General features: G+C 68.7%; 99 protein-coding genes, 1 tRNA gene and 1 other RNA gene (2 of these 101 only partly in view). 65 read left to right on the forward strand and 36 right to left on the reverse strand.

What is annotated here, in order from left to right:
- A protein-coding gene (locus ACFWZ3_RS01695; RefSeq protein ID WP_439706052.1) for a beta-agarase crosses the window boundary here: on the forward strand, positions 1-1,630 show its 3' portion. Its footprint begins 269 nt before the window's first position; the window shows 1,630 of its 1,899 coding nt (coding positions 270-1,899); its start codon lies off the left edge, out of view; it ends in the stop codon at positions 1,628-1,630.
- 128 nt (positions 1,631-1,758) lie between these two features.
- On the opposite strand, the gene ACFWZ3_RS01700 is transcribed toward ACFWZ3_RS01695, so the two are convergent.
- The 3 genes from ACFWZ3_RS01700 to ACFWZ3_RS01710 are packed head-to-tail and all read right to left on the reverse strand — an operon-like array spanning position 1,759 to position 3,555.
- A complete protein-coding gene (locus ACFWZ3_RS01700) occupies positions 1,759-2,166 on the reverse strand; it encodes a hypothetical protein (protein ID WP_439706053.1) in 408 nt (135 codons plus the stop codon).
- Positions 2,167-2,637, reverse strand: a complete 471-nt coding sequence (locus ACFWZ3_RS01705; protein ID WP_439706054.1) for a DUF962 domain-containing protein — start codon at positions 2,635-2,637, stop codon at positions 2,167-2,169. It lies immediately after the preceding gene.
- Between the two features lie 21 nt (positions 2,638-2,658).
- Positions 2,659-3,555 (reverse strand): phosphoribosylaminoimidazolesuccinocarboxamide synthase, encoded by an 897-nt coding sequence (locus ACFWZ3_RS01710; RefSeq protein ID WP_439706055.1) that lies wholly within the window; start codon positions 3,553-3,555, stop codon positions 2,659-2,661.
- A 175-nt stretch (positions 3,556-3,730) separates the two neighbouring features.
- Here ACFWZ3_RS01710 and ACFWZ3_RS01715 point away from each other — a divergent pair, with 175 nt between their 5' ends.
- The 7 genes from ACFWZ3_RS01715 to ACFWZ3_RS01745 all read left to right on the forward strand — a co-directional run bounded on the left by ACFWZ3_RS01715 (position 3,731) and on the right by ACFWZ3_RS01745 (position 10,564).
- Entirely contained in the window at positions 3,731-4,042 is a 312-nt protein-coding gene (locus tag ACFWZ3_RS01715) for a c-type cytochrome (RefSeq protein ID WP_439706056.1), read from the forward strand.
- Positions 4,039-4,842 (forward strand): co-chaperone DjlA, encoded by an 804-nt coding sequence (gene djlA / locus ACFWZ3_RS01720; protein ID WP_439706057.1) that lies wholly within the window; start codon positions 4,039-4,041, stop codon positions 4,840-4,842. The genes ACFWZ3_RS01715 and djlA overlap by 4 nt, the downstream gene beginning before the upstream one ends.
- A gap of 219 nt (positions 4,843-5,061) precedes the next feature.
- Positions 5,062-5,730, forward strand: coding sequence for a ribulose-phosphate 3-epimerase (gene rpe / locus ACFWZ3_RS01725; RefSeq protein ID WP_439706058.1), 669 nt, complete (start codon positions 5,062-5,064; stop codon positions 5,728-5,730).
- Positions 5,731-6,008: 278 nt separating this feature from the next.
- Positions 6,009-6,788, forward strand: a complete 780-nt coding sequence (locus ACFWZ3_RS01730; RefSeq protein WP_439706059.1) for a hypothetical protein — start codon at positions 6,009-6,011, stop codon at positions 6,786-6,788.
- 489 nt (positions 6,789-7,277) lie between these two features.
- A complete protein-coding gene (pdsR, locus tag ACFWZ3_RS01735) occupies positions 7,278-7,967 on the forward strand; it encodes a proteobacterial dedicated sortase system response regulator (protein ID WP_439706060.1) in 690 nt (229 codons plus the stop codon).
- Complete coding sequence (locus ACFWZ3_RS01740) at positions 7,964-8,521, forward strand: hypothetical protein (protein ID WP_439706061.1); 558 nt, start codon at positions 7,964-7,966, stop codon at positions 8,519-8,521. Before pdsR ends, ACFWZ3_RS01740 begins: the two co-directional genes overlap by 4 nt.
- A 27-nt stretch (positions 8,522-8,548) precedes the next feature.
- On the forward strand, positions 8,549-10,564 hold the full coding sequence (locus tag ACFWZ3_RS01745) for an ATP-binding protein (RefSeq protein WP_439706062.1): 2,016 nt from the start codon (positions 8,549-8,551) through the stop codon (positions 10,562-10,564).
- A 24-nt stretch (positions 10,565-10,588) separates the two neighbouring features.
- Here the strand turns inward: ACFWZ3_RS01745 and ACFWZ3_RS01750 are convergent, their stop codons facing one another.
- Positions 10,589-11,329, reverse strand: coding sequence for a hypothetical protein (locus tag ACFWZ3_RS01750; protein ID WP_439706063.1), 741 nt, complete (start codon positions 11,327-11,329; stop codon positions 10,589-10,591).
- 139 nt (positions 11,330-11,468) lie between these two features.
- Positions 11,469-12,416 (reverse strand): pilin, encoded by a 948-nt coding sequence (locus tag ACFWZ3_RS01755; protein WP_439706064.1) that lies wholly within the window; start codon positions 12,414-12,416, stop codon positions 11,469-11,471.
- A 118-nt stretch (positions 12,417-12,534) separates the two neighbouring features.
- Between ACFWZ3_RS01755 and trpE the strand changes: the two genes are divergently transcribed.
- From trpE to recD, 5 genes are read left to right on the forward strand one after another with little or no spacing between them, the layout of a single operon-like run.
- Complete coding sequence (gene trpE, locus ACFWZ3_RS01760) at positions 12,535-14,010, forward strand: anthranilate synthase component I (RefSeq protein WP_439706065.1); 1,476 nt, start codon at positions 12,535-12,537, stop codon at positions 14,008-14,010.
- A complete protein-coding gene (locus ACFWZ3_RS01765; protein ID WP_439706066.1) occupies positions 14,007-14,666 on the forward strand; it encodes a hypothetical protein in 660 nt (219 codons plus the stop codon). Before trpE ends, ACFWZ3_RS01765 begins: the two co-directional genes overlap by 4 nt.
- Before the next feature lie 49 nt (positions 14,667-14,715).
- A complete protein-coding gene (gene recC / locus ACFWZ3_RS01770; RefSeq protein ID WP_439706067.1) occupies positions 14,716-18,177 on the forward strand; it encodes an exodeoxyribonuclease V subunit gamma in 3,462 nt (1,153 codons plus the stop codon).
- Positions 18,174-21,728, forward strand: coding sequence for a UvrD-helicase domain-containing protein (locus ACFWZ3_RS01775; RefSeq protein ID WP_439706068.1), 3,555 nt, complete (start codon positions 18,174-18,176; stop codon positions 21,726-21,728). The genes recC and ACFWZ3_RS01775 overlap by 4 nt, the downstream gene beginning before the upstream one ends.
- The gene (gene recD, locus ACFWZ3_RS01780) at positions 21,725-23,557 is read left to right on the forward strand and encodes an exodeoxyribonuclease V subunit alpha (protein ID WP_439706069.1); all 1,833 of its coding nucleotides are present in this window, start codon (positions 21,725-21,727) and stop codon (positions 23,555-23,557) included. The genes ACFWZ3_RS01775 and recD overlap by 4 nt, the downstream gene beginning before the upstream one ends.
- Before the next feature lie 588 nt (positions 23,558-24,145).
- Here recD and ACFWZ3_RS01785 read toward each other — a convergent pair.
- From ACFWZ3_RS01785 to ACFWZ3_RS01815, 7 genes are all read right to left on the reverse strand, one after another.
- Positions 24,146-25,192: a serine hydrolase domain-containing protein gene (locus tag ACFWZ3_RS01785; RefSeq protein WP_439706070.1), complete on the reverse strand. Its 1,047-nt coding sequence runs from the start codon at positions 25,190-25,192 to the stop codon at positions 24,146-24,148.
- Positions 25,193-25,349: 157 nt separating this feature from the next.
- Positions 25,350-26,042 (reverse strand): M15 family metallopeptidase, encoded by a 693-nt coding sequence (locus ACFWZ3_RS01790; protein ID WP_439706205.1) that lies wholly within the window; start codon positions 26,040-26,042, stop codon positions 25,350-25,352.
- A gap of 278 nt (positions 26,043-26,320) precedes the next feature.
- On the reverse strand, positions 26,321-27,790 hold the full coding sequence (locus ACFWZ3_RS01795) for a serine hydrolase domain-containing protein (RefSeq protein WP_439706071.1): 1,470 nt from the start codon (positions 27,788-27,790) through the stop codon (positions 26,321-26,323).
- A gap of 181 nt (positions 27,791-27,971) precedes the next feature.
- The gene (locus tag ACFWZ3_RS01800) at positions 27,972-29,180 is read right to left on the reverse strand and encodes a dipeptidase (RefSeq protein WP_439706072.1); all 1,209 of its coding nucleotides are present in this window, start codon (positions 29,178-29,180) and stop codon (positions 27,972-27,974) included.
- Positions 29,181-29,195: 15 nt separating this feature from the next.
- Positions 29,196-30,479 (reverse strand): diaminopimelate decarboxylase, encoded by a 1,284-nt coding sequence (gene lysA / locus ACFWZ3_RS01805; protein ID WP_439706073.1) that lies wholly within the window; start codon positions 30,477-30,479, stop codon positions 29,196-29,198.
- A 69-nt stretch (positions 30,480-30,548) separates the two neighbouring features.
- Entirely contained in the window at positions 30,549-33,584 is a 3,036-nt protein-coding gene (locus ACFWZ3_RS01810; protein WP_439706074.1) for a TonB-dependent receptor, read from the reverse strand.
- A 49-nt stretch (positions 33,585-33,633) separates the two neighbouring features.
- Entirely contained in the window at positions 33,634-35,148 is a 1,515-nt protein-coding gene (locus ACFWZ3_RS01815; protein WP_439706075.1) for a transglutaminase-like domain-containing protein, read from the reverse strand.
- A gap of 131 nt (positions 35,149-35,279) precedes the next feature.
- Between ACFWZ3_RS01815 and ACFWZ3_RS01820 the strand changes: the two genes are divergently transcribed.
- The 7 genes from ACFWZ3_RS01820 to ACFWZ3_RS01850 all read left to right on the forward strand — a co-directional run bounded on the left by ACFWZ3_RS01820 (position 35,280) and on the right by ACFWZ3_RS01850 (position 43,280).
- A complete protein-coding gene (locus tag ACFWZ3_RS01820) occupies positions 35,280-36,431 on the forward strand; it encodes a DUF819 family protein (protein ID WP_439706076.1) in 1,152 nt (383 codons plus the stop codon).
- Positions 36,432-36,451: 20 nt separating this feature from the next.
- Positions 36,452-37,852, forward strand: coding sequence for a C40 family peptidase (locus ACFWZ3_RS01825; protein ID WP_439706077.1), 1,401 nt, complete (start codon positions 36,452-36,454; stop codon positions 37,850-37,852).
- A gap of 93 nt (positions 37,853-37,945) precedes the next feature.
- Positions 37,946-39,043, forward strand: coding sequence for a dipeptide epimerase (locus tag ACFWZ3_RS01830; RefSeq protein ID WP_439706078.1), 1,098 nt, complete (start codon positions 37,946-37,948; stop codon positions 39,041-39,043).
- Complete coding sequence (locus ACFWZ3_RS01835; RefSeq protein ID WP_439701516.1) at positions 39,043-39,894, forward strand: MurR/RpiR family transcriptional regulator; 852 nt, start codon at positions 39,043-39,045, stop codon at positions 39,892-39,894. Before ACFWZ3_RS01830 ends, ACFWZ3_RS01835 begins: the two co-directional genes overlap by 1 nt.
- A 111-nt stretch (positions 39,895-40,005) precedes the next feature.
- Positions 40,006-40,770, forward strand: coding sequence for a L,D-transpeptidase family protein (locus ACFWZ3_RS01840; RefSeq protein WP_439706079.1), 765 nt, complete (start codon positions 40,006-40,008; stop codon positions 40,768-40,770).
- Positions 40,767-42,005 carry a dicarboxylate/amino acid:cation symporter gene (locus ACFWZ3_RS01845; RefSeq protein ID WP_439706080.1) on the forward strand — a complete coding sequence of 413 codons (1,239 nt, stop codon included), beginning with the start codon at positions 40,767-40,769 and terminating at the stop codon, positions 42,003-42,005. Before ACFWZ3_RS01840 ends, ACFWZ3_RS01845 begins: the two co-directional genes overlap by 4 nt.
- A gap of 120 nt (positions 42,006-42,125) precedes the next feature.
- Entirely contained in the window at positions 42,126-43,280 is a 1,155-nt protein-coding gene (locus ACFWZ3_RS01850) for an NAD(P)/FAD-dependent oxidoreductase (protein ID WP_439706081.1), read from the forward strand.
- On the opposite strand, the gene ACFWZ3_RS01855 is transcribed toward ACFWZ3_RS01850, so the two are convergent.
- Entirely contained in the window at positions 43,234-43,935 is a 702-nt protein-coding gene (locus tag ACFWZ3_RS01855) for a hypothetical protein (RefSeq protein WP_439706082.1), read from the reverse strand. The genes ACFWZ3_RS01850 and ACFWZ3_RS01855 overlap by 47 nt on opposite strands.
- Positions 43,936-44,201: 266 nt before the next feature.
- On the opposite strand from ACFWZ3_RS01855, the gene ACFWZ3_RS01860 reads away from it, so the two are divergent.
- From ACFWZ3_RS01860 to ACFWZ3_RS01880, 5 genes are all read left to right on the forward strand, one after another.
- Entirely contained in the window at positions 44,202-44,801 is a 600-nt protein-coding gene (locus ACFWZ3_RS01860; protein ID WP_439706206.1) for an anthranilate synthase component II, read from the forward strand.
- Positions 44,798-45,850, forward strand: coding sequence for an anthranilate phosphoribosyltransferase (trpD, locus tag ACFWZ3_RS01865; protein ID WP_439706083.1), 1,053 nt, complete (start codon positions 44,798-44,800; stop codon positions 45,848-45,850). The genes ACFWZ3_RS01860 and trpD overlap by 4 nt, the downstream gene beginning before the upstream one ends.
- Positions 45,851-45,923: 73 nt before the next feature.
- Complete coding sequence (gene trpC, locus ACFWZ3_RS01870; protein ID WP_439706084.1) at positions 45,924-46,718, forward strand: indole-3-glycerol phosphate synthase TrpC; 795 nt, start codon at positions 45,924-45,926, stop codon at positions 46,716-46,718.
- Positions 46,719-46,722: 4 nt separating this feature from the next.
- Positions 46,723-47,397, forward strand: a complete 675-nt coding sequence (locus ACFWZ3_RS01875) for a haloacid dehalogenase-like hydrolase (protein WP_439706085.1) — start codon at positions 46,723-46,725, stop codon at positions 47,395-47,397.
- 72 nt (positions 47,398-47,469) lie between these two features.
- Positions 47,470-48,435 carry a bifunctional helix-turn-helix transcriptional regulator/GNAT family N-acetyltransferase gene (locus ACFWZ3_RS01880; protein ID WP_439706086.1) on the forward strand — a complete coding sequence of 322 codons (966 nt, stop codon included), beginning with the start codon at positions 47,470-47,472 and terminating at the stop codon, positions 48,433-48,435.
- 37 nt (positions 48,436-48,472) lie between these two features.
- On the opposite strand, the gene crp is transcribed toward ACFWZ3_RS01880, so the two are convergent.
- On the reverse strand, positions 48,473-49,168 hold the full coding sequence (crp, locus tag ACFWZ3_RS01885; protein WP_342451875.1) for a cAMP-activated global transcriptional regulator CRP: 696 nt from the start codon (positions 49,166-49,168) through the stop codon (positions 48,473-48,475).
- Between the two features lie 271 nt (positions 49,169-49,439).
- On the opposite strand from crp, the gene speD reads away from it, so the two are divergent.
- Together speD and ACFWZ3_RS01895 are read left to right on the forward strand one after the other, a co-directional pair.
- Entirely contained in the window at positions 49,440-50,225 is a 786-nt protein-coding gene (gene speD / locus ACFWZ3_RS01890; RefSeq protein ID WP_439706087.1) for an adenosylmethionine decarboxylase, read from the forward strand.
- A 65-nt stretch (positions 50,226-50,290) separates the two neighbouring features.
- On the forward strand, positions 50,291-50,980 hold the full coding sequence (locus ACFWZ3_RS01895; protein ID WP_439706088.1) for an extensin-like domain-containing protein: 690 nt from the start codon (positions 50,291-50,293) through the stop codon (positions 50,978-50,980).
- Between the two features lie 96 nt (positions 50,981-51,076).
- Here the strand turns inward: ACFWZ3_RS01895 and coq7 are convergent, their stop codons facing one another.
- Positions 51,077-51,718, reverse strand: a complete 642-nt coding sequence (coq7, locus tag ACFWZ3_RS01900; protein ID WP_439706089.1) for a 2-polyprenyl-3-methyl-6-methoxy-1,4-benzoquinone monooxygenase — start codon at positions 51,716-51,718, stop codon at positions 51,077-51,079.
- Positions 51,715-52,911, reverse strand: a complete 1,197-nt coding sequence (locus tag ACFWZ3_RS01905; RefSeq protein ID WP_439706090.1) for a (Fe-S)-binding protein — start codon at positions 52,909-52,911, stop codon at positions 51,715-51,717. The genes coq7 and ACFWZ3_RS01905 overlap by 4 nt, the downstream gene beginning before the upstream one ends.
- Before the next feature lie 131 nt (positions 52,912-53,042).
- On the opposite strand from ACFWZ3_RS01905, the gene rplM reads away from it, so the two are divergent.
- From rplM to ACFWZ3_RS01925, 4 genes are all read left to right on the forward strand, one after another.
- Positions 53,043-53,471, forward strand: coding sequence for a 50S ribosomal protein L13 (gene rplM / locus ACFWZ3_RS01910; protein WP_439706091.1), 429 nt, complete (start codon positions 53,043-53,045; stop codon positions 53,469-53,471).
- An 8-nt stretch (positions 53,472-53,479) separates the two neighbouring features.
- The gene (gene rpsI / locus ACFWZ3_RS01915) at positions 53,480-53,872 is read left to right on the forward strand and encodes a 30S ribosomal protein S9 (RefSeq protein ID WP_231350512.1); all 393 of its coding nucleotides are present in this window, start codon (positions 53,480-53,482) and stop codon (positions 53,870-53,872) included.
- Between the two features lie 54 nt (positions 53,873-53,926).
- Positions 53,927-54,000, forward strand: a tRNA-Gln gene (locus ACFWZ3_RS01920).
- A gap of 250 nt (positions 54,001-54,250) precedes the next feature.
- Entirely contained in the window at positions 54,251-55,894 is a 1,644-nt protein-coding gene (locus tag ACFWZ3_RS01925; RefSeq protein ID WP_439706092.1) for an MASE1 domain-containing protein, read from the forward strand.
- A 274-nt stretch (positions 55,895-56,168) separates the two neighbouring features.
- Here the strand turns inward: ACFWZ3_RS01925 and ACFWZ3_RS01930 are convergent, their stop codons facing one another.
- Positions 56,169-56,651 carry a hypothetical protein gene (locus ACFWZ3_RS01930; protein ID WP_439706093.1) on the reverse strand — a complete coding sequence of 161 codons (483 nt, stop codon included), beginning with the start codon at positions 56,649-56,651 and terminating at the stop codon, positions 56,169-56,171.
- 322 nt (positions 56,652-56,973) lie between these two features.
- Between ACFWZ3_RS01930 and ACFWZ3_RS01935 the strand changes: the two genes are divergently transcribed.
- A complete protein-coding gene (locus ACFWZ3_RS01935) occupies positions 56,974-58,860 on the forward strand; it encodes a chloride channel protein (RefSeq protein ID WP_439706094.1) in 1,887 nt (628 codons plus the stop codon).
- A gap of 68 nt (positions 58,861-58,928) precedes the next feature.
- Here ACFWZ3_RS01935 and rpiA read toward each other — a convergent pair whose 3' ends face one another.
- The 6 genes from rpiA to ACFWZ3_RS01965 form a co-directional block, all read right to left on the reverse strand.
- The gene (gene rpiA, locus ACFWZ3_RS01940; RefSeq protein WP_439706095.1) at positions 58,929-59,564 is read right to left on the reverse strand and encodes a ribose-5-phosphate isomerase RpiA; all 636 of its coding nucleotides are present in this window, start codon (positions 59,562-59,564) and stop codon (positions 58,929-58,931) included.
- Positions 59,565-59,619: 55 nt separating this feature from the next.
- Positions 59,620-60,087, reverse strand: a complete 468-nt coding sequence (locus ACFWZ3_RS01945) for an EVE domain-containing protein (protein WP_439706096.1) — start codon at positions 60,085-60,087, stop codon at positions 59,620-59,622.
- Positions 60,088-60,208: 121 nt separating this feature from the next.
- Positions 60,209-60,814 carry a 5-formyltetrahydrofolate cyclo-ligase gene (locus ACFWZ3_RS01950; RefSeq protein ID WP_439706097.1) on the reverse strand — a complete coding sequence of 202 codons (606 nt, stop codon included), beginning with the start codon at positions 60,812-60,814 and terminating at the stop codon, positions 60,209-60,211.
- Between the two features lie 86 nt (positions 60,815-60,900).
- A non-coding RNA gene (gene ssrS, locus ACFWZ3_RS01955) (6S RNA) lies at positions 60,901-61,085 on the reverse strand.
- A gap of 7 nt (positions 61,086-61,092) precedes the next feature.
- Entirely contained in the window at positions 61,093-61,410 is a 318-nt protein-coding gene (locus ACFWZ3_RS01960; protein WP_439701498.1) for a cell division protein ZapA, read from the reverse strand.
- Positions 61,410-61,634 (reverse strand): TIGR02449 family protein, encoded by a 225-nt coding sequence (locus ACFWZ3_RS01965; protein ID WP_209617550.1) that lies wholly within the window; start codon positions 61,632-61,634, stop codon positions 61,410-61,412. The genes ACFWZ3_RS01960 and ACFWZ3_RS01965 overlap by 1 nt, the downstream gene beginning before the upstream one ends.
- Before the next feature lie 156 nt (positions 61,635-61,790).
- On the opposite strand from ACFWZ3_RS01965, the gene ACFWZ3_RS01970 reads away from it, so the two are divergent.
- From ACFWZ3_RS01970 to cydB, 5 genes are all read left to right on the forward strand, one after another.
- Entirely contained in the window at positions 61,791-62,357 is a 567-nt protein-coding gene (locus tag ACFWZ3_RS01970; RefSeq protein ID WP_439706098.1) for a UPF0149 family protein, read from the forward strand.
- Positions 62,315-63,667, forward strand: a complete 1,353-nt coding sequence (locus ACFWZ3_RS01975) for an aminopeptidase P N-terminal domain-containing protein (protein ID WP_439706099.1) — start codon at positions 62,315-62,317, stop codon at positions 63,665-63,667. The genes ACFWZ3_RS01970 and ACFWZ3_RS01975 overlap by 43 nt, the downstream gene beginning before the upstream one ends.
- 199 nt (positions 63,668-63,866) lie before the next feature.
- Entirely contained in the window at positions 63,867-64,769 is a 903-nt protein-coding gene (locus tag ACFWZ3_RS01980; protein WP_439706100.1) for a prohibitin family protein, read from the forward strand.
- 228 nt (positions 64,770-64,997) lie between these two features.
- A complete protein-coding gene (locus ACFWZ3_RS01985) occupies positions 64,998-66,398 on the forward strand; it encodes a cytochrome ubiquinol oxidase subunit I (RefSeq protein WP_439706207.1) in 1,401 nt (466 codons plus the stop codon).
- Between the two features lie 2 nt (positions 66,399-66,400).
- Positions 66,401-67,411: a cytochrome d ubiquinol oxidase subunit II gene (gene cydB / locus ACFWZ3_RS01990; protein WP_439706101.1), complete on the forward strand. Its 1,011-nt coding sequence runs from the start codon at positions 66,401-66,403 to the stop codon at positions 67,409-67,411.
- 91 nt (positions 67,412-67,502) lie between these two features.
- On the opposite strand, the gene pepQ is transcribed toward cydB, so the two are convergent.
- The 8 genes from pepQ to rph form a co-directional block, all read right to left on the reverse strand.
- The gene (gene pepQ, locus ACFWZ3_RS01995; protein WP_439706102.1) at positions 67,503-68,822 is read right to left on the reverse strand and encodes a Xaa-Pro dipeptidase; all 1,320 of its coding nucleotides are present in this window, start codon (positions 68,820-68,822) and stop codon (positions 67,503-67,505) included.
- 101 nt (positions 68,823-68,923) lie between these two features.
- Positions 68,924-69,271, reverse strand: coding sequence for a PilZ domain-containing protein (locus tag ACFWZ3_RS02000; protein ID WP_439706103.1), 348 nt, complete (start codon positions 69,269-69,271; stop codon positions 68,924-68,926).
- The gene (locus tag ACFWZ3_RS02005) at positions 69,268-71,397 is read right to left on the reverse strand and encodes a DUF1631 family protein (protein ID WP_439706104.1); all 2,130 of its coding nucleotides are present in this window, start codon (positions 71,395-71,397) and stop codon (positions 69,268-69,270) included. The genes ACFWZ3_RS02000 and ACFWZ3_RS02005 overlap by 4 nt, the downstream gene beginning before the upstream one ends.
- 69 nt (positions 71,398-71,466) lie before the next feature.
- Entirely contained in the window at positions 71,467-71,814 is a 348-nt protein-coding gene (locus ACFWZ3_RS02010) for a PilZ domain-containing protein (RefSeq protein ID WP_439706105.1), read from the reverse strand.
- Positions 71,811-74,114 (reverse strand): DUF1631 family protein, encoded by a 2,304-nt coding sequence (locus ACFWZ3_RS02015; RefSeq protein ID WP_439706106.1) that lies wholly within the window; start codon positions 74,112-74,114, stop codon positions 71,811-71,813. Before ACFWZ3_RS02015 ends, ACFWZ3_RS02010 begins: the two co-directional genes overlap by 4 nt.
- A 79-nt stretch (positions 74,115-74,193) precedes the next feature.
- Positions 74,194-75,360: a radical SAM family heme chaperone HemW gene (hemW, locus tag ACFWZ3_RS02020; protein ID WP_439706107.1), complete on the reverse strand. Its 1,167-nt coding sequence runs from the start codon at positions 75,358-75,360 to the stop codon at positions 74,194-74,196.
- 2 nt (positions 75,361-75,362) lie between these two features.
- Positions 75,363-75,959, reverse strand: a complete 597-nt coding sequence (gene rdgB, locus ACFWZ3_RS02025; RefSeq protein ID WP_439706108.1) for an RdgB/HAM1 family non-canonical purine NTP pyrophosphatase — start codon at positions 75,957-75,959, stop codon at positions 75,363-75,365.
- Between the two features lie 3 nt (positions 75,960-75,962).
- The gene (gene rph, locus ACFWZ3_RS02030) at positions 75,963-76,685 is read right to left on the reverse strand and encodes a ribonuclease PH (RefSeq protein ID WP_439706109.1); all 723 of its coding nucleotides are present in this window, start codon (positions 76,683-76,685) and stop codon (positions 75,963-75,965) included.
- Between the two features lie 78 nt (positions 76,686-76,763).
- Between rph and ACFWZ3_RS02035 the strand changes: the two genes are divergently transcribed.
- The 7 genes from ACFWZ3_RS02035 (at position 76,764) to ACFWZ3_RS02065 (ending at position 81,885) form a co-directional block, all read left to right on the forward strand.
- Complete coding sequence (locus tag ACFWZ3_RS02035; RefSeq protein WP_439706110.1) at positions 76,764-77,627, forward strand: YicC/YloC family endoribonuclease; 864 nt, start codon at positions 76,764-76,766, stop codon at positions 77,625-77,627.
- Positions 77,624-78,247: a guanylate kinase gene (gene gmk / locus ACFWZ3_RS02040; protein WP_439706111.1), complete on the forward strand. Its 624-nt coding sequence runs from the start codon at positions 77,624-77,626 to the stop codon at positions 78,245-78,247. Before ACFWZ3_RS02035 ends, gmk begins: the two co-directional genes overlap by 4 nt.
- Positions 78,248-78,415: 168 nt before the next feature.
- Positions 78,416-79,243: an ABC transporter ATP-binding protein gene (locus ACFWZ3_RS02045; RefSeq protein WP_439706112.1), complete on the forward strand. Its 828-nt coding sequence runs from the start codon at positions 78,416-78,418 to the stop codon at positions 79,241-79,243.
- Positions 79,240-80,010, forward strand: coding sequence for a lipid asymmetry maintenance ABC transporter permease subunit MlaE (gene mlaE / locus ACFWZ3_RS02050; RefSeq protein WP_439706113.1), 771 nt, complete (start codon positions 79,240-79,242; stop codon positions 80,008-80,010). The genes ACFWZ3_RS02045 and mlaE overlap by 4 nt, the downstream gene beginning before the upstream one ends.
- A 20-nt stretch (positions 80,011-80,030) precedes the next feature.
- Positions 80,031-80,891 carry an outer membrane lipid asymmetry maintenance protein MlaD gene (gene mlaD / locus ACFWZ3_RS02055; protein WP_439706114.1) on the forward strand — a complete coding sequence of 287 codons (861 nt, stop codon included), beginning with the start codon at positions 80,031-80,033 and terminating at the stop codon, positions 80,889-80,891.
- A gap of 26 nt (positions 80,892-80,917) precedes the next feature.
- Positions 80,918-81,589 carry an MlaC/ttg2D family ABC transporter substrate-binding protein gene (locus ACFWZ3_RS02060; protein WP_439706115.1) on the forward strand — a complete coding sequence of 224 codons (672 nt, stop codon included), beginning with the start codon at positions 80,918-80,920 and terminating at the stop codon, positions 81,587-81,589.
- Positions 81,586-81,885: an STAS domain-containing protein gene (locus ACFWZ3_RS02065; RefSeq protein ID WP_439706116.1), complete on the forward strand. Its 300-nt coding sequence runs from the start codon at positions 81,586-81,588 to the stop codon at positions 81,883-81,885. Before ACFWZ3_RS02060 ends, ACFWZ3_RS02065 begins: the two co-directional genes overlap by 4 nt.
- Before the next feature lie 93 nt (positions 81,886-81,978).
- Here the strand turns inward: ACFWZ3_RS02065 and ACFWZ3_RS02070 are convergent, their stop codons facing one another.
- Entirely contained in the window at positions 81,979-82,809 is an 831-nt protein-coding gene (locus tag ACFWZ3_RS02070) for an MlaA family lipoprotein (RefSeq protein WP_439706117.1), read from the reverse strand.
- A 188-nt stretch (positions 82,810-82,997) separates the two neighbouring features.
- Here ACFWZ3_RS02070 and rpoZ point away from each other — a divergent pair, with 188 nt between their 5' ends.
- The 7 genes from rpoZ to ACFWZ3_RS02105 all read left to right on the forward strand — a co-directional run bounded on the left by rpoZ (position 82,998) and on the right by ACFWZ3_RS02105 (position 91,258).
- Positions 82,998-83,291 (forward strand): DNA-directed RNA polymerase subunit omega, encoded by a 294-nt coding sequence (gene rpoZ / locus ACFWZ3_RS02075; RefSeq protein WP_209617480.1) that lies wholly within the window; start codon positions 82,998-83,000, stop codon positions 83,289-83,291.
- 112 nt (positions 83,292-83,403) lie between these two features.
- On the forward strand, positions 83,404-85,563 hold the full coding sequence (locus tag ACFWZ3_RS02080) for a RelA/SpoT family protein (protein WP_439706118.1): 2,160 nt from the start codon (positions 83,404-83,406) through the stop codon (positions 85,561-85,563).
- A 121-nt stretch (positions 85,564-85,684) separates the two neighbouring features.
- Positions 85,685-86,068, forward strand: a complete 384-nt coding sequence (locus tag ACFWZ3_RS02085; RefSeq protein ID WP_439706119.1) for a RidA family protein — start codon at positions 85,685-85,687, stop codon at positions 86,066-86,068.
- A gap of 100 nt (positions 86,069-86,168) precedes the next feature.
- Positions 86,169-88,283, forward strand: coding sequence for an ATP-dependent DNA helicase RecG (gene recG, locus ACFWZ3_RS02090; RefSeq protein ID WP_439706120.1), 2,115 nt, complete (start codon positions 86,169-86,171; stop codon positions 88,281-88,283).
- 82 nt (positions 88,284-88,365) lie between these two features.
- On the forward strand, positions 88,366-89,298 hold the full coding sequence (locus ACFWZ3_RS02095) for a nucleoside hydrolase (RefSeq protein ID WP_439706121.1): 933 nt from the start codon (positions 88,366-88,368) through the stop codon (positions 89,296-89,298).
- Between the two features lie 169 nt (positions 89,299-89,467).
- On the forward strand, positions 89,468-89,713 hold the full coding sequence (locus tag ACFWZ3_RS02100) for a type B 50S ribosomal protein L31 (RefSeq protein WP_209617464.1): 246 nt from the start codon (positions 89,468-89,470) through the stop codon (positions 89,711-89,713).
- A 249-nt stretch (positions 89,714-89,962) separates the two neighbouring features.
- Complete coding sequence (locus ACFWZ3_RS02105) at positions 89,963-91,258, forward strand: citrate synthase (RefSeq protein WP_439706122.1); 1,296 nt, start codon at positions 89,963-89,965, stop codon at positions 91,256-91,258.
- A 191-nt stretch (positions 91,259-91,449) separates the two neighbouring features.
- Here the strand turns inward: ACFWZ3_RS02105 and ACFWZ3_RS02110 are convergent, their stop codons facing one another.
- Both ACFWZ3_RS02110 and ACFWZ3_RS02115 read right to left on the reverse strand, forming a co-directional pair.
- The gene (locus ACFWZ3_RS02110; protein WP_439706123.1) at positions 91,450-92,124 is read right to left on the reverse strand and encodes a hypothetical protein; all 675 of its coding nucleotides are present in this window, start codon (positions 92,122-92,124) and stop codon (positions 91,450-91,452) included.
- 72 nt (positions 92,125-92,196) lie between these two features.
- On the reverse strand, positions 92,197-94,728 hold the full coding sequence (locus tag ACFWZ3_RS02115) for a penicillin-binding protein 1A (RefSeq protein ID WP_439706124.1): 2,532 nt from the start codon (positions 94,726-94,728) through the stop codon (positions 92,197-92,199).
- Positions 94,729-94,979: 251 nt separating this feature from the next.
- On the opposite strand from ACFWZ3_RS02115, the gene ACFWZ3_RS02120 reads away from it, so the two are divergent.
- From ACFWZ3_RS02120 to ACFWZ3_RS02170, 11 genes are all read left to right on the forward strand, one after another.
- Entirely contained in the window at positions 94,980-96,038 is a 1,059-nt protein-coding gene (locus ACFWZ3_RS02120; RefSeq protein WP_439706125.1) for a pilus assembly protein PilM, read from the forward strand.
- A complete protein-coding gene (locus tag ACFWZ3_RS02125) occupies positions 96,038-96,676 on the forward strand; it encodes a PilN domain-containing protein (protein ID WP_439706126.1) in 639 nt (212 codons plus the stop codon). The genes ACFWZ3_RS02120 and ACFWZ3_RS02125 overlap by 1 nt, the downstream gene beginning before the upstream one ends.
- Positions 96,673-97,344, forward strand: a complete 672-nt coding sequence (locus ACFWZ3_RS02130; protein ID WP_439706127.1) for a type 4a pilus biogenesis protein PilO — start codon at positions 96,673-96,675, stop codon at positions 97,342-97,344. The genes ACFWZ3_RS02125 and ACFWZ3_RS02130 overlap by 4 nt, the downstream gene beginning before the upstream one ends.
- Positions 97,341-97,883, forward strand: a complete 543-nt coding sequence (locus ACFWZ3_RS02135; RefSeq protein WP_439706128.1) for a pilus assembly protein PilP — start codon at positions 97,341-97,343, stop codon at positions 97,881-97,883. The genes ACFWZ3_RS02130 and ACFWZ3_RS02135 overlap by 4 nt, the downstream gene beginning before the upstream one ends.
- Before the next feature lie 53 nt (positions 97,884-97,936).
- Positions 97,937-100,135 (forward strand): type IV pilus secretin PilQ, encoded by a 2,199-nt coding sequence (gene pilQ / locus ACFWZ3_RS02140; RefSeq protein WP_439706129.1) that lies wholly within the window; start codon positions 97,937-97,939, stop codon positions 100,133-100,135.
- Between the two features lie 163 nt (positions 100,136-100,298).
- A complete protein-coding gene (locus tag ACFWZ3_RS02145) occupies positions 100,299-101,294 on the forward strand; it encodes an AAA family ATPase (RefSeq protein WP_439706130.1) in 996 nt (331 codons plus the stop codon).
- Positions 101,294-102,223, forward strand: coding sequence for a DUF58 domain-containing protein (locus ACFWZ3_RS02150; RefSeq protein ID WP_439706131.1), 930 nt, complete (start codon positions 101,294-101,296; stop codon positions 102,221-102,223). The genes ACFWZ3_RS02145 and ACFWZ3_RS02150 overlap by 1 nt, the downstream gene beginning before the upstream one ends.
- Positions 102,220-102,714: a DUF4381 family protein gene (locus tag ACFWZ3_RS02155; RefSeq protein WP_439706132.1), complete on the forward strand. Its 495-nt coding sequence runs from the start codon at positions 102,220-102,222 to the stop codon at positions 102,712-102,714. Before ACFWZ3_RS02150 ends, ACFWZ3_RS02155 begins: the two co-directional genes overlap by 4 nt.
- Complete coding sequence (locus ACFWZ3_RS02160; RefSeq protein ID WP_439706133.1) at positions 102,707-103,705, forward strand: VWA domain-containing protein; 999 nt, start codon at positions 102,707-102,709, stop codon at positions 103,703-103,705. Before ACFWZ3_RS02155 ends, ACFWZ3_RS02160 begins: the two co-directional genes overlap by 8 nt.
- The gene (locus ACFWZ3_RS02165) at positions 103,702-105,597 is read left to right on the forward strand and encodes a VWA domain-containing protein (protein ID WP_439706134.1); all 1,896 of its coding nucleotides are present in this window, start codon (positions 103,702-103,704) and stop codon (positions 105,595-105,597) included. Before ACFWZ3_RS02160 ends, ACFWZ3_RS02165 begins: the two co-directional genes overlap by 4 nt.
- Positions 105,594-107,279, forward strand: a complete 1,686-nt coding sequence (locus ACFWZ3_RS02170; RefSeq protein WP_439706135.1) for a BatD family protein — start codon at positions 105,594-105,596, stop codon at positions 107,277-107,279. The genes ACFWZ3_RS02165 and ACFWZ3_RS02170 overlap by 4 nt, the downstream gene beginning before the upstream one ends.
- Here the strand turns inward: ACFWZ3_RS02170 and ACFWZ3_RS02175 are convergent.
- The gene (locus ACFWZ3_RS02175) at positions 107,266-107,793 is read right to left on the reverse strand and encodes an O-acetyl-ADP-ribose deacetylase (RefSeq protein WP_439706136.1); all 528 of its coding nucleotides are present in this window, start codon (positions 107,791-107,793) and stop codon (positions 107,266-107,268) included. The genes ACFWZ3_RS02170 and ACFWZ3_RS02175 overlap by 14 nt on opposite strands.
- Positions 107,794-107,858: 65 nt before the next feature.
- Here ACFWZ3_RS02175 and ACFWZ3_RS02180 point away from each other — a divergent pair, with 65 nt between their 5' ends.
- From ACFWZ3_RS02180 to ACFWZ3_RS02190, 3 genes are all read left to right on the forward strand, one after another.
- A complete protein-coding gene (locus ACFWZ3_RS02180) occupies positions 107,859-108,314 on the forward strand; it encodes a MarR family winged helix-turn-helix transcriptional regulator (RefSeq protein ID WP_439706137.1) in 456 nt (151 codons plus the stop codon).
- A 150-nt stretch (positions 108,315-108,464) separates the two neighbouring features.
- On the forward strand, positions 108,465-109,577 hold the full coding sequence (locus ACFWZ3_RS02185) for an efflux RND transporter periplasmic adaptor subunit (protein ID WP_439706138.1): 1,113 nt from the start codon (positions 108,465-108,467) through the stop codon (positions 109,575-109,577).
- Between the two features lie 195 nt (positions 109,578-109,772).
- Complete coding sequence (locus ACFWZ3_RS02190) at positions 109,773-112,868, forward strand: efflux RND transporter permease subunit (protein WP_439706139.1); 3,096 nt, start codon at positions 109,773-109,775, stop codon at positions 112,866-112,868.
- A gap of 91 nt (positions 112,869-112,959) precedes the next feature.
- Here ACFWZ3_RS02190 and ACFWZ3_RS02195 read toward each other — a convergent pair whose 3' ends face one another.
- Positions 112,960-113,393: the 3' end of a methyl-accepting chemotaxis protein gene (locus tag ACFWZ3_RS02195; RefSeq protein WP_439706140.1), read on the reverse strand. 925 nt of this gene lie beyond the right edge of the window; only the last 434 of its 1,359 coding nucleotides appear in the window; its start codon lies off the right edge, out of view; it ends in the stop codon at positions 112,960-112,962.

Raw genomic sequence — 113,393 nt, forward strand, 5'->3', positions numbered from 1 at the left:
GGAAGGCGCGCCCGCGCTGAAAGCCGTTCGCGCGGTGCGCTTGTCCATTCCTGCGGCGCAGGCCGAGCAGGTCCTTCTCATCGGCGACGCGGATGTCGCTCCCGGCGTGACGCTGCATGACGCCTACGTCGGGATCGTCGACCGCTATGGGCAGTACACGCGTGGCCGATGGCCGGAAAAAATCGACAGCGACGCCGCACTGCGCACGGCGCATGCGCGCGAGCGTGCGCGGCTGTCCGATGCCGCCGCGCGCGGGAACGAAGACAACGCACTCACGGACGCCGCCGGCTGGTTCCACACGCGCAAGCGTGATGGCCGCTGGCAACTGGTGGCGCCGGACGGCCGCCCGTTTTTTTCGCTGGGCGTCAACGCGGTGGTCGCCGACGGCGGGCGCAGTTACGTGCAGGGCCGCGAGTGGATGTTCACCGACCTGCCGCCCGCCAAAGGCCCCTGGCATGCGTTCGACGGCGAGGGCGACAGCCGCCGCGACACGGGCGCGTCGCGTGGTCTGGCCTACAACCACGGCCGTTGGTTCGACTTCTACGCGGCCAACCTCTACCGGGTGGACGGTGCGGACTGGCGTAGAGCCTGGCGCACACGCACGCGCCAGCGCCTGGTTGCCTGGGGCTTCAACACGCTGGGCAACTGGAGCGACGAGGCGATCGCGCGCGGGCACGGTTTGGCCTACACCCGTTCGATCAACATCGCCGGCGACTACGCCAACGTCGCCACCGGCTACGACTGGTGGGGCCGCATGCCCGATCCGTTCGACCCGCGCTTCGAGGCCGCGACCGAACACGCCGTCGCCGCCGCCACCCAGGGCGTGCGCGACGATCACTGGCTGCTCGGCTACTTCGCCGACAACGAACTGGCCTGGGCCGCGCCCGGGCCGCAGGGCCGCTGGGCGCTGGCCATCGGCACGCTGCGCGGCGACCCGCGCAGCCCCGCCAAGCAGGCCTTCCTCGCCATGCTCAAGCGCAAGTACGGCGACGCCCTGCGCCTGGGCGTGGCCTGGGGCATCGGCGTGACGCGCTGGGAGGCGCTGGAGCCGGCCGGGTTCCAGGCACCGGTGCCGGACGAGGCGCATCCGGCCATCGCCGAGGACTACAGCGCCTGGCTGCGCGCCTACGCCGAGCGCTACTTCCGCACCGTCGCGCAGGCGCTGCGCCGGCACGACCCGCACCACCTTTTCCTCGGCGGCCGCTTCGCCGTGCGCACTCCCGAGGCGGTCGCCGCCTGCGCCCGCTGGTGCGACGTGATCAGCATCAACGTCTACGCCGACCTGCCGCAGCACGGCATGGATCTGGACCGATTGCACCAGCTCGACAAGCCGGTGCTGGTCAGCGAGTTCTCCTTCGGCTCGACCGACCGCGGTCCGTTCGGCGCGGGCCCGGTGCCGGTCTGGAACGAGGCCCAGCGCGGCGAGGCCTACGCGCGCTTCCTCGCGGCGGCGGCCGCCGATCCGGCGATCGTCGGCGCGCACTGGTTCCAGTACGCCGACCAGCCGGTCACCGGCCGCCTGCTCGACGGCGAGAACGCGCACTTCGGGCTGGTCGGCATCACCGACATTCCCTTCGGCGGTTTCGTAAGCGCGGTGCGAGGCGCCAACGCTACAGCGAGCCGGCCCTAGAACGGGCTGCGATACCCGACGTCATGGCGCCGCAGCCATGGCCACGCAGGCGCTGACAGCGAGCGGAGTCCTTCGGCTGGGTTTCGGCCCACCGCCATCTGGCCGGGAGCGATGGGCTGAAGCCGATCCTACGCGAGGCTGGTCGCGATGCCGAACGCCACGGCAGTCACCGCCGCCATCGCCATGCAGGCGCTGGTGGGCCGGATGCGATGGGCGTCGACGCGGGGCGTGAGTCGCCACAGCAGCAGGGCGCCGACGAGCATGTCCACGACCAGCGCCAGGCGCAACGGCAGCGAGGAAAGCAGCGGCCCGTAGGGCGGCCGGACGTTGCCCTCGTGGGCGGCCGCCAGTCCGACCAGCAGCAAGCCGAGCAGGCTCCACAGCAGGCAGGCGAAGTACACGCGGTTGAACACCACGTTCGTGCGTTCGCTCCAGCGCAGCACCGGCCAGGCGATGAGGCTGGCGAACAGCGCGACGATCGAGCCGTACAGCACCCACCAGAGCAGGGTGCTGAGCAGGGTAAGCAGGGTTTGCATCTAGTCGTGGGCCTTGAAGCCGATCCGGCGCAGGAACTTTTCCATCAGCCAGGCAGGACCGACCAGCAGGTAGGAGAGATCGGTGAGGAAACTGGGCCGATGGCCCTCGAACTTGTGGCCGACGAACTGGCCGACCCACGCCAGCACGAACACCGCGAGCGCGAGCCAGCGCAGGCGCACCGGGCCGAGCAACTCGAACAGCCACGCGGTGAACAACGCCAGCACGACGAAGGCGACCAGCAGCGCGCCACCAAGGCGGTGCGAGTGCTTCCAGTACCAGGCGAACGCCAGCACCATTGCGAACACCGCCCACGCGCCGGGCTTGAGGAAGGCGCTCGGTACCGGCACGGTCCACAGCAGCGCCACCACGGTCCAGACGATCGGCGGCACGCAGATCCAGTGGATCACCTGGTTGACTGGGTTGCGGTGGTCGGCGCTGTAGCCGTCGAGCCAGCTCTGCATCGTGCGCATGGTGTCGCCCTCGTCAGCGGATCAGTCGAGCCGGATGCCGGCCAGTCGCTCCAGCGCCTCGGCGTACTTGGCGCGGGTGCGCTCGATGACCTGGGCAGGCACCTTCGGTCCGGGGGCCTTCTTGTTCCAGTCGAGCGTCTCCAGGTAGTCGCGCACGAACTGCTTGTCGTAGCTCGGCGGGCTGATCCCGGTGCGGTACTCGTCGGCCGGCCAGAAGCGCGAGGAATCGGGCGTGAGCATCTCGTCCATCACGTACAGCTTGCCGTCGGCGTCGGTGCCGAACTCGAACTTGGTGTCGGCGATGATGATGCCGCGGTCGGCCGCGTAGTCGGCCGCCCAGCGGTAGATCGCCAGCGTCGCGTCGCGCACTTTCTCGGCCAGCTCGCGCCCGACCGCGTTCACCACCGCGTCGAAGCTCACGTTCTCGTCGTGGTCGCCCACCGCGGCCTTGGTCGAGGGAGTGAAGATCGGTTCGGGCAGCTGCTGCGCCTGCTTCAGGCCTGGCGGCAGCTTGATGCCGCAGATGGCGCCGGTGGCCTGATAGTCCTTCCAGCCCGAGCCGATGATGTAGCCGCGCGCGATTGCCTCCACCGGCACCGGCTTCAGCCGCCGCGTGACCACCGCGCGGCCGGCGTAGAGCGAGAGGTCGGTGCCCTTAGGCAGCACCTCGCCCAGCGGCACCTGCAGCAGGTGGTTGGGGATGATGTGCGCGGTCTTGTCGAACCAGAAGTTGGAGATCTGGGTGAGCATCTCGCCCTTGCCGGGGATCGGGTCGGGCAGCACCACGTCGAAGGCGGACAGACGGTCGGTGGCGACGATCAGGAGCCGGTCGTCCGACAGCGCGTAGACGTCGCGCACCTTGCCGCGGTGGATCAGGCCCAGGCCGGGCAGGTTCGATTGCAGCAGGGTGGTGGGCACGGGGCGATCCGCCGTCGGAAGGTGGGAAGCGGTCTATTCTAGCCAGTCGCCGTAGGGTGGGCTTCAGCCCACCGTCCGTGCATGGTGGGCTGAAGCCCACCCTACGTGAGGGCGTGTGGCTTCGCGCTGCTAGAATCGCGTGTTCCGGGAATCCATCTCGCCCCACACCCTGCCGATGCGACTCGTCCTGTTCGCGGCGCTTTTGGCCGCCGCCCTGCCAGCCTTTGCCGCGGGCCCCGCCCATCCGGCCCGCCTGGGCCTGTGCGCCGCCTGTCATGGCGAAACCGGCATCGCGCAGATGCCCGGCGCGCCCAACCTGGCCGGGCAGCGGCTGGACTACCTGCGCAACGCGCTGGCGCAGTACCGCGACGGCCGCCGCGACGTGGCGGTGATGCGCGCGGCGATCGGCCCGGTCAGCGCCGCCGAACTGGATGCGCTGGCGCGCTGGTACAGCACGCAGGCGCCGGCTTCGCAGGCGCGGCCATGAATTTCTCTTCCACGCTGATCCTGGCGTTCGTCGGCCTCGTCCTGGGCCACGGCTTGCCTGGTGCCATTGTCGGCGCGGTCATTGGCTTCGTGATCGACAGCCTGCGCCAGAGTCAGCGCTACCGCGCGGCGCCGCAGATGGACGGCCTGTACGGCCCACTGTTTGCGTTGCTCGGTGCGGTCGCCAAGTCGGACGGGCGCGTGTCCGAGGCCGAGATCGCGGTGGCCGAGCGGATGATGACCCGCATGGGCCTGATCGACGAGCAGCGAAGGCAGGCCATCGCCAGCTTCAACCGCGGCAAGCAGCCGGAGTTCGACGTCACTCCCGCGATCGACGGCCTGCGCCAATGGGTCGGCGCCCGACGCGACCACGCCTTCCCGGTGCTCGACGTGGTGATCGAGACGGTACTGGCCGAGGGCAACCCACCGCCGGAAAAGATGTCGATCCTGCGCCAGCTCGCATTCGCCCTGCGCATCAGCGACATGGAACTGATGGCGCTGATGGCGATGAAGGGCTACGCCTGGAATGCCGCTGCCGGCGATCGCCGGCGCGGGCCGGGTGGTGGCGGCTACGTGCCGCCGCATCGGAATGCGAACGGTCCGGATCCCTACACCGTGCTCGGCATCGAACGCGGCGCCGACGAGCGGGCCATCAAGCGCGCCTACCGCAAGCTGATCTCCGAGCACCATCCCGACCGCCTGGGCGACCTGCCCGAGGACATGCGCAAGCGTGCCGAATCACGGGCGAGCGAGATCAACGCGGCGTACGAGCGGATCAAGGCCGAGAAAGGCTTCAAGTAGCCGGGATTTGGGAGACGGGATTCGGGATTCGGTTGGGCTTGGGCCCCCGCGCCTTGATGCCGCTACTCTTGTCGGAGTGCAAAATCCCGAATCCCGAATCCCGAATCCCGAATCCCGAATCCCGAATCCCGAATCCCGAATCCCGAATCCCGAATCCCGAATCCCGAATCCCGAATCCCGAATCCCGAATCCCGAATCCCGAATCCCGAATCCCGTCCCATGAGCAAGCAGACCCCCGTCATCGCCCCCTCCATCCTCTCCGCCGACTTCGCCCGCCTGGGCGAGGACACCGCCAAGGTGCTGGTCGCCGGCGGCGACTGGGTGCACTTCGACGTCATGGACAACCACTACGTGCCCAACCTCACGATGGGTCCGATGGTGTTGAAAGCCCTGCGCGACTACGGCGTCAGTGCACCGATCGACGTGCACCTGATGGTCAAGCCGGTCGACCGGATCGCCCCGGACTTCGCCAAGGCGGGCGCCAGCCTGATCAGCTTCCACCCGGAAGCGAGCGAGCACGTCGACCGCACGATCGGCCTGATCCACGATGCCGGCTGCCAGGCCGGCCTGGTGTTCAACCCCGCCACGCCGCTCAACTGGCTCGACCACGTGCTCGACAAGCTCGACCTGGTGCTGATCATGTCGGTCAACCCCGGCTTCGGCGGGCAGAAGTTCATCCCCGAGGCGCTCGCCAAGCTGCGCGAGGTGCGCCGGCGCATCGACGAGAGCGGCCGCGCGATCCGGCTGGAGATCGATGGCGGCGTGAGCGCCGCCAACATCGGCGAGATCGCCGCGGCGGGCGCCGACACCTTCGTGGCGGGCTCGGCCATTTTCGGCGCGCCGGACTACGCGCAGGTCATCGCCGCCATGCGCCAGGCGATCGGCTGAGCACAAAGAAAAATCCCGGTGCAGGTCCTGCACCGGGATAAGAGCGTCGTCGGAATGGGACGCGTTGAGGAGTCCACCAGAGCGGGCGCCTGGACGCCACCGCCGGAAGGCGGCGGCGTATCCACGGCAATGGACGACGCCCGCCACTACAGCAAGACCGGCCCATCGGCGGTTGGTTCCGCGTCCGGAGCAAAAATCTTCGACCTGTGGGGTGGGCCAGGGCCCACGTTTCCTTCACACTGGCCCGGGGAGGGTGCAGCCACAAGGAGACACGGACGATGTCGGCACGGAATGTGGTGTTTTTCCTCGTATTCGGGTTTGCCACCCTGGCCGCTCAGGCCGGCCCCTGGCCCCCGCCTGCCAGCATCGGCAAGGACGCACCCGTCACCCTGGCCGAACTCGGCAAGCTCGGCTGCGCGCCTGGGCTGGAACGCTTCCTCCCCGGCGTCTACTACTACTGCGTGGGCGCCCGCGACCTGGCCAGCCACCGCGACGCCAGCGGCGTGGAGATGCTCAAGCTGGCGGCTGCCTGGGGCAGCAAGCCGGCGCAGTTCACGCTGGGCGTCGGGTATTTCAATGGCGACATCGCGGCGCAGGACCGGGCGCGCGGGCTGGCCTGGCTCGGGCTCGCCTCCGAGCGTCGCGATCCCAGTTACCAGGCGGTGTTGCGCTCAGCCTGGAAGCAGGCCTCGCCGGCGGAGCAGGCGCGCGCCAACGCGCTGTGGAAGGCGATGTTGCCCACCTATGGCGACGCCCGCGCCGCCAAGCGCGCTGAACGGCGTTACCAGCATGAGCGCGACCAGTTGCTCGGTAGCGTCACGCTCGGCCAGCGCATCTGCATTGCCGGCCTCACCCAGCGCGACATGGCTGCGATCCCCACCCCCAAGATCGGCACCACGCTCTCGCCCTTCCAGTTGTCGATAGGTTGCCCCGGTGGTGCACCGGCCAGCTTCGTGCTCCACCGCCTGGACGGGTTCGCGGGAAGTCTTTTCGACGGTCTGGAAGGGCATGTCACGGTCGGCCCGCTTTCGCCGGTCCGCGAGCAAGGCAAGCCGTAGAAAAAAATCCCCTCCCAAGGAGGGGAAAGGAACGGTTGGCTAACGGAGGGGTGTTGCAGGGTCCCGCGGTAGGTCAGAGTGGCCGCCAGTCCGGATCCGGCTCCTGGCCCGCACCCGCCGCGCTTCCCTGTGCGACGGGGGTCTCGACACCTTCCACGGCAAACGGGTCGACATAATCGGCGTTCATGGCGCTATCTCCTTTAGTGGATGCCCATCACCAGCCCAAGCAGCAGGGCGCCGAGGGCCAGCACCACGCGCAGGGGTTCGAAGTGGCGCAGTTCGGCGTTGGCGTCGGGTTTGGCGGTGGTGTCGCTCATGGCATCTCTCCGGTGACGGTTCCATGGAACCGCGCGGTCGGGCGCGCGCCGCGGCGCCACCCGGGCGAAGCGCGGACCGGATCGGGCAAAACGCGGGCAGTCGCGCCGCGCGCCTTGCGTCGCGGCGGTGCACATAGCACGCTGCGCGCCACCACAGGGAGACTTCATTGCCATGGGCCGCAGCATCGCCATCGTCGAGGACGAACCACTCATCCGCGCCAACTACGTCGAGGCGCTCACCCGCTTCGGCTACGACACGCGCGGCTACGGCTCGCGTCAGGAGGCTTCCAGCGCCTTCGGCATGAAACTGCCGGAGCTGGTGATCATCGATATCGGCCTGGGCGACGAGCCCGAAGGCGGCTTCGACCTCTGCCGCGAACTGCGCGCGAAATCGGCCACGCTGCCGATCATCTTCCTGACTGCGCGCGACTCCGATTTCGACGTGATCTCCGGCCTGCGCCTGGGCGCCGACGACTACCTGTCCAAGGACACCAGCCTGCACCAGCTCGCGGCGCGCATCGCGGCGCTGTTCCGGCGCATCGAATCGCTCAAGGTGCCCGCTTCCAGCGAGACGGTGATCGCGCACGGTCCGCTCAAGCTCGAGTCCGAGCGCATGCGCATCACTTGGAACGACGCGGAGATCCCGCTCACCGTCACCGAGTTCTGGATGGTGCACACGCTGGTGCGCTTCCCCGGCCACGTGAAGAACCGCGACCAGTTGATGCGCGAAGCCGAGCTGGTGGTGGACGACGCCACCATCACCTCGCACATCAAGCGCATCCGCAAGAAGTTCGTCGCGGTGGCGCCGGATTTCGACGCGATCGAGACCGTGCACGGCGTGGGTTACCGGTGGAAGCCGTGAGGCGCCTGCTCGCCGTCCTGCTGCTGGCCTTCGTCGGCGCCACCGTGGCCGGTGACGCGCCGGGCGAGGCCGTCGCCACAGGCAAACCCGACGGCAACATTCCCGGCTGGACCCTGCGCGCGCCCACGCCCGTGGGCTGGACCGCCGATTGCTGTACCTATGCCCGTGCCATCGGCGTGGATGAAGTGATCTACCGGGGCGAGTGGACCGGCGAGCCCTACGGCGTGATGGTGCTCAACGTCTGGCCGCGCAAGCTGGCCAGCCTGGGCGCCGAACTGGACGCCGACCGCAAGCGCTATCTGCAGCGCGACCCGGCTGCAAAAGTCTCCCGCTTTCCCGTGCGCCACCACGGCATGCCCTGCGAGGCGCTGGTCTTCCAGGGCAGTGATCAGGTGGACGACGCCGTGGTCTTCTGCGATCCGGGCAAGCGCTCCGGCATCCGCCTGAGCTGGTCGATGAGCTTCAAGGACGCCGACCCCGCGCGCGCCGCACAGCTCGATGCCTTCATGGGCGTGGTGGTCGGCACCCGTTACCGGGCCGGGATGTCGCGCTAGCCCGCGGCACCGGTCTAGGCTCCTGCGATGAACCTGCGCCGCAAGCTGTTGCTGGTCGCCCTGTGCACGCTGGCCTTGCCGGTGGCCGGCTGGCTGTACGTGCGGCAGATGGAAACCCTGCTGCGCGAAGGCCAGGCGCAGGCGCTGACCGCTTCCGCACGCGCGGTGGCGCGCAGCCTGGTGGCGACCGGCGCCACCCTGCCGCGCGAGGCGCAGGGCTGGTACGTCGAGCAGGCCACCACGCCGATCACGATCGACGGCTATGGCGACGACTGGGCGCCGCTCACGCCCTGGAGCCAGCCGCTCGGTGCGCGCGGCAGCGTGCTGCTCGCGGAGGACGCCGACGGGCTCTACCTCTACGTGCAGCAACGCGGCATCAAGCGCGTCCGCGCCGATGCCGACGATTCTGGCGCGCTGCGCGCCGATCACCTGGTCCTCGAACTGGAGCGCGGCGACACGCGCCTGCGCTACCTGCTGGCCAGCGCCGCGCCGGGCACCTTCACCGCACGCCTGCTCGACCCGCCGGTCGCCGACTGGCCCGACCGCCTGGTCGGCCAGTGGCAGGAGGATGGCGGCGGCTGGCGCCTCGAGCTGCGCCTTCCGCGCCCGCTGATCGTGGACCGGCTTGGCCTGGGCCTGTACGACGCTTCGGCGGGCGGCGACCCGCTGGCGGTCGAATCGCGCCCGCTGTGGCACTACTCGCCGACGCTGGCGCAGGAACTGGCCCGGTTGGCGCCGGAGGACACCCGCGCCCGCGTGCTGGCGCCGACCGGCTGGCTGCTGGCGCAGAGCGGGCGGCTGCAGGCAGGTGGCCCGCAGCCGGGCTGGTTTGCCGCGCTGGTCTACCGCGCGCTGCTGGCCAACCCCGTCGAAGATGCCGCGCCCTGGGCGCAGGACGCCCCGCGCCTGGAACTGCCGGAGATTACCCGCGCCCGCACTGGCGAGCCGGCCACCGTGTGGCGTGATGGCGAAACCCGCGCCAGCGTCGTGCTGGCCGCGGCGGTACCGATCGGCGCGCCCGGCCGGATACGCGGCGTGCTGCTGCTCGAACAGGCCAGCACCACCGTGCCGCTGCTGGCCAACCGCGCGCTGCTCACGTTGTTGCTGACCAGCTTCGGCGTGCTGCTGGTCGCCGGCGGCATCCTGCTGTGGTTCGCCACCCGCCTGAGCCTGCGCCTGGGCCGCCTGCGCGATGCGGCCGAACGCGCGCAACTGGCGGATGGACGTCTGGACGGACTTTTCGCCCAGGGGCGCTTCCCGCTGACCGCCGCGCCGGATGAAATCGGCGACCTGGCGCGCAGCTTCGAGCGCCTGTTCGAGGCGGTCGGCGGCTACACCGACTACCTGCGCACGCTGGCCTCCAAGCTCTCGCACGAACTCAACACACCGCTGGCCATCGTCAAGAGCTCGCTGGACAACCTGGAACACGCGCTGGAAGCCCATGCGCCCGTGCCGCCCGATGCACGGCCTTACCTGGAGCGCGCCCGCGACGGCGTGGCCCGCCTGGGCACGCTGGTGCGCGCGATGAGCGAGGCCAGCCGGATGGAGCGAGCCATCGCCGCCGCCGAAGCCGAAGACGTCGACCTGCGCGAAGTGGTGCGCGGCTGCGCCGAGGCCTACCGACCGCTGATCGGTACGCGCACGCTGGCCTGCGAACTGCCGCAGGCGCCACTGCCGATGCACTGTGCGCCGGAGCTGCTGGCCCAGGCGCTGGACAAGCTGCTCGACAACGCGCTCTCGTTCACCCCGGTGGACGGTTGGTTGCGGCTGGTCCTCAGCGCCTGCGACGACGGCGCCGAGATCACCCTCGCCAACCAGGGTCCGCCGCTGCCGGCCGCGATGCAGGCGCGGCTGTTCGACTCGCTGGTCAGTCTGCGCGACAAGGCCACCCCGGGCGAGGCGCCGCACTTGGGACTGGGGCTCTACGTCGTGCGCCTGGTCGCCGAACGCCACGGCGGGCACGCCAGCGCGCGCAACCTGGAAGACGGCAGCGGCGTGGCCTTCACCCTGCGCCTGCGCAACATGCCGCGCCAGCGCCTGTAGTTGCCCGGCACCCAGGCGAATGCGTCACCGGGAGGTATGGAAGCCGCCCTTGTAGTCGAAGTAACAGGTATCCGGATTGCGAAAGCTATACAGGTCGAACTGGTCGAGCGGCGTCAAGCTGGACCGGGGAAGCGCAATCGTCCTGCTTATCGCTTTGCCTGGGCGCGCGCCGTGCTTGAAATCCTTCAGCGCCGCCTGCCAGTAGACCCAGTCCTGGCTCCGATCATCGCGATCCAGATGGAAGGTCTGCAGCCAGCAATCGGCTTCCGAAGTGAGGAAATTGACACTCGTTCCAGACCACATTTCCATGGACGCGCAGGGTTCGGTCTCGGCATCCGGCGGATCGGACGAGTAGATGCACGACACCATGGCCTGGGTTTCAAGCCCAATCAGCTGAAATGCGTGATTTATCTTCTTGAATTGATACGTCGAGGAAAAGAGGCCGTGATGGGCTATTTCCTGGCGGAAGTAAAAAGAGTTACCGGCGATCCTGACCCGGTACGCGTCTAGATCGCCGACGAGTTCCATCCGCAGTATCTGGCTCTTTTTGCCATGCACCGTCTTCAACAGCAGAAAGTCCGGCGCGCCATCATCCGCGACGATCTGCGCGATGTATTTTTCGCCTTCGATCAGGCCTTCGTCGCTCTGGATGATCCTGAGCGATGCCTCCGGTTCTTGCACGGTGTTGCCGATAGTTGTCCCGTCGACGACATAGGGCATGCTCCATGCGAGGGTGGCCAGGAGAAACACGCGCGCTGCTTTCAAGTGTCCGTCCCCGCTGATTCCATTGAGCGCTGGAGCCCGGCCGACGCATGGGCAATCGATCACCCGTTGCTTCCGCAACTACCGCAGTCCTTGAGCATTGCCTTCGCGGACCCACGCGAAGGCCGGTCGAATCACCAGGCTAGCGGCACTCGGCCGGCAGATAGCTCGGGTCGATATCCGGGCTCTCGCAGGTCCAGCTGATCACGCCGTCGTGGCCCTCGGCGATGAAGGCCAGTTGCCTGCCACGCAGCGGCGCCGGAGCGTTGCCGCCGAAGGTGGTGACCAGTGCCGTGCCTTCCTCCATGGCCTGGACTTCGAAGCCGGCCAGGTTGGCGCTGGCGTAGGTGCCGGCTTCCTTCAGCCCGGCCTCGGTGTTGTCCTGCGGCCAGGCGCGGTTGCGGCCGATCGCATCGAGCACCTGCTGCTTGATCGGCTCGGCCTGCAGCAACGCGCTCGCCACCTGCGCGCGCATGACGTAGGCCTGGTAAGCGGGCGCCGCGACAGCGAACACGATGGCGGCGAAGGGCACCACCATGACCAGCCAGAACACCAGCTTGGGCGGCTTGGACCGGGTCTGGCCGGTCTGTTGCCAACGGGCGAGCCAGGTCAGTTGCCCCTGCAGGTAGAGGGTGTTGAAGAAGAACAGCGTGATGCCGCCGATCCGCATCGGCACCCGGTAACCGGCCATCACCCGGCGGATCGTTCCGGCCATCGCGAAGTAGGCGCCCAGGACGAGCACCACATAGACCAGCTCCAGCAGCCAGCCGATGCGCTCCATGGTGGTCGCGGGCGCGTCGTCGTCGAGCGGCGCGCCGTTGGCGGCAAGGAAGTAGCCGACGAAATAGCAGGTCAGTGCCGTGCCCAGCATTGCCGTGGCGCGGCTGCCCGGGTCGATCCTGCGCACCCAGTTGGCCTGGATGAAGGACCAGACGATGGCGAAGATGCCCAGCGTGACCACGCTGAGCAGGAACACCCAGCCCCAGTGCATCGAAGGCGGCGTCGGCAGGGAGGCGCGATCGGCCGCTTCCCTGTGCCACTGCCCGGCGTCCCGCTCCATGAGGCCGGGCATCGTATCGGTCCGTTCCATCGTTTTTCCCCTTGTCCGGGGCGCAGATTAAGCGCGCGACTCGGAGGGCCGCAAGCGACCGTGCCCGGCGGCGAATGGACTGCTATGGTGATGGGCCGCCCCCATCGATTCTTCGCCCGTGATCTCCCGAGACCAATTCGACGCGCTGGCCGCCCAAGGGCATACGCGCATTCCGCTGGTACGCGAGGTGTTTTCCGACCTCGACACGCCGCTGTCGGTGTACCTGAAGCTCGCCGACGGGCCGTACACCTTCCTGTTCGAATCGGTCGAGGGCGGCGCCACCTGGGGTCGCTATTCGATCATCGGCCTGCCGGCGAAACGTGTGTACCGCCTGCGCGGCCACGAACTGGAAGTGGAGGACGCCGGTGAAGTCGTGGAGCGCCGCCACCTCGATGATCCGCTGGGCGAGATCGAGACGCTGCGCGCGCAGTATTCGGTGCCGCGCCTGCCCGAGCTGCCCGCGTTCACCGGCGGCCTGGTCGGCTACTTCGGCTTTGAGACGATCGGCTACATCGAGCCGCGGCTGGCGCAGTGGGACCGGCCCGACGAGCTGGGCACGCCCGACGTGCTGCTGATGCTGGCCGAAGAAGTCGCCGTCTTCGACAACCTCAAGGGCCGCCTGTACCTCATCGTCCACGCCGACCCGTCGCAACCACAGGCCTACGCGCAGGCGCAGCGCCGCCTCGACGCGCTGGTCTACCGCCTGCGCCAGGGCGGCGCGGCCTACCCGCAGCTGACCCAGTCCACCGCGCTGGATGAAGGCGACTTCAAGTCCTCCTTCACCAAGGCCGAGTTCGAGGCGATGGTGGAGAAGGCCAAGGAATACATCCGCGCCGGCGACATCTTCCAGGTAGTGCCCTCGCAGCGATTGAGCGTCGGCTTCAATGCGCGGCCGGTGGACGTGTACCGCGCGCTGCGTGCGCTCAATCCCTCGCCGTACATGTACTTCGTCGATCTGGGCAACACGCAGATCGTCGGTTCCTCGCCGGAGATCCTGGCGCGCCTGAAGGACGGCAAGGTGGTCGTGCGTCCACTCGCCGGCACGCGCAAACGCGGCGCCACGGACGAAGAGGATGCGGCACTGGAAGCCGAGCTGCTCGCCGACCCGAAGGAACGCGCCGAGCACGTCATGCTGATCGACCTGGGCCGCAACGACATCGGCCGCATCAGCGAGACCGGCACGGTCGAGGTGAGCGAATCGTTCGTGATCGAGCGCTACTCGCACGTCATGCACATCGTCTCGCAGGTGCAGGGCAACGCGCGTCCGGGGCTGTCCTACATGGACGTGCTCAAGGCGACCTTTCCGGCCGGCACGCTCTCCGGCGCGCCGAAGATCCGCGCGCTGGAAATCATCCAGGAACTGGAGCCCTACAAGCGCAACATCTATGCCGGCGCGATCGGCTGGATCGGCTGGTGGGGCGACGCCGACACCGCGATCGCCATCCGCACCGCGGTGATCCAGGATGGCCGCCTGCACGTGCAGGCCGGCGCCGGCATCGTCTACGACTCCGACCCGGCGGCCGAGTGGGAGGAGACCATGAACAAGGGCCGCGCGCTGTTCCGCGCAGTGGCGCAGGCGGCCAAGGGGCTGTGAGGCGCCTGGCGCTTGCGCTGGCGGCCTTTGCCGGCACGGCGACGGCCGCCGCGCCCACCTGGCCGGACACGCCGCTCGCCCGCGTCGAGGCGCTGGCGCTGCTGCAGACCCTCAACGCCGACCTGCTCAGCCACCCGAGCGCCACGCTCACGCTGGAGCGCTGGTGCCAGGCGCATCATCTGGCCGATCCGCCGACCGTGCACGCGCGCCGCGACCGCGCCGCGACCAAGGCGCTGCCGGACGACCTGCGTGATGCGCTCGGTATCGCCCGTGACGCGCCGGTGCGCTATCGACGCGTGCAACTGGCCTGTGGCGAGCACGTCGTCTCCGAAGCAGACAACTGGTACGTGGCCGAACGCCTCACCGGGGCCATGAACCGCCAGCTCGATGCCAGCGACACGCCGTTCGGCAAGGTGGTGGCGCCGCTGCGGTTCAGCCGCCACACGCTGTCGGCGCGGCTGCTGTGGTCGCCGCTGCCGGCCGGTTGGGAGACGCGCGGCCTGCCGCCCGCCGCACCGTACCCGCTCGCGCTGCCACATCAGGTCCTGCAACACCGGGCGCTGCTGGTCGATGCGCAGGGTCGGCCCTTCAGCGCGCTGGTGGAAACCTACACCGCGCAGGTGCTCGCGTTCCCGCCACCCGCGTCGGTTCCGTAAGCGCTGCGCGTCGCGGGATCTGCGACCGACCGCCGTTATCATGGCAGGCATGGCTGCCCTCTCCCCCGACGACCTGACCCGCGGCATTTCGGTGATCCGCGCCAGCCGGCTGGAGGCTCTGCTGGAACCGCTGGTAGCGCTGCTCGACGCGGCGCCGCCGGCCAACGTGCTGGCGCCGCAGACGGTGATCGCCGCGCATCCGGGCATGCGCCACTGGCTGGCCGGGGCGCTGGCGCGCAAGCGCGGCGCGGGCGGGATCGTCGCCAACCTGCGCATCACCCTGCCGAGCAGCTGGCTGGACGAGCTGGCGCTCGGCGTGCTCGGCAGTGCCGCGGTGGCGCTGGCCCCGTACCGTCGCGACCGCCTGCGCTGGCGCATCCACGAGCTGCTGCCGGCGATCGACGACGCACAGGTGCGCGGCTACCTCGCCGGCGGCGATGCCGCGCGGCGCCGCTACCAGTTGGCCGACCGGCTGGCACGCCTGTACACGCAGTACCTGACCTACCGGCCCGACTGGCTGCAGGCGTGGGAGCGCGGGCGCGACGACCTGCCCGAGCCGACCTTCATGGCGCCGCTGTGGCGCGAGTTGCATGCCGCGATCGGCACCCCGCATCGCGGCGAGCGGGTCGAGGCGCTGGTGCGCGAGCTGGCGCACCACCCGACAAAGCAGGCCACCGTCGAACCCCTGCACATCTTCGGCGTGAGCCACCTGGCGCCGGCCGAACTCGCGCTGCTGCGCGCCGTGGCGCGCGTGCGCCCGGTCGTGCTCTACGTGCCCGATCCGTGCCGCGAATACTGGGCCGGCCTGCGCGGCGAGCGCGCGCAACTGCGCGAGCTGGCCCGGCGGACCGATTTCACCGAGGCGTCCGAGCAATTCTTCCAGCAGCTTGGCCACCCGCTGCTGGCCGGCTGGGGCCGCATGGGTCAGCACTTCATGCTGAACCTGCAGGAGGTCGAGGACACCATCCGCATGGACGTGCGTCACTGGCAGGACGAGCAGCCCGGCGCCTCCGGCGGCCTGCTGCAGCGGCTGCAGGAAAGCCTGCGTCAGCTCGATCCCGCGCGTGTCGCGCCGCTGGCCCGCGGCACCGAGGCGGCGATGGCCGACCGCTCGCTGCGCGTGCACCTGTGCCACACGCGCCTGCGCGAGCTCGAAGTGCTGCGCGACGTGCTGCTGCACGAGCTGGCCGAGCGGCCCGGGCTCAAGCCCTCCGACATCGTCGTCATGGCCCCGGACATCCAGGCCTACGTGCCGCTCTTGCCGGTGGTGTTCGGCGAGAGCGGCCGCGCGCACGGCCCGCTGCCCTACCACCTGGCCGACGTGGCGGTCGCCCGCACGCATCCGCTGCTGGAGGCGTTCAGCCGCCTGCTCGACGTGCCCGACGCGCGCCTGGGCGCGCCCGAGCTGCTCGATCTGCTGGAGGTCCCGGAGATCGCCCGTGCGCTGGCGCTTTCCGAAGACGACCGCGAAACGCTCACCCGCTGGCTGCGCCAGAGCCGCGTGGCCTGGGCGCTGGATGGCGAGCACCGCGCGCGCTTCGGCGTGCCGGCGATCGAGGAAACCACCTTCGCCTGGGGCATGGATCGGCTGCTCGCCGGCTACGCGATGGGCGACGATGCGGCGGGGCAGGGCGAGGCCTGGCGCCTGCCCGATGGCGAGCTGTGGCCGGTCGAGGGCGTGCACGGGCCGCAAGCGCAGGTGCTCGGCGCGCTCGACCGCCTGCTGCTGGAACTGGCCGCGCTGCAGCGCGATGCGGGCCAGCCGCGAACCGCCTCGGCCTGGTCCGCGCGGCTGGAGCAACTGCTCGACACGCTGTTCCGCATCGATACGCGCGACGGCCAGGCGGTCGAAGCGCTGTCGCTGCTGCGCCGCTTCATCCAGGCCACCGCCGCCGAAACCGCCGACTGCGGGCTCGACCCACAGCTCGACTTCACCGTGGTGCGCGACGTGCTGCGCGAGCGCCTGGCCGCCGCGCCGGAGCGCCAGCGCTTCCTGCTCGGCGGCGTCACCTTCTGCGGCATGGTTCCGCAGCGCGCGATCCCGTTCCAGGTGGTCGCCGTGCTGGGCCTGAACGACGGCGAGTTCCCGCGCAACGCCAGCGACGCCGGGCTCGACCTGATGGCCCGCCACCGCCGCCTGGGCGACCGCGACGTGCGCAGCGACGACCGCTACCTGTTCCTGGAAACGGTGATGGCCGCGCGCGAGCTCTTGCACCTGTCCTACCTCGCCGAGGGCGTGCGCGACGGCAAGCCGCGCAACCCGGCCGCGCCACTGGCAGAGCTGATGCAGTTCCTCGACGAGCAGGCGCAGCTGCGCACGGTCGAGCCGGACATCGACGAGCAGCCGCTCGCGCCGGGCGCGACGCGCACGTTCCGCCGGCCGTGGCGGGTGCGCCATCCGCTGCAGCCGTTCGACGCGCGCTACTTCGACGGCAGCGATCCGCGGCTGTGCTGCTACGACGCCGGCTTCGCCGCGATGCGCGCAGGCGGCGAGGGGCCGCGCCCGTTCCTTGGCGGTGCGCCGGCGCAGGCCGCCGGGCCCGATGCAGGGCCGATTCCGCTGCGTGAAGTGAAGGCATGGTTCCGAGACCCCTCGCGGCAGGTCCTGGCCGGGCAGCTGCACGTGCGGCTGGATGCGCTGGAGGACGATCGCCTGCAGGGCCGCGAGGCGCTGCAGGCCAGCGTCTCGGCGCTGGAGCGCGTGCCGCAGCGGCTGTTCTTCGAAGCGCTGGAAAACGGCTTTGAACTGCCCGAGCAGGCACCGGCCTGGTTGCGCCTGGGCGGCGTGCTGCCGCCGGGACGCATCGGTCTGGACGCCTGGACGGCCGAACGCGCCAAGGTGCAGACCCTGCTCGCGCGCGCCGCCGACCACCCCTTGTTCGCCGGCGCGCTGCCGGCACGCACACCGCTGACGTTGCAGGAACCGGTGGCCGGCCTCTCGCTCGAAGGGACGCTCGATCGCGTGTGGAGCACCGGCGATGCGCGCTGGCAGTTCGAGGTCTATCCGGGCAAGAGCGAGGACAAGCTCGGCTTCCGCGAGCTGGTGCCGTTCTTCATCGAGTGGGCGCTGCTGCGCCTGGCCACCGAGCCGTCCGTGCCGGTGCACGCCTGCCTGCTCACCGACGGTGCCGAGCACGCCCGGGAAGCGATGTTCAACGACTGGGACGAGACCTGCCGCGTCGCCGACGCAATCACCGCGCAGGCGATGCGCGCGGACCTGGCCGCCCGCGTCGGTGCCTTGCTCGAGCTGTGGCGGCAGGCGCAGCGCTACCCGGTGCCGTACTTCCCCAGGACCAGCTGGGCCGCGCTGGACGAACGGCTCGACAAGGCCCAGCAGGCCTGGGCCGGCAGCCACGGCCATCCCGGCGAGCGCGACTACGCGCCGGGCTACGCCTGGCTGCTCGCCGGTGACGCCGATTTCTCGCCGGACCAGCCCGCGTTCGCCGAGCTGCAGGCCTTCGCCCAACGCCTGCTTGGCCTGATCAACCTCAACGTGGCGGTGGCCGCATGAACGCCACCGTCGTCGAAAGCTGGACCGCGCTGGACCTGGCCAGCCCCGGCCGCACGCTGATCGAAGCCAGCGCCGGCACCGGCAAGACCTGGACGATCTCGGTGCTGTACCTGCGCCTGCTGCTGGAGCAGGGGCTCTCGCCCGCGCAGATCGTGGTCACCACGTTTACCGATGCCGCCGCGCAGGAACTGCGCGAGCGCCTGCGCGGCCGGCTGGCCTGGGCCGAAGACCAGGCGCTGGCGTGGCCGGTCGAAACGCCCACCGATGCGCCGGCCGACATCGCCTGGCTGCACGCGCGCTGGCATGCCGATCCGGCGCAGGCCGGTCGCGACCGCCTGCGCCTGCGGCTTGCCCTGGCCGATTTGGATCGTGCGCCGGTCACCACGCTGCATGGCCTGTGCAAGCGCATCCTGGACGACTACCCGTTCGAAAGCGGCGCCAGCCTGCAGGCCGGCGAGCTGGTCTCGGCCGACGCCTTGCTGGACGAATGGGCCGAGGACCTGTGGCGCCAGCTGCAGCAGGGCGCTGCACCGCCGCCACCGACCGCGCCGGCCTCGCTGGGCGAGCTGCGCCGGTTGCTCCGCGCCTACCTGCAACCGGGCGTGGCGCTGTGGACGCCGGACGCGGACGAGCTGGCGCGGCTGCTGCCGGCCGAACGCGCGGACGCGCTCGAGGCGCTGGCCGATCGCGCCGACGTGTTCCTGCCGCGCAAGTCGGCGCTGCGCAACGCGCTGCGCGCCTTCGCCGGCTGGCTGCGCGAGCGTGGCCAGGAGCTCAAGGACTCCACCCTCAAGAACCTCGCCGCCACGCCCTGGGACGACCAACTGCAACCGCACGTGTGGGACAGCCCCGACGACGCGGCGCTGCTTCGCTTCGTCGGCGGCGCCTGCCGCGCGCTCGGCTACGCCCTGCACGCCGACCACGTGCGCGCGTGGCAGGGCTGGCTGGCCCAGGTCGATGCCTGGCGCGCCGAACGTCTGGCCGCACGCGGCCAGCTCACCTTCGACGAACTCATCGCACGCGTCGGCGACGCGCTGGCCCGGCCCGATGGATGCCTTGCCGCGCGCCTGTTCGCCGAGTGGCCGGTCGCGCTGGTGGATGAGTTCCAGGACACCGACGCGCAGCAGTACGCCATCCTCGATGCCATCTACCGCGAGCGCGACGGTGCTGCGCGCGGCCGGCTGGTGATGATCGGCGATCCCAAGCAGGCGATCTACCGCTTCCGCGGCGGCGACATCCGCGCCTACTTGGCCGCCGCCGACACGGCCGACGAAGTGCTGCGGCTGGATGTGAGCCAGCGCTCCGCCAGTGCGCTGGTCGAGGCAACCAACCAGTTCTACGCGCTGGTCGGCGAAGCGCTCGGCCGTGCGCCCGATACGCCGATCCGCTACGAGCCGGTCCACGCCGCCGGCCGCCGCGACCGCGCACCGCTGACGGTCGATGGCGCGCCCCTTGCGCAACCACTGCAACTGCACTTCAACACCGAGCTTCCCGACAGCGCGCCGGCCCGCCGCCGCGCCGCGCTGGAAGCCTGCGCCGCGCAGATCGCCGCGATGCTGGGCGAGGGCCGCCACCGCATCGGCGAGGCTCCGCTGGCACCCGGCGACATCGCCGTGCTGCTGCCGGGCAACGCGGACATCACCACGCTGCGCACGCTGTTGCAGCGCTACCGCGTGCCTTGCGTTGGCGCCGGCCGCAGCAGCGTGTTCGAGCTGCCGGTGGCGCGCGAGCTGCACGTGCTGCTGCATGCCGTCGAACACGCCAGCGACGAGGGCGCGGTGCGCGCCGCGCTGGCCACGCGGCTGTATGGCCTGGACTACGCCACGCTCAAGGCGCTGCGCGACCAACCCGATGCGTGGCTCGCCTACGAACAGGAATTCGCCGCCTGGCGCACGCGCTGGCAGCGCGAGGGCGTGCTCGCCGTGGTGCGTGCACTGATCGAACGCGCCGCGCCGCGGCTGCTCGCCGGCGATGACGGTGAGCGCGCGCTCACCGACCTGCGCCACCTGGGTGAGCTGCTGCAGGCGCAGGCCGAGACCATGCCGGGCGCCGCGCAGTTGCTGGACTGGCTGGCCCGCCAGCGCGACGGCGAGGACGCGGGCGGCGACGCGGCCGAGGAGCGCCAGCTGCGCATCGAATCGGACGCGCGCCGGGTCCGCCTGATGACCCTGCACGCCAGCAAGGGCCTGGAATTCCCGGTGGTGTTCCTGCCGCTGATGTGGAACCACTGCCGTAACGACAAGGACACCGACGTGGTCATCCACGAGCCGCTGTGCGACCGGCGCGTGGTCGGCTTCGGCAAGGCGGCCAAGGCGCAGTACGACGCCGAGGGCCAGGACGAGCGCTTCCGCGTGCTGTACGTGGCGCTGACCCGCGCGATCCATGCCTGCCATGTCTACGCCCTGCCGCCGGACCGCCCCGCCGACGGCAAGCGGCACAAGGACGGCACGCCCAGCGCAGCGCGCAAGGACCCCGAGCGCGCGCCGCTGGATGCGGCGGTCGAACGCCTGCTGCAACGGCAGCAGGCAGGCGGGGACCTCGCCACCCTCGCGCCGCGGCTGGCCTGGTCGACCGCGGGCTGGCCATGGCAGGCCGCGCCCCTGCCGCAGGCGCAGGACGACGCCCCCGTGCGCCAGGCCCGCCCGTTGCCATCGGTCCGACCGATGGCGCAGGTCTACAGCTTCTCCAACCTCACCCGCGGCGCGCACGCCGGCGCGCTGGAAGACCAGGCCGCCAGCGACGAGGCGGCACCGCCTTCCGCGGACGACGCGCTGGCAGACGTCGCGCCGCGCGCGGCAGCGCACCCGGAACTGCTCGCGCTGGCCGGCGTGCGCGGCGCGGACATCGGCAACGCGATGCACGCGATGTTCGAGCTGCGCGCCATCGGCCAGCCGATGGAGGCGCAGCACGCGCTGATCGACCGCTGCCTGCGCGAATTCGGCGTGCGGCTGGACGAGGCCGGGCGCGAGGCCTTCATCGCGCGCCTCGCGCGCCGGCTGCAGGCCAACCTCGACACGCCGCTGCTGCCCGGCCTGCGCCTGGGCGCATTGCCGGCGCACCGGCAGCTGGCCGAGATGGAATTCCACTACGCGCTCGACGATGCCTCGATGGCCGCCCTGCGCGAGGCCTGCACCGCGCTGGGCGAACCGACGCTGGTGCCCTTCGCCAGCAGTGGCCACCTGCGCGGGCGCATGACCGGCAAGATCGACCTGATCCTCGAACACGACGGCCGCTACCTGGTGCTCGACTACAAGAGCAACTACCTGGGCGAGCACGTCGAGGACTATCTGCCCGGCGCGCTGGCGGCGGCGATGGATGCGCACCACTACCGCTTCCAGGCGCTGCTCTACACCGTGGCGCTCGATCGCATGCTGCGCCAGCGCCTGTCCGGCTACACCCGTGAGCGGCACCTGGGCGAGTCGATCTACCTGTTCGTGCGCGCGGTGGGCTTGGGCGCGGACGCCGGCGTGTGGCGCCATCGCTTCGACGATGCGCTGATCGAGGCGGTCGACAACGCGCTGGCCGGCCGCGAGCTGGAGGTCGTCGCATGAGCGCCTACCGCTTCCAGCGCGCCCCCGCGGAACTGGCCGACGCGCCCTGGCGCCCGCTCGACCGCGCGCTGCTGCGCTGGACGCTGGCACACGGCGGCTCGCCGCTGGTCGCGCGGCTGGCGGCGTGGACCAGCTTTGCCGACGGCGAGGGCGACACCGCGCTGCCATTGGCGGGCGACCAGGCGGGGCGCCACGGCGCGCCGGTGCTCGCGCCCGACGAACTGGCTGCCGTGCGCAGCGACCCACTGGTGAGCGACGGCAGTGCACCCGCGCCGTTCGTGCTCGACGCGCACGACCGTTTCTACCTGTGGCGCAACCACGCCGACGAAGTCGCGGTCGCGCAACAGCTGCGCATGCGCCGCGAGACGGGCAGCAACGTGGCCGTGGACGAGGCTACGCTGGATGAGTTGTTCGTCGGCGTGCGCAGCGAAGCGGTCGCGCGCCAGCGCCAGGCGGTGGCGCAGGTCGGCCGGCGCAAGCTGTTCGTGCTCACCGGCGGCCCGGGCACCGGCAAGACCACCACCGTGCTGCGCATGCTGCTGATGCTGCAGCACCTGGACCCCGGCAAGGCCCCGACCATCCAGGTCGGTGCGCCCACCGGCAAGGCGGCGCAACGGCTCGTGCAATCGCTGCGGCAGGGCAAGCAGGCGCTGCAGGCGACCCTGCCCAACGCTTGGCGGTCGCGGCTGGAGCGCATCCCCGATAGCGAGGCGCTGACGCTCCATCGCATGCTCGCCTACGATCCGCGCCGCAACCGCTTCGGCCGGCATGCCGCGCACTCCCTGGCCGCCGACATCGTGGTGGTCGACGAGGCCTCGATGATCGACCTGGCGCTGCTGCGCGCACTGCTCGACGCGGTGCGCCCCGATGCGACCCTGGTGCTGGTGGGCGACGCCGACCAGCTCACCTCGGTGGCGGCCGGCTCGGTGCTGATGGACGTGGTGGCGGCGATGGAGGCCGAACGTGCGCCGGACATCGTGCGCCTCGAACACAGCTTCCGCGCCGGACAACAGCTCGTTCCGCTCAATCGCGCCGTGCGCGCGGGTGATGCGAGCGCGCTGCGGGAGGCCGTGGCGCATTCGGGCGGGCACGTACAGTGGGCCCGCGTCGATGACGCGACGCAACTGCGCCGCGAGCTGACCCGTTGGGCCGAAGCGCTGGCGTGCCTGCCGGTACGCCCGGTCCTGCCCGCCCACCACGCAGAGCGGGAGGAGGCCGGCGCCGAGCGCAGCACCCTCGCGCTGCAGGCGCTGCACGCCCTGGCGCGGCGCCAGTTGCTCTGCGCGCTGCGCGAGGACGGCTTCGGTGCGCTGGCGCTCAACGGCTGGATCGAGCAGCGCCTCAAGCAGGCCTGGGGCGTGCCGGAGGATCGCGTGTGGTACCCGGGCCGCGCCGTGCTGGTCACGCGCAACGACTACGCCACGCGGCTGTACAACGGCGACGTGGGCCTGTGCCTGGCCGACGCCGACGGCGTGCTGCGCGTGTGGTTCGAAACCACCACCGCCGACGGGCAGCCGGGTGCGCGCAGCTTTGCTCCCGGCACGTTGCCGGCGCACGAGGGCGCTTTCGCGATCACCATCCACAAGAGCCAGGGTTCGGAGTACGACGAGGTTGCCGTGCTGCTGCCGCCGGATCCGGAGAGCCGCATCCTGTCGCGGCAGTTGCTCTACACCGGGTTATCGCGGGCGAAGAAAGCGGCGTTGCTGTGGTCGTCCGAGGCCGCGCTGGACGCGGCGCTGGCGCGGCCGGTGCGGCGCGCCGGCGGACTGGCCGATCGGCTGGCGGGCGCGGCTCCCGTCGAGGCGCCGCAGCAGCTCGCGCTGCTGTAGGAGCGCCCTCGGGCGCGAGCGCCATCCTTGTCGCGCCCAAGTGCGCTCCTACAGGAGGCCTGCATGGGTCATTCCCGCAGGAACGGCTGCGCGATCTCGCCACCGTCCAGCGCGCTCGCGCTCGTTGCGGTGCTTGGCAGGCACGATCAGGTGCGGTTTCGGCCAGCGCACGATAAACCGCAGCAGCTCGCGCTGCTGTAGGAGCGCCCTCGGGCGCGACCGCCATTCTTGTCGCGCCCAAGGGCGCTCCTACTGGGCGGGCTGACGCGCGTGACGAACCCTGTAGGAGCCTGCATGGTTCATTCCTGCAGGAACGGCTGCGCGATCTCGCCACCGTCCAGCGCGCTCGCGCTCGTTGCTGTGCTTGGCAGGCACGATCAGGTGCGGTTTCGGCCAGCGCACGATAAGCCGCAGCAGCTCGCGCCGCTGTAGGAGCGCCCTCGGGCGCGACCGCCATCCTTGTCGCGCCCAAGGGCGCTCCTACGGGGTGGGCTGACGCGCGTGACGAACCCTGTAGGAGCGCACCTGTGCGCGACCGCGGACATCACGGTCGCGCACAGGTGCGCTCCTACAGGAGGCCTGCATGGGTCATTCCTGCAGGAACGGCTGCGCGATCTTGAGCACGGTCTGGTACGGCTCCGGCTCGTTGCGGTTGCTGAGCAGGATCACGGTCAGGTGCTGCTTCGGCCAGCGCACGATCACGTTGCGGAAGCCGATGCTTTCGCCGGAGTGCCAAAGGGTGTCGCCGGTGATGCGCCAGCCGTAGCCGTAGCTCGCTTCGTAGGGTTCGCCGACCACCTTCACGTGCGGGCTGAAGGCGGCCTTGCGCGAGGCGTCGCCGAGCAGGCGGTCGTCGTAGAGCGCGGCATCCCACTTGGCGAGGTCGTCGATGCTGGAATAGATCCCGCCATCGCCGCGCGTGGCCGAGGTGACGCTCTGGTCAGTGCGCTGCCAGTGGCCGTCGATCTGGCTGTAGCCATAGGCGCGGTTGGGCACCGTCTTGTCGTCGTGCACGTAGAGCAGGGTGTGATCCATGTGCAACGGGGTGAAGATGCGCTGCTTCAGGAAGTCCTGCAGCGTTTTGCCTGAGGCTTTCTCCACTACCAATCCCAGCAGCACATAACCGGAATTGCTGTAGCGGTAGGCGCTGCCCGGCGCGAAGTAGTTGCGCGGCGCGGCCGAGAGCAGGCGCAGCACGTCCTGGTCGCTCACCTGGCTGGTCTGCTCCGGCGGGATCAGGTCCTCGTAGTCGATCAGGCCTCCGGTGTGGTCGAGCAGCTGGCGCAGGGTCACCTTGTCGGTCGTGGCCGGCAGCGAGGGCAGCCAGTGGCGGATGGAATCGTCGAGCTTGAGCTTGCCGTCCTCGGCCAGCAGCAGGATGGCCGCCGCGGTGAATTGCTTGCTGACCGAGGCGAGGCGGAAGTTGGTGTCCGGCGTGACTTCCGTGTGCTGTTCGAGGTTGGCCAGGCCGTAGCCCTTGCGCACTAGCGGCTTGCCGTCCTTGAGCACGAGCAGGGCGGCGCCGGGGACGTCCCCCTGGTACTTCTGCATCAGGCGGTCGGCGTTCTGCACGGCGTCGGCGGCATGCACCGGGCCGGCGAGGAAGATCGAGGCGAAAAGCAGGGCAAGGCGCATGGTCTTCCTCCGTCGTGGAACTCAAGCCCCCTCCCGCGGGAGAGGGATCGGGCAGGGGGTTCGGCCAGCGAGTGCTCGCTGCGCCTGAACGCTCAGCCGCCCATCGGCACCCTCTTCCGACGGGAGAGGGGTTCGGTCGTATGCCGTGCGGCAGGCATCACTTCACCGGGACGTCGTAGATCGTGTGCGGCGTGGGCTCGTCGGCCCAGGTGTAGTGCCACCACTCCAGCGGATAGTTCTTGAACCCTTCGCGCTCCATCGCCGCGCGCAGGCGCAGCCGGTTGGCGTGTTGTTGGGGCGTGACGTCCGGGGCGTCGGTATGTGCGCGCACGTCGAAGAAGTCGAAGTGCGTGCCCATGTCGAGTTCTTTGCAATGCTCGCCGCGTGCGTCGCACTGCTCCATCGTGAGGTCGGCCGTGCCGCCGCGGCTGTGCCCGGAGACCGGCGCGATGTAGTCGCCCAGCAGCACGCGCTTGTCCAGCCGCGGGTAGTGCTCGGCCTTGGTGCGCTGGTCGGACAGGTCGTGCGCCCAGCGCACGAAGTGCGCCACGGCGCGTGCGGGGCGGTAGCAATCCCACAGTTTCAGGCGCTGGTGCGTCGCGCGCAGTTCGTGCTCGACCCGAGCGAGCGCTTCGGCGACCGGGCGCTTGAGCAGGCACTTGGGTGCGAGGTAGCCGTCCACCGGCGCGCCGACGAAGTTGCCGTGGCCGGCGTACTTGATGTCCTCGGCGATGTCGGGGATGAGTGTGCGGATGTCGACCAGGTCGGCGGCAGCGGGGGTTTGGGCAGGGGAGAGCGTGACCTGCTGGTCCGCATGGACCCGCGTGCCGGCGAACAGCAGGCACGCCATTGCGAGCAGCTCCAACGTGAGCCTTCCCCCGTTGACGGGGAAAGGTGCCGACCTACCGGCGCTGGAGCGCCGGCGCAACGGCAAAGCCGGCCCGAAGGGCGAGCGCCATGGATGGCGTGAGTATGGCGGATGGGGGTGCTCTTGGTGGAAGGCTGGCAAGGTCGACGGTGTGCGCTTCGGGCTCCCCCCATCCGCCCTTCGGGCACCTTCCCCCGTAAACGGAGGAAGGCTCGGGGTGTGGTCTGGGACAGACGTGGGGGGAAGGATCGGGTCGTGGCTCATGGGCAGTCCCCGGTGCGCTGGAAGTGCAGGTCTTCGTAGTCCGAGCTGAAGTCGCCCAGCGGATCGAGTTTGGCCATGGTGAGGGTGGGCGGCGAGCCGGCGTGCGGGTCGAGCCAGGCGTCGAGGTCCACCGCCGGGTCGTCCCAGTGCACCAGGTAGCGCTGGCCCAGCTGCCTGACGGTGCCGTGCATGTGCGGCGACTTGTGCGAGGCCCATTCCACGCGGTCCCCGCGCGGGCACAGCGTGATCTCGCCGAACCATGGATCACGGTAGCGGCCACGCCAGGCAAAGGCGCCCGGCGCCACCGTGGTGGCCGCGGCGGTGTCCGGTGGGCGCGCTGCGGCCGGACGTTCCGCCGCCTCGTGGTCGAGCGCATCGGCGTACCAGGCCACGCCATGGCCGGCATCCGGCGCGGTGAAGTGCTTGGTCAGCACCTCGCCCAGCACGGTGCGTGCGTCCTCGGCCTCGCCATTGATCATGAAGACGAAGCCGCTCCGGCGGTCGGGCAACAGCGCCAGCATCGAGTACATGCCGCCCAGCGTGCCGGTGTGCCAGACCACCCACTCCCCGTCGACGTCGGCCATGCGCCAGCCGTAGCCGTAGGCCATCACGTGGGTGTGGTCCCAGGCGCGGCGCTGGTTGGAGACAGGGATCAGCATGTGCGGCGACTGCAGCTCCTGGCGCTGGGTGGAGGAGAGCCACTTCAGTTGCGCCGGCGTGGGCACGAGCCAGTTCTTCGCCCAGCTCAGCATGTCGGTGAGGTCGCAGCGGATGCCGCCGGCCGGATCGGAGGTGATCGCCGGGATGGTCGGCCCGTCCTGGCGCATTGGCAGGTTGTGGCCGTCCTTCTCGTAGTGCGGCTGGGCGACGTTGCCTACGGCGTCGCGGCTCCAGCGGCCGACCTGGCAGCGCGACAGGCCCAGCGGCGCGAATACCTCGCGATGCATCAGCGTTTCGTAGGGCGCGCCGCCGGCAGCCGTGGCGACTTCGCCGGCGACCACGTAGAGCAGGTTGTCGTACTGGTACTGCGAGCGGAAGCTGTAGCCGGGCTTGATGTAGCGCAGGCCATGGATGATGTCCGCCCGCGTGAAGGCATTGGGCTCGGGCCACAGCATCAGGTCGCCGCCGCCTTCGGGCAGGCCGCTGGAATGGGTGAGCAGGTCGGCCACGCGCATGTGCCTGGTGACCCACGGGTCGGCCATGCGGAAGTCGGGCAGGTATTTCGTGACCGGGTCGTCCCAGGCGAGCTTGCCCTGGTCGACCAGGCGGCCGAGCAGCGCGGTGGTCATCGCCTTGCTGTTGGAGGCGATCTTGAACAGCGTTTGCGGGGTGATCGGTTGACCGGAGCCAGCAATCGTTTCGCCGCGGGTGGCGGTGTAGACGATCCGGCCATTCTCGATCACGCCGACAGCGATACCAGGCAGGTGGTAGCGGGCGATGACGGCATCGACGATGGGGTCATACACCGGGTCTGCGGGCTGGGCGATGGCCCCGGCGGCCGCAAGCAGAAGGGAGAAGCAAAGAGCAAAGCGGGCGTGCGTCTGGCGCCTCCCCCTGCTCGCAGGGGGAGGCTGGGAGGGGGTGGCTTGCCCGGAGCGAAAGGTGGCCCGGCCCAGCCCTCCCCTGCGTTGCAGGGGAGGGAGAAGGTCAACGCTGCGCATTGCGCTCCACCTCGCGCCACACGCGCAGCAGGTTGCCGCCCCAGATCTTGGCGATGTCCGCGTCGCTGAAGCCGGCACGACGCAGCGCAGCGGTGACGTTGCGCGTCTCGCTGGCGTCCTTCCAGCCGGTGATGCCGCCGCCGCCGTCGAAATCGGAGGCGATGCCGACGTGGTCGACACCGGCGACGTCGGCAATGTGGCGGATCTGCCTGACGTAGTCTTCGACGGTAGGCAGCGGAAATTTTTGCTGGATCTTCGCCATGCCCGCGGCCATCGCCGGCAGATAGTCGTGCTTGTCGCTGTCGTATTCCTTGTCGCCGGCCTGGTGTGCGACCTCGGCCTGCAGCTTCTCCTCCGCCGCTTCGCGGCCCGGGTCCTTCTTGAGGAACTCCTTGTAGGCGACGGCCTGGACGACGCCGCCCTTGGCCGCGATGGCGCGCAGCAGGTCGTCCGGCAGGTTGCGCGGATTGTCCAGCACGGCGCGCGCGCCGGAGTGCGAGGCGATGATCGGCGCGCTCGAAGCCGCCAGCACGTCCCGCACGCAGGCGTCCGAAGCGTGCGAGACATCGACCATCATGCCAAGCCGGTTGGCGCGCTCCACCACCTGCCGGCCGAAGTCGGTGATGCCGTGGTCGCCGGCGCTGTTCATCGCCGGCTCGCCGTGCCCGGTGTCCGGCTGCGAACTGGTGCACAGGTCGTTGTTGCCCACGTGCACCAGGCCGACGTAGCGCGCGCCGCGGTCGTAGGCGGCATCCAGCCGATGCAGGTCGTGGCCCAGCGAATAGGCGTTCTCGATGCCGATCATCGCCGAGAGCAGGCCGGCCTTGCGGTTGGCCATGGCCTGTTCGGGCGAGGTCGCCGCGCGGATGCGGTCCGGATAGAGCATCAGCATGCGGCCGATCGCCTCGTACTTCTGCTCCGCCTGGTCTACTGCCTTGGCGTAACCGGCGGCATCGAGCTTGTGCTGCGGTACCCAGATCACGAAGAAGGCGGCGTTCAGCCCGCCACGCTCCATCTTCCCCAGATCGACCAGCAGCGGCGTGTCCTTGCCGACGTCGAAGCGCGGTTCACGCATGTACGTGAACGGGATATCGACGTGGGTGTCGATGGTGATCGGCGGGTCCTGCTGCGCCTGCGCAGGCAGCGCGGCGGCGAAGGGCAGGGCGAGCAGGGCAAGGCGGGCAAGGTTACGCATGGTCGGCGGATGTCCTCATGGCGTGGCCCAATCCTGCGCCGACTGTTCGCCGGCGACCATCGCTTCGAGGGTCTGCCGGCGCCGGATGACCGCGTAGCGGCCCTCGTCCAGCAGTACCTCGGCGGCGAGCGGGCGCGAGTTGTAGGTGGAGGCCATCGAGGCGCCGTAGGCACCGGTGCCCTGGATGGCGAGCAGGTCGCCCGGTTCGCATGCAGGCAGCACGCGCGCGCGGGCGAAGGTGTCGCCGGTCTCGCAGACCGGGCCGACCACGTCGTAGGTGGCGAGCGACCGCGGGTCCGGCGCGACCGGCACGATGTCGTGCCAGGCGTCGTACAGGCTCGGCCGCTGCAGGTCGTTCATCGCCGCGTCGAGCACCAGGAAGGATCGCTCGGTGCCCTCCTTGATGCGCAGCACGCGGGTCAGCAGCACGCCGGCCTCGGCGACCAGGTAACGGCCCGGTTCAAGCAAGAGGCGGCCGTCGAAGCCGGCGAGTGCTTCGCGGATCACGCCGGCATAGTCGGCGGCGGTGACCGGCTGGTCGTGCCCGGCGCGGTAGCGCACACCCAGGCCGCCACCGACGTCGATGCTGGCGATCGGGTGGCCGGCCTGCACCAGCTCGCGCCAGAACGCGGCCACGCGGTGCAGCGCCTGCCGGAAGGGCTTGAGGTCGAGGATCTGCGAGCCGATGTGCACGTGCAGCCCGTCGAGCCGCACGTGCGCGAGCTGCCGCCGCTCGGCGAACCAGCGGCGCGCCTCGGCGATGCTCACGCCGAACTTGTTCTCGGCCCGTCCGGTGGAAATCTTGGCGTGGGTGAGCGCGTCGACGTCGGGGTTGATGCGCACTGCGGCGTTCGCCACCACATGCCGCGCAGCGGCGACACGCTCGATCGCGTGCAGTTCGTCCAGCGACTCGACGTTGAAGCGTGCGATGCCGGCGGCAAGCGCGGCATCGATCTCTTCGGCCGTCTTGCCCACGCCGGAGAACACGATGCGCTTGGCGGGAATGCCGGCCGCCAGCGCCCGCTGCAGTTCGCCGGCCGAGACAATGTCCGCGCCCAGCCCGGCAGCGGCCATCAGTTCAAGGATGGCGCGGTTGGAATTGGCCTTGACCGCGTAGCAGATGGTGGCATCCAGGCCGTGCAGGGAGGACTGGAGCTCGCCGATGCGCTGGCGGATCGCGTTGGCCGAGTAGGCGTACAGCGGTGTGCCCAGCCGTGCGGCCAGGGCGTGCAGGTCCACGCCGTCGAAGCTCGGTTGAGGATCGGGCACGAGGGCGTCGTGCCGTAGGGAAGCGGTCATGGGGATCATTCGCAGCGGCCCAAAAAAAGACGGCCCGCGATGACCGCGGGCCGCCAGGCGGGGAGGGCCTTAGAAGTTCACGCTTACGCTCAACTGAGTGAAGCGCGGTGACTGGAACCCGATCGGCAGCCGGAAGGTGGCGTCGGTTTCGTTGGAGATAGCACTCTGCAGGTCCTGGTCGACCTGCACGGTGCGTTGCTGGTTGAGCAGGTTGTAGACGGCCAGCTTCACGCGCAGGTCGCCACCGCCCTGGAACGGCAGGATGTAGCTCAGGCTGGCGTCGAAGGTGTAGGTCCACGGCAGGCGGCCGTAGTCGCCGCGCGAGGAGTGCTGGTACACGCGTTCGGCCGAGTTGTCCGAATCGCAGTTCTCCACGCAGATGAAGTAGCTGTGGTAATTGCTCGCGTCGTACGGGTTGCCCACGCCGAAGCCGGTGATCGGGCCGCCGGAGTGGATGTCGGCGTTGGCACCGACCTGCCAGTGCGGGGTGATCGCGTAGGTGCCGCGCAGCTTGAGCTGGTGGCGGCGGTCATTGGGCAGGTAGCCGTTGCCGCCGAAGTTCACCCACGGATCGTCGAAGTTCTCGGTGCGGCCGGTGTCGTCGAAGTCGGTGTCCGAGTTGACCGGTCCTTCGGCGTTGCCGCGGTTCCAGGCGAGTACGTAAGAGGCGTTGAACGACCACTTCTCGTCCCAGGCGCGATCAAGCTGGAACTCAAGCGCGGTGTAGGTGCGCTTGGGTTTCACCCAACCACGCTGGCCGATGTAGGTCATGATTGGATCGCCATCGGCGTCCACGCCGTCCTGGCGGTACATCGCCCAGCCTTCCTTGGAGGTATCCACGGTGAGGTAGCCATCGGCGTCACCGTCGCAGTTGGTGTCGCCCCACACGGTGACCTTCTTGCCCGGGTTGGCCATCACCCAGCCGATGTAGCCGTCCTCGCCGCACTGCGCGGTGGCGCTGATCTCCATGTCGTCGATCGCGTTGTGCAGGCGGCGGTAGGTGGCGCTGACGCCCCACGACCAGCTGTTGTCGATCATCTGCTGGAAGCCCAGGATCGCCTCGTCCTGGTAGACCGGATCCATGTCGTGGTCGACCTCGGCGCGCAGGTCGCCGACGGTGCCGTCACCCTGCGAGGTGTCCACGTGGCTGCCCGGCAGCGCGTCGCCGACGATCGGCATGGCGTACTGGAAGCCATTGATCTCCTGCGTCTGCCAGCCGAGGAAGCGATGCGAGGAGCGCTCGTCCAGCAGGCCGCCGGCCTGCTTGATGTTGATCACGTTGGCCACGGGCAGGTAGTAGCGGCCCAGGTTGCCGAACAGCTTGGTGCTGCCGTCGCCCTTCATGTCCCAGGAGAAGCCCAGGCGCGGGGCGATCTGCTGGTCGATCTTGATGTAGCTGCGGCCGGCAGCGTCCTGGTTGTCGAAACTGTCGTTGCGCAGGCCGCCGTTGAGCACCAGGTTCGGGGTGATCTGCCAGTTGTCCTCGATATACCAGGCAGCGTTCTTGGTCTGGAAGTTGCCGGCGATCTCGTAGCGGCGCACGCGCACCCAGGCCTCGTCGCCCACGGGGACGCGGCCGCCGCCATCGGCATTGCCGACCTGGCCACCGGTGGGAACGGTGTACACGTTGTAGTAATAGCCGCCCGGGCCCGGATAGCGGCGCGCGTAGTCGGACGTGTCGACCTCGTGGTCGTAGCCGAAGCGCAGCAGGTGGTCGCCCAGCGTCCACTCGAAATCCGCGCGGTACTGCTTGCGGATGTCCTCGCGCGAGGCGACCTGCGAGCTGCTGGTGCAGCCCAGCGGCAGGTCACCCGGCAGCGGCACGCCGGCGCTGACGGCCACGCGGTTGCACTCGTTGTCCAGCTGCGAGCTGATGTCCGCCTGGCGCTGGTTGCGGCCGTACATCAGCTTCATCGAGAGATCGTTGGTGAGGTAGCTGGTCCAGGTCAGCGCCCAGTTCTTGCCGCCGGTGTTGGTGTAGACCTCGTTGGTCTTGGCGATGCGCCGGTCGTTGTCGAAGTCGTAGCTGTAGACGTCGCCGGTGTCCTTGTTCTTGTCAGAGAAGGCCATCAGCGACAGCGTGTTGTTGTCGGTGATGTTCCAGTCGATGGTGGTGCCCCAGAAGCCCTGGTTGGAGCTGTGGTCGGTCATCGTGGTGCCGACGTTGTCGGTGTTGTGCGGGCTGGCGCCGCGCGCTTCGTACATCGCGAAGAAGAACAGCTTGTCCTTCACGATCGGGCCCGACGCCCAGACGTTGGTCTTGATCAGCGAATCCTGGTCACGGCTGGCGGTGTAGTAGCGCTCGCCGTCGAAGTAGTAGTCGTGCGCGCGCGAATGCCAGTTGCCCGGCTCCATGGTGATCTCGGCGCCGGCCTTGAACTCGTTGGTGCCCGAGCGCGCCACCGCATTGACCACGCCGCCGGTGGTGCGGCCGAACTCCACCGAGTAGCCGCCGGTCTTGACCTGGAATTGGTCGTAGAAGGCGAACGGCGCTTCGGAGAAGCCGTTGCGGTTGTAGAAGTCGGTGACGTTGAGGCCGTTGACGTAGAACGCGTTCTCGGCGATCGACGAGCCGCCGAAGGAGATGCCGCCGAAACCGGCGTTGCCCTTGACCACGCCCGGCGCGAGCAGCGCCACCGAGGTGACGTTCTGGTCGACCGGCAGGCGCACCAGGTCGGCGCGCGAGACAATCGTGGCCGACTCGGTCGAGCTCACGTCGATCACAGGCAGCACCGAACTGGTGACGTTGATGGTCGCCAGGCTGGTCGCGTCGACTGCGCCCAGGTTCACCGTGGTGGTGGTGCCCAGCGCGACCGTCACGTTGCGGGTCGGACCGACCGCCTGGCCGCCGCTGGTCGCGCTGATCGTGTACTGACCGACCGGCAGGTAGGGCAGGCGGTAGTTGCCCTCGTCGTCGGCGACGACCGAGCGGGTGAAGCCGGTATCCGGGCTGGTCACCGTCACGGTGGCGCCGGCCTGGGTATGACCGGCGACGGTACCGTCGGTGTTGGCGGCTTGCGCCGATGGCGCGCCAAAGGCGACGAGCGCCAGTCCGAGCGCCGTGCCGAGCACGGTCCTGCGCATGTTCCAAACCTTGCTGCTCATGTCCCCTTACTCCCCTCGACGCCGGGTCGATGTCAGTTGAACTTGTTGGTTACTTGTCGTTGCGTCCGTGCAGGAACTGCCAGTCGAAGTGGTAATCCCACTTGTCGAAATAGAGATTGCCGCCGCGCCACTCGACCTCGCCGCGTTGCGAGTCGACCGTTTCGGAGCGCGGGAACTGCTTGGCCGGCACGAATGGACGGCTGTAGTCGTCGTTGAAGGCGATGCGATAGGCGTCCAGGCCGCCCAGGTAGAACCAGCGCAGGCGCGGGTCGTCGCCGGCCTTCGGTTCGAGCTGGCCGAAGGTCACGTCCACCGGCACCCAGCCATAGGGGGCGAGGTAGAGCTGGCCCCAGTCGTGGATGTTGTCGTAGTCGCCGTCGGAGAACATCCAGCCGGACTGCCAGCGCGCCGGTATGCCGTTCAGGCGCAGCAGGGTGAGCAGCAGCAGGGTCTGTTCGCCGCAGTCGCCGTGGCCGGCGTGCAGGGTGTAGTCGCTGATGTTGCTGATCGTGGAGTACTCGCGCGCGCCTGCCCAGGGAATCCGGTCGACGGCGGCAAACAGCTTCTGCGCGACGCGGTAGGGATTGGTTTCATCACCTACCACCTTGCGTGAGAAGGCGCGCAGATTGTCGGTAAAGACGATGTGCGGCGCGCGTTCCTGCACGAAAGGTTGGAGTTCCGGCGTGATCGTGGCCGCCACCACCTTGTCCGGATCGATCGGGTGCGATTGCGCGCGCAAGGTCAGCTCATAGGTGAGCTTGAACACGGTCGGCTGCCCCGCCTTCGCCGGCGCTTCCATGTAGGCAGTGCGCTGCAACGTGTCCACCGGCGCCACGCGCGCACCGGTCGGCTGGCTGGCGACGAAACGGATGTCGTCCTGCTGGCCGGGGATCGCACGCGGGTAGGGGATCCAGGCCTTGACCGTCTCGCCGGCGGGCACGGCGTTGGCGTCGACGGTGACCGTCTGGGTCACGCGCACGCGCATCGGCAGTACGCCGGTCTTGCCGCTTGCGAGGGCCTCGCGGAAAGCCGCGCGGTGGTGGTCGTTCAACAATTCGTTCGGGCCGTTGGGCGGCAGCGCCGGCGCCGAGCGGCCACGGCGGGCACGCGCCTCGTCGCTGAGCAGGAAAAGGTTGGACGGGGCGCGATTGAAATAGAGCGTGCGACCGTCGATCACCATGTGCTCGAGCAGGCCCGCGGCGTCCCAGCGCGCGAACTCCGCGTCGGTGAGGTCCGGGATCTGCTTGCGGATGCGCGCCTTGGCCTCGTCCGCCGTCAGCGAGAAGTCGAGCAGGATGCGGTGCATACGCTCGCGCTGGAACTGAAGCGCCTCACGCGCCTCGGGACTGGGCCCTGCCTGGTTAAGCGCGGTATCGATCGCCTGGTCGGCGGCGGCAAAGTGACCGTGGTCGATTTGCGCGACGATGGCGGGCGGGCCCGGGGGTGGCAGGCTCGCCCGCGAAGACGTCGCACAGCAGAACAGGCTGGCGAGCACGGCGCCCGCCAGCAGCGTCCGTCGGCGCGCCGGTTCGTGTTTGCGTTGCTTGCCTGGCACCCTCGTCATTGCACGAACGCCCCCGCCAGTTGGCATCAAGGCCTTGTGTAACACGCTTGCAAAAGGTGGTCAATAATTTATGCTTCGGCTCAATGTATGAGGAATGGCATATTCCTGACACGACGCACGAGGGGTAGCGCGTGATCCACACGGTATGGCCGTACCTGGCCGTGATGCTGCTGGCCGCGGGCCTGTTTCCGGCGCTGGAGCGGCGCACCGGCTGGCGCGTGTTCAACGTGCTGCCGCCGATCGTCTTCACCTACCTGTTGGTGACCGCGCTGGCGGTGTCTGGCCTGTGGCAGGTCAACGAGGAGATCCGCACCGCGCAGTCGATGCTGGTTTCGCACATGGTGCCGGCGCTGTTGTTCCTGCTGATGATCAACTGCGACCTGCGCGCGATCTTCAAGCTCGGGCCGCGCGTGCTGGGCGTGTTCGCCTGCACCTCGGTCAGCCTGTTCATCGCTTTCATCACGACCTTCCTGCTCTACAAGCGCTGGCTGCCGGGCGATGCCTGGCATCCGCTGGCGGCGCTGTCGGGCAGCTGGGTCGGCGGCACGGCGAACATGATCGCGGTGAAGCAGGCGATCGGCATGTCCGACCAGCATCTGGCGATGAGCCTGCTGACCGACGCGCTCTGCTATTCGACCTGGGTGGCCGTGCTGTTCGCGGTGGCGCGGCTGGCGCCGGCGTTCAACCGCTGGACGAAGGCCAGGTCGACCGGCGAACTGCAGGTCGCCGAGGCGAAGGCGACCGGGCCGACCACGTCCGATTCGGTGCTGTTGTGGTTGGGGCTCGCGCTGGCGGCGGCGGCACTGGCTGCCTGGCTCGCGGCCTTCCTGCCGACTTCGACCATGATCAGCGCGACCACCTGGACCATCCTGCTCGCCACCGGCGCCGGGCTGGTCGTGGCACATACGCCGTTGGCGCGCTACCCGGGCGCGGGCACCATTTCCAGCGCATTGCTGATCAGCGTGGTGGCAGTGCTCGCCTCGCAGAGCAATTTCCACGGCATCGGCGCGGCGCCGCTGTACCTGCTCTGCGGCGTGACCGTCATCGCCGTGCACGCGGTCCTGCTGGTCGGTTTCGCCAAGCTGTTCCGCTTCGATCTCTACCTCTGCGGGATTTCCTCGCTGGCGCACATCGGTGGCGTGGCGGCTACGCCGGTGCTGGCGGCGAGCTATTCGCGCGCGCTGGTGCCGGTCGGCATCCTGCTCGCGCTGCTGGGTTACATACTGGGCACCGGCTTCGGCCTGCTGGTGGCGTCGATCATGTCGACGCTGGCGGGATCGTGACAGCCATGAGGACCACGACCATGCGAACTTTTCTCTCTTCGGCGCTGCTGGCCCTGCTGCTGGCGGCCACGCCGCTGCATGCGCGCGACCAGGCTTCGACCTTGCCGGTGCCGCCTTCGGGCGTGCTCGGCGTGGGCGAGGCCCAGCTGACCCCTGCGTTCTGGATCGGCCTGCAGCCGCAGCCGGACAAGGTGATCCTGAGCCGCCAGCAGATCGCGGCGCAGAACGCGGCGCTGTTCGCGCAGGACAAGTCGATGCATGAACTGCGCGCGCTGCCGGCCACCCTCAATGGTGCGCAGGTGCGCGGCTGGATCGAGGATCTTGCCGATGCGCCGTCCAGGCCGCTCTACGACGTCGACGGCAAACCGGTGCCGGCCGCCACGCTGAAGCGCATCGTCGACGCCCGCGCGCTCGATGCCATCCCGGCGAGCCAGAAGACGCGTTATGGCATGGTCGTGCGCCGCGCTGCGCTGCGTACGTTCCCGACCACGCTTCGCGTGTTCCGCGAAGCGGGCGATACCGACATCGACCGCTTCCAGGAGACTGCCGAGTTTCCCGGCACCCCGGTGGTGATCGCCCACGCCAGCCGTGACGGCCGCTGGCTGTTCGTGGTGAGTCCGCGCTATGCCGCCTGGACCGAGGCGACCAACATCGCCGAAGGCAGCAAGGAAGCCGTGCTCGGCTACGCCGACAAGACGCCCTACCGCGTCGTCACCGGGGCCAAGGTCTACACCGTCTATACCCGCGAGGCGCCGGCCGTCTCGCAGGTGGAGCTGGACATGGGCACGCGCGTGCCGGTGCTCACCGACTTGGCCGCGGACCAGCCGGTCAACGGCCAGACGCCCTACGCCGCGCACGTGGTCGAGCTGCCGGTGCGCAAGGCCGACGGCTCGCTCGCCTTCAGCCCTGCGCTGATCCAGAAGAACGCCGACACCGCGCCCGACTACCTGCCGCTGACCCCGCGCAACCTGATCACCCAGGCGTTCAAGTTCCTGGGCGAGCGCTACGGCTGGGGTCATGCCTACGACGGGCGGGACTGCTCCGGCTTCGTCTCGGACGTCTATCGCTCGATGGGCGTCGAGATGCCGCGCAACACCTCCAGCCAGGGCGTGAGCCCGGCCTTCGCGAAGCAGGGCTTCGGCAAGGACAGTTCGCACGCCGAACGCCTGCGTGCCGCGGAGAACCTCGAGCGCGGCGACCTGATCTACATCCCCGGCCACGTGATGATGTCGCTGGGCCAGTGGCAAGGGCAGCCGTGGGTGATCCATGACGTGCTGGGCATGAGCTATCGCATGGCCGACGGCTCGATCAAGCGGGTCACGCTCAACGCCGTGTCGGTGACGCCACTGCTGCCGATGCTCGCCGGCAAGGATTCCACCTTCATCGACCACATGACCAGCATCGTGCGCATGCGGCCCTAGCGGTCCGTAGGGTGGGCTTCAGCCCACCACACGTTCCCACGCAGAGGGCCGGTGGGCTGAAGCCCACCCTACGGAAACCAAGACAAGAACATCATGAAGATCACAGACATCCAGTTCGGCATGCTGCGGGTGCCCCTGAAGACACCCTTCAAGACCGCGTTGCGCACCGTCAACCAGGTCGAGGACATCGTGGTGATGGTGCACACCGATACCGGCCAGGTCGGCTACGGCGAGGCGCCGGCCACCGCGGTGATCACCGGCGACACGCACGGCTCGATCGTGGATGCGATCCGCCACTACATCTCGCCTCGGCTGATCGGCCAGGAGGTGGCCAACCTCAACCGCCTGACCCATCTGGTACAGGGGTCGATGGAAAAGAACTCCAGCGCCAAGGCCGCGGTGGAGATCGCCCTGTACGACCTGTGGGGTCAGCTCTACGGCGCGCCGCTGTACAAGCTGCTCGGTGGCGGCGATCCGGTGATCACCACCGACATCACGATCAGCGTCGACTACATCGACAAAATGGTGGCCGACTCGGTGGCGGCGGTCGAGCGCGGCTTCGAGTCGCTGAAGATCAAGGTCGGCAAGGACATCGGCGTCGACATCGAGCGGGTCAAGGCGATCTACGCGGCAGTCGAAGGGCGCGCCTTGCTGCGCCTGGACGCCAACCAGGGCTGGACCGCCAAGCAGGCGGTTTACGCGCTGCAGACACTGGAAGAGGCCGGCATCAAGCTGGAGCTGGTCGAGCAGCCGGTCAAGGCGCGCGACCTCGAAGGCATGCGCTACGTCACCGAGCGCGTACACACGCCGGTGATGGCCGACGAGAGCGTGTTCGGCCCGATGGAAGTGATCGAGCTGATCCGCATGCGCGCGGCCGACATCATCAATATCAAGCTGATGAAGACCGGCGGCATTTCCAATGCGATCAAGATCGCCGACATCGCCCAGTTGCACGGCATCGACTGCATGATCGGTTGCATGCTGGAGACCTCGATCAGCGTGGCGGCGGCCGTGCACGTGGCGGTGGCCCGTGCCGACGCGATCAGCAAGATCGACCTGGACGGCCCCTCGCTGGCGCAGTTCAACCCGGTCGACGGTGGGGTAATCTTCAACGAATCGGAAATCTCCGTGACCGACGCCCCGGGCCTCGGCATCCGCGAGATCAGGGGCCTGGAGAGGATCGCGGACTGATGTCCCCGCTGGTCAAAATCCGTTCGGAGCGCGACCAGATGTCGGCGGTGGAGCGGCGCATCGCCGACTTCATCCTGGAAAACGCGCACCTGCTGCGCGACTACTCCTCGCAGCAATTGGCCAACGCCCTGGGGATCAGCCAGTCCAGCGTGGTCAAGTTCACCCAGAAGCTCGGCTTCAAGGGTTATCCGGACCTGAAGTATTCGGTCGGCGAGGCGATCGCGCGCGCCGACAACGGCGATGCGCCAGCCATGGAGCGCGCCGGCAGCGGCGAGGAAGAAGGCCCCGGCGCGCTGTGGCGGCGCAAGTCGGAGGCGGAAGAGGCCACGCGGCTGATCAATCCGCCCGAGGTGATCGACACGATCGCCGCGGCGATCGAGCAGGCCGGGCGCGCGGGCAAGGTGTTCATCATCGGCCTGGGCGAGGACGACATCTACGCGCGCAACTTCGCGCTGCGGTTGTCGCTGCTGGGCATCCTCACCGTGCACAACTTCGACACCGCGCGGATGACCGCGAACGTCTCCGCCGCCGGCGCCGGCGACGTGCTGCTGGTGTTTTCCGAGCACGGCAACCATCCGGCGCTGTGCAAGATCGCGCGCTACTTCCGCGAGCGGCGCGGGCAGGTGATCACCGTCACCCGGCACACCGCCAACCCGCTGCGCACGCTGGCCGACATCCAGCTGCTGGTCAGCGCGCACGACGAGCGGCCCTACATCCAGCCGCTGCTGTATCAATCGGCGCTGCAGCACCTGCTCGACTGCGTGTTCGTGCTGCTGTGCGAGAGCCACGACGACCGCCATGCGCAGTTGCTGGCGAATCTCGAGCGCATCCAGTTGATGCTGGAGCCCTGATGCGTGTGCATCGTCCCGCAGGGTGGGCCTCAGCCGGCCACGCCCGCTCCGCCCGATCCACCGTGGTGGGCTGAAGCCCACCCTACGCCGTCCGTTCCGCGTGAGGTATCCATGTCCGTCCGCCTGCCACTCCTGTTGATGCTTGCCCTTGCCGGCACGGGCCATGCACGGGCCGACGAACCGGGCGCCTGGTCCGATGCCCGCCAGATGGTGGTGGTCACCACGCCCGGCTGGAACGTCGACCACGGCACCCTGCGCACCTACGCGCGCACCGCCAACGGCTGGAAGGAAATCGGCGCGCCCGCGCCGGTCACCATCGGCAAGGCCGGCGCCGCCTGGGGGCTGGGGCTGAATGCTCCGCGCCACGACGGTCCGGTCAAGCGCGAGGGCGACCTGTGCAGCCCGGCCGGCGTGTTCGACATCGGCGAGGCGTTCGGCTACGCGGCCAAGGCCGATACCGCCATGCCCTACCGCGCGCTGACTGCCAGCGATTACTGCGTCGATGTCAGCGGCTCGCCGCAGTACAACCGCATCGTCGACGCGGAGGTGGTGGGCGAGAAGGCCGTCGAAGGTTCGACCGAGCCGATGCGCCGCGACATCCACGTCCACGGCGACCAGCGCTACGCCCAGGGCTTCGTGATCGAGCACAACCCGCAGCAACGTGCGCGGGGCGGCAGCTGCATCTTTGCCCATCTGTGGAAGTCGCCGGTCGATGCGACCACCGGTTGCACCGCCATGGCCCCTTCGCTGATGCATCGCCTGCTGGCCTGGCTGCGTCCGGACGATCATCCGGTGTTCGTGCTGATGCCCACACCCGCGTACGAAAAGCTGCAAGCCGACTGGCACCTGCCGGCGCTCGGGGATGCCGCCCGATGAGCCCCACCGCGCGCGTGCTGGGCGGCCTGGCGGCCGGCGCCATCCTCGGCCTGGCCCTGGCGGCATGGAACCCGCTGGTCGCCACGCAGGTGGCCGACGTGGTGCAGCCGATCGGCAAGCTCTGGCTGAACGCCTTGCAGATGACCGTGGTGCCCCTGGTGCTGGCGCTGGTGGTGGTGGGCGTCAACACGGCGACCGACGCGGCGGCCTCCGGACGCATCGCGCGGCGGGCAATCGTGGTGTTCATCCTGCTGTTGCTGCTCGGCGCCTTGTTCACCGCGGCCGCCGCGCCGGCGCTGTTCTCGCTGTTCCCGCACAACCCGGCGCTGCGCACCGCGCTGGATCATGCGGTCGTCGGCACGGCCGCCCAGACCGGCCCGGTGAGCTGGTCGGCAGCGCTGGTGGCGATGATCCCCAGCAACGCGATCATGGCCGCCGCGCAGAGCGCGATGCTCCCGCTGGTGGTGTTCGCGCTGTTCCTGGGCTTTGCGCTCACGCGCATCGCGCCGGCGCGGCGGGCGATGCTGGTGGAGTTCTTCCAGGCCATCGCCGACGCCATGATCGTGATCGTGCGCTGGGTGCTGTGGGTGGCGCCGCTGGGTGTGTTCGCGCTGATCCTGGGCGTATGCGCGCGCTCGGGACTGGGCATGCTCAGCGCGCTGGGCGTGTACGTGCTGGCGGAGATCGTGCTGTATTTGGCGGTCACCGCGATGATGTACGCGGTGGCGGTGATCTGGGGCGGCGAGAAGCTGCGCCGCTTCGCCAGTGCGTTGCTGCCGCCGCAGGCGGTGGCGATCAGCACGCAGTCGTCGCTTGCTTCGCTGCCGGCGATGCTCGAAAGCGCCGAGCGGCGGCTGGGCTACCCGAAGCAGGTCAACTCGTTGGTGCTGCCGATGGCGGTCACCCTGTGCCGCCTGACCAGCCCGGTGCAGTACCTGACCTCGGCCGCGTTCATCGCCTGGGCGTATGGCATCGACCTGTCGGCCACCCAGCTGGTCGCCGGTGCGGTGCTGGCGGTGGTGATCAGCCTGGGCTCGGTGGGCCTGCCGGGCGCGGTCACCTTCATCGCCACCAACCTCCCGGTGGCGCAGTCGATGGGCCTGCCGGTCGGGCCGCTGGGCCTGATGCTGGCGGTCGACACGCTGCCCGATGCTTTCGCCACCCTCGGCAACGTCACAGCGGACGTCACCGCCACTAGCGTGGTGGCAAGGCAGTCGCGCCGCGACGCCCCATGACCCGAAAACTTTCCCCGCCGTTGTGGGAGCCCGCTTGCGGGCGATGCTCTTCGCGCCAGATCCAAAGCATCGCCCGCAAGCGGGCTCCTACATGTTCGCTGACCTGACGATAGAGCTGACATGAGCCTGATCGAAACCGACGTGATCGTGATCGGCGCCGGCATGGCCGGTGCCTCGGTGGCCTACTTCCTCGCGCCGCACGCACGCGTGCTGGTGCTCGAGCGCGAGAGCTACGCGGGCATGCATTCGACCGGCCGCTCGGCCGCGCTGTTCAGCGAAACCTACGGCTCGCCGCAGGTGCGCGCGCTGACCCGTGCGACCCGGCCGTTTCTCGCCCGCCCGCCGCAGGGCTTTGCCAGCGCGCCGATCCTGACGCGACGCGGGGCGACCGTGATCGGCACCGCGGCGGATGCCGACCGGGTCCGCGCCGAGTACGAGGCGATCCTGCCGTACACGCGCGACCTCGAACTGCACGACGCCGCCCGCCTGCGCGCGAGCGTGCCGGTGCTGAGGCCCGAAGCGGCGCACATCGGCATGCACGAACCCGGCGCGGCCGATATCGACGTCAACGAACTGCACCAGGGCTTCCTGCGCGGCCTGCGCGCGCGCGGCGGGCAGCTGCGCCTGGACGTGGCCGTCCGCGCGATCGAGCGCACCGCGGCCGGCTGGGAAGTCGACGCCGGCGAGACCGTCTACCGCGCACCGCTGCTGCTCGACGCGGCCGGCGCCTGGGCCGACCAGGTCGCACGGATGGCCGGTGTCGCGCCGCTGGGCCTGCAGCCGAAGCGCCGCTCGGCCTTCGTGTTCGAGCCGCCGGCCGGAGTGGACGTGCATCGCTGGCCGTTCATCTGCGACGTTGCCGAGACCTTCTACTTCAAGCCGGACGCCGGGCTGCTGCTCGGCTCGGCCGCCAACGCCGACCCGGTCGACCCGCACGACGTGCAGCCGGAGGAGTACGACATCGCGCTCGGCATACACAACATCGAGCAGGCCACCACCATGGAGATCCGCCGCCCGACCCGCACTTGGGCCGGCCTGCGCTCCTTCGTCGCCGACGGCGACCTGGTCGGCGGCTTCGCTCCCGATGCGCCGGGCTTCTTCTGGGTCGCCGCCCAGGGCGGCTACGGCATCCAGACCAGCGCCGCCATGGGCGAGTCCTGCGCCAACCTGGCGCTTGGACGGCCGTTGCCCGGGCACCTTGCGGATGCGGGCCTTTCGGCCGCGATGCTCAGTCCGCAGCGGCTGCGCTCTCCCGCCAGAGCGTCGGTGCCGTAACGAAGGCGAACTGGAGCTGGGTCGGGCGCCGCTCATGGCGAAAGCGGCGCCAGCCCCGGGGCTGCAGTGGCATACCATCGCGGCCGGTGCAGCGGATCGGCAACGCGTGCTGCCGGCGCGCAAGAGTGCGCGCACACGCCAAACAGCGATAGCAATGCGAAATCGAGATAAGCAGGCGGTCGGCCAGTCGCCGCACCTCATTACCGCTGCGGCCAACCAGAAACAGCCAGGCGCTGGCCTGTGACAGTTGAGCGTCCGGATCGGCGTCCCGTTGCGTTTCGAAGGTATCAAGTGCGAGCGACGGATCATAGCTTTCGTCCGCGGGTAGCACCTCGGTGAGAAGCTCGAGCTGGTCGTCGTCGGCATGTTTGCGCCGGTATCGCAAAGCGCGGCGGATGGCGGTTTCGGTGTAGCGGACGAAGTGCTGGTACAGGTGGCTCAGCAGCAGCCGGCCATAGGCCGGATCCGCGAAGCGCATTGCCACGCCCTTGCCGGACTGCAGTTCCCAGGCCACCAGCAATGCCTGCTGGCTGATGTCCTCGGCGCTGTATTCACCGTTGGTCGCCTTGGCGATGCGGCGAAAGTCCGCTTGTCGCTCGGCTATGAACGACTGGTACAGGACGAAGTTTTCCGGTGTGATAAGGCTGTCACCCATGTCCATTCCCTGGTGTCAAAAACTGCGCAGGGTACGGGTGGCTCGTGACGGAAAGGCGTGAACGTTCGATGGGTTCGTGATGGGCTGTCGGTCGGGCCCTCGGCCGACGCCGCTCCGGCGCGTCCACTTCGGGGCACCACCTCGCGACGTTAGGTAGGTCGCCATCTGCGACTCCGCCGGGACTCTCCCGCGGCAAGCTAGTGGCTGAAGCGTCGGCCACCTGGCCGGGCTATCATGCCGATTCGCCCGTAGCCCGCGTGTCCGCCATGCTCCTGATGATCGACAACTACGACAGCTTTACCTTCAACCTCGTCCAGTACCTGGGCGAGCTGGGGCAGGAGGTGAAGGTGGTGCGCAACGATGCGCTGGACGTGGCCGGCATCCGCGCGCTCAAGCCCTCGCACATCATGATCTCGCCGGGGCCGGGCACGCCGGACGACGCGGGCGTGTCGCTGCCGGTGCTGCGCGAGCTGGCGGGGGAGATTCCGGTGTTCGGCGTGTGCCTGGGGCACCAGGCAATCGGGCAGGCGTTCGGCGGCAAGGTGATCCGCGCCAAGCAGATCATGCATGGCAAGACCTCGCCGGTGCGCCATCGCGGGCGCGGCGTGTTCGCCGGTCTGCCCGATCCGTTCGAGGCGACGCGCTACCACTCGCTGGTGGTCGAGCAGGGCTCGCTCCCGGAGTGCCTGGAAGTCACCGCCTGGACCGAGCACGCGGATGGCTCGATCGACGAGATCATGGGCCTGCGCCACAAGACGCTGCCGGTCGAGGGCGTGCAGTTCCACCCGGAGTCGATCCTGACGCAATACGGCCACGACCTGCTGGCCAACTTCCTTGGCCTGCCGCGCCGGAAGCTGGCTGCATGAGTCCGCGCGAGATTTCGATCACGCCGCAGGAGGCGCTCCAGCGCACCATCGAACACCGCGAGATCTTCCACGACGAGATGATCGCGCTGATGCGCCAGATCATGCGCGGGGAGGTCAGTCCGCTGATGACCGCGGCGATCATCACCGGCCTGCGCGTCAAAAAGGAAACCGTCGGCGAGATCACCGGCGCGGCGCGGGTCATGCGTGAGCTCTCGGCGAAGGTCGACGCGCCGGCGCACCCGCATTTCGTGGATATCGTCGGCACCGGCGGCGACGGCGCGTCGAGCTTCAACATTTCCACCGCGTCGATGTTCGTCGCCGCGGCGGCCGGTGCGCGCGTGGCCAAGCACGGCGGGCGCAGCGTCTCCTCCAAATCCGGCAGCGCGGACGTGCTCGAGGCGCTGGGGGCGGTGATCGACCTGAACCCGGCGCAGGTCGCCCAGTGCATGGAAGAGACCGGCATCGGTTTCATGTTCGCGCCGAACCACCATCCGGCGATGAAGGTGGTCGCGCCGGTGCGCAAGGAAATGGGCGTGCGCACGCTGTTCAACATCCTGGGGCCGCTGACCAACCCGGCCGGCGCGCCGAACATCCTGATGGGCGTCTTCCATCCCGACCTGGTCGGCATCCAGGTGCGCGTGCTGCAGGCGCTGGGCGCGCGCCACGCGATGGTGGTGTGGGGCCGCGACGGCATGGACGAGATTTCGCTGGGCGCCGCGACGCTGGTCGGCGAATTGCGCGGCGGCGAGGTGCGCGAGTACGAGATCGAGCCGGAGGATTTCGGCCTGGCGATGGCCTCCAGTCGCAACCTGCGGGTGGAGAGCGTGGACGAGTCGCGCGCGATGCTGCTGGACGCGCTGGGCGGACGCCACGGCGTGGCGCATGACATCGTCTGCCTCAACGCCGGCGCGGCGCTCTACACCTCCGGCGTGGCGGGCGACATCGACGAAGGCATCGCGCTGGCGCGCCACACCATCGCCAGCGGCGCTGCGCATGCGAAAATGATGGAATTCATCGCCGCGACGCGCAGGCTCGCCGGACCCATGTAGGAGCGCCCTCGGGCGCGACCGCGTGTCGCCGGCTCACCGGTCGCGCCCAAGTGCGCTCCTACAGAAATCCGCCATGACCGACATCCTGCAACGTATCCTCGCCCGCAAGGCGGAGGAAATCGCCGAACGCAGCGCCGCGCTGCCGTTGGCCGAGCTCGCCTCGCGCATCGAGGACCTGCCGCCCACCCGCGGCTTCGCTGCCGCCATCGAGGACAAGCTCGCCGCCGGCCTGCCGGCGGTGATCGCCGAGGTGAAGAAGGCCAGCCCGAGCAAGGGCGTGATCCGCGCCGACTTCGATCCGGCCGCCATCGCGCGCAGCTATGCCGTTGGCGGCGCCGCCTGCCTGTCGGTGCTGACCGACCGCGACTTCTTCCAGGGCAGCGAGGCGTACCTGCAACAGGCGCGCGAGGCCTGCGCGCTGCCGCTGCTGCGCAAGGACTTCATCGTCGACCCCTACCAGGTGTACGAGGCCCGCGCGATCGGCGCCGACTGCATCCTGCTGATCGTCGCGGCGCTGGACGATGCCGCGCTGCTGGAACTGTCGCTGCTCGCCGCCGAACTTGACCTGGACGTGCTGTGCGAGGTGCACGACGCGGCGGAACTGGATCGCGCGCTGGCACTGCCGGTCCCGCTGATCGGCGTGAACAACCGCAACCTGCGCACTTTCGAAACCACGCTGGACACCTCGCTCGCGCTCAAGCCGCGCATGGACGACGACGACCGCGTGCTGGTGGCCGAGTCGGGCATCCATGCGCGCGAGGACGTGGCGCGCCTGCGCGAGGCCGGCATCCACGCGTTCCTGGTAGGCGAGGCGTTCATGCGGGCCGAGGATCCGGGCCAGGCGCTCGACCGGCTGTTCTCCGCCTGACGCCATGGAAGGGCAGGACACCCCCGCCGCCGACGTGCCGCCGGTCGTGCTGTTCGATTTCGACGGCGTGCTCACCCACGCCGACACCTACGCCTTGTTCGTGCGCGAGCGCTACGCGCGCTCGACCCTGCGCCAGTTGTTCGCGCTGCTGGCCCTGCCGTGGCTGATGCTGCTGTGGCCGCTGACGCGCCGGCTGCACCGCCCGCTGGTGCACATCGCATTGCTGGGGCTGGACGAAAAGCGTTACCGCGCCGCGGTCGACACGTTCGCCGCCGAACTGGTGCGGCGGCCCGGGCATTTCTGCCGTGATGGCGTGCGGGCGCTGCGCCGGCACCAGGCGGCGGGCGAGCGGGTGATCGTGGTGACCGGCTGCGAGCACACGCTGGTCGAGAGCCTGCTTGCCCAGCTGGGGCTCGCTGGCGTGGAGCTGGTCGCCTCGCGGCTCAAGCCCGGTCCGTTCGGCCTGCGCGTCGCGCACCACAACATCGGCGCCGGCAAGCTCAAGGCGCTCATCGCGCATGGCGTGCCTGCCTGGCAGCGCGCGTATGGCGATTCCCTCAACGACCTGCACATGCTCAAGGCCGCAGCCGAGCCGGTGCTGGTCAACGGCACGCCGAAGCTGTGCAAGCGGATCGAGCGGGCGCTGGGCCGGCCGCTGGAGCGAGTGGCCTGGCACTGATCGTGCGGGATTGCGTGCCGGCGATTTCCGATTTACGTTAGCTCTTACGTATTTCTCGCGGCAGGCATTCGCATGTACCTGGCATCCCTTGGCAAGCTGGCCCTCGGCAGCCGGCTGAAAGCGCTCAGCGAACACTTCTACGGTGCCGCGGACGACGTCTATCGCGCGCTGGGCGCGCCGATCGAATCGCGCTGGCTGCCGGTGCTGCGCTACCTGTGGGACGCCGGCCCGAGCACGGTGACGGAGGTGGCCCAGGCGATCAGCCAGACCCATTCGGCGGTGAGCCAGTTGACCGACAAGCTGGTGCGCGCCGGGATGGTCCGGCGTCGGCGCGACCCGGCTGATGGCCGGCGCACCGTTCTGGCACTCACTGACACGGCGCATGAGGCGCTCGCCGGGCTCGGGCCGATCTGGTGCGCCGTGCAACGTGGGGTGGGCACTTCCCTGGAAGCCCACGCCAGCCACCTGCTGGATGCCATTGCGGCGTGCGAGCGCGCCCTGCAGGAGCGTCCGGTCGCCGACGCCATCCTGGCCGAGCATGCCGCCATCAAGGCGACGCCGCTGGAGATCGTGCCGTACGCGCCGGCGTTGCGCGAACACTTCTACCGTTTGAACGCGCAATGGCTCGAGCGCCATTTCCGCATCGAGGATATCGACCGCGCGGTGCTGGGCGACCCGGAGCGCTACATCCTGCAGCCGGGCGGCGCGATCTTCTTCGCTCGCCTGGGCGAGGAGGTCATCGGTACCTGTGCGCTGCTGCAGGAATCGCCCGGCGTGTTCGAGCTGACCAAGATGGGCGTGGACGAAACCTTCCGTGGCCTGGGCGCCGGCAAGCGCCTGCTCGAGGCGTGCATCGCGGAGTTCCAGCGGCGCGGCGGCAAGACGCTGTTCCTGGAATCGAACAGTCGCCTGCAGACGGCGTTGCGGATGTACGAAAAGGCCGGCTTCGCGATGCAGCCATCGGTGCGCGCGGGCTCGCACTACGAGCGCGCGGACGTCTACATGATCTATCGGCCCGAAACGACGCGGCAGCCCTGAGGCTGCCGCGTAACCAGGAGGCAGCGGGGCCGAAGCGTCAGCGCGTGCCCTTGACCACGATGGTCTTGCCGGACACGTCGATCATGCCCTGCTCCTCGAGCTGCTTGAGCACGCGGCCAACCATCTCGCGCGAGCAGCCCACGATGCGGCTGACTTCCTGGCGCGAAATGCGGATCTGCGTGCCGTCCGGGTGGGTCATGGCGTCGGGCTCCTGGCACAGGTCCAGCAGCGTGCGCGAGATGCGGTTGGTGACGTCCATGAAGGCCATGCGGCTGACCTGGCGCGAGGTGCGCAGCAGGCGGTTGGTCAGTTGCGAGCCGATCGCGAAGAGGATCTTCGGGCATTCCTCGCGCAGCGGGCCTTCCATCAGCTGGAACAGGCGCTCGTAGCTGATCTCGGCCATCTCGCACGGGGTGCGGCTGCGCACGATTGACTCGCGCTGCGCCTGCTCGACGAACAGGCCCATCTCGCCGATGAACTGGCCGCGGTTCAAGTAGGCCAGGATCAGCTCGCGGCCCTGCTCGTCCTCGGTGCAGACCGCGAGCGAGCCTTCGATGATGTAGTAGAGCGTATTGGCAGGATCACCCGGGCGGATGATCGCGGTCTTGCCGGGGTAGCGCCGGCGATGGCACAGGGCCAGGAAGCGCTCCATCGATGCCGGGTCCGGCGCGAAGCTCAGCGGCGCCTGGGACCGTTCGAATGCCTGCTGGAGTTGGTATTTGAGTTGCGCCACGAGGGTATCCGCTGGTGAACACGGCGCTGCCGCCAAGGCCTTACCATGCATCACGCGTCTCGGCTGATCAAGAGATGACGCGGCTTGCGCGCCTGAGTTCTGTTTTCCGGGGTTTTGCCGCATACTTCGCAGTCTTTCGGTCAGGCTGCACGCCAGCCGGAACCTCGGGTCGCGCAGGATGAGGGTCCTGGCGCGTCTTTTCTTTTTCGCGGGGACCCTTGCTGCTAACCCGCCTCATCTGCTGGCCGTATCCCGGCCATGGAGAGTCGCCGTGGTGAAACCGCTCCCGCGCCTGCGCCTGCAGGGCTTCAACAACCTGACCAAGGCCCTGAGCTTCAACATCTACGACATCTGCTACGCGGTGTCCGAAGACCAGCGCCAGCGTTACATCGAATACATCGACGAGCAGTACGACGCCGATCGCCTCACGCAGATCCTCACCGACGTGGCGGAGATCATCGGCGCGAACATCCTCAACATCGCGCGCCAGGACTACGACCCGCAGGGCGCGTCGGTGACCATCCTCATTTCCGAGGAACCGGTGGTCGAGAAGCTCGGCCGCGACACCATCTCCGGTGCCGTGGTGGCGCACATGGACAAGAGCCACATCACCGTACACACCTATCCGGAAACGCATCCGCACAACGGCATCGCGACCTTCCGCGCGGACATCGACGTGGCCACCTGTGGCGTGATCTCGCCGCTGAAGGCGCTGAACTATCTGATCGACAGTTTCGAGTCGGACATCGTGGTGTGCGACTACCGCGTGCGCGGCTTCACCCGTGACATCAAGGGCAAGAAGCACTTCATCGACCACAAGATCAACTCGGTGCAGGACTATCTGGCGCGCCACATCCGCCAGAAGTACGAGATGTTCGACGTCAACGTGTACCAGGAGAACATCTTCCACACGAAGATGCACATCAAGGACTTCGACCTGGATACCTATCTGTTCGAGGCGCACGCGGACGACCTTTCGTTCAAGGAGCGCCAGCGGATCGAGTCGCTGCTCAAGCGCGAGATCGAGGAACTCTTCCACGGCCGCAACCTGATGTAACGAAGACCCCGCCGCGAGGCGGGGTTTTTCGTTGTGCGCACAGGGCGGTGCCTAGGCTGGGCCACATGCGCGCCTTCCTGCTGTTCCTGCTGCTGCTCGCCCTGCTGGCGCTGGTGTGGTCGCGTGGCTGGCGTCCGCCGGACCGCTACAACCCGTGGGCGCCGCTGGACCTGCGTGCGCCGCCGGACCTGTTCTTCCGCTACAAGCTGGACCGGTTGGGGCGCGAGCCACACACCTGCAAGGCGGCGCTGGCACAGGCTGGCGCACGCTTCACACCGTTGTCCGACCGTGACGGCCCGGGTGCCTGCGGCTGGATTGACGCAGTCCGCCTGCGCAGCACCGGCGTAGCGGCGCTCGCGCGACCGGCGATCGTCACCTGTCCCCTGGCTGCCACCCTGGTGCTGCTCGATCGCCAGGTGCTGCAGCCCGCCGCGAAGCAGCTCTATGGCACCGCGGTGCGTCAGGTCGACCACGTCGGCAGCTACGCCTGCCGCAACATCTACGGCCGCGCCGGCGCACCGCTCAGCCGCCACGCGCGGGCCGCGGCAATCGACTTGACCGGCTTCGGGCTGGCCGACGGCCATCGGCTCGATATCGCCGGCGACTGGAATGCGCAGGGCAAGGCGGGGGCCTTCCTGCATCGCGTGCACAACCGCGCCTGCGAGGTGGCCGGTCTGGTGCTGGGCCCAGATTACAACCGCGAGCACCGCAGCCACTTCCACGTGGAGGCCGGTGGCTGGGGCTACTGCCGGTGACGCTTCTTGCAGGAGCCCGCTCGCGGGCGATGCCCTTGTTCTTCGTGACCATCCAGGCATCGCCCGCCAGCGGGCTCCTACAAGGGAGGCGACGGGTCAGATGCGGTAGGCGACGCTCTTCATCACCAGCGAGCTCAGGTGCATCAGCCCGGGGATCGGGAAAGGCAGGTCGATGCCGCCGCGTGCACGGGCGTTGTCGGCATGGCGTACTTCGTCGGCCTGCATCTGTGCGAGCACCGCGCGGGAGCGTTCGTCCTGTGGCGGCAGGCGTTGCAGGTGGTCTTCCAGGTGGGCTTCCACCTGGCGTTCGGTTTCCACCACGAAGCCCAGGCTGACCCTGTCGCCGACCAGTGCGGCGGCTGCGCCGATGGCGTAGCTGCCGGCGTACCACAACGGGTTGAGCAGGCTCGGCCGGCTCTCCAGTTCGCGCAGGCGCTGTGCGCACCAGGCGAGGTGGTCGGTTTCCTCGTCGGCGGCGTGCTGCAGGTGCTGGCGCGTCTCCTCGTCGCGCGCGAGCGCGGCCTGGCCGTCGTACAGCGCCTGCGCACACACCTCGCCGGTGTGGTTGATGCGCATCAGGCCGGCGGCGTGGCGGCGCTCGGCCTCGTCCAGCGTTGCATCCTCCAGCGGCGCGGCGGGCGAGGGGCGCGCGGCTTCCGGCGCACCGGCGACGGTTTCCAGGGCGCGCTCGATGCCTGCCAGCAGCCGGTCGAGCGGGGAGAGCGTGCGAATGTTCATGACGGATGTCCCGGGAGAAGTTGCCGTGCCAGCAGCACCAGCGGATGCAGGGTCGGCACAGCCATGGCCTGCTCGGCCAGGCCCGCGGCCAGGTGCAACCGGCAACCGATATTGGACGACAGCAGCGCCTGCGGCGCCAGCGCGCCGATGTCCTCGAGCATGGGAGCGCGCAAGGCCGCTGCGCGGTCGGGGAACTCGAGCATGTGGCTGCCGGCGGCACCGCAGCAACGCGCCGGCAGCGGCGTTACCTCCAGCTCCGGCACGCGCGCGAGGAGCTTCTGCAAGGCCTCGGCGCTGCGCGCCACATTCTGTTGCGTGCACGGCAGATGCAGCGCCACGCGTTGCGGGCACGGGCGGAAGTGCAGCTGATCGGCCCGTGCCGCGAGCAAAGCGTAGGGATCTTCTGCTGCCACGCCGGGCAGGGCGCTGCGCAGTTGTCCGAGGCAACCGGGTGTGACCGTCACCAGAATCGAAGCGCCACTGGTTTGCCAGCTTTCCCGTACGCGCCGCGCCGCGCGCGCGGCCGCCTGCGTGTCGCCGCCGTGGGCGTCGAGCGCGCCGCAGCAGAAAGCTGGCAGGCATGTCACCGGATGACCGACAGCCTCGAGCAGGTTGACCGCCGCCTGTTGCGCCGGCGCGTCGTCCACACTGCCGACGCATCCGGGGAAAAGCGCCACCCTGGGCCGCGCCGATGTGCGGTGTGCTCGTGCGGTCACCGGCTGCGGCTGCGTGGAGGGCGGCAGGGCAGCGAGGGCCAGGGCCGCACGCCAGCGGGAGCGTTTTGGCAGTCCGCGGGCAAGGCGCGCACACCAGCGCCGCAGGCCGGGCAACTTCGCCCATCGCAGCAAGGCGGGCCGCTTCACCAGCGCGAGCAGTACGCGTGGTCGCCCCGGTGCGGGCCCGAGCAGGGCGCGCGTTTCCACCAGCAGCTCGCCGAAGCGCACCTGGGCGGGACATACCCGTTCGCAGTTCAGGCAGCCGAGGCAGTGGTCGAGTGGCTCGCGCAGTTCGTCCGACACTGGCGCCAGTCCTTTGGCCAGAGCCGCGGCGATGGCGATGCGCCCGCGCGGCGACTCGGCTTCGTTACCATCCAAGGCGTAGGTCGGGCACGCCGGCAGGCACAGGCCGCACTGCACGCACTGGTCGGCCAGCGCGGCGATGCGCTCGGACTTGTTCTCGGGCATGGTAGGCATGCTATCATTGGCAGCTCACAGTCGGCCGACCGGCAGGCTTGCGCGATGGATGACGGCTCCGCTATCATCTCGCGCCTTTGTTCCACCGATTCCGCTAACCGCCCCCGTGGCGGCAGACAGGTATTCTTGAAATGAAAACGTTCAGCGCCAAGCCGGAAAGCGTCAAGCGCGACTGGTACGTGGTCGATGCGACGGGCAAGACGCTCGGCCGTCTGTCCACCGAGATCGCCCGCCGCCTGCGCGGCAAGCACAAGCCGGAGTTCACCCCGCACGTCGACACCGGCGACTACATCGTCGTGGTCAACGCCGACAAGGTCGCGGTCACCGGCGCCAAGCTGGACGACAAGATGTACCACCGCTTCACCGGCTACGTCGGCAACCTCAAGACCATGAGTCTGAAAGACCTGCTGGCCACGCATCCGGAGCGGGTGATCGAGATCGCCGTCAAGGGCATGCTGCCGAAGAATCCGCTGGGCCGCGCGATGTATCGCAAGCTCAAGGTGTACGGCGGCGCCGACCATCCGCATACCGCCCAGCAGCCGCAGGCGCTGGAGATCTAAGGAAACCCATGGCTATCCAGCAGAATTACGGCACCGGCCGCCGCAAGACCTCCGCCGCCCGCGTGTTCCTGCGCAAGGGCAACGGCGCCATCGAAGTCAACGGCAAGCCGCTCGACCAGTTCTTCGGTCGCGAGACCTCGCGCATGATCGTGCGCCAGCCGCTCGAGCTGACCCAGAGCGCCGACAAGTTCGACATCAAGGTCACCGTCGCCGGCGGCGGCATCACCGGCCAGGCCGGTGCGATCCGCCTGGGCATCGCCCGCGCGCTGATCGAATATGACGAAACCCTGAAGTCGCCGCTGCGCAAGGCCGGCTTCGTGACCCGCGACGCCCGCGAGGTCGAGCGCAAGAAGGTCGGTCTGCACAAGGCTCGCCGCGCCACCCAGTTCTCGAAGCGCTAACATCCGCTTCGAGGAACGATGCATCCGGTCAGAGCGCATCGTTCCCAAGGGTTTTGGGAGATCGTCTAACGGTAGGACAACGGACTCTGACTCCGTTTATCTAGGTTCGAATCCTAGTCTCCCAGCCAAACGAAAGAGGCCCGCCATTGGCGGGCCTCTTTTTTGCATGTGTGTTTGGGCGACGGAAAACCGGCGTATCTGCTTTTCTACGACGGGTGATCCGGATGCCGATCCTGCGACGCAGGGCACAGTGGGGCAGGGGCGCCAAACGTTGCACTGGCCCTGCTTGCGCTACGATGGGCGTCGCCGATCCGGGTGCGGTAGGTTGTTGGTTTCACTCGTTTTTCACGCGATGAATTGTTGTATGGGCGGAATAACATGCCGACGTGGACCGGTCGCGGAATTGGGGCGATTCAGGCCATCCATGCCAAGGGGGTAAGGACAATGCTGACAAGGATCTGGGACAACATCTGGTTTCGGCAGCTGGCAGTCGCGCTCGGCTATGCAGTCAGCTACACGCTGCTGCGCGAAATTTCGTTCTCCCATTGGGTGTTGTTCGCAGGCCTGCGCCTGTGCGCGCTCATGTTGATGCCTTACCGCTACTGGCCTGCCCTGCTGGTCGGCGAGTTGCTGCCGTTGGGCTACATCAGCTTCAGTTGCATGGAGCAGTACGGCTGGATGTGGTCGGCCGTGATGCTCGTGCCGCCTATCGGTCTGGCCATGCCGATCGTTCGCTTCTGCAGGGAGCAGCGCCGCCTGTTCCCGTCACGTTCGATCACCAGCATGAACGTGTTCCTGCTTTGTGCGCTGCTGGTTTCGTTCGTCTGGACCCTCGCCGATACCACGGCACTGGTTCTGGCCACGGCCCAATCGCCGTATGACTATCGCGCGGCCGCAGGCCGGTATTTTCTCGGCTCGTACACCGGCATTCTGACCATCGTGCCGCTGGTGTTGGCGGTACGGGAGAAGTTGCTGGTCACGGCGTTGAGGCAGCTCCTGGCATCGATGTCCGAGAACCGCCTGGTACTCGAAACCGTCTCTCTGCTTTTGCCGGCCCTCGCGCTGTTGGTCTGGCTCGCTTCGGGTGTCGCCGGCGATGCAAGCCAGGCCGCCCGCATGGCCATGTTCCTGCCGGTCGCGTGGCTGGCGCTGCGCCACGGCTGGCACGGGGCTGCGATCGGCGGTACCGCCGCGAGCATCGCCGTGATTCTGACCATGCCCGTGATGCATGACCACGAGACCGTGCAGGCCCAGGCCTTCATCGCCTTCACCTCGACCACCATGCTGATGCTCGGTGCGCGGATCGCGGTGCTGCACCAGCGTGAAAAGCAGGAGCGCACGGATTCGCGTCTGGCCTTGGCAATGGCGCAGCGGAACGTCTACCTGGGTGAACTGCAACTGCGCCAGACCTCGTATGCGCTGGAGCAGATGAGCGGGGCGATCCAGGCCTCGTACACGCAGCTGCTCGGCAGGTTGCGCTGCCTGCTGCCCGGAACCGACGAGCGCACCTACTATCGCCAGGCGGCGGTGGCGCAGCACCAGATCTACCGTCTTGCTGATTCGCTGTACCCGCTGTCCTGGCGCGACCGCGGCCTGCCCGCGGCGTTGCGCGAAGGCTCGATACCGCGTGCTCTCGACGAAGGCGGCATCGTTTACTGGTGCGATATCCAGGGTGAGATCGACCAGCTTTCCACCAGTGTCCACATGGCGCTTTACCGCCTGGCTTCGGAAGCCATTGCGCTTGCCTGTGCCAAGCGCAACGTCAGCAAGGTTCGGGTGCGCCTGCGCGGCGGCCATTCCGGCGGACGGCGTTGGGCGGTGCTGTGTGTCGACAGTGACGTGGATTACGAGCGGCTGGCACGCGTGCGCTGGGACGACATCCAGTCGGCGCTTGGCGGGAGCGGCATGGGGCTGGGGGCGCTCAAGGACCGTGCCGGCATCTTCGAAGGCAAGGTGCACGCGCGCGCCCACGGTACCGGCAGCCGGATCAGCCTGATCCTGTTCGATCCGGAACTCGTCTGACCCGCAGGCATCTTTCCGGGAATTCTGGGTAGAGGACACCCCTTGCCGATTCGGGAAAGGGTGACGGGCTCGAACGAGCGCATGGTCACGAGCCGCCCCGTCGCAGGAGCGCGCCGATGGGTCCCAGGACGCCTATCGCCGTACGCGGATGTGCCAAGCCGTGAAGACGCTGGAGGTCCGGAGCGGTCACTCAGCCTGCCGTCACCCGCCCCGACCGAGAAACAAAAAAAACCGCCTCAAAGGCGGTTTTTTCGTCTCGCATACACACTGACGCCTACGGCGAATGGCTGCTGCATTCTTCCGGATCGTCGCACGGGGCAGCCGTCGAAGTGGTGCTGGCAGGAGTCGCTGTAAATGCAACGGTGCCATCGCTCATGGGCACGGCCTGCAGCTTCACGGCGCTGCTCTGGAACACCGTTTCGGTGTACGAGGTCAACGCTACCGCGGTGCTGCTGGTCAGGGTGTTCTGCTGCGGCGTGGAGAGTCGCTGCGCATCGCGCCCCATGGGCAGAACCAGGAATTGCCCGTTGATGTTGGCGAAAGCCACGCGCACGTTGCCGAAGAGGTCGTTCACCTGAACGTACTGCACGCCATTGTTGGCGAACGTGTACACATGCCAATGCGTGCTTGCGCTCACGTCCTGTGCATTCGGCCAGGCTTGACCCAGGCCCGTGCTCGTCGCCGCCACGGCAGATGCCGAAAAGCCCATGACGACCAGGCCGGCGAGAAGTGCGCGGCGCGGCAGGATTTTGATCATAGCCATGTCCCCTTTTGTTGGACTGCTCACTGATTGAGCAATCGCACTCTACCTTCCAATAGTGATTTTTTCGCGAAGACGCGCTCCGAAACTGAGCGTCACGTTAAGTTTCCCGAAGCCCGCGTTGGCTTGTGGTCGCCGCCGCTGCCGAATGCTTCTGGGCGTGGCGCCCCCATCGAACATGCGACGTGGCGCCAGGGCGATCCGGGTCGCCGGAACCGCGACATCAGGTCAACGCGGGGGCGCGGACGAGCGCCAAGGAGCCGCTCTTCGGTTCCTTGCTCCGGAGGCGTAAAATCCCCGTTTTACCCGCGGTATCTCCATGACTTCCCCCTCCGAGAAGCCGGCGCCCCCGCCGGGCGTGCGCCTGGAAGGCAGCACGGACGCCTTGCCCCTCTCTCCCGCGCTGGGGGTCAGCCTCGATGCCACGCGTATGCCCCGTCGCTCCACCCTGGTGGACCGGCGGGTGCTGCGGATCACTGCAGTCTCGGTGGTGCTCGGTCTGGCGGCAGCCCTCATCGCGCAGGTGCTGACCTCGCTGATCGGGCTGGTGACCAACCTGGCGTTCTATGGCCGCGTGTCGACTGAATTCTCTTCCCCGGCCGGCCACCACCTGGGCGCGTGGGTGATCGTGGTGCCAGTGATCGGCGGCCTGATCGTCGGCGCAATGGCGCGTTGGGGTTCGCGCGCCATCCGCGGCCATGGCATCCCCGAGGCCATGGAGCAGGTGCTCCTGAACGAGTCGAAGATCCCGCCGCGGATCACGTTCCTCAAACCGGTGTCCTCGGCGATCGCGATCGGCACCGGTGGTCCGTTCGGCGCCGAAGGCCCAATCATCGCCACCGGCGGTGCGCTTGGCTCGTTCATAGGACAGCTCCTGCGGGTCACCGGCGGCGAGCGCAAGGTGCTGCTGGCGGCTGGCGCTGCCGCGGGCATGGCTGCGGTGTTCGCCTCGCCGGTGGCGGCCGTGGTGCTGGCGGTGGAGCTGCTGCTGTTCGAGCTGCGCCCGCGCTCGCTCATTCCGGTCGCACTCGCCACAGTGGCGGCCACCTCGGTGCGTTACGCGTTCCAGGGAACGGCGCCGGTCTTCGCCATGCCGGCGCTGGCCGAGCCGGGGGCTGTCGCGTTGGCCTGCTACGTGGGCGTCGGTGCCGTGCTGGGGCTGATCAGCGTCGGCGTGACGCGGATCGTCTACGGCATCGAGGACGCTTTCGAGAAGTTGCCGATCCACTGGATGTGGTGGCCGGCGCTGGGCGGCATCGCGGTGGGCGTGGTCGGTTATTTCGCGCCGCTGACCCTGGGCGTGGGCTACACCAACATCGAGGGCATCGTCAGCGGCGAGTTCACCCTGCACACGTTGTTCTTCCTCTGCGTGATGAAGTTCATTTCCTGGTCGATCTCGCTGGGCAGCGGCACGTCCGGCGGTACGCTGGCGCCGCTGTTCACCATCGGTGGCGCGCTCGGCGCGCTGATCGGCCTGGGCCTGGCGGCGTTGCTGCCCCAGTTCGGCATCGACCCGCGCATCGCGGCACTGGTGGGCATGGCGGCGATCTTCGCCGGCGCCTCGCGTGCGCTGCTGACCGCGGTGGTGTTCGCGTTCGAGACCACCGGCCAGCCGGCCGGCCTGTTGCCGCTGCTGGGCGGCTGCACCGCCGCGTACCTGATCTCGGCGCTGATGATGCGCAACACCATCATGACCGAGAAGATCGCCCGGCGCGGTGTGCGGGTGCCTTCCGAATACGCGGCCGACTATCTTGATCAGGTGGCGACCGGCGATGCCTGCACGCGCGCCGTGGTGACCTTGCGCACCACCCAGATCCTGGGCGAGGTGCGTACTTGGTTGAACGAGGGCTCGCCCGAATCGCAGCACCAGGGTTACCCGGTGGTCGACGAGAACAACCAGGTGCTGGGCGTGCTGACCCGACGCAGCCTGCTCGATCCGCAGTGGTCGTACTCGCTGGCGCTGGGCGACCTGGTTACCCGGCCGCCGATCATGGTCAAGGAAGATCATTCGCTGCGCGAAGCGGCCGACCACATGGTTGCCGAGCAGGTCGGGCGACTGGTCGTGGTGAGCAAGGACGCCCCGCATCGCATGGTAGGTATCATCACCCGTGGCGATCTGCTGAGCGCGCACAAGCGCCGGTTGCAGGAGGCGCGGCAGGCCAGCCGGCACCTGCGCTTCGGCCGAAACGGCGTGCGCACGGTCTGATACGCGGTCTTTGCAGGGTGGATTTCAGCCCGCCGCCACATTGCTGGGAGGCGGGCTGAAGCCGCGGATCACATTTCCTTGTCGCCGACCAGCACGATGTCGGCGGGACGCCGCGCGAACAGGCCCACCGCGACCACGCCCGGAATCTGGTTCAGCTCGGCCTCCAGCGACACCGGATCGGTGATCTGCCAGCCATGCACGTCGATCACCCAGTTGCCGTTGTCGGTCACCACGCCGTCGCGCCACACCGGCTGGCCGCCACGCTTGACGATCTCGCGACCGACCAGGCTGCGTGCCATCGGAATCACTTCGATCGGCAGCGGAAAACGTCCAAGCAGACCGACTCGCTTGCTCGAATCGATGATGCATACGAACTGGGCGCTGGCCTCGGCGACGATCTTCTCGCGCGTGAGCGCCGCGCCACCGCCCTTGATCAGCCGCTTGTGCGGGTCGCACTCGTCGGCGCCGTCGACATAAAGCGAGAGCGGACCGGTGCTGTTGAGGTCGAGCACCGGGATGCCATGCCGCTTGAGCTGCGCGGTCGACTGCTCGGAGCTCGACACGGCGCCATGGATGCGGTGCTTGATGCCGGCCAGCGCGTCGATGAAGAAGGCCACGGTCGAGCCGGTGCCGACGCCCACAATGGCGCCGTCCTCGACGTAGCGGATGGCAGCCTCGCCAGCGAGACGCTTTTCGTTGCTCATGAACGTTTTCCTTGGAGTCTTGCCGGCCAGCCACCGGCTGGCGTCGGATGGGGAACTACTCGAGCGCCAGGATGAAATTCCAGTCCTGCGCGCCCATCGGCATCACCGACAGCCGGTTGCCCTTGCGCACCAGCGCCATGTCCTCGAGGGCAGGCAGGTTCTTGAGTTCTTCCAGCGTGATCACGCGCTTGAGCTTGCGCACGTACTTGACGTCCACCAGCATCCAGCGCGGTTTGTCGCGCGAGCTGGCGGGATCGAAATACTTGCTCTTGGGATCGAACTGGCTGGGGTCCGGATAGGCCTCGCTGGCCACCTCGGCGATGCCGGCGATGCCGGGCTCGGCGCAGTTGGAATGGTAGAAGAACACCTTGTCGCCCTTGCGCATGCCATCGCGCATGAAGTTGCGCGCCTGGTAGTTGCGTACGCCGTCCCATGGCTCGCGCTTGCGCTGCTTGAGATCGTCGATGGAGAAGGTGTCCGGCTCTGACTTCATCAACCAGTGCGTGTAGGGCCGCTCGCTCATCGGAACCTCGGGAGGCGGTGGTGTGGCAGGCATGCACGTTGTGCGCGACCGGTCTGCCAGGCATGGCCGTCGAGCGCGGCGCAGGTTTCCCCACGGGAGGCGAAGGCGGCAGGTGTCGCGCTCACGGAGCGTCTTCCGCGTGGCAGTCGATCAGCTCACGGTCGGTGGCGACGTAGTCCAGCGGCACGTCCCACGTCTCCGGCTTGATGACCGGCAATTCCTGGAAGTCGTACGCGACGCCCACCAGCAGGGGCTCGGTGGGGCGCGCCTGGTCGTTCAGGAACGCAAAGCTGCGGTCATACCAGCCGCCGCCGTAGCCCAGCCGGTGACCGTGGCGGTCGAAGCCCAGCAGCGGAACGAGGACCAGGTCGAGCTGGAAAGGCGCGAACCATTCCCGCGGCGCCACCGGTTCGGGGATGCCATAGCGGTTGGGTTCGACGTCTTCGCCGGCCGACCAGGGGGCAAAGCGCAGTTCGCGGTCCTGGCCCAGCACCGGCAGCAGGAAGCGCTGGCCGCGCGCGGCCAGCGGCGGGATCACCAGGTTGAGCGGCAGCTCGCCGTCGCAAGCCCAGTAGCCGGCGACGCGTGCGTCGGTGTGGTACTCGGGGAGCTGTTCGAGGCTGTGCCTGAGGCCCTGCGCGGCGGCGATGCGTTGCGCCGGCGTGAGGGCGCGGCGGCGAGCGGCGAGATGCTGGCGCAGTTCGCGGCGTTGGGCGGTGGCGTCCAAGGCGCATCTCCTGGAAGACGGCGCGACCGGCGCCGCTCGCGCCCGGCCGACGTTGCATCAACGTCGACCAGGCGGGAAAAGGGGTGGCGTCAACCACGATGCCGCTGCCCACCGAACGACCTTGATCCGCTTGGATCAGGTGGGAGGGCTACATGGCCTTAAAGGCTTTCCGCACGCGGCGGACATGCACAACAACCATGTGAAGCCGACCCGGGGCCGTATATAGGAACAAGGCAAATGTAGAGTGTGCTGGCGCACACCGCAGAAAACGCCGGGGCCTATCTTACTTGCGCGTCCAGCGCCGCTTCAAGCTTGCGGCGCAGTGCGGCGAGGCCGTCAGTCACGCTGCGATCAGCCCCGTCGTGTTGCTTGCGCAGGCCGAGGTATTCGTGAGTCACGCTGATCGCCGCCAGTACCGCCAGCCGGTCGAAGCCGGGCGTGCGGGCGTTGGCGCGCAGCTCGCGCATCTTCTGGTCCAGAAAGGTGGCTGCGGCGAGCAGGCCGTCCCTTTCCTCCGGGGCACAGGCGATCAGGAATTCGCGATCCAGCAGGCGCAGCGCGACCGGCTCGGAGGCGGAGGGAGGCGTGCTGCTCATCAGCCGTTGTTCTCGAGGGCTTTCAACCGTTGAATCATCGCCTCGACGCGGGTGCGCGCCTGGTCGTTGCGTGCCATCAGGCCCGCCCGCTCGTTGGCCAGCTGTTCCTGGCTGTGCCGCAGGCTGCGGTTTTCCTCCTGCAGCCGGCGCACGAGGTCCAGCAGGCGGTCCAACTGCTGGTTCAGGGTGGCCAATTCCTGCTGGACGGGATCGGGCGTGCTCATGGTGTGAAATATACCAAGCCTGCCGCACGAAAAGGTGCCGCACTTCCCCGTAGGCGCGCCCTCGGGCGCGACCGTGTCGCGCGGTCACGCCCAAGGGGCGTTCCTCCCGAGCCCGGGCCGATTAGACTGGGTGGCCGATCCCTATGGAGAGCCCCCATGACTGGCACCGATATGCTCGGTTACGACGAGCTGGATGCCGCGCTCGTGCGCATGCGCATCGGCGCGGACGCCAGCGAGCTGCATGGCTCGCTGTGCGGTTATCTGGCCGGTGGCGGCTCGCTGGACAAGCAACCGCTGTTGGCGACGCTGGAGTTCGAGGGCGGCGAGGCGGTCGTGCCGGCGCCGCATGACCAGGCGCTGCTGGAGCGGCTGGCGACCCAGTCCCGCGGTGAGCTGGCCGACCCCGAACTCGGCTTCGAACCCTTGCTGCCGGCGGACGACCGCCCGCTGGCCGAGCGTGCCGAGGCGCTGGTGGAATGGTGCCGCGGTTTCCTTGGCGGCTTCGGACTGGCCGGCGCGGGCGCACATGCAAAGTTGTCGGACGAGGCGCAGGAGATCCTGCGCGACCTCACCACCATCGCCAGCTCGGCCTTCGATTTCGGCGACGAGAGCGAGGACGAGGATGCGCTGATCGAGGTGCACGAGTTCGTGCGCATGGGCGCGATGTTGTTGTTCGCCGAATGCCACAGCGCCCAGCGCCCGGCGAACGATACGCTGCATTGAGCATCGCGATCACCGAGTTCGCGCGGCGTCGGCGCCAGCTGATGCGCATGGCCGGCGCCGACGCGGCGCTGCTGGTGGCTGCCGCGCCCGAGCGCATGCGCAACGCCGACGCGGCCTGGCCGTACCGGCAGGATTCGGACTTCCACTACCTCACCGGCTTCCCGGAAGCGGACGCCGTGCTGGCGCTGCTCCCCGGGCGGGCGCACGGCGAGGCGGTGCTGTTCTGCCGCGAGCGCGATCCGGCGCACGAGCGCTGGCACGGCGAGGTGGCCGGGACCGAGCGCGCGGTCAGCGACTTCGGGCTGGACGATGCGTTCCCCATCGAGGACATCGACGACATCCTGCCCGGCATGATCGAGGGGCGCGCGCGGGTGTACTGCCACTTCGGGCGCGAACCGGATTTCGATGCGCGGCTGCTCGGCTGGATGCGGCGCCTGCGCCAGTTGCGCGGCGGTGGCGTGGTGCCGAAGGAGTTCGTGGCGCTGGGGCACCTGCTGCACGACCTCAGGCTCTACAAGTCGCGCGGCGAATTGAAGCTCATGCGCCAGGCCGCTGGCATTGCCGCCGAGGCGCACGTGGCGGCGATGGCGGCTGCGCTGCCGGGGCGCCTGGAATACGAAGTCGAGGCGGAGCTGCTGCGGGTGATGCGCAGCCGTGGTGCGGTGCCGGCGTTTCCGCCGATCGTCGCCGGTGGCGTCAATGCATGCACCATGCATTACGTGGCCAACCGCGCGCCGCTCAAGGACGGCGACCTGCTGCTGATCGACGCCGGTGCCGAGGTGGACTGCTACGCCTCCGACATCACGCGCACCTTCCCCATCAACGGCCGCTGGTCACGCGAGCAACGCGCGCTGTACGAAGTGGTACTGGCCGCGCAGCAGGCGGCGATCGACGAGGTCAAGCCAGGTCGCCCATTCGACGCGGCGCACCACGCGGCGGTGCAGGTGATCGCCGAGGGCCTGTGCGCGCTGGGGCTGATCAAGGGTGCGGCCGATGCGGCGATCGAGAGCGGGGCGTACAAGACCTTTTTCCCCTCCAAGACGGGCCACTGGCTCGGGCTGGACGTGCACGACGTGGGCGATTACCGCGTCGATGGCGACGCGCGCCTGCTCGAGCCGGGGATGGTGGTGACGGTCGAGCCGGGCATCTACGTGCCGCCCGACCTGCGCGCTGTCGCCGAACGCTGGCGCGGCATCGGCATCCGCATCGAGGACGACGTGGCGGTGAGCGCAGACGGCCATGAGGTGCTGAGCGCCGCAGTGCCGCGTGAGCCCCAGGCGCTGACCGAACTGCTGGCGCGCTCCGGCTGAAACTCATCAGGACTGGCGCCCCTGATAGACTCGCTCGGCTGGATCGGCCGCGCGCGCGGTCCTGGGGGCACAGGGGAAAATCTGCATGACGGTCCTGCTTGAAGCGCTGGGTGCGCTGACGCTGGTCGCGCTGGTAATCCGTGGCGCCGTGGCTTTCGTGGGCGACTTCAGACGTCGCCGTTGATTCAAGGAAATCGGTATGGTTCTGGAGATGGCCAGGCCCGGCGGCAGGCCGCGCAAGGGATGGTTCGTGCTGGGCGCGCTGGCCGCTGGCGCGCTGGTGTTGTTGATGGCGTTGCTGGGCAGTTTCTACACGGTCGACCAGGGCACGCGCGGCGTGCAGTTGCGCTACGGCGCAGTGGTGGGTATTGCGCAGCCAGGCCTGCACCTGAAGCTGCCGTTCGTGGACCAGGTGAAGTTCATATCGGTGCAGAACCAGACCCAGGTCTACGAAAAGCTCGAGGCCTACAGCCGCGACCAGCAGCCGGCCACCATGCGCGTGTCGGTGAGCTTCCACATTCCCGACGACCAGGTGCAGGCGCTCTACGCGCAGTACGGCAGCATCGACGCACTGGTCGAGCGACTGGTCAGTCGCAAGCTTCCGGATGAGCTCAAGAACGTGTTCGGTGGCTACAACGCCATTTCGGTGATCCAGGACCGAACCCAGTTCGGCATCGACGTCAACAATGCGGTGAAGAAGGGCACGGTCGGGCCCTTGCGCATCGACAGCGTGCAGGTCGAGGAGATCGAGTTCTCGCAGGCGTACGAGGATTCGATCGAAAAGCGCATGATGGCCGAGGTGGAAATCCAGACCAAGCGGCAAAACCTGGACACCGAGAAGATCAACGCCGAGATCACCGTGACCAAGGCCAAGGCGCGCGCCGATTCGGCGCTTGCCGAGGCCACCGCGCAGGCCGAGGCCACGCGCATCCGCGGCGAGGCGGAGGCCGCTGCGATCAAGGCACGCGGCGAAGCGTTGCGGCAGAACGCGGGCCTGGTGCAACTGACCGTGGCGGAGAAATGGGACGGTCGCCTGCCGCAGACGATGCTGCCTGGTGGCGGCGTGCCGCTGCTGGACCTGCGCCGGGCGCAGGGCGAATAGGCCGCTGGCGGGTAGCCAGGCAGAGTCTCTGGCGGCGGGCTTCGGCCCGCCGCTTTCTTTCGCATGGATCGCCGTGGCCGGCTGAAGAGCGAAGAGACGTCATGGCGGCGCGCCAGCGGCTGCTTTGTCTGAACGTCCACCGCGCCGTGGCGCGATGTCGCGGTACCGTCGCCGTCACGCGTGCGGACGTAAGGTAGGTCGTCGTACGCGTACCGCGAGGTTCCGATGCTGACGGCCGAATTCCTTTCCCGCCTGCAGTTCGCGTGGGTGATGTCCTTCCACATCCTGTTCCCCGCCTTCACGATCGGCACGGCGGCGTGGCTGGCGTTCATCGAGGGCGTGTGGCTGGTCAAGCGCACGGACCTGTGGCGCGACCTGTATTTCTTCTGGCTGAAGATCTTCGCCGTCGCCTTCGGCATGGGCGTGGTGTCGGGCATCGTGATGAGCTTCCAGTTCGGCACCAACTGGGCCGGCTTCTCGATCGTCGCCGGCAACGTCGTCGGGCCGTTGCTCAACTACGAAGTGCTGACCGCGTTCTTCCTGGAGGCGACGTTCCTCGGCGTGATGTTGTTCGGCTGGAAGAAGGTCAGCGACGGCGTGCATTTCCTCGCTACCTGCATGGTCTCGCTGGGCACGCTCTTGTCCTCGTTCTGGATCATGTCCGCCAACAGCTGGATGCAGACGCCGGCCGGTTACGAAATCCGCGACGGCGTGTTCTACCCGGCGGACTGGTGGCAGGTGATCTTCAACCCCTCGTTCCTGGTGCGGCTGCCGCACATGGTGCTGGCGGCGTTCATTTCGACCGCCATGGTGGTCGGCGGTGTTTCGGCCGTCTATCTGCTCAAGGGGCGTTTCGTCGACCGCGCCGGGGCGATGCTCAAGCTGGCGCTGGCGTTCCTGGCGATCGTGATTCCGATCCAGATCGTGATCGGCGACATGGCGGGCCTGAAGGTGCGCGAGTACCAGCCGGCCAAGCTGGCTGCGATCGAGGCGCGCTGGGAGACCGCGAGCAGCGTACCGCTCGCGCTGTTCGCCTGGCCCGACGAGCAGGCCGAAACCAACCGTTACGCGGTGGAGGTGCCACACCTGGGCAGCCTGATTCTCACCCACTCGTGGGACGGCGAGGTCAAGGGCCTGAAGGATTTCCCGCGCGACGAGCGACCGCCGGTCAAGATCCCGTTCTTCTCCTTCCGCGTCATGGTCGGCCTGGGCCTCATGATGCTGGCGCTGGCGCTGCTCGGCCTCTGGCGCTGGAGGCGCGGCAGCCTGTTCCGCGACCGCTGGTACCTCAAGGCGTGGGTGGTGATGATCCCTTCGGGCTTCATCGCGCTACTCACCGGCTGGTGGGTGGCCGAGGTCGGCCGCCAGCCTTGGGTGGTGCAGGGGCTGATGCGTACCTCCCAGGCAGCCACGGTGCTGCCGGCGTCCAGCGTGCTGGCCTCGCTGATCACCTTCGTGGTGGTCTACCTCGGCATCTTCGGCGCGGGCATCTGGTACCTGTTCAAGCTGTTCCGCGACGGCCCGCTGCCGGCGCCGCAGCGCGGGCAGCCGGCCACGCCGGTGCACGGCAGCCACCACCGCACGCCGGCGCGTCCGCTGTCCGCGCCCGACGACCCGATGGGAGACTGACGATGGACTGGGCGACCGTGCTCCCCGTGGTGTGGTTCTTCATCATCGGCTTCGCGGTGATCATGTACGTGTTGCTGGACGGCTTCGTGCTCGGGCTGGGCATCCTGCTGCCGTTCGCCGACGACGAAGACCAGCGCGACCACATGATGAACACCGCCGCGCCGATCTGGGACGGCAACGAGACCTGGCTGGTGCTCGGCGGTGCCGGTCTGATGGCGACCTTTCCCAAGGCCTACGCCATCGTGTTGTCCGCGTTGTACCTCCCGATCCTGGCCATGCTGATCGCGCTGATCTTCCGCGGCGTGGCGTTCGAGTTCCGTTTCAAGGCACATACCTCGCGCTGGCTGTGGGGCGTGGCCTTCAGCGTGGGCTCGGTGGTGACCGCCTTCGCGCAGGGGCTGATCCTGGGTGCACTGGTCGAGGGCATGCCGCTGACCGGCGGCAAGTATGTGCAGGGCGCGTTCGGCTGGTTCAGTCCGTTCGCGGTGATGACCGGGGTCGCGGTGGTGTTCGGCTACGCCTTGCTGGGCGCCACCTGGCTGATTCTCAAGACCGACGGGCGGCTGCAGCGGATCGCGTTCGACCTCACCCGGCCGCTGATGCTGGCGGTGATCGGCTTCATGCTGATGGTCAGCGCGTGGCTGCCGTTCCTGGATTCGCAACTGATGGAACGCTGGTTCACTGGCGCACACATCCTGTGGTTGTCGCCGGTGCCGATCTTCACGGTGCTCAACGCAATCCTGTTGTGGCGCGCCGTGCTGAAGAACCGTGAGGTGCAGCCGTTCGTGCTGGCGCTGTGCTTCTTCGCGCTCGGCTTCACCGGGTTGGTGGTGGGCATGTGGCCGAACATCGTGCCGCCCAGCATGAGCATCTGGGAGGCCGCCTCGCCGCCGTCGTCACAAGGCTTCGTGCTGGTGGGAGCGGCGTTCCTGATCCCGGCAGTGCTCGCCTACACGGTCTACTCGTACCGTGTCTTCCGGGGCAAGGTGCTGGCTGGCGAGGGCTACCACTGAGCGCGCACCGCTCTTCGTGGGAGCCGCTAGCAGACGATGCCTTTTTCGGACGTGCAAGCAAAGGCATCGCCCACTAGCGGGCCTTGGGCGGTCAGAGGAGGGCGAAGGCGTCGCGGGTGAGGTTTTCCGGCTCGCCGTCGGTGCACGCCACGTCGTCTTCGATACGGATGCCGCCATACGGCCGGAACGCGTCGACGCGGGCCCAGTCGACATCCTTCGCCGCCGGGTTGGCGCGCAGCTCGTCCAGCAGCATGTCGATGAAGTACAGGCCCGGCTCGATGGTCACCACCATGCCGGCCTCGAGCACGCGGGTCATGCGCAGGAACGGGTGGCCTTCCGGACGCGGAATGCTGCCGCCGCGTTCGTTCTGCTGGAAGCCGGCCACGTCGTGTACGGCCAGGCCGATCGGATGGCCCAGGCCGTGCGGGAAGAACGCCGATGTCACGCCGCTGGCGACCGCTGCCTCGGCGTCCATGCGGATGATGCCGTGCTCGCGCAGCACGCCGGCCACCAGGTGGTGGGCGTGGATGTGCAGCTCGGGATAGCTCTGGCCGGCGCGCACCTTCGAGGCCAGCTCGCGCTGGGCGAGGTCCATGCTGTCGATCAGCGCCTGGAACTCGCCCGCGCCGGCGGCGGCGTAGGAGCGGGTGATGTCGCTGGCGTATCCGGCGCAACTGGCGCCCGCGTCGATCAGGAACGAGCGATGCACGGACGGCGGCTGGCGGTCGAAGTGGGTGTAGTGCAGCACCGCCCCGTGCTCGTTCAGGCCCACGATGCTCGAGTACGGAAGTTCGGCGTCGATCTGCCGTGCGGCGGCCAGGTAGGCCATGTGGATGCCGAACTCGCTCTCGCCGTTGCGGAACGCCGCCTCGGCCGCGTGGTGCGCGCGCGTGCCGATGCGGCTGGCCTCGCGCATCAGCGCCAGCTCGTAGGGCGTCTTGTAGCTGCGGTGCCAGTGCAGGTAGTTCATCACCGGCTCGGGGTTGTTCGCTTCCACGCCTTCGATGGATGGGCAGGCCGGTCCGATGACGGCATGGCGGCCCTGCTTCGGCAGGGCCGCGATGGCGTCGGCGTCACTGCGCACGACCTGGATGTCGAACTGGTCGACCCAATAGCCGCTGGGCGCCGCTGGCGCCACGTGCCAGTAGTCGCGCGGTTGCACGAACACCAGTTTCGGCTTCGCACCGGGCTCGTACACGATCCAGCTGCCCGGCGCGTCGGTCAGCGGCAGCCAGTGGCGGAAATGCGGATTGGAGACGAACGGGAAGTCCTGGTCGTCCAGGAACTTGTTCAGCGGCTTGCCCGCGGCGATCAGCATCCGGTCGAAGCCGCCCAGCGCGAGCGCCTTGTCCGCGCGTTCGCGCAGGGTGGCCAGGTGCTGGGCGTAGAGCGGGGCGAGGTTCTCGGTCATGCGGCGTCCTTCATCGGGCGGCGGGCGCGAAGGCGGTCCCGCCGGTGGGGAGACTGCCCATGATCGCGCGGTGGGCCGCCGAGGGCCACCCATGGAAAAACTCAGCCGGGCATGTCCAGCCAGCGCTGCAGCTGTGCCGATTCCTGATCGCCGATGGCGATGATGCGATAGCCGGCCCAGACCTGCCCCGGCGTGGCCGCTTCCTCGTGCCACTGCTCCTGCACGCCCACTTCGATCGTCGGCGTCGTTTCGGCCAAACCTGGCAACGGGAGCCGCAACTGGTAGATCGCCTCGTTGCGCGGTGCATCACTGCCGATCAGCAGCATGCCGCTGGCCGACAGGTTGCCCAACTGACCCATGCGCCGGCCGCTGATCGCATCGACCACCTCGGCGGCGATATTGACCGGCTTGCGATGGGCGCGGCGGCTTTCCTGCGGGTTGGGCGTCACGAACGAGCTCCAGGCATCGGGGTGGCTTGGCGCAGGCTGTCGGTCAGCGCGCGCCAGGCACGGTCCAGGTCACTCTCGTTAGCGGCCGGTACTTCGCGGACTTTACCCGCGGCGATCGCCTGGGCGAGGTCGGCCAGGCTCATCTCCTCGGCGCGCTGCCCCTGGCGCGTCACGAACAGGCCGCGCGCGGCGCGCGGCGAATACCAGGCCAGCTTGCGCCGGACCCGGCTTCCGTCAGCCTGGGCGAATTCGAACCAGCCGCCGGGATGCCGGCCGAGGCGTTGATGCAGGCGCAATGCTTCGGCCGAGGGTACCGGCGCCGGGGCATGGGCTGGCGGCGGAGCCTCGCCCGGCCCATGCCGCTGCTTCAGGCGCATCGCCAGACCGGTAAGCCCTGCGGGCTCTCCTTCCTGCATGACCGCGCCTGCGCCGATCAGGCGCTGCGCGATGCCGGTGGCCTCGTCGCCGTGCATGCCGATCTGCTGCAGTCCGGCCACCACTTCGGCCTGAAGGGCGTCCAGGTTGCCGGGAGGGAGGCGGCCGAGCAGCTGGTCAGTGATCACCAGCCGGCGGGCGAACGTGTCGCTCTGCTCGCCGTGGCGCAGCAGGGTCAATGCCAGCACGTCCGACCAGGCGTGTTCGAGCAGTGCGCGCAGCGCGGCGCGCGGTGGTGCCTTGGCGAGCAGCCCGGCAAGCAGGTCGGCGGCGCGCTGGCGGGCCTGTTCCAGCCGTTCGCGGCCTTGCATCGCCTCGACGTGCCGACGCTCGGCGACCTGGGCCTTGCGCTGCTGCTGGGCGACCTGGCGTTCGAGTTCGGTTGCAAGGTCGGCATGCAACCCAGGTGTGGGCGGTTCGCGGTCGAGGCGTTCGAGCAACTGTTCCAGCGAGGGCACCAGGGCGCTGTCGCTCCCTTCCAGCCAGTCGCGGGCCGCTTCGAGCAGGTGGTCGAGTAACTGGCGTGCCGGGTGTTCGCGATGTTCGAAAAAGCCTTCGTCCGCCAGAGCGGCCCGCAGCATGGGCAACTGCACGCGGTCGAGCAGATCGTGCGCAGCGGCCTGGGGTGGCTGCTGACGCCGCAGGGTGTCGAACAGCCGGGCGATCAGCTCCAGCGTGTCGTCGGCATCCGGCCCCGGCAGGATGGGAACAGCGTCGATCGGCTGCCCCGCGTTGAGCTGGTCGATAAGCGCTTCGCGCAGACGCGGAGCACGCCGGAGCATGTCCGGATCCACCCGCTGGCGCGAGAGGTTGGCGAGTGCGGCGTCCAGTTCACCGGTGCTGGCAAACCGCGCGTGACCGGAAACCGGCCGCGGGCCGCGTTGGCGGGTCAGCAGTTCGCGCAGGCCGGAGGGCCTCGCCGGTGCGCCAGATGTTTCGGCGGCCGGCGCGGGAGCGGCCGGCAGCGGGCGCGGAGGGCGGGGTGGCCGCGGCGAGCGGGGTAGCGGGAAGGGGCGCAACCGCGGCAGGATGCCGGCGGCCGCCAGGTGGTTGTTGACCACCTCGTGCAGCGGGGTCAGGCCCTGGATCAGCTTGCCCTCGACCGCCTGCAGCAACAGCAGGTGGTGCTCGGCCGGCAGGCCGAGCGCCGCGCTGGAATCCCGGAACGCCTTGGCCATCGCCTGCGGACCCAGCGGCATGGCCTCGCTCTCCAGCGGCGGCGTGCCGATCAGCACCGCCAGGCGGTAGCTCAGTTCCACCAGCAGTGGGCCGCCGCGTGCGGCGCTGCGGGCGACCAGCTGGTCCAGTGCAGCGGTCATCTCGTGCTCGATCGGATCGAGCAGGCTCAGGGTGAGGCGCACGGGTTGCGCCTTGGCCTCCGCCGGCAGCGCGCCCAGTTCCAGCAGCGCGTGGTCGATGCTTTCGATGAAACGTTGCTCGAATGCCTGGCGCTCTTGCACCAGGCGCTGGCGGGTGGCCTGGTAGCGCTGCTGGTCGATATGGCTGCGGGCGCTGGCTGCGTGCTCGTGCAGGGCGCGGTCGAAGTCCGCCAGGCACGACCTCAGCGGTCCGGACAGCCACTCACGGCACAACTGGCGGATTTCGTCGACCAGGCGGCGCGTCTTCGCCGGCCAGTGCGCCGGCGGGGCGACTGGGCTCGAGCGCGACCGGTCTGGTTGTTCGACATCCATGGGAAGCCTTGCCCTACCACGATGTCTGCGAGTCTATGCCGATGAGGCAGGCACGTCACGGTGGCCGGTTCAGGCGCGCTGCAGCCAGTGCGCGAGGGTCAGCGCGTCTTCCGGGGCGATCGCGATGATGCGGTATCCGACCCACATCTGGCCGGCGTTGGCGGCCTGGTGCCACTGCTCCTGCAGGCCGATCTCGATGGCCCGGGCGCCCGCGCGCCCATCGGCCAGTGGCAGGCGCGCCTGGAACACCGCCTCGCTGCGCGGGCGTTCGGGAGCGATCAGCAGGACACCACTGGACGACAGGTTGCAAAGGTGACCCAGCGGCCGGGCGCTGATGGTGTCGGTGACCAATGGCGAGGCGGCCGCGCGCTTGCGCGGCGCGCGGCGCTGGTCGAACGAAATGACCTGGGCGGTCATGCGCGGGCGGTCGGGCGCTGCAGGCTGCCGGTGAGCGCGCGCCAGGCGCGGTCGAACAGGCCATCGCGCGGCGCCACCTGTTCGCGTACCCGGCCGCCGGCGATGGCCGAGGCCAGCTCGCGCAGGTTCATCTCGGCCACCCGCTGGCCGCGCCGGTTGACGAACAGCGTGGTGCCCGACAGCGGCGAGAACCAGGCCAGCTTGCGCCGTTCGACGGCGCCGGTGTGCGTGTCGATGAACTCGAACCAGCTGCCGAACGGAAGCTGCCGCAGGCGGTTGTGGATGCGTGCTTCCAGCGGCCCGAGTGGGGGTTCGGGGGACTGCTGCGAAGAGGCCGGGCGCGCTTCCTGGCCGCGCTGCTCGCCCAGGCGCTGGCGTTGCTTCAGGCGCAGGGCGAGGTCGGTCGCGCTGGGCGGCTCGGCGGCCAGCGCATAGGCGGCCAGCGCATAGGCGGCCAGCGCGGGCATGTCGGCGACGGCGGGCGCCGCCGCCGGTATCGACGTTCCGACCGGCTCGGCCGATCTGGAAGGTTCGCCGCTGCCGATCAGCCGCTGGGCCACCTGCTCGGCCTCCTCGGCCTGCATGCCGATCTGCTGCAGGTGATCTTCCACCGCCAGACGCAGCCGCAGCGGGTCTTCCACCGGCAGGCGGCCGAGCAGTTGGTCGGTCAGCCGCAACCGTTCGGCGAAGGCCTCGCTGTCCTCGCCGTGACGCAGCAGGGCGAGCGCCAGCACGTCGGACCAGGCGCGGTCGAGCAGCGCGCGCAGCAGGCCGCGCGGCGTGGTTTCGGCAAAGCGCGCCGCCAGCACCTCGGCCGCACGCTCGCGCGCCTGGTGCAGGCGCTCGCGACCCTGCATGGCCTCGACCTGGCGCCGTTCGGTCACCTGCGCCTTGCGGCTGAGCTGGGCCAGGTGGTGGCGGATGTCCGCCAGCAGGCTGGTGTACAGGCCGGCGCTGGGCGCTTCGCGCTGCGCGCGGGCGACCAGCCGGCTGAGCTGTGTGGCCAGGTCCGGGTCGATGTCCTTGCCGTCGCCCCAGTCGTTGGTCGCCTCGGCCAGGGTGCCGAGCAGGTGGCGGGCCGGATGCTCGGCCTGTTCGAAGAAGTCACGGTCGCTCATCGCCACGCGCAAGATCGGCACCTGCAGGTCGCCGAGCAGTGCGGACGCGCCGGGGCCGGGGTGCAGCTGCTGGCCAAGCTGTTCGAACAACCGCGCGACCAGCTCCACCGTGTCGTCCTGCTCGGGGCTCAAACCCGTGCGGGCGGCACCGGCGGGTTTGCCCGCATTGAGATGGGTCAGCAACTCCTCGCGCAGGCGTTGAGCGCTGCGCAGTTCGCGGCTGGCGCGGTCGGTGACCTGTACCAGGTGCTGCTGGAGGGCGCCGAGGGCGACCTCCAGCTCGGCGGCGCTGGCGGCGCTGGCGGCGTGGCCGGTGACCACGCGTGCTTCACCGGCGCGCTGGCGCGACAGCAGGTCGCGCAGGTTCTCCAACACGGCGATCGGCTCGTGGCTGGCGGCCGGTGCCGGCCTGGCCGGCTCGTTCGCGGGCGTCGGAGCCTTCATCGACGGCGGCGCCGGTGGCGCGTTGGCCGGTCGTGCGCCAGCGAAGGCGCGCAGGTGGGGCAGGATGCCGCCGGCCAGCAGGTGCGCGTTGGCCGCTTCGTAGAGCGCGGGGAGCATGGGCGCCAACTTGCGCTCCAGCGCCTGCACCACCAGCACCTGATGGTCCGCCGGCAGGTCCAGTGCCGGAATGGCCTGGCGCACCGCGGCCGACAGGCTTTGCGGGGAGGCGGGCAACGCTTCGCCTTCCAGCGGCGGTGCGCCGACCAGCACGGCCATGCGGTAGGAAAGTTCGGCCAGCACCGGGCCGGTGTGGGCCTCGCCGCGGGAGGTCAATTGCTCCAGCGCGGCGTTGAGTTCGTGTTCGTCGCGGCCGAGCAGGCTCAATGAGGCCACGGGGGCCAGGGGGTCGGCGCTGCCGCACACTTCGCCCAGGCGCGCGAAGCTGCCGGCGAGGTGCTCGGCGACCTGCCGCAGGAAGGCGGCGCGGTGGCAGCGGATCATCGCCCGGCTGTCGAAGCAGCGTTGCTGTTCGAGATGGCCGCGCGAGCGCTCGGCCATTTGGTAAAGGGCGTCGTCGAGGGCGTCGAGCGCTTCGCCCAGGGTCGGCTCCAGGCGTGTGTTGCACAACCCGCGCAGTTCGGTCACCAGGCGTTGAACACGCGCGGGCAGGTGCTGCTGGGTGGCCGGGCCGTCCAATCCGGGCAGGGCCGCGGGGTGCTGCCTTTGCTCGACATCCATGACGCAGTTCTCGGATTTTTGACGTCGGCCAGTGTAAGCGCCTGGATTCCGGTCCGCCATAGGCCGGATTTCACGCCGATCAGGCCAGGAACAGCTCGATCAGGTCGTTGAGGAAGCGCTGGCCGAGCACGGAGGGTTGCAGCCGTCCCGGTGCGTCCTGCAGCCAGCCGCGGGCGCGGGCCTGGTCCAGGGCGGGAGCGATGCGGTCCAGGGAAAGCCCGGTCCGCTGGGCGAACGCGTCCAGCGGCACGCCCTGGTAGAGACGCAGGGCGTTGAGCATGTACTCGAACGGCAGTTCGGCCGGCTCGACCGGGCCGTCCCCGCCGATGCGTGCGGGGCCGCCGGCCGCCTCCAGGTAAGTGCGCGGGTGGCGGCTCTTCCAGCGCCGCCGCACCGTGCCGGCTGCCGCATCGGTGAGTTTGCCGTGCGCGCCTGCGCCGATGCCGAGGTAGTCGCCGAATTCCCAGTAGTTGAGGTTGTGCCGGCAACGCCGGCCGGGCCGAGCATAGGCGGACACCTCGTACTGGCCATAGCCGGCCTCGGCCAGACGCGCCTCGCAGGCTTCCTGCATGGCCCAGGCCGCATCGTCGTCGGGCAGTGGCGGCGGGCTGGCGGCAAAGGCGGTGTTGGGTTCGAGCGTGAGCTGGTAGTGGGAAACGTGGGTCGGTGCGAGTGCGAGTGCGCGCTCGACGTCGGCCAGCGCACCTTCGAGCGACTGCTGCGGCAGCGCGTACATCAGATCCAGGTTGAGGTTGGCATAGCCCGCGTCTTGCGCTGACTTCACCGCCGCCTCGGCCTCGGCCGCCGAATGGATGCGGCCCAGGCGCTTGAGCTTGTCGTCGTCGAAGCTCTGGATGCCGAAGGAGAGCCGGTTCACCCCGGCCGCCAGGTAGCCGTCGAAGCGGCCGTGTTCGACCGTGCCGGGATTGGTCTCGAGCGTGATTTCGCAGTCGTCCACGAACGGCAGCCGCGCGCGGGCGCCGTCCAGGAAGCGGGCAATGTGCTCGGGTGCGAACAGGCTGGGCGTGCCGCCGCCGAAGAAGACGCTGACGATCGACCGGCCTTCGCCGGCAGCGCCGAAATCGGCCAGGTCCGCATCCAGGTCCGCCAGAAGGGTGTCGACATAGGCCGCGTACGGCGGCGGCTCGCCGCGCACCCCGTGCGAGTTGAAGTCGCAGTACGGGCACTTCTTCACGCACCAGGGCATGTGCACGTACAGCGCCAGCGGCGGCGCGATCAACGGCATGGCTAGTGCCCGGCGCCCAGCCGGGCGTGCAGCTTCGCCAGCGCCTGGCCACGGTGGCTCAGGCGGTTCTTGAACGCGGGGTCGAGTTCCGCGGCGGACAGCGTCTGTCCGTCCGGAAGGAACAACGGGTCATAGCCAAAGCCAAGGTCTCCGCGCTCCGCCTCCAGCACGCGGCCGTGCCAGCGGCCCTCCGCGATCAGCGGGGCCGGGTCGTCGGCGTGGCGCAGCAGCACCAGCACGCAAATGAAGAAAGCGCCGCGGCATTCGGCCGGTACGCCTTCGAGCGCGTGCAGCAGCTTGGCGCGGTTGGCGGCGGCGTCGCCATGGCTGCCGGCGTAGCGGGCCGAGTACAGCCCCGGGGCGCCATCCAGGTGCTCCACGCACAGGCCCGAGTCGTCGGCCAGCGCCGGCAGGCGGGTGATGCGCGCGGCATGGCGCGCCTTCAGCAACGCGTTCTCGACGAAGGTGGTGCCGGTCTCCTCGATGTCGAGCACGCCCAGGCTGCCCTGGGTGACGACCTCGAAGCCGCTGCCGGCGAGCAGGTGCTCGAACTCGGCGAGCTTGCCGCGGTTGCCGCTGGCCAGCACCAGACGACGCATGGATCAGCCTTCCGCCAGCGCGGCGCGCTGCGCGGTGACCAGTTCGGCGATGCCCTTCTCGGCCAGCGCCAGCATCGCGTCCATCTCGTCGCGGCGGAATGCGTGGCCCTCGGCCGTGCCCTGCACCTCGATGAAACCGCCGCCGTCGTTCATCACGACGTTCATGTCGGTATCGCAGGCGGAGTCCTCGGCGTAATCGAGGTCGAGCACCGGCACGCCTTGATAGACGCCGACCGACACGGCGGCGACCGCGCCGATGATCGGGTTGCGCTTGAGGTTCTCGCGTTTCATGAGGAAGTTGACCGCGTCGACCAGCGCCACGTAGGCGCCGGTTATGGCCGCAGTGCGGGTGCCGCCATCGGCCTGGATCACGTCGCAGTCGAGCGTGATCACGCGCTCGCCCAAGGCTTGGCGGTTGACGCAGGCGCGCAGGCTGCGGCCGATCAGGCGCTGGATCTCCAGCGTGCGCCCGCCCTGCATGCCGCGCGCGGCCTCGCGCTGGGTGCGCGTGCCGGTGGCGCGCGGCAGCATGCCGTACTCGGCGGTGACCCAGCCCTCGCCCTTGCCGCGCAGCCACGGTGGCACGCGGTCCTCGATGCTGGCGGTGCACAGCACGCGGGTGTCGCCGAAGCTCACCAGCACCGAGCCCTCGGCGTGACGGGTGTAGTGACGCTGCAGCGTCACCGGGCGAAGCTGGTCGCTGGCGCGGCCGCTCGGACGGGTCATGGCGGGATCTCGGGTTGGGCAAGGCGGGACGCGAGAGTTTACCATTGCCGCTTTCTCCCGAACGCAAGGGCTCGACGCATGATCCGCAGCATGACGGCCTACGCCAGCGCCGAAACCTCCGGCCCTGCCGGCTCGCTCAGCTGCGAGCTGCGCACCGTCAACCACCGTTATCTGGAACTCAGCCCACGCCTGCCCGAGGAACTGCGCAGCTTCGAGTCGGCGCTGCGCGAGCGCGTGGCGGCACGGCTGTCGCGCGGCAAGGTGGATCTCACCGTGCGCCTGCGCGGGGCCGAGGCGCGCGGCGAGTCGCTGGAAGTGGACGAGGTGACGCTTGGCCGCCTGGCCAACCTGAACCGCGAACTGGCGGGGCGCTTTCCCGGCATGCAGGTGCAACTGACCGAGCTGTTGCGCTTCCCCGGCGTCCTGCGCCAGTCCGAAGTGGATTCCGACGCCCAGCAGGCGGCCCTGTTCGAGGTGCTCGACCGCGCGCTGGACGCGCTCAGCGCCACCCGCGAGCGCGAGGGCGCCCAGTTGGAGGCGATCCTGCGCGACAAGCTCGATGCGATCGAAAAGATCGTGGGCCAGGTGCGTCAGTGGATGCCGGAGATCCGCACCGCCCTGCGCGCACGCCTGGAAGCGCGACTGGCCGACCTCAAGCAGCCGGCCGACCCCGGTCGCCTGGAGCAGGAACTGGTGCTGCAGGTCACCCGCAGCGACGTCGACGAGGAGCTCGATCGCCTGGCGACCCATGTCGCCGAGACCCGCCGCGTGCTGGGCCTGAAGGAGCCGGTCGGCCGGCGGCTGGACTTCCTCATGCAGGAGTTCAACCGCGAAGCCAACACGCTCGGCTCCAAATCGGTCGACGCGCGCTCGACCAACGCCGCGGTGGAATTGAAGGTGTTGATCGAGCAGATGCGCGAGCAGGTGCAGAACATCGAATGAGCGCCACGCAGCCGGGAACTCTGTTCATCGTTGCCGCGCCCTCGGGGGCCGGCAAGTCCACGCTGGTCAATGCGCTGCTGGAACGCGAGCCGACCATCTCGCTGTCCATCTCGCATACCACGCGACCGCCGCGGGTGGGCGAGGAGTACGGGCGCCATTACTACTTCGTCGAGCGCACGGAGTTCGAGCGACAGATCGCCGCCGGCACGTTTCTCGAGCACGCCGAGGTGCACGGCAATTTCTACGGGACCTCGGTCGCGACGGTGCAGGACCTGCTCGATCAGGGTCGCGACGTGCTGCTGGAGATCGACTGGCAGGGCGCTGCGCAGATCCGCCGTGCCAAACCCGATTGCGTCAGCGTGTTCATCCTGCCGCCCTCGCGCGCCGAGCTCGAGCGGCGCCTGCGCGGGCGGGGCTCGGATGCGCCGGAAGTGATCGAGCGGCGCCTGCACAACTCGCGCGAGGAGATTGCCCACGCGCACGAGTTCGACTACATCGTGGTCAACGACGGCTTCGACGAGGCGCTGGGCGACCTGCAGGCGATCGTGCGGGCGGTGCGGCATCGCGGCGAGTTGCAGTGGAAGCGGCACGAGGCGCTGATCGCCGAGCTGCTTGCCTGACCCGAAGCGCCCCTCTCCTTCCGGGAGAGAGGGGGAGGGTTTGGGGGGTACGGGATCCATAGGCGCCACGCTCACTTTTCCCGCGAGCCCCGCCCCTCACCCGGATCGGAGAGGGAGCAAAGGCTGCAGCTTGGCCTGCCTTCGCCGCTCGGCTACCTTTATCCGCTTATGACCGCCCCCGCCGCCCCCTCCGAACCGCTGGTGCGCATCCGTGGCCTGACTACGGTGCTCAACGGCAAGACCATCTTCGATGCGCTGGACATGGACATCCCGCGCGGCAAGGTGACGGCCATCATGGGCCCCAGCGGCACCGGCAAGACCACGCTGCTCAAGCACATCACCGGACAGATGCGCGGCGACGCGGGACAGGTAATCGTCGACGGCCAGAACGTGCCGGCGCTCTCGCGTGAGAAGCTGTTCGGGCTGCGCGAGAAGATCGGCTACCTGTTCCAGAACTCGGCCCTGCTGACCGATTTCGACGTGTTCGAGAACGTGGCCTTCCCGCTGCGCCAGCACACGAAGCTGCCCGAAGTGCTGATCCGCAACATCGTGCTGACCAAGCTGCAGGCGGTGGGTCTGCGTGGTGCGGCGGGGCTGATGCCGGCGGAGCTCTCCGGCGGCATGGCACGGCGGGTGGCACTGGCGCGGGCGATCGTGTTCGACCCGATGCTGATCCTCTACGACGAACCATTCGTCGGCCTCGATCCGATCGCGCTGAGCCAGGTGCTCAAGCTGATCCGCACGCTCAACGAGACGCTCGGCATCACCAGCGTACTGGTGGCGCACGAGCTGGACGCGATCAAGCAGGTGGCCGATCTGGTCTATCTGATCGCCAACGGCAAGGTGGTCGCGCAGGGCGATCCGAAAACGATCGCCGAGGACGGCTCGCCATGGACGCGGCAGTTCTTCGGCGGAGACATCGACGGCCCGGTGCCGTTCCAGTACCCGGCCGGCGATTACGCCCAGGCGCTCGGCCTGGCAGGAACCAAGGCATGAGCGCCCAGACGCAACGCAACGTCATCCTCAATGCGCTGGCGCAGATCGGCGAGGCCGGGCTGTTCGGGCTGACCCTGCTGGCGGCGGTGCCGCGCAGCCTGCGCTACGTGCGCGAGACGGTGCGCCAGTTGTGGTTCGTCGGCGCGATGAGCCTCACGATCATCATGGTCTGCGGCCTGTTCGTCGGCATGGTGCTGGGGTTGCAGCTGTACTACGTGCTGTCGATCTTCGGCGGCACCGCGGCCAGCGGTACGGTGGTGGCCATTGCGATCTACCGCGAGCTCGGCCCGGTAGTCACCGCGCTGTTGTTCGCCGGTCGCGCCGGCACCTCGATCACCGCCGAGATCGGCCTGATGCGCGCCACCGACCAGCTGGCCGCGATGGAAATGATGGCGGTCGACCCGATCGCCTACGTCGCCGTGCCGCGTTATCTGGCCGGTCTGATCGCGATGCCGCTGCTGTGCGCGGTGTTCTGCGCGCTGGGCATTTTCGGCGGCCATCTGGTCGGGGTGACCTGGCTGGGCATCGACAACGGCACCTTCTGGTCGAACATGACCGCCACCGTCGATGTCTGGAAAGACGTGGTCAACGGCATCCTGGTCAAGAGCCTGGCTTTCGGCGCGGTGGTCTCCCTGATCGCCGTCTACCAGGGCTACACCACGCCGCCGACCAGCGAAGGCGTGGCCTACGCCACCACCCGTACCGTGGTCGCCTCGTCCATCGCGATCCTCGCGCTGGACTTCGTGCTGACTGCGTTTTTGATGTGATTCCCCTGAGGACCTGAGCTGTGAGCCAGAGAAATTCCTACGCCGTGGGCACCGGCCTGTTCATCGTGCTCGGCTTTGCCGCGCTGGCGTACCTGGCGACGCAGACCACCTCGGTCGCCAACACCCACCAGGGTGCGAGCTACAGCGTCCAGGCCCGCTTCGCCAACATCGGCCAGCTCAAGGAGCGCGCGCCGGTGAAGATCGCGGGTGTGCGCGTGGGCCAGGTGAGCTCGATCGTGCTCGATCCGAAGCAGGAAGTGGCCGACGTGACCCTGTCGATCGACCAGGACTACAGCCATATCCCGGACGACTCGGTCGCCACGATCTTCACCAGCGGCCTGCTCGGCGACCAGTACGTGGGCATCCAGTACGGCAGCTCGAAAAAGGACCTGGCCGACGGCGGCACGCTGGCGCGCACCAAGCCCGCGCAGCAACTGGAGGAAATGCTCGGCAAGTTCTTCGGCGCCGGCGGCGTGGCCGACAACCTGGGCGGCAGCTACACGGTGAAGGCGCGCTTCAGTAATGTCGGTGCGCTCTCGGTCGGCGCGCCGGTGAAGATGGCCGGCGTGGCGATCGGCAGCGTGGCGGCCGTGCATGCCGACCCGGTCAAGCTGGATGCCGAAGTGGAGCTGTCGATCGACAAAAAGTACGACCAGATTCCCGACGATTCGGCCGCCGCGGTGTTCACCAGCGGTTTGATCGGCACCCAGTACGTTGCGATCCAGCCCGGCGGCTCGCCGGAGTTCCTGAAGAACGGCGACGAGATGGTGCTGACCCAGTCGGCGATGCAGCTGGAAGACCTGATCGGCAAGTTCCTGGTCAACGGCTCCCCGTCCGAAAAGAAGGACGCCGCCAACGAATCCCCCGCCGGCAAGCCATGAGCCGGCATCCCATAAGGAGTTTCCCCATGTTGCGCACTCTGGCTTTCGCCATGGCCATCGCGTTCGGTACCGTGGCCGTCTCGCCCGTGCTGGCCCAGGATGCGGCCGCGCAGGCGCCGGCGTCCCTGCAGACCCCTGAGCAGGTGGTGCAGGAGATCGCCCACCAGCTCGATACCACCATTGCCGGTCATCGCGATGAGCTGAAGAACGACAAGGAGAAGTTGATCTCGGTGATCGACGACGTCTTCCTGCCGCACTTCGATATCGACTACGCCTCGATCCTGGTGCTTGGCCGCCACGCGCGTGAGGCCACGCCCGAGCAGCGCGAGCGCTTCGCCAAGGCGTTCTACAACTCGATCACCCACCGCTACGCCGAGGGCCTGCTCAACTACACCAAGGGCGCCGTGCAGGTGCTGCCGTTCAGCGGCGACCTCAACGACAAGCGCACCGTGGTGCGCACCCAGGTGGTGCTGGACGACGGCAAGAAGCTCTCGGTCGACTACGCCTTCCGCAAGAGCAAGGAAGGCGACTGGAAGGCCTACGACGTCATTATCGAAGGCATCTCCTATGTCACCAACTACCGCAACCAGGTCGACGCGGAGATCCGCAAGGTCGGCATCGAGAAGCTGATCGCCAACCTGGAGAACCAGGGCGAGAAGGCGCTCGAGTCGATGGACAAGGACGGCAAGGCCTCGTGAGCGCGGCGGCTTTCGATCTGCACCGCGGGACGCCGGGTACGCTCGGCGTCAGCGGCGTGCTGAGCTTCGACACCGCCGCTGCAGCGCTGGAAGCGATCGGCAGGGCGCTGGCGGATGGAGCCGTGGTGCGCCTTGATCTTGCCGGCGTGGAACGCAGCGACAGCGCCGGTCTCGCCTGCGTGCTGGCGGCGCAGGCCGAGGTGCGCCAGCGGGGGCGCTCGCTGACCGTGGAGAACATGCCCGAGGGCATGCGCGCGCTGGCGCAGGTCTGTGAGGTGGACGACCTGGTCGGCTGAAACAGGCGATGCACGGATAAGGAAAAGGGGCCGCGGGGCCCCTTTTTCGCAGGGTGGGCTTGAGCCACCCTGCCCGGTGAGTCCAAGCCCGCCCTATGGCTGTTTCCGGCCGTCGTCCGAATGCTTGTTTTCCCACTGGTGCTGCTCGTCCAGCAGCTGCTCGGGATCGAAGTTGTCGTCGTTCAGACCTTGCATCTGCTGGATGACCTCGGCCGGCGGATTGCCGTCGTAGATCTGGTACAGGCGCCGCTGGCGATAGGCGTCGCGCATGAACACGTACGGATCGTAGGCCGACTCCAGGAAACTCTCCGCATCGATGCCCCGCGAGCGCAGGGTCACCAGGTACATCATCTGCGGCAGATACTGCTGGCCGTACTTGTAGTCGTGGTTGCGCGCGTAGATCGACAACGGGTCGAAGAAGTAGCTGTCCACCGGCATGCGCCACACGTCGCGCACGGTGGTCGGGCCGATCAGCGGCAGCACGAGATACTCGCCATCGGGCACGCCCCAGCGCGCCAGGGTCACGCCGAAATCGTTGTCTTCCAGCGGAATGCCGAGCTGGCTGGCGGGGTCGAAGAAACCACCCAGGCCCAGCGTGAGGTTGACCAGGAAGCGCCCGGTGCTCTGCAAGGCCTGCTTCGGCCGCGCCTGCAGCAGGTCGTTGGCGACCGTGATCGGCATGCGGATGTTGGTGAAGAAGTCGCTGACCGAGCGGCGTACCGGCGGGTTGGTGATCTTGCGATAACCCACGGCCACCGGGCGGATCACCGCCTTGTCCACCGCGTTGTTGAACGAGTAGACCTTGCGATTGAACTTCTCCAACGGATCGTCCGTGCGCGGCTTGGCAATGGTGCAACCGGCCAGCAAGGCCAGGGCAGCCAGCGGCAGCAGGCGGCTGGGGGAGAATCGGGGCAGGGAAAGCATCGGCTGAAGAGATCCGCTAACGGGTACCGCAAAAGTGTACCGCCTGGTTCTATATTTTTGCAGTCAGGCGGATCGGCGCCGTTCGCCGGCGATCGAACCGCGCATGATACGCGCATGCCGCATTGCCAGCCAAGCCGCCGCTCCGCTACACTTGCCCTTCTCTAAGTTGCCTTTGTGCCTGAGGATTTATGGCCCGCATTACCGTGGAAGATTGCCTCGAGGTGGTCGATAACCGCTTCGAGCTGGTGCTGATGGCGACCAAGCGCGCCCGCCAGCTGGAGAAGGGTGCCGAGCCGGCGGTCCACCCGGACAACGACAAGCCGACGGTGCTTGCCCTGCGCGAGATCGCCGACCGCCGCATCGACCAGGCGACCATCGACGAGATCGATCGCGCCGAGCGCGAGCGTGCCGAGCGCGAGGCGCTGGAATGGGCCGCGGCCGAAGTCGACAACGACGACCTGTCCAAGGGCGGCGACGACTGATGCCTGCCGGCGGCTGCCGCGTGCGCAGTCGCCCTGCCGGCCCCGCCGGCATCCTTGCCATGCCCGGCCATAACCCGCTCGGAAGCACCGTCTGAACGGGGATCGCGAACCCATGACGGCGACCACGCCCTCCGATGCCGTGGACCCGTCCGTGCTGCCCCCCTACGTGCTGGCGCTCAAGGAGCGCGTGGCCTATCTCCCGGAAGCCCAGGTGGCGCGCGTGCTGCGCGCCTACGAGGTGGGCGCGCACGCGCATCGGGGGCAGGCGCGCAAGAGCGGCGAGCCATACATCACCCATCCGGTCGCCGTCGCCGGCATCCTGGCCGAGCTGGGCCTGGACGCCGAGACGATCATCTCGGCGATTCTGCACGACACGCTGGAAGACACCGAGCTCAGCCGCGAGGACATCACGGCCGAGTTTGGCGACGCCGTGGCCGATCTGGTCGATGGCGTCACCAAGCTGGACAAGATGCGTTTCTCCAACCGGCAGGAAGCCGATGCGGAGAGCTTCCGCAAGATGCTGCTGGCGATGGCGCGCGACATTCGCGTGATCCTGATCAAGCTGGCCGATCGCCTGCACAACATGCGCACGCTCGGTGCCAAGGAAGCACCCGCGCGCCGGCGCATTGCCCGCGAAACGCTGGAGATCTACGCGCCGATCGCCCAGCGATTGGGCATGAACAAGTTCAAGGCGGAGCTGCAGGATCTAGGTTTCCGCGCGCTCTATCCGGACCGCTACCGCGTTATCAGCGAACGCATCCGCGCCGCGCTGGGCAACCGCCGCGAGGTGATGAGCAAGATCGAGCACGCGCTTGCCGCCCGGCTGGCTGCCGAGCATCTGCCGGCCAAGGTCGTGGGGCGGATCAAGTCGCCGTGGAGCATCTATTCGAAGATGCGCAACGAGCACAAGAGCTTCGCCCAGCTGATGGACGTGTACGGCTTTCGCGTGGTGGTCGACACCGCGATGAGCTGCTACATGGCGCTGGGTGCGGTGCATTCGCTCTACAGCCCGGTGGACCGGCGCTTCAAGGATTTCATCGCGATTCCCAAGGCCAACGGCTACCAATCGCTGCACACGGTGCTGCTGGGGCCGTTCGGTGCGCCGATCGAAGTTCAGGTGCGCACCGCCGAAATGGATTCGGTCGCCGAACGCGGCGTGGCGGCGCACTGGGCCTACAAGACCGATTCCGGTCCGGCCAACAGCGCGCAGGCGCGTGCGCGCGAGTGGTTGTCCGCGCTGGCCGACAGCCAGGCGCATACGCCCTCGTCGGCCGAGTTCATCGAGAACGTCAAGATCGACCTCTTTCCGGACGAGGTCTACCTGTTCACTCCGCGCGGCGACATCCTGGCGCTGCCGCGCAACTCCACCGCGCTCGATTTCGCTTACGCGGTGCATACCGACGTGGGCGACCACGCGGTGGCCGCGCGCGTGGACAAGAAGCTGTTGCCACTGCGCACGCGGCTGGAATCGGGCCAATTGGTGGAGATCATCACCGCGCCCTCGGCCGTGCCCAATCCGGCCTGGCTTGAGTTCGTCGTCACCGGCAAGGCGCGCACCGCGATCCGCCAGTACCTCAAACACCTGCAGCACGAGGATGCGGTCGACTTCGGTCACCGCATGCTCGATCGCGCGCTGGATGCGCTGGGAACCAACATCGACGCGATTCCCGCCAAGGTGCTCGAGCGCTTCCTGGAGGAGGCCAAGCTGCGCCGGCTCGAGGAACTGCTGGCCGACATCGCGCTGGGCAACCGTATGCCGGACCAGGTCGCGCATCACCTGGTGGCGCTGCGTGGCGGCGACCGCCCGACCGAGGCGCCGCACACCCACGAGAACATCCGCATCACCGGTGCCGAGCGGGGCGTGCTCAGCTTCGGCAATTGCTGCCACCCGCTTCCGGGCGACGAGATCATCGGCTATCTCTCCTCCGGCAAGGGCATCGTGGTGCATCGCGTGGAATGCCCCAACGTGGCCGAGTTCCGCAAATCGCCCGCGCGCTGCGTGGGCATCGAATGGGACCGCGACGTACAGGGCGACTATCGCGCGGAACTGCGCATCGAAGTCATCAACCGTCCGGGCGTCCTGGCCACCGTCGCCGCCGCCATCGCCGCGGCCGATTCGAACATCGAGAACGTCGAATACGTCGAGCGCGATGCGGCCGCGGCCACCCTGTTGTTCGCGATGGAAGTGAAGAATCGCAAGCACCTGGCGGACGTGATCCGTCGCGTGCGGCGTACGGGCGTGGTGAGCGGCGCCTACCGCTATCCGTTGTGACGCGCAGGGTGGGCTTCAGCCCATCGGACGTTCCGCGCGGGTGGCCGGTGGGCTGAAGCCCACCCTGCGTGCCAAGGGGCCGCTCCCTTAGACTTGGCTTTTCCCCACACGAGGCCACGCCATGTCCCGCAGCATCGTCTCCACCGACCAGGCCCCCGCCGCCATCGGCCCCTACTCGCAGGCCGTGCGCGCCGGCAACACGGTGTACTTCTCCGGCCAGATCCCGCTGGACCCGGCGACCGGCAACCTGGTCGAGGGCGACATCAGCACGCAGACCCGCCGCGTGTTCGAGAACCTCACCGCCGTGGCCAAGGCGGCCGGCGGCTCGCTCTCGCAGTTCGTGCGCGTGGGCATCTACGTCACCGACCTGGCCAACTTCACGGCGGTCAATGCGGTGATGGCGGACTACTTCCAGCAGCCGTACCCGGCCCGCTCCACGATCGAGGTTTCGGGGCTGCCCAAGGGCGCGCAGGTGGAAGTCGACGCGATCATGGTGCTCGACTGACCGCATGGCCTTGCCGCGCCGCGGCCTGACCGCCCGGTGCGGCATCTGCCCACATCGCCCTGCTGCATCCCGCAGTGACGCTGGGCTAGGCTAGCCATTCATGCCCGCCCGAAGCGCCAGCATCGCCGCGCCACCCGTTGCCGACCCTGGCCTTTCGCCGGTCGGCACGTTGCCGGGCGTCGGTCCGGCACTCGCCGCCGCGCTCGCGAAGATCGGGCTGGAGCGCGTGCAGGATCTGTGGTTCCACCTGCCGCTGCGCTACGAGGACAAGACCCGCATCACCACCATCGGTGACCTCAAGCCTGGCGAGCGGGCGCAGGTGCTGGGCGCGGTCGAAGCGGTCGAGCGCGGCTTCCGCTACCGGCCACAGCTGAAGGTCGCCATCGGCGACGACTCGCGGCAGACGCTGTTGCTGCGCTTCTTCCATTTCCATCGCGCGCAGGCCGACCAGCTCAAGCCCGGCGTCAGGCTGCTCTGCTATGGCGAGGTGCGCCACGGTGCGCAGGGCCTGGAGATGGTGCACCCGCAGTACCAACGGGTGGGCGAGGAGCAGGCCGTGGCGATCGACGAGCGCCTGAGCCCGATCTATCCGACCACCGAGGGCCTGGGCCAGAAGCGGTTGGCCGGCGTGATCGACAAGGCGCTCGCGCTGCTGCCGCCGGATGCGGCGCTGGAGCTCATTCCCCCGCCGCTGTGCCTGGCTCACGGACTGACCTCCCTGCGCGAGGCGCTCCTCTATGTGCACCGCCCGCCGCCGGACGCGCCGGTGGCCGACCTGACCAACGGCCGTCATCCCGCGCAGCAGCGGCTCGCCTTCGAGGAGCTGCTGACCCAGCACCTGAGCCTCAAGCGCATGCGCGCGGCCGTGCGTCGCCGGCGTGCGCCGGCGCTGGACGGCAACGGCGAACTGCGCGGCCGCTTCGTCGGCGGCCTGCCGTTCCAGCTCACTGGCGCGCAGCAGCGGGTCACGCGCGACGTGCTTGCCGACATCGCGTGCGCCAAGCCGATGCTGCGCCTCGTGCAGGGCGATGTCGGCAGTGGCAAGACGGCGGTCGCCGCACTGGCGGCGCTGGCCGCGGTGGAAGCCGGCTGGCAGGTGGCGTTGATGGCGCCCACCGAGCTGCTGGCCGAGCAGCACCTGCGCAATTTCCGCCACTGGCTGGAGCCGCTGGGCATCCATGTCGAATGGCTCGCCGGCAAGCAGCAGGGCAAGGCGCGTGCGCAGGCGCTTGCGCGCGTCACCGGCGGCGCGCCCGTGGTGATCGGTACGCATGCCCTGATGCAGGAAGGCGTGGTGTTCGCGCGGCTGGGCCTGGTCATCGTCGACGAGCAACACCGCTTCGGCGTGCAGCAGCGGCTGGCGCTGCGCGACAAGGGCCTGGAAGGCGACCTGGTGCCGCACCAGCTGGTGCTCACCGCCACGCCGATCCCGCGCACGCTCGCGATGAGCGCGTACGCGGACCTGGACGTCTCCTCCATCGACGAGCTGCCGCCCGGGCGCACGCCAGTGCAGACAGTCGCCGTGTCCAACGCGCGCCGGGTCGAGGTGATCGAGCGCATCCACGCCGCCTGCGCCGAAGGCCGCCAGGCCTACTGGGTGTGCACGCTGATCGAGGAGTCGGAACAGCTGCGTGCACAGGCGGCCGAGGTGGCGCACGCGGAGCTCGCCGCGGTACTAGAGGGTTGTTCGGTCGGGCTGATCCACGGGCGCATGAAGCCGAAGGAGAAGCAGGCCGTGATGGACGCCTTCAAGGCGGGCGAGCTTTCCGTGCTGGTGGCCACGACGGTGATCGAGGTGGGTGTGGACGTGCCCAACGCCAGCCTGATGGTGATCGAGAACAGCGAGCGACTGGGTCTGGCCCAGTTGCACCAGTTGCGCGGGCGTGTGGGGCGTGGCGCGGTCGCCTCCAATTGCGTCCTGCTCTACCAGCCGCCGCTGGGCCAGCTCGCGCGCGAGCGCCTCAACGTCATGCGCGAAACCTGCGACGGCTTCCGCATCGCCGAGAAGGACCTTCAGTTGCGCGGCCCCGGCGAGGTGCTCGGCACCCGCCAGACCGGCCAGCTCGCCTTCCGCATCGCGGACCTGGCGCGCGATGCGCCTCTGCTGCCAGCGGTCCAGCAGGTCGGCGAGGCCATGTTGCGCCAGCATCCGCGCGATGCCGAGCGGCTGATCGAACGCTGGATCGGTGCCGCCGCGCGCTACGCGCACGCCTGAGCGTTACGCATCGAGGCTCGCGTTGTTGTTTCTTCGACCGCTGGCGGTCGTAAGCTAGTCGTTTTTACCGGCGCACGACGCAATGACCCGACCCCAGCTCCTGATCGATACCGACCCCGGCGTGGATGACGCGCTTGCCATCCTGATGGCCCATGCGCACGCGGACGTCGCCGGCCTGTCCATCGCGGCGGGCAACGTCGGCCTGGAGCACACGGTGCACAACGCGCGCGTGCTGGTGGATCTGCTCGGCGCGGGCACGCCGGTGTTTCCTGGCTGCGCCACGCCACTGGTGCGCCTGCCCGAGGAGGACGCGGCCTTCGTGCATGGCCGCGACGGCTTCGGCGACGTGGGTTTCCCGCAACCGGGAACGATCGCGGCGGACGAGGCGGCTGCGCTGGCGCTGCTGCGCCTGACCCGCGAGCGGCCCGGCGAGCTGACCCTGGTGGCGCTGGCGCCGCTGACCAACGTGGCGCTGGCGCTGCGGCTGGATCCGACCCTGCCGCAGCGGGTCAGGCGCCTGGTGGTGATGGGCGGTGCGGTGACCGGGCAGGGCAACACCGGGCGCGTGCCGGCCGAGTTCAACATCGGTTTCGATCCCGAGGCCGCGCATGTGGTGTTCGAGGCGTTCGAAGATTTCGATCTGGTCGACTGGGAGCTGACCCTGCGCCATGCCTTCGACGAAGACACGTTCGACGGCTGGCTCGCCGCCGGCGACAAGCGCGCGGCCTTCTATGGAAGCATTTGCCAGGTCGCGCGCAAGACCAACCGCGAGCGCGGCCGTCGCGGGATCATTGCCGCTGATGCGCTGGCCATGGCGGTGGCGATCGATCCGGCGGTGGTGGTGCGCAGCGAGCGGCGCGCAGTCGCGGTCGAACTCGACGGCCGCTTGACCCGCGGCGCCACCGTGGTGGACTGGGCGGGCCGGCTGGGCCGCCCGGCCAACGCCAACGTGGTGCTGGAGCTGGATCAGGACCGTTTCGCGGCGATGGTGCGTGGCGCGCTCGGCGCCGGCTGACCCAGCTAGGCAAAGGCAAGAACGGAACGGTCTTTCCCTTCCCTCAGCCCTCTCCCCCGGCGGAGTCGGGGAAGAGGGCACCGGCGGCGCCCGTTCCCCTGTTGAGTTGACCCCGTCGTCACCCGCCGGCTACAATGCCGCTCTTTTCACCCGCCGCTTTGAGCCTGCCATGAAGCCTGATATCCATCCCAACTACCGCCCGGTGGTGTTCCAGGACCTGTCGTCCGACTTCGCGTTCCTGACGCGCTCGACGATCGCCACCAAGGAAACCGTCAAGTGGCAGGACGGCAACGAGTACCCGCTGGTCAAGGTGGATATCTCCAGCCATTCGCATCCGTTCTATACCGGCAAGCAGAAGACCCTCGACGTGGGCGGCCGCGTGGACAAGTTCCGCCGTCGCTACGGCCAGAAGTAAGCGAAGGTCGCTTCACGCCCGCCGCCGCGGCAGTGGCGGGTCTGACATTCCAGGACACGGGGCGGGCCAGCGGCTCGCCCCGTGTCCTTTTGCGTGTCCCTGCGGGCCATCCGCGGGCGGATGTTGGGCGGCCGATGTGCGATAATGCGTCGGTTGCATCGGTCGCTTTCCCCAGCGCGATGCCATTCCCTTGCCGGGCGGCGCCCACCGCGGATGCCCCCCGGTACGTCTTTCGAGAAGGAGGTTCCCGTGTCCGATTCCAAGGTCGTCAAGCTCGTCGATGAATCGAGCAACCGCAGCGCCGAGCTGCCCCTGCTGAGCGGCACGCTGGGCCCCTCGTGCATCGACCTGGGTACGCTGTACAAGGACACCGGCCACTTCACCTACGACCCGGGCTTCGGTTCGACGGCCAGCACCAAGAGCGCGATCACCTACATCGACGGCGACAAGGGCGTGCTGCTGTATCGCGGCTACCCGATCGAGCAGCTGGCCGAGAAGTCCACCTTCCTGGAAGTGGCCTACCTGCTGCTCAACGGCGAACTGCCCAAGAAGGACGAGTTCGCGTCCTTCGAGCACCAGATCACGCATCACACGATGATGCACGAGTCGCTGAAGAACTTCTTCCAGGGCTTCCACCACGACGCGCACCCGATGGCCATGTTGGCCGCTTCGGTCGCTTCGCTGTCGGCCTTCTACCACGACGACCTCAACGTCGATGATCCGGCCGACCGCAAGCTCGCGGCGATCCGCCTGATCGCCAAGATGCCCACCATCGCAGCGGCGTGCTACCGCTACTCGATCGGCTGGCCGTTCCGCTATCCGCGCAACAACCTCGAGTACGTCGAGCGCTTCCTGCACATGATGTTCGAGGTGCCGAGCGAGCCGCTGCAGTTGAACCCGGTGGCCGCCAAGGCGCTGGACCTGTTGTTCATCCTGCACGCCGACCACGAGCAGAACGCCTCCACCTCGACCGTCCGCCTGGTCGGTTCGACCGGCGCGAACCCTTATGCGTCGATCGCCGCAGGCATCACCGCGTTGTGGGGTCCGGCGCACGGCGGCGCCAACGAGGCGGTGCTTCAGATGCTGCAGGAGATCGGCACGCCCGATCGCGTGGACACCGCGATCAAGCGCGCCAAGGACAAGAACGACAATTTCCGCCTGATGGGCTTCGGCCATCGCGTCTACAAGAACTTCGATCCGCGCGCCAAGATCATCCGCGAGATGTGCCACAAGGTGCTTAACGAGCTGGGCGTCAACGACCCGCTGCTCGACGTGGCGATGAAGCTGGAAGAGGCGGCGCTGAAGGACGAGTACTTCGTCGAGCGCAAGCTGTACCCGAACGTCGATTTCTACTCGGGCATCATCTACAAGGCGCTGGGCATCCCGACCGAGATGTTCACCGTGATGTTCGCGATCGCCCGCACCGCCGGCTGGATCTCGCACTGGATCGAGCAGCACGAAACCCCCGGTTCGCGCATCGGTCGTCCGCGCCAGATCTATACCGGCGCCGACGTGCGCGATTACACGGCGCTCGACAAGCGCTGAGCCCAGCGGTCCTGTAGACACGAAACGCCCCGGTCATGCCGGGGCGTTTTCGTTTGCGACGCCCTCCGGAGCGCACCTGTGCGCTGGGACGCGAGGTTTTGGTTGCGTGGGAACGTCACGGACACGCGAGTGCCCGACCAGCGATGCATGGCGGTCGCGCACAGGTGCGCTTCCGCATAATGTGCAAGGGCTCAGCGGCGGGCCGCGGCCAACATCCGCTCGAATTCGTCTTCGGCAGTGGGCTCGGCCAGGAGTTCTTCCACCGCGCCCAGGGAGGCGCGGCGCATCGGCTTTTCGTCGATCCGGTCCAGCGGCGCCTGGCGCAGGGCATCGCGCGGCATCACCGTGAGATCGAAGGGCAGGCCGTCAGCGGCGAACAGCAGCACCGGGTAGTCGGCCTGCTCCTCGCGGCTCAATCGAAGCCGGCGGGTCTGCACTTCGGCCGGCACGCCGTGCTCGCGCAGGAACAGCATGACCGCGTCGGGGTCGTCGCTGAAGACGTGCAGGCAGACGGCCGAGTGCGCGTTGGCCGTGCCTTCGAGCACTGGCCCCACCAGCCGCGGGTCGAACCGGTCGAGGAAGCGCATGGCTTCCACCGCGGCCTCCCGGCGGGCGCTCAGCTGCTGTGGCTGGCTGTCCGCGTCGAACAGGCGCTGTCGCTCGCGCAGTGCGTCCTCGATTTCCTGGTTGCGCGGCAGTGCCTGCGCGTCATGGATGCCCAGGCGCTCGGCGGCCTTGAGCTTGGCGTGGTGGAAATCGCGGATGCCGTGCTCGCTCATCAGCCGGGCGGCTTCCTGGGCCACCCGCAGCCGGTTGCGCTGCTGGCGGTCCTGGGCATGGATGCGATGGTGTTCGCCGCGTGCCATGTCGCTTCTCCGGTGGGCCGGACCGGCAGCAAAGCCGATCCGGCGTGAGTGGTGCGTCGCCGCGGGCTGCCGTCAGAAGATATCGTACGGGTGCTGCTCGTCCTGGTTCTGCTGCTGCTGCGCGGCTTGGGCGCGTAGGCGGTCGACGTCCTCGACCTTGAGGATCTCGCTCATCGCGTTCGGGTCGTCGGACGCGGTGGGCAGACCGCTCTGGCGGTTGATCTGCACGGTGGCGATGCCCGGCGGCATCGGCAGCGCGTTCGAAGGCAGGCCCTTGAGCACCGTGCCCATGTATTCCATCCAGATTGGCAGCGCCGCCTGCGCGCCGAACTCGCCCACGCCATTGGCGCGACCCAGCGAGCTGAAATCGTCGAAACCCACCCACACGGACGTCGAAACGTCGCCGTTGAAGCCGACGAACCAGGCATCGCGATGGTCGTTGGTCGAGCCGGTCTTGCCGGCCAGATCGTCGCGGCCCAGCGCCTTGGCCGCATAACCGGTGCCGCGCAGGATCACGTCCTTCATCAGCGAGGTGATCAGGTAGTCGTTGCGCACGTCGATCACCTGCGGCGCGAGCAGCGGCGGGTGCGCACCCTCGCCGTGGGCGTCGGCCGGCAACACCGCATCGCCGACGCCGGCGACGGTGCTGGCGCCGGCGGGCACCTGCGCGATCGCGTTGGCCGGATGGCCGCCCACGTCAGCGGGCGGCGGGCCCGGCGGGCGGGTATCGAGCAGGCGCTCCTGGCAGGTTCGGCAGGCGCGGGTCGGGTTGGCCAGGTAGATCGGCTTGCCGTCGCGGTCGTCGATTTCCTTGATGAAGTAAGGCGAGACCAGATAGCCACCGTTGGCGAACACCGCGTAGCCCCGCGCCATGCCCATGGGCGAGACCGAGGCCGTACCCAATGCGAGTGACAGGTTCTTGGGCAGCGCATCGAGCGGAAAGCCGAACCGCGAGATGTAATCACGCGCGAAACGCACGCCGATCGCATCGAGCAGGCGTACCGACACCAGGTTCTTCGACTCCACCAGAGCCTCGCGAACGCGCATCGGGCCGTCGAACTTGCCGTCATCGTTCTCCGGCGTCCACAACCCGTTCGGCTTGGATGGGTCGGGCAGGGCGAGCGGGGCGTCGTTGACGATCGACGCGGGCGTGAAGCCGCGCTCGAACGCAGCCGAGTACAGGTATGGCTTGAAGCTGGAACCCGGTTGGCGCGCGGCCATCACGGCGCGATTGAACTTGCTCCGCAGGAAGCTGAAGCCGCCCACCAGCGCCTGGACCGAGCCGTCCTCCGGATTCACCGAGACCAGCGCGCCCTGTACCTTGGGCAGTTGGGCCAGTTCCCAGTCGCCCTTGTCGTTGCGAGCCACGCGCACGATGTCGCCGCGCTTGAGCACGTCGTCCACGTGCTTGGGCGAAGGTCCGGTGTGGTTCTCGTTGCGGTAGGGGCGCGCCCAGGCGACCGCGTCCAGGCCCAGCTCCACCGTCTGTCGGCTGGCCAGGTACAGCGTGGCCTTGCCGTTGTCGACCGCGGTGACGATCGCCGGCTGCATGCCGGAGATATCGGTGTAGCCGGACAGCAGGCGGTCCAGATCGTCGTTGCCCGCGTCTGGCGCCAGCGTCTGGTGCGCTTCGGGACCACGCCAGCCGTGGCGGCGGTCGTAGGCGATCAGGCCGTCGCGCATCGCCTCCACCGCGGCCTGCTGGCGCTCGCTGGTCACCGTGGTGCGCACCACGTAGCCCTCGGTCAGCGCATCGTTGCCCAGGCGGTCGAGTGCCTGCAGGCGCACCATCTCGGCCAGGTAGGGCGCATCCACCTCGATCGGCTGTTCGTGCGGGAAAGCGTTGTTCGGCTCGTTCACCGCCTGGTCGTATTCGGCCTTGCTGATGTAGCGGTGCTCCAGCATCTGGCCGATCACCCAGTTGCGGCGCGCCAGCATCCGCTTGGGGCTGTTGATCGGATTGACTAGCGAGGGCAACTGGAAGGTCGAGGCGATCGTGGCGCACTGGGCGATGGTCAGTTGGTCGAGCGTCTTGCCGTAGTAATACTCGGCCGCCGCCGCCACCCCGTAGGAGCGGTGTCCCAGGAACATCTTGTTGAGGTAGAGCTCCAGGATCTGGTCCTTGGTCAGCTCGTTCTCCATGCGCAGCGCGATGAAGATCTCGATCAGCTTGCGCGAGTAGAGCTTTTCCGGGCTCAGGAAGAAGTTGCGCGCGACCTGCTGGGTGATGGTCGAGCCGCCCGAGCCCTTGTCGCCACCGGAGATGATCACGTGCCAGCCGGCGCGGGCGATGCCGTGCCAGTCCACGCCCGGATGGTTGTAGAAATCGGCGTCCTCGGCCGCGAGCACGGCGTGCTTGAGCTTGTCCGGGACCTTGTCGATGTCGACCGGAATGCGTCGGGTCTCGCCGAAGGTGGCGATCAGTTTGCCGTCGGCGCTGAGCACCCGCAGCGGCACCTGCATGTGGTAGTCCTTGAGCATCGCCACCGAGGGCAGGCGAGGGGAGACCAGCCAGTAGGCGACTCCGACGGCGGCGATGGCCAGGAGCAGGCCGGTGAGGGCCAGGACCAGGGCCCAGCGCAGCAGACGCTTAAAAATTTGCATGGTTTGGAAGAGCGAGACTCAAGTCAAAACACTGTCGAGTATAGATGTTGCACTATCGATCGCCCGCCCGAACCGGGGCTGGATCGCGAAAACGGCCCATCAGGGGCAATGTCAACCAAATGTGCAGGCCATCACGCCATTTTGTTGAGAAAGTTGCCGTAGGCCGTTGCCATAGCGTTAATTTTTCGATCTAATGCCCTCGCGCATCCGCCGGTTTCCGGCCCGGGCGCCAGGGGCCAAGGGGGAAAATCGTGGGTCTGTTTACACCCAAGAAGCCGCCGCTGATCGGCGTCGACATCAGTTCGACCGCGGTCAAGCTGCTACAGCTGAGCCAGGCCGGTGGCCGTTATCGCGTGGAGCACTACGCGGTCGAGCCGCTGCCCCCCAACGCCGTGGTCGAGAAGAACATCGTCGAGGTCGAGGCGGTGGGCGAGGCGATCCGACGTGCGTTGGCGCGTTCCGGCTCCAGGCTCAAACATGCCGCCGCGGCCGTTGCCGGCTCGGCGGTCATCACGCGCATCGTGCCGATGTCCGGCGATCTGTCCGAGGAAGACCTCGAAGGCCAGATCCAGGTCGAGGCCAACCAGTACATCCCCTACCCGATCGACGAGGTCAGCCTCGACTTCGAGGTGATGGGGCCGGTGCGCGACAACCCCGACATGAACAACGTACTGCTGGCTGCCTCGCGCACCGAGAACGTGGACATGCGCGTGGCCGCGCTGGACCTGGGCGGGCTGGCCGCCGGGGTGATCGACGTGGAAGCCTTCGCGATGGAAAACGCCTTCGCGATGCTGGTCGACCAGCTCAACGTCGGCCGCGATGCACTGGTTGCCGTGGTCGACATCGGCGCCACCATGACCACGCTGTCGGTGCTGCGCCACCAGCGCACCATCTATTCACGCGAGCAGGTGTTCGGCGGCAAGCAGCTCACTGACGAGATCATGCGCCGCTACGGCCTTTCCTATGAGGAAGCGGGCCGGGCCAAGCGCAAGGGCGGCCTGCCGGAGTCCTACGAGACCGAGGCGCTGGAGCCCTTCAAGGAAGCGCTGATCCAGCAGATCAGCCGCCTGCTGCAGTTCTTCTTTGCCGGCAGCGAATACAGCAAGGTTGACCAGGTCGTGCTGGCCGGCGGTTGCGCCTCGATCGAGGGCCTGTGCCCGATGCTGGAGGAACAGCTGGGCGTGCCGTGCATGGTGGCCAATCCGCTGGCGCGCATGTCGCTGGCGCCCAAGGTGCAGGCGCAGTCGCTGGCGCAGGATGCCCCGGCGCTGATGATCGCCGTCGGCCTGGCGCTCAGGAGTTTCGACTGATGGCACACATCAACCTACTTCCCTGGCGTGCCGAACGGCGCAAGCAGCGCGAGCGGGAATTCTTCATGCAGCTGGGCGCGGCCTTCGTGGCGGCGCTGCTGGTCGTGCTGCTGTGGGTGTTCTGGATGGGCATGCGCATCGACAACCAGAACGAGCGCAACGCCTATCTGCAGGGCGAGATCAAACAGTTGGACGAGCGCATCGCCAAGATCAAGGACCTCGAGAAGGTCCGCCAGCGCCTGCTCGCCCGCAAGCAGATCATCGAGCAGCTCCAGGCCAACCGGTCGCAGATGGTCCACCTGTTCGACGAACTGGTGAAGACCATCCCGGCCAGCGTGCGCCTCACGAGCATGAAGCAGAACTCCGACTCGATGGTGCTCTACGGCGTGGCCCAGTCCAACGCCAGCGTGGCCGAATACATGCGCAACCTCGACGCCTCGCCCTGGATGGGCAACGCGGACCTGGACAAGACCGAAATCAAGTACCGCGCCGGGCGCATGCCCTACACGTTCGGCCTGAGCGTCAAGCTTAGCCAGCCGGCCGAAGAGGAGGCAGGCAAGACGCCGGTGCTGCTGCAGGGCAACGGCGCCCCCGCCGCATCGGGATCTGCGGCCGTCAGCGGGGGGGCTGCCAAATGAAGTTCTTCGACGAACTGCGCAACCTCGACCGCAACAACATCGGTGGCTGGTCCAAATCGATCAAGATCTTCTTCACCGTGCTGGTGTTCCTGGTCGTGATGTTCCTCGGCTGGTATCTGCACGTCAGTGACCAGCAGGACTCGCTGGAGACGCTGGCCGCGAAAGAGGTGTCGCTCAAGCAGGAGTTCACCCAGAAGCAGGCCAAGGCGGTCAACCTCGAAGCGCTGCAGCAGCAGCTCGACGAGATGCAGGACATGCTGCGCCAGTTGCTGCGCCAGCTGCCCAGCAAGACCGAGATGCCCGAGCTGCTGGTGGACATCTCGCAGACCGCCCTGGCTGCGGGCCTGGAAATCCAGGTGTTCGATCCGGGCACCGAGCAGCCGAAGGACTTCTACGCCGAAGAGCCGATCAACCTGAAAATGGTCGGCACCTATCACCAGTTCGGCAATTTCATCAGTGGTGTCGCTTCGCTGCCGCGTGTGGTGATCCTCACCATGCACGACGTGTCGCTGTCCACGCAGCTTCCGGTCGGCGCCAATGGCGAACCACCGCCCGGCGGACAGCTGGTGCTGCAAGGCACGGTCAAGACCTACCGCTACCTCGAAGACGAAGAAAGCGGTGAGACCAAGCCCGCCAAGGGCAAGGGCAAGGCGAGGGGGCGCAAATGAGCAGGTTCAACGCCATCAGGCCTACCCATGTGGCGCGGCTGCTGCTGATGCTGGGCACCGTGCTGCTGCTGGCCGGCTGCACCCGCGGCATGTCCGACCTGCGCGACTGGGTCGCCCAGGAAAAGAGCAAGAAGGGCGCGCCGATCCCGCCGCTGCCAGTGATCAAGACGTTCGAGACCTTCCAGTATTCCGATGACGGCAAGCGCGATCCGTTCAGCGCGAGCACCGCCGAACTGCAGCCGAGCGGCCCGTCGAACGGACCGCGCCCCGACGAGGGGCGGGCCAAGGAGCCGCTCGAGATGTTCGCGCTGGACAGCCTCAAGATGGTGGGTACGGTCGGCACCGGCGCAGGTATCGAAGCGCTGGTGAAGGATCCCGGTGGCGTGATCCACCGTGTCCACATCAATGAATACATGGGGCAGAACTACGGTCGGGTCACCGACATCGCGGAAGACCACATCGACCTGGTCGAGCTGGTTTCCAATGGCAATGGCGGCTGGATGGAACGTTCGGCCAGCATCGGGCTCGGCGACAAATGAACACAGGGGCTGACGCAATGAGCAACCACATCCAACCTGTCCGGGGCCGAGCCATGCGCCAAGCACGCCGCTGCCTGTTGACCGGCCTGCTGATGACCGCCGCCGCATGGGCCGGCGATGCCGTGGCAGCCAGCAACACGCTCAAGGGAATCAGTTACGACACGTTGCCGGGGGGCAAGGTCGAACTGCACATGAACTTCGCCGGCGGACCGCCGCCGGAGCCGCGCATCTTCACCACCGGCAATCCGCCGCGCATCGCGGTGGATTTCGCCGACACTGCCAACGCCGCACCGCGCCACCTGGACATCGGCAAGGGCTCGACCTCGGGCGTCTCGGCGGTTTCCGCCGGCGGGCGCACCCGCGTCGTGGTCGAACTTATGCGCGATGCCTCCTACGCCACGCGCGTGGACGGCAACGACCTGGTGATGACCGTCAACAACGGCACCGCCGCGCAAACCACCACCACCGCCTCGGCGGTCGATCCGACCAAGGCGCTGCCTTCGGCCATGAACGGCCCCTCGGTCTCCAGCATCGACTTCCGTCGCGGGCCGAACGGTGAAGGCCGCGTGCTGATCGGCTTCAGCGGCGCCGGCGCGGATGCCGACATGCACCGCGAGGGTGGCAAGCTCATCGTCAACCTGAGCCACGTGAAGCTGCCGGCCGAACAGGCCCAGCGCCTGGACGTGCTCGACTTCGCCACGCCGGTGCAGTCGATCACCACCCGCGCCGGCATGGGCGGTGGTGCGCACATGGAAATCGATTTCAAGGGCAACGTGGAGACCTCCTCCTACCAGACCGCCGACCAGTACGTGGTCGAGGTCGCGCCCAAGAAGGACGCCGCAGCCGCTGACGGCAAGCTCGCCCAGGGCCAGCCCCAGGCCTACAACGGCACCCGCGTGACCTTCAATTTCCAGGACATCCCGGTACGTGCCGCGTTGCAGTTCATCGCGGAGATGTCCAAGAAGAACCTGGTGGTGGCCGACAGCGTGGGCGGCAGCGTTACCCTGCGGCTGGTCAACGTGCCATGGGACCAGGCGCTGGACGTCATCCTGCGTGCCAAGGGCCTGGACAAGCGCAGTGACGGCAACGTCATCTGGATCGCTCCGCAGCAGGAGCTGGCCAACTACGAGCAGAACCTGGCCGAGGCGCGCCTGAAGGCTGAGGACACCGCCGAGCTCGTCACCGACTACGTGCCGATCAGCTACGGCAAGGCGGCCGACATCGCCAAACTCCTGACCAGCGGCAGCAAGGGCGGCGCCGGTGGCAGTGGCGGCAGTGGCAGCCGCGGCTTCCTCTCGCCCCGCGGCAGCGTCTCGTACGACGAGCGCACCAACACCCTGCTCCTCAACGAAACACCCGACAAGATTCGGGAACTGCGTGAGTTGATCGGCGTGCTCGACCGCCCGGTACAGCAGGTGCTGATCGAATCGCGCATCGTGGTGGCCACCGACGACTTCACCCGCGAGCTGGGCGTCAAGTGGGGCGTGCAGGCGCTGCACACCACCAGCGGCGGCAACGTGATCACCACCGCTCCGCAGGGCGGGGCCAATGGTGCTGGCAGCATGGCCATCGAGCGTGGCAACAACAACTCCGGTGCACCCAACGCCACGAACGTGACGACCTATCAGACGGGCGCAGGTGGCTTCAACGTGAACCTGCCGGCGGCCAATCCGATGGGCAGCTTCGGCCTGGCGATCCTGGGTGCGAACTACCTGGTCGACCTGGAACTTTCCGCTGCGCAGACCGAAGGTCGTGGCGAGGTCATCTCCAGCCCGCGCGTGATCACCGCCAACCAGCAGGAAGCGGTCATCCGCCAGGGCCAGCAGATCGGCTACGTGACCTACCAGAACAGCGCCACCGGTTCGGCCGGCAGCGGCACCGCCACGGTGCAGTTCAAGGACGCCGTGCTTGAGCTGCGCGTAACCCCGACGATCACCGCCGACAGCCGCGTGTACCTGAAGATCAACGTCAAGAAGGACGCGCTGGCCAAGTTCATCGATGCCCCGGGCAGTGGCCAGGTGCCGCAGATCGACACCCGCGAAATCAACACCTCGGTGCTGGTGGACAACGGTCAGACGGTGGTGCTCGGTGGCATCTACGAGATCACCAAGGCCAACACCATCAGCAAGGTGCCGGGCCTGGGTGACATCCCCGGTCTGGGCGCGCTGTTCCGCAAGACGGTCAAGAACAACAACAAGGCGGAACTGCTGATCTTCGTGACGCCGCGCATTCTCAGCGAAACGCTGCAGTAAGCGCACGACACCATGGAACAAGGGGCGGCCTCGGGCCGCCCTTTTTCTTTCCGGGGCATGCGAACGCGACCATGCGGACCGGCACACGCGGCGCCTGCACGGGCACGCCTAAACTTCCGGGCGTTGGCGCGGTCAGTACCGCGTTGCCTTCTCTGGATAGCCGATGGACACACCGCAGACCGCCGCCCCCAACCGCCTGCAGCAGGCCTTCGTGCATCTGCGCGAGGAACTGCAGCGCGAGGTGATCGGCCAACCGCACCTGATCGACTGCCTGCTGATCGCGCTGCTGGCCGATGGCCACCTGCTGGTCGAGGGTGCGCCGGGCCTGGCGAAGACCACCGCGGTCAAGGCGCTGGCCGCGCGCATAGAGGCCGACTTTCACCGCGTGCAGTTCACGCCCGACCTGCTGCCGGCCGACCTCACCGGTACCGACGTGTTCCGCCCGCAGGCGGGCAGCTTCGAGTTCGAGCGCGGGCCGTTGTTCCACAACATCGTGCTTGCGGACGAGATCAATCGCGCACCGGCCAAGGTGCAGTCGGCGCTGCTCGAAGCCATGGCCGAACGGCAGATCACCGTTGGCCGCAGCACCTGGCGCCTGCCGGATCTGTTCCTGGTGATGGCCACGCAGAACCCGATCGAGCAGGAAGGCACCTTCGCACTGCCCGAGGCGCAGTTGGACCGCTTCGTGATGCACGTGACGATCGGCTACCCCGACGCGGCGTCGGAGCTGGCGATCCTCAAGCTGGCCCGTGAACAGGCGCGTCGCGCGCTGCATCCGGCGGCGCCGCCGCGTGCGCTGCTCAGCCAGGCCGACGTGTTCGCCGCGCGCGACGCCGCGCTCGAGGTGCACGTGGCGCCAGCGCTGGAGGAATACCTCGCACAAGTGGTGCTGGCCACCCGCGATGCCGGCCGCTACGGCCAGGAACTGAAGCGCTGGATCGCCTGGGGCGCCAGCCCGCGCGCGACCATCGCACTGGACCGTTGCGCCCGCGCGCATGCCTGGCTGGCCGGACGCGACTACGCCTTGCCCGAGGACGTGCATGGCGTGGTGCACGAAGTGCTGCGCCACCGCGTGCTGCTCAGTTACGAGGCCGAAGCCGAGGGCGTGCGCAGCGACCAGGTCATCGATCGCCTGCTGGATCTCGTGCCGCTGCCGTGATGTCCGCCGTGCCCGTGCGCACCGACGGCGACGGCCGCGCTACCGTCTCGCTGGCCGAACTGCTCGCGCTGCGCGCGCGGGTCGGTCGCGTGCGCCCGCTGCCGCTCGACAGTCGCGCCGCCCACGCCGGCCAGCAGGCCAGCCGTCTCTACGGCCGCGGCATGGACTACGCCGAATCGCGCGTCTACCAGCCGGGCGACGACGTGCGCCGGCTCGACTGGCGGCTCACCGCCCGTAGCGGCGAACTGCACACCAAGCTGTTCCAGGAAGAGCGCGAGGGCAGGCTGCTGATCCTGCTCGACACCCACGCGAGCATGCGCTTCGGCACCCGCGTGCGTTTCAAGTCGGTACAGGCCGCGCGCGCTGCCGCACTGGCCGCCTGGTATGCGGTGCGTGCCGGCGAGCGCGTCGGCGCGATGGCCTTCGGCAACGCCCAGCATCTGCTCAAGCCGCGCGGTGGAGCACGGGGCGCGGTAGCCCTGTGCGGCGCACTGGCCGATTGGGATACCGGTATCGCCACCCCCCGAAACGACGAGCCCCTGTCCGAGGCGCTCGCTCGCGCCGGCCGCCTGCATGGCGCCAGCCGCGTGCTGTTGATCAGCGACGGCCTGAGCTGCGACGAGGCGGCACGCGGCCGCCTGCGTGAAGTGACGCGGCATGCCCGGGTCGCCGTGCTGGTGGTGGCCGATGCACTCGAGCGCGATCTGCCCCCGCCCGGGCGCTACCCGTTCGAGCATGCCGGCGAACGCCGCGAAGTCAGCCTGGAAGGGATACGTCAGCGCAGCGAGTTCCAGCATGCGCTCGGCGCGGGCCAGGCGCGCCTGGTGGCGCTGGCCCAGTCGCTGGGACTGCGCTGGCGCAGCATCGACACCGTGGCCGATCCGCTGGAGTCGCTCACGGCGCTGCTCGGCGCGAGGCCCGCCCGATGACGCGACTCCTGCCCACGCCCCAGGGCCCCGATTTGCGGGACATCCACCTGCCGCCGGCGCCGCCGTGGTGGCCGCCGGCACCGGGATGGTGGCTGCTCGCGGCGCTCGGGCTGGTACTGCTCGGCATCGGCGTGTGGTTGTCGTTGCGCGCGCGGAAGCGGCGGCAGCGCCGCGCCCGCATCCTTGCCGAGGTCGATGCCCAGGCCGCCCGCCACGCGGCGGACGCGCAGGCGTTGGCCGCCGGGTTGCATCAACTGCTGCGCCGCGTGGCGCGCACCGCGGATCCCGCCGCCGCGCGGCTGAGCGGAGAGGCCTGGCGCGCGGCGCTGGCATGCGTGCCGGTCGACGCGCCGACGCTGCAGCGCCTGTTCACGCTGGAGCGCGCGATGTACCGGCCGCAACCCTACGACACCCACGCCATGCTCGACGCCGTGCGCCGCTGGCTGCGGAGCGCACTCGCGACCCAGCGCCGGAGGCTGCACCGTGCCTGAGTTCGCCTGGCCCGACTTCGCCTGGCCCTGGGTGGCGCTGCTGTTGCCGCTGCCCTGGCTGCTGCGCCGCTGGCTGCGCCCGCTGCCGCCCGGACAGGCCTTGCACCTGCCGCATCCGGGCGTGGCGCTGGCGGCGATCGAGCGACAGCCGGGTCGCGGCGGAGCCAACTGGTGGCTGGCGCTGGCCTGGCTGTGCCTGGTCGCCGCGGCCGCGCGTCCGCAGTGGGTTGGACCACCGCAGGCGCAACAGCGCAGCGGGCGCGCGATGCTGCTGGCGATCGACCTGTCCGGCAGCATGCGCACCGAGGACATGCATCTGGCCGGACAGGACGTCAGCCGCTTCGAGGCCGTCGAGACCATCGCCAGCGACTTCATCGCGCGCCGCGCGGGCGACGAGCTGGGACTGGTGCTGTTTGGCAGCCGCGCCTTCCTGGTCACGCCGCTGACCTACGACCTCGACGCGGTGCGTGCGCAGCTGAAAGGCTCGGCCGTCGGCCTGGCCGGCACCGAAACGGCGATCGGCGACGCCATCGCCGTGGCGGTCAAGCGCCTGGCGGGCCTGCCGCAGCAGGCGCGCGTGCTGGTGCTGCTCACCGATGGCGTCAACAACGCCGGCAACATCGCCCCCGAACAGGCCGCCGCGGCGGCCAAGGCAGCCGGCGTGCGCGTCTACACCATTGGCGTGGGCGCCACGCAGATGCGCGTTCCGGACTTCTTCGGCATGCGCCTGGTCAACCCGTCAGCCGACCTCGACGAGGCGATGCTGACGACGATCGCCGAAGACACCGGCGGGCGATTCTTCCGCGCCACCGACACGCACCAACTGGCCGCCGCCTACCAGACCATCGACACGCTCGAACCGATGCCCCAGCACGGCCCGGTGTTGCGCCCGCGCCACGAGCTGTTCCGCGTGCCGCTCGGCGCGGCGATGCTGCTGCTTGCGCTGGCCCTTGCCTCCCGCGCGGGCGCCTGGCGGGAGCGTCTGGCATGAGCGAGGCGCTGCACCAGTTCCATTTCCTGCGGCCGCTCTGGCTCTGGCTGCTGCTCGCCCTGCCGCTGCTGGCATGGCTGGCCACGCGAGGGCAGGGCGCACGGGCGCAACTGGAAAAGCTGGTCGATCCGGAGCTGCTGCCGCACCTGCTCTACGGCCGCACGCAGCGCCGCAGCGTGCCGCCTGCCCTGCTGGCGCTGGGTTGGGTGCTTGCGGTGCTGGCGTTCGCCGGGCCGAGCTGGAGCCGCGTGGCGCAACCGCTGTTTGCCGACCGCGCGGCGCAGGTGGTGGCGATTTCGCTGTCCGGGCACATGCTGGCGCGCGACGTGACGCCGAGCCGGCTCGATCGCGCGCGCTACAAGGTGCGCGATCTGTTCAGTGCAAACCGGGGCGGGCTCAACGGCCTGGTCGCCTACGCGGGCGAGGCGTTCGTGGTCGCGCCGCTGACCAGCGACGCCAACAGCCTCAACGATCTGCTCGACGCCCTTTCGCCGGACACCATGCCGGTCGAGGGCGACAATGCCGCCGCGGCGATCGCGCGCGGCGCGGAGCTGATCCGCGACGCCAAGGTCGGTGGCGGCTCGCTCGTGCTGGTCACCGATGACGCGGGCACCGATGCCCTGCAGGCCGCCCGCCAGGCCCGCGCCGATGGCGTGCGCGTATCGGTGCTGGGCGTAGGCACGAGCAAGGGCGGCCCGGTGCCGCTGGCCGAAGGCGGCTTCCTGCGTGATGCCAACGGCGAGGTCGCCATGGCCGCGCGCGACGATGCCGCGCTTGCCGCCCTCGCCACGGCTGGCGGTGGCCGCTACGTCCCGATGCGCGCGGACCACGCCGACATCGACGCGCTGCAGGGCCAGCTGCGCACCGGCGATGCCGATGCCGCCACCGGGCAGGCAAGCGCGCAGTGGGAAGACCGCGGCCCCTGGCTGCTGCTGCCGCTGCTGCCCCTGCTCGCACTGGCCTTCCGCCGCGGCTGGCTGTTGCTGCTGCCGCTGGTGCTGGTACCGCTGCTGGCGCCCACTCGCGCCGAAGCCGGTACCTGGCAGGACCTGTGGCAACGCCGCGACCAGCAGGCCGCGCAGGCGTTACGCCAAGGACAGCCGAAGCAGGCGCTCGCGCTCGCCCGCGATCCGGCGTTGCGTGGCGCGGCCGCCTACCGCACCGGCGACTACGACAAGGCGATCGACGCCCTGCAACCGATCGACACTACGGACGCGCAGTACAACCTCGGCAACGCCCTGGCCAAGGCGGGCCGCTACCAGGACGCGCTGGCCGCCTACGACCGCGCGCTTGCACTCGATCCGGCCAACGCCGACGCCGCCGCCAACCGCAAAGCGGTCGAGGACTGGCTGCGCCGCCAGCCGCCGCCGCAGGATTCGGACGCCGACGCGCAAAACCAGAACGGCGACAAGTCTTCGCACTCGAAGCAGGGCCAGGGCGACGAGCAGTCGAAGAAGGACAGCCAGGGCAACCGCCGCGGCGAGCAGCAGGACGGCAAGCAGGACAGCCAGGGCCAGCAGGGGAAGGGCCAGCAGCAGCCCAACGTCCAGGGCAACCAGGACGGTGCGCGCAACGGCGAACAGCGTGAACAGCAGGGCGCCACCCGTCCGCTGACCGCGCAGGAACGCGCCGCGCAACAGGCACGCATGGCGCGCGCGGGCGAGGCGCTCAAGCAGCAGATGGATCGTGCGCTGGGCGACAAGGCCAAGGCCCAGGGCAGCGAACACCAGCTCGGCGCGCTGGACAAGGACGACCCGCAGGCGCGCCTGCCGGCCGAACTGCGCCAGGCGCTGCAGCGCGTGCCGGACGATCCGGGCGCGTTGCTGCGGCGCAAGTTCGAACTGGAATACCGCCAGCGCCACGGCGTGGCGAATCCGGAGGACCTGCCGTGAGGCGATGGGTCGCGTGGTTCCTGCTCGCCCTGCTGCCGGTGCTGGCGCACGCGGCGCAGGTGCAGGCCTCGCTCGATCGCAGCCAGGTGCAGCTGGGCGAAACGGTCACGCTCAACCTGCGCGTCGAAGGCGGCGGCCTGGCGCAGGCGCCGGACCTGTCCGCGCTGGGCTCCGATTTCGAGGTGCTCGGCCGCTCCAGCAACACCAGCGTGAGCATCGTCAACGGTCAGCGCAGCATGCAGTTCACTGTCGGCATTGCACTGCGGCCCACGCATGCCGGCCAGCTGACGATTCCGTCGCTGGACTTCGCCGGCGAGCACACCCAGCCGCTGACGCTGACGGTTACGCCGGCCGATCCCCGCGTCGCGGCCAACAGCGGCAAGGCGGTGTTCCTCGAAGCCGGCGCACAGCCGACCACGGTGCGCGTGGGCCAGCAACTGCTGTTCACCGTGAGGCTGTATTTCGCCGGCAGCCTGAGCAGCGGCTCGCTGGAGGATCCGCGGCTGCCCGGCATCGACGCGCGCCGGCTCGGGGACGACCTGGACTACGACGTGGTACGCGGCGGTCGCATCTACCACGTGATCGAGCGGCGCTACGCGCTGATCCCGCAGCACGCTGGCGTCATGGACATCCCGCCGCTGCAGTTCCAGGGCGAGCTGATCGATCCGACCGACCCGGACAGCTTCTTCGCCATGGGCACGCCCGCAACGGCGGCCTCGCCCGCCGTTTCGATCGACGTGCAACCGGTACCGGCCAAGTGGGGCAGCAGCGCCTGGCTGCCGGCGCGTGCGCTGAGCCTGACCCTGGAGGGCATCCCCGCCGACGGCAAGGCGCGTGTCGGCCAACCGCTGGACCTGGCGATGACCCTGCAGGCGACCGGCCTGCCTTACGAGGCCATGCCTGCGCTGAGCCTGCCGGACCTCAAGGGCGCCACGGTCTATCCCGACAAGCCGGTGACCGGCACCCGCAACGACGGCCAGTGGCTGATCGGCCGGCGCCAGCAGAACTTCGCCGTGGTCCCCAGCCAGGTCGGTACGCTCACCATTCCGTCGATCACGCTCAAGTGGTGGAACGTGCAGAGCGGCCAGGCCGAGGAAGCGCGCATCGCGGCGCATACGCTGACCGTGCTTCCCGCGGCGGCCGGCTCGGCGGCGCCGGCGGCGAGTGCGCCCGCGCCGGCGAGCTCCGCGCCCGCGCCAGTCGCCGTGGCGACGCCAGCCACGGCCGCGTCGGGGCGCGCGCCCGCCTGGCGCCTGTTGGTGCTGATCGCCGTGGCCGTGCTGCTGTTCGGCGGTGCGCTGGCCGCGTGGTGGATCTGGCGTCGGCGCGTGCGTCCGGACGCCGATGCAGTGGTGTCCGCCACCCCGTCCCACCGTGCGCTGCGCCTGGCGTTCCTCGCTGCCGCGCGCGGCAGCGACGCGGCCGCCCAAGCGCACGCGCTGCTTGCCTGGGCGCGCGCGGAGCGGCCGGGGCTGGCCGGCCTGGGCGCGCTCGGCGAGGCGCTGGCATCGGTCGCCCAGCGAGAGGCGATCGAAGCGCTGCAGCGCCGCCGCTTCGCCGCGGACGCAAGCGGTGCGGCCCCCGACCTGGCAAGCGCGTTCCGGCAGGGCTTCCAGTGGCGCGAGCCGCCCTCGGGCGAGGAACCGCCGCTGCCGCCGCTCTACCCGTTCAAGCTGCGTTGAACACGCGCTGCCACAGTTGCGTCATCGCCCCATTGAGGAAGCACACACGCACGTCCATCGCCGGCGCGCTCAGCCGGGCGAGCGTCCTGCGCAGACTGGCGCAGGCGACCTCGGCGGCAAGTTCCGGCGGGTAGCCGTAGGCGCCGCAGCTGATCGCGGGAAAGGCGATCGAGCGCAGGCCATGCTCGCGCGCCAGCTCCAGCGCGTTGCGGTAACAGGCGGCGAGCAGTTCCGGTTCGCCATGGCCGCCGCCGCGCCAGACCGGCCCCACGGTGTGGATCACCCAGGTGGCGGGGAGGTCAAAGCCCGGCGTGATGCGCGCCTCGCCGGTCGGACAGCGCACGTCGGCCGACGCCTCCGGCAGCGACCGGCAGGCTTCGAGCAGGCGGGGGCCGGCCGCGCGGTGGATCGCGCCGTCGACACCGCCGCCGCCGAGCAGCTGCCGGTTGGCGGCATTGACGATGGCATCGACCGCAAGTCGGGTCAGGTCGGCAGTAAGCAGGGTAATGGACATGGACAATAGTGTTTCGCGCAGGCCGCGCTTTATGCTTTGACTTGGGACGGGAGATGCATAACAACATGAAACCGGAAGACATTCCGTTCGGGTACCTGCTCAGCGACGTCACCTTGCTGTTCCGCAAGCATTTCGACCGGCGAGCCGTGCGCTTCGGGCTGACCCGCGCGCAGTGGCGGGCGATCAAGATGCTGCACCACCGGGGGGAGAACCTGCGCCAGACCGAGCTTGCCGAACTGCTCGAAATGGAGCCCATCGCCGTAGGCCGCGTGATCGATCGCCTGCAGACGGCGGGCTTCGTCGAACGCCACCCCGATCCGAAGGACCGCCGCGCCTGGCGATTGCACCTGACGGCGCGTGCGCGTGCGGTGATCGACGACATGCAGGACATCGGTCGCGGCCTGCGCAAGGACGCCACCGCCGGCATCAGCGCCGAGGAGTTGAGTCAGGCACTGGCGGTGATCGGCCGGATCAAGGACAACCTGCAATCGCTGGAGCAGGGCGAAGACGACGGCGACTAGGCCCTCTGGCAGAGGCAGGTCCGCCCGGTTCGCTTGAAAATGGCCGCGACAGGTAAACCGTTGGCCGGCTGCTGCGTTGTGGCAGGTTCGCACCATGGCACAGGCCTGCCCGCGCGCTGACCGCACGGGGCCCCCGAAACGAACGCGCGCATGTCTCCGAAGAAAATCCTGCTCCTCCTGGCCGTCCTCGTGCTCGTCGCCGTCGGCGTGCGTGTCGCCTGGCGAGCGGATACGGCCGCGCCGGCCGCTGCCAAGCCCGCGGCCCGTGCCGTACCGGTCCAGGTGGCGGTGGCCCGGCAAGGCGACCTGGACCTTTCGCTCACGCTGGTCGGCCGCGCCGAGGCGTGGTCCAGCGTGACCCTGCGTTCGCAGGTTTCCGGCCAGCTCGAGTCGCTCGCCTTCCAGCCGGGCAGCCGGGTGAAGAAGGGCCAACTGCTGGCCCGGCTCGACACCCGCCTGCTGCAGGCTCAGCTGGACCAGGCGCGCGGCCTGGTCGCGCGTGACCAGGCACAGCTGCAGAAGGCCCAGGCCGACCGCAAGCGCTACGCCGACATGCTTGGCAAGGGCTATGTATCCAAGGCCGACTTCGACACCTACCAGGCCAATCTCGCCGTGGCGCAGGCCACGCTGCAGGGCGACCGCGCCGCGCAGGAACTGGCCCAGGCCAACCTCGACTACGCCAGGATCGTCGCGCCGTTCGACGGCGTCACCGGCGCGCCGCTGGTCTGGCCCGGCGCGCAGGTCAGCGCGCAGACCACCGATATCGTGGTGCTCAACCAGGTGCAGCCGATCCGGGTCGCGTTCAGCCTGCCGGAGGCGAGCCTTGGCGCGGTGCGTGAGGCGCTGGCGCGTGGGCCGGTCACCGTGCACGCGAGCGTGCCCGGCCAGTCGACTCCGCTTGCTGGCACGCTGCAGTTCGTCGACAACGCGGTGGACAACACCACCGGCACGATCCTGCTCAAGGCGCGCTTCGAGAACCCCGATATGCGCCTGACGCCGGGGCAATTCGCGCAGGTCAAGCTGCCTACCACGCGCATCCAGAACGCGGTGTCGGTGCCGGTGACTGCGTTGCAGAGTTCGTCGCGCGGCAGCTTCGTGTTCTTGGTGGGGCCGGACGATACCGTCACGCAACGCTACGTCACGACCGGGCCGGCGGCGGGCGGGCAGCAGATCATCGCCACCGGGCTCAAGGCCGGCGAGCGGGTGGTGATCGAAGGGCAGATGCTGCTGGTCGACGGAACGAAAGTCCGTGTGGCCTCGTAGCCGCCGCGCTCCCTTTCCCCTCCGGGAAGAGGGCTGGGGTGAGGGGCCGGGGCTCGCGGGGATGTGGCGGCTGCCCCGATTCAAAAAGCCATATCCCTGCGAACCAACAACCGCCATCGCAAGAGCTGCCCCTCACCCCAACCCTCTTCCCGGAGGGGAGAGGGAGCTGTGTGTCGCCACTGATTTGATTACCCCATGAACATCCCCCAGCTCTGCATCCGCCGTCCGGTGATGACCACGCTGCTGATGGCCGCGCTGCTGGTGTTCGGTATCGTGGCCTACCCGCGGCTGCCGGTGAACGAGCTGCCGAACGTCGACTTCCCCACCATCAGCATCAGCGCCAGCCTGCCCGGCGCCTCGCCGGAGACGATGGCTTCGGCGGTCGCCACGCCGCTGGAAGGCAAGCTCTCGACCATCGCCGGTATCGAATCGATGAGCTCGACCAGCGCGCTGGGCTCGACCCATATCACGCTGACCTTCGGGCTCGATCGCAACATCGACGCGGCGGCGCAGGACGTGCAGGCGGCGATCTCCTCGGCGCAGCGCCAGTTGCCCAGGGAGATGACCACGCCGCCGACCTTCCGCAAGGTCAATCCTGCCGATGCCTCGATCCTGTACCTGGCGATGAGTTCCACCACCTTGCCGCTGACCCAGGTGGACGAATACGCCGAAACCGAGCTCGCCCAGCAGTTGTCGATGGTCGACGGCGTGGCCCAGGTAAACGTGTACGGCTCGCAGAAGTACGCCGTGCGCATCAGCCTGGACCCGGACAAGCTCGCCGCCAGTGGCATCGGCATCGACCAGGTGCAGGCGGCGGTGGCCGACGCCAACGTCAACAAGGCCACCGGCTCGCTGTACGGCCAGCGCCAGCAGCTGCCGATCCGCAGCGACGGCCAGCTCGAGCGCGCGGCCGCGTACAACGATGTGGTGGTGGCCTATCGCAACGGCGCACCGGTGCGCGTGGGCGACCTGGGCCGCGCGCGCGACAGCGTGCAGGACGACCAGAAGGCGAGCTGGTTCAACGGCGAGCGCGCGATCGTGCTGGCGATCCAGCGCCAGCCCGGTGCCAACACGGTCGAGACGGTCGACCGCATCAAGCAGGTGTTGCCCGGCTTCGAAGCCGGCCTGCCGCCCTCGGTAAAACTGCAGGTGCTGTACGACCGCTCGCAGTCGATCCGCGCCTCGGTCGACGACGTGCAGTTCACACTGCTGCTCGCCGGCGTGCTGGTGGTGCTGGTGATCTACCTGTTCCTGGGCAACCTGTCGGCCACGCTGATTCCCGCGGTGGCGCTGCCGATCTCGGTCATCGGCACGTTCGGAGTGATGTACGCGCTGGGCTACAGCCTGGACAACCTCTCGCTGCTGGCACTCACGCTCGCGGTCGGCTTCGTGGTCGACGATGCGATCGTGATGCTGGAGAACATCGTGCGCCACATCGAGGCGGGCGAGGCGCCCTACGACGCGGCGATCAAAGGTGCCGGCGAGATCGGCTTCACCATCTTCTCGATGACGCTTTCGCTGATCGCGGTGTTCATCCCCGTCATGTTCATGGGCGGCATCGTCGGAAGGCTGTTCCACGAGTTCGCGGTGGTGATCAGCGTGGCGATCCTGATCTCCGGCGTGGTGGCGATCACGCTGACGCCGATGTTGTGCAGCCGCTTCGTCAGGGCGCACAACCACGAAACCAAGAACTGGCTGATCGGCGGCTTCGACCGCGGCTTCAACGCCGTGCACCGGGGCTACCTGGGCAGCCTGCGCTGGTGCATGGACCGCCCGCGGTTGGTGCTGGCCGCCTTCGTGGCGAGCCTGGTCGTCACCGCGCTGCTGTTCGTGGTCGCGCCGAAGGATTTCATTCCCGCCGGCGACAGCGGCCAGTTGCGCGTCAACACCGAAGGGCCGGAGGACATCTCCTACGACGCGATGGTCGCGCGCCAGCGGGAACTGGCCGACATCGTGGCGAAGGATCCGAACCTCGCCGGCTACATGTCCAGCGTCGGCGCCGGTGGCTCGCGTGCCACCGTCAACAACGGCTCGATCCTGCTGCTGCTCAAGCCGGCTAGCCAGCGTGCGCTCGACGTCGACGGCGTGATGGAAGAGCTGCGCCGCAAGTTCGCCGAAGTGCCGGGCATCCGCACCTACATCCAGAACCCGCCGGCCATCCGTGTGGGTGGCCGGCAGAGCAAGTCCGAATACCAGTACACGCTGCAGTCGATCGACATCGACGCCCTGTACGACTGGTCGGCCAAGGTCACCCACGCCTTCGCCGCGCTACCGGGGTTCCAGGACGTCACCAACGATCTGGATTTGAACAGCCCCTCGATCGTGGTCGAGGTCAACCGCGACAAGCTCGCCCCGCTGGGTCTGTCCATGGCGCAGGTGCAGGGGGCGCTCGGCGCCGCCTTTGGCGAGAACCAGGTCTCCACCATCTACGGCGCGGCCAGCCAGTACTGGGTGATCCTGCAGGTCAGGCGCGCGCTGCAGGACGACCCAGCCGTGCTCTCGCGCCTTTACGTCACCTCCGACACCGGCAAGGCGGTGCCACTGGATACGGTGGCCAGCTTCGCGCGCAAGCCGCAGGTGCTCACCGTCAACCACCAGGGCCAGCTGCCGGCGGTGACGGTATCGTTCAACCTGGCGCCCGGCGTGAGCCTGAGCGAGGCGGTCGGCGAGATCGACGACGCCGTGGCGAAGATGGGCCTGCCAGCCACCATCAGCGGTTCGATCCAGGGCACCGCACAGGCGTTCCAGGACTCGATGCAGGGCATGGGCCTGTTGTTGTTGCTCGCGGTATTCGTGATCTACCTAGTGCTGGGCATCCTGTACGAGAGCTTCATCCATCCGCTGACGATCCTCTCCGGCCTGCCGGCGGCGGCGGTCGGCGCGCTGCTCACGCTGGTGTTGTTTGGCGCCTCGCTGGACCTGTTCGCGTTCGTCGGCATCGTGATGCTGATCGGCATCGTCAAGAAGAACGCGATCATGTTGATCGACTTCGCGCTGGAACGGCAGCGCGAGGAAGGCATGGCGCCGGCCCAAGCCATTTTCGACGCCTGCCGCGTGCGCTTCCGCCCGATCATGATGACCACCATGGCGGCCTTCGCCGGCACGCTGCCGATCGCCATCGGCTTCGGCGCCGGCGCTGATGTGCGCCGCCCGCTGGGCCTGGCGGTGGTCGGTGGCCTGGTCGTCTCGCAGGTGCTGACCCTGTACCTGACACCGGTCATCTACCTGTACCTGGACCGCCTGCAGCAGCGCTTTGCGCGCAGCCCCATCGCCAACGCAAAGCCACTGTAGGAGCGCACCTGTGCGCGATCCGGGCTTGCCGCTCCGCCCGGTCGCGCACAGGTGCGCTCCTACAGGAAATGCGGTGGCGCCGTCGGCCGCTTCAGGCCGCGGCGTCCAGCTGCAGGTCGGAAAGGGTGCGGCTGACCTGGGCCAGGCCATCGGCCTGCGCGCGGGCGGCCTCGGCGATCTGGCGGATGCGTTCGTCGACCTGTGCCGAGGATCCGGTGATCGCCTGCATGGCCGCGCCGGCACGTTGCGCGCGGCTGCTGCAGCCGGCCAGGGCGTCGGCGGTGTTCTGCACCAGCGCGCGAATTTCCTTCGACGATTGCGCGCTGCGCTGGGCCAGCGCGCGCACCTCCTGCGCAACCACGCCGAAGCCTTTGCCGAGTTCGCCGGCGTGGGCCGCCTCGACGGCCGCGTTGATCGCCAGGATATTGGTCTGGAAGGCGATCGAGTCGATGACCGCGATGATCTCGGCCATGGCCCTGGCGCGCTCGTTGATGTCTGCGATGGCGCTGACCAGCTCATCCACCA

The sequence above is a fragment of the Frateuria sp. GZRR35 genome (assembly GCF_051900415.1).
Lineage (GTDB): Bacteria > Pseudomonadota > Gammaproteobacteria > Xanthomonadales > Rhodanobacteraceae > Frateuria_A.

Excerpts from the sequence above, each read along its gene's own strand:
- ACFWZ3_RS01705 (WP_439706054.1), bottom strand. The coding sequence starts at position 2,637 with ATGCGCACGATGCAGAGCTGGCTCGACGGCTACAGCGCCGACCACCGC.
- ACFWZ3_RS02165 (WP_439706134.1), top strand. The coding sequence starts at position 103,702 with ATGAGCGAGGCGCTGCACCAGTTCCATTTCCTGCGGCCGCTCTGGCTC.
- ACFWZ3_RS01945 (WP_439706096.1), bottom strand. The coding sequence starts at position 60,087 with ATGAGCGAGCGGCCCTACACGCACTGGTTGATGAAGTCAGAGCCGGAC.
- ACFWZ3_RS01970 (WP_439706098.1), top strand. The coding sequence starts at position 61,791 with ATGACTGGCACCGATATGCTCGGTTACGACGAGCTGGATGCCGCGCTC.
- ACFWZ3_RS02015 (WP_439706106.1), bottom strand. The coding sequence starts at position 74,114 with ATGGATGTCGAGCAAAGGCAGCACCCCGCGGCCCTGCCCGGATTGGAC.
- ACFWZ3_RS02185 (WP_439706138.1), top strand. The coding sequence starts at position 108,465 with ATGTCTCCGAAGAAAATCCTGCTCCTCCTGGCCGTCCTCGTGCTCGTC.
- hemW (WP_439706107.1), bottom strand. The coding sequence starts at position 75,360 with ATGCCGTTGATCGCGCCGCCGCTGGCGCTGTACGTGCACATGCCCTGG.
- ACFWZ3_RS01810 (WP_439706074.1), bottom strand. The coding sequence starts at position 33,584 with ATGAGCAGCAAGGTTTGGAACATGCGCAGGACCGTGCTCGGCACGGCG.
- ACFWZ3_RS02175 (WP_439706136.1), bottom strand. The coding sequence starts at position 107,793 with ATGTCCATTACCCTGCTTACTGCCGACCTGACCCGACTTGCGGTCGAT.
- ACFWZ3_RS01925 (WP_439706092.1), top strand. The coding sequence starts at position 54,251 with ATGCCGACGTGGACCGGTCGCGGAATTGGGGCGATTCAGGCCATCCAT.
- ACFWZ3_RS02005 (WP_439706104.1), bottom strand. The coding sequence starts at position 71,397 with ATGGATGTCGAACAACCAGACCGGTCGCGCTCGAGCCCAGTCGCCCCG.
- rph (WP_439706109.1), bottom strand. The coding sequence starts at position 76,685 with ATGACCCGTCCGAGCGGCCGCGCCAGCGACCAGCTTCGCCCGGTGACG.
- ACFWZ3_RS01755 (WP_439706064.1), bottom strand. The coding sequence starts at position 12,416 with ATGGAACGGACCGATACGATGCCCGGCCTCATGGAGCGGGACGCCGGG.
- ACFWZ3_RS01965 (WP_209617550.1), bottom strand. The coding sequence starts at position 61,634 with ATGAGCACGCCCGATCCCGTCCAGCAGGAATTGGCCACCCTGAACCAG.
- trpD (WP_439706083.1), top strand. The coding sequence starts at position 44,798 with ATGAGTCCGCGCGAGATTTCGATCACGCCGCAGGAGGCGCTCCAGCGC.
- ACFWZ3_RS01700 (WP_439706053.1), bottom strand. The coding sequence starts at position 2,166 with ATGCAAACCCTGCTTACCCTGCTCAGCACCCTGCTCTGGTGGGTGCTG.
- trpC (WP_439706084.1), top strand. The coding sequence starts at position 45,924 with ATGACCGACATCCTGCAACGTATCCTCGCCCGCAAGGCGGAGGAAATC.
- ACFWZ3_RS01930 (WP_439706093.1), bottom strand. The coding sequence starts at position 56,651 with ATGATCAAAATCCTGCCGCGCCGCGCACTTCTCGCCGGCCTGGTCGTC.
- recG (WP_439706120.1), top strand. The coding sequence starts at position 86,169 with ATGCCCGCCCGAAGCGCCAGCATCGCCGCGCCACCCGTTGCCGACCCT.
- pepQ (WP_439706102.1), bottom strand. The coding sequence starts at position 68,822 with ATGACCGAGAACCTCGCCCCGCTCTACGCCCAGCACCTGGCCACCCTG.
- ACFWZ3_RS01980 (WP_439706100.1), top strand. The coding sequence starts at position 63,867 with ATGGTTCTGGAGATGGCCAGGCCCGGCGGCAGGCCGCGCAAGGGATGG.
- coq7 (WP_439706089.1), bottom strand. The coding sequence starts at position 51,718 with ATGAACATTCGCACGCTCTCCCCGCTCGACCGGCTGCTGGCAGGCATC.
- ACFWZ3_RS01975 (WP_439706099.1), top strand. The coding sequence starts at position 62,315 with ATGCCACAGCGCCCAGCGCCCGGCGAACGATACGCTGCATTGAGCATC.
- ACFWZ3_RS02190 (WP_439706139.1), top strand. The coding sequence starts at position 109,773 with ATGAACATCCCCCAGCTCTGCATCCGCCGTCCGGTGATGACCACGCTG.
- ACFWZ3_RS01715 (WP_439706056.1), top strand. The coding sequence starts at position 3,731 with ATGCGACTCGTCCTGTTCGCGGCGCTTTTGGCCGCCGCCCTGCCAGCC.
- ACFWZ3_RS01790 (WP_439706205.1), bottom strand. The coding sequence starts at position 26,042 with ATGGCGTGCCTGCTGTTCGCCGGCACGCGGGTCCATGCGGACCAGCAG.
- ACFWZ3_RS01815 (WP_439706075.1), bottom strand. The coding sequence starts at position 35,148 with ATGACGAGGGTGCCAGGCAAGCAACGCAAACACGAACCGGCGCGCCGA.
- ACFWZ3_RS02070 (WP_439706117.1), bottom strand. The coding sequence starts at position 82,809 with ATGCTTTCCCTGCCCCGATTCTCCCCCAGCCGCCTGCTGCCGCTGGCT.
- ACFWZ3_RS02125 (WP_439706126.1), top strand. The coding sequence starts at position 96,038 with ATGGCACACATCAACCTACTTCCCTGGCGTGCCGAACGGCGCAAGCAG.
- rpiA (WP_439706095.1), bottom strand. The coding sequence starts at position 59,564 with ATGAGCAACGAAAAGCGTCTCGCTGGCGAGGCTGCCATCCGCTACGTC.
- ACFWZ3_RS01850 (WP_439706081.1), top strand. The coding sequence starts at position 42,126 with ATGAGCCTGATCGAAACCGACGTGATCGTGATCGGCGCCGGCATGGCC.
- ACFWZ3_RS02010 (WP_439706105.1), bottom strand. The coding sequence starts at position 71,814 with ATGACCGCCCAGGTCATTTCGTTCGACCAGCGCCGCGCGCCGCGCAAG.
- ACFWZ3_RS02180 (WP_439706137.1), top strand. The coding sequence starts at position 107,859 with ATGAAACCGGAAGACATTCCGTTCGGGTACCTGCTCAGCGACGTCACC.
- ACFWZ3_RS02145 (WP_439706130.1), top strand. The coding sequence starts at position 100,299 with ATGGACACACCGCAGACCGCCGCCCCCAACCGCCTGCAGCAGGCCTTC.
- ACFWZ3_RS01960 (WP_439701498.1), bottom strand. The coding sequence starts at position 61,410 with ATGAGCAGCACGCCTCCCTCCGCCTCCGAGCCGGTCGCGCTGCGCCTG.
- ACFWZ3_RS01905 (WP_439706090.1), bottom strand. The coding sequence starts at position 52,911 with ATGCCTACCATGCCCGAGAACAAGTCCGAGCGCATCGCCGCGCTGGCC.
- ACFWZ3_RS01880 (WP_439706086.1), top strand. The coding sequence starts at position 47,470 with ATGTACCTGGCATCCCTTGGCAAGCTGGCCCTCGGCAGCCGGCTGAAA.
- ACFWZ3_RS01845 (WP_439706080.1), top strand. The coding sequence starts at position 40,767 with ATGAGCCCCACCGCGCGCGTGCTGGGCGGCCTGGCGGCCGGCGCCATC.
- mlaE (WP_439706113.1), top strand. The coding sequence starts at position 79,240 with ATGAGCGCCCAGACGCAACGCAACGTCATCCTCAATGCGCTGGCGCAG.
- ACFWZ3_RS02115 (WP_439706124.1), bottom strand. The coding sequence starts at position 94,728 with ATGCAAATTTTTAAGCGTCTGCTGCGCTGGGCCCTGGTCCTGGCCCTC.
- ACFWZ3_RS01935 (WP_439706094.1), top strand. The coding sequence starts at position 56,974 with ATGACTTCCCCCTCCGAGAAGCCGGCGCCCCCGCCGGGCGTGCGCCTG.
- ACFWZ3_RS02130 (WP_439706127.1), top strand. The coding sequence starts at position 96,673 with ATGAAGTTCTTCGACGAACTGCGCAACCTCGACCGCAACAACATCGGT.
- cydB (WP_439706101.1), top strand. The coding sequence starts at position 66,401 with ATGGACTGGGCGACCGTGCTCCCCGTGGTGTGGTTCTTCATCATCGGC.
- ACFWZ3_RS01745 (WP_439706062.1), top strand. The coding sequence starts at position 8,549 with ATGAACCTGCGCCGCAAGCTGTTGCTGGTCGCCCTGTGCACGCTGGCC.
- ACFWZ3_RS02045 (WP_439706112.1), top strand. The coding sequence starts at position 78,416 with ATGACCGCCCCCGCCGCCCCCTCCGAACCGCTGGTGCGCATCCGTGGC.
- rpoZ (WP_209617480.1), top strand. The coding sequence starts at position 82,998 with ATGGCCCGCATTACCGTGGAAGATTGCCTCGAGGTGGTCGATAACCGC.
- ACFWZ3_RS02035 (WP_439706110.1), top strand. The coding sequence starts at position 76,764 with ATGATCCGCAGCATGACGGCCTACGCCAGCGCCGAAACCTCCGGCCCT.
- ACFWZ3_RS02155 (WP_439706132.1), top strand. The coding sequence starts at position 102,220 with ATGACGCGACTCCTGCCCACGCCCCAGGGCCCCGATTTGCGGGACATC.
- rpsI (WP_231350512.1), top strand. The coding sequence starts at position 53,480 with ATGGCTATCCAGCAGAATTACGGCACCGGCCGCCGCAAGACCTCCGCC.
- recD (WP_439706069.1), top strand. The coding sequence starts at position 21,725 with ATGAGCGCCTACCGCTTCCAGCGCGCCCCCGCGGAACTGGCCGACGCG.
- ACFWZ3_RS01825 (WP_439706077.1), top strand. The coding sequence starts at position 36,452 with ATGCGAACTTTTCTCTCTTCGGCGCTGCTGGCCCTGCTGCTGGCGGCC.
- ACFWZ3_RS02150 (WP_439706131.1), top strand. The coding sequence starts at position 101,294 with ATGTCCGCCGTGCCCGTGCGCACCGACGGCGACGGCCGCGCTACCGTC.
- rdgB (WP_439706108.1), bottom strand. The coding sequence starts at position 75,959 with ATGCGTCGTCTGGTGCTGGCCAGCGGCAACCGCGGCAAGCTCGCCGAG.
- ACFWZ3_RS01785 (WP_439706070.1), bottom strand. The coding sequence starts at position 25,192 with ATGCGCCTTGCCCTGCTTTTCGCCTCGATCTTCCTCGCCGGCCCGGTG.
- ACFWZ3_RS02085 (WP_439706119.1), top strand. The coding sequence starts at position 85,685 with ATGTCCCGCAGCATCGTCTCCACCGACCAGGCCCCCGCCGCCATCGGC.
- gmk (WP_439706111.1), top strand. The coding sequence starts at position 77,624 with ATGAGCGCCACGCAGCCGGGAACTCTGTTCATCGTTGCCGCGCCCTCG.
- ACFWZ3_RS01895 (WP_439706088.1), top strand. The coding sequence starts at position 50,291 with ATGCGCGCCTTCCTGCTGTTCCTGCTGCTGCTCGCCCTGCTGGCGCTG.
- rplM (WP_439706091.1), top strand. The coding sequence starts at position 53,043 with ATGAAAACGTTCAGCGCCAAGCCGGAAAGCGTCAAGCGCGACTGGTAC.
- ACFWZ3_RS02135 (WP_439706128.1), top strand. The coding sequence starts at position 97,341 with ATGAGCAGGTTCAACGCCATCAGGCCTACCCATGTGGCGCGGCTGCTG.
- ACFWZ3_RS01775 (WP_439706068.1), top strand. The coding sequence starts at position 18,174 with ATGAACGCCACCGTCGTCGAAAGCTGGACCGCGCTGGACCTGGCCAGC.
- pdsR (WP_439706060.1), top strand. The coding sequence starts at position 7,278 with ATGGGCCGCAGCATCGCCATCGTCGAGGACGAACCACTCATCCGCGCC.
- djlA (WP_439706057.1), top strand. The coding sequence starts at position 4,039 with ATGAATTTCTCTTCCACGCTGATCCTGGCGTTCGTCGGCCTCGTCCTG.
- ACFWZ3_RS02080 (WP_439706118.1), top strand. The coding sequence starts at position 83,404 with ATGACGGCGACCACGCCCTCCGATGCCGTGGACCCGTCCGTGCTGCCC.
- ACFWZ3_RS01835 (WP_439701516.1), top strand. The coding sequence starts at position 39,043 with ATGTCCCCGCTGGTCAAAATCCGTTCGGAGCGCGACCAGATGTCGGCG.
- ACFWZ3_RS02100 (WP_209617464.1), top strand. The coding sequence starts at position 89,468 with ATGAAGCCTGATATCCATCCCAACTACCGCCCGGTGGTGTTCCAGGAC.
- lysA (WP_439706073.1), bottom strand. The coding sequence starts at position 30,479 with ATGACCGCTTCCCTACGGCACGACGCCCTCGTGCCCGATCCTCAACCG.
- ACFWZ3_RS01830 (WP_439706078.1), top strand. The coding sequence starts at position 37,946 with ATGAAGATCACAGACATCCAGTTCGGCATGCTGCGGGTGCCCCTGAAG.
- ACFWZ3_RS01840 (WP_439706079.1), top strand. The coding sequence starts at position 40,006 with ATGTCCGTCCGCCTGCCACTCCTGTTGATGCTTGCCCTTGCCGGCACG.
- ACFWZ3_RS01730 (WP_439706059.1), top strand. The coding sequence starts at position 6,009 with ATGTCGGCACGGAATGTGGTGTTTTTCCTCGTATTCGGGTTTGCCACC.
- ACFWZ3_RS02095 (WP_439706121.1), top strand. The coding sequence starts at position 88,366 with ATGACCCGACCCCAGCTCCTGATCGATACCGACCCCGGCGTGGATGAC.
- ACFWZ3_RS01800 (WP_439706072.1), bottom strand. The coding sequence starts at position 29,180 with ATGCGTAACCTTGCCCGCCTTGCCCTGCTCGCCCTGCCCTTCGCCGCC.
- pilQ (WP_439706129.1), top strand. The coding sequence starts at position 97,937 with ATGCGCCAAGCACGCCGCTGCCTGTTGACCGGCCTGCTGATGACCGCC.
- ACFWZ3_RS02060 (WP_439706115.1), top strand. The coding sequence starts at position 80,918 with ATGTTGCGCACTCTGGCTTTCGCCATGGCCATCGCGTTCGGTACCGTG.
- rpe (WP_439706058.1), top strand. The coding sequence starts at position 5,062 with ATGAGCAAGCAGACCCCCGTCATCGCCCCCTCCATCCTCTCCGCCGAC.
- ACFWZ3_RS01855 (WP_439706082.1), bottom strand. The coding sequence starts at position 43,935 with ATGGGTGACAGCCTTATCACACCGGAAAACTTCGTCCTGTACCAGTCG.
- recC (WP_439706067.1), top strand. The coding sequence starts at position 14,716 with ATGGCTGCCCTCTCCCCCGACGACCTGACCCGCGGCATTTCGGTGATC.
- ACFWZ3_RS01875 (WP_439706085.1), top strand. The coding sequence starts at position 46,723 with ATGGAAGGGCAGGACACCCCCGCCGCCGACGTGCCGCCGGTCGTGCTG.
- ACFWZ3_RS02110 (WP_439706123.1), bottom strand. The coding sequence starts at position 92,124 with ATGGCACGCGGCGAACACCATCGCATCCATGCCCAGGACCGCCAGCAG.
- ACFWZ3_RS01860 (WP_439706206.1), top strand. The coding sequence starts at position 44,202 with ATGCTCCTGATGATCGACAACTACGACAGCTTTACCTTCAACCTCGTC.